Genomic DNA, 93,629 nt, shown 5'->3' on the forward strand with positions numbered 1-93,629 from the left:
CGGCGGCCTTGACCGCCGCCTTGGGCGACTCGCCGATGGTGAACACGCCGTGGTTCTGCATCAGCACGGCGCGCGAGCGGTGCCCGGCCAGCGTCTTGACGATGCCCCGGCCGATGTCGTCGCCGCCGATCAGCGCGAACGGGCCGACCGGGATCGGGCCGCCGAACTCGTCGGCCATCGCGGTCAGCACGCACGGGATCGGCTCGCCGCGGGCGGCCCAGGCGGTGGCGTAGGTGGAGTGGGTGTGCACCACCCCGCCGACCTCGGGCATGTGCCGGTAGACGTAGGCGTGCGCCTCGGTGTCGCTGGAGGGGGCGTGGTCACCCTCCACGAGCTTGCCGTCCAGGTCGCACACCACCATGGACTCGGGGGTCAGCTCGTCGTAGGACACGCCGCTGGGTTTGATCACGAACAGGTCCTCGCCCGGCACCCGGCCGGACACGTTGCCCGCCGTCCAGGCCACCAGGTCGTAGCGGACCAGTTCGGCGTGCAGGCGGCAGACCTCCCTGCGGGTCTCCGTTATCACTTGCTCTCCTTGTTTCAGATGGCGGTGTCGTCTGAGACGGCGGTGTCGTCTGAGATGGCGGTGTCCGCGGTGGCGGCGTTGCGGATGGCGCGAAGGCGGTGCAGCATCGCGCCGTCGGCGAAGTGGTCGTGCAGCCGGCGGTACTCGGCGTACAGCCGGTCGTAGACGTCGGCGCGGGCGGCGTCGGGCAGGTACGCGGCCGGGGTGCGCTTGCCCATCGCGGCCGAGGCGGCGGTGATGTCCGGGTACGCCCCGGCGGCGACGGCGGCGTGGATCGCCGAGCCGAGCGCCGGGCCCTGGTCGGAGGCGATCACCGACAGCGGGCGGCGCAGCACGTCGGCGTACACCTGCATCAGGAAGCGGTTCTTCAGCAGGCCGCCCGCGGCGATGAACTCCTCCACCGGCACCCCGGAGTCCTCGAAGGTCTCCACGATGACGCGGGTGCCGAAGGCGGTGGCCTCGATCAGGGCGCGGTAGACGTCCTCGGGGCGGGTGGCGAGGGTCTGGCCGACGATGACGCCGGAGAGGTTGTGGTCCACCAGCACCGAACGGTTGCCGTTGTGCCAGTCCAGCGCGACCAGGCCGTGGGCGCCCACGGGCTGGCGCTCGGCCAGGGAGGTGAGGTGCTCGTGGATCGTCTCCCCGCGCGCGGCGGCCCGCTCGGCGTAGGAGGCGGGCACGCCGGTGCGGGCGAACCAGGCGAAGATGTCGCCCACGCCCGACTGGCCCGCCTCGTACCCCCACAGGCCCGGCACGATGCCGTCGCGCACCACGCCGCACATGCCCGGCACCTCGGCGAGCCGGTCGGCGGGCATGACGTGGCAGGTGGAGGTGCCCATGATGGCGACCATCTGGCCGGGGCGCACCGCGTCGGCGGCGGCGGAGGTGACGTGGGCGTCCACGTTGCCCACCGCGACCGCGATGCCCTCGGGCAGGCGGGTCCACTCCGCCGCCTGCGCGGTCAGCCGCCCGGCCAGGCCGCCGAGCGGGGCGACCTCGCGGGCGAGCTTGGCGGTGAAGCCGGCGAAGGCGGGGTTCAGCGCGGCCAGGAAGTCCGCGGAGGGGTAGGCGCCGTCCTGGTAGATGCCCTTGTACCCGGCGGTGCAGATGTTGCGGGTCTCCACGCCGGTGAGCTGCCAGATGATCCAGTCGGCCGCCTCGATCCACCGCTCGGCTCGGGCGTAGAGCTCCGGGTCCTCCTCCAGCACCTGAAGGCCCTTGGCGAACTCCCACTCCGAGGAGATCTTGCCGCCGTAGCGGCGCAGCCAGGGCTCCCCGCGGCTCTCGGCCAGCTCGTTGATCCGGTCGGCGTGCGGCTGGGCGGCATGGTGCTTCCACAGCTTGGGCCAGGCGTGCGGCCGGTCGGGAAACAGCTCGCAGAGCGGGGTGCCGCCGGCGGTGGCCGGCAGCACCGTGCAGGCGGTGAAGTCGGTGCCCACGCCGATCACCTTCGAGGCCGGCACCCCGGCCACGGCCAGCGCCTTGGGCACGGCGGTGCGCAGCACGTCGCGCCAGTCCTCGGGCGACTGCAACGCCCAGTCGGGGCCGAGGCGGACCCCGGAGCCCGGCAGCTCCTCCTCGATCACCCCGTGGGCGTACTCGTGGACGGCGCTGCCCAGCTCCGCCCCGTCCGAGACGCGCACCACGACGGCGCGCCCGGACAAGGTGCCGAAATCGATCCCGACGACGTACGAGTCAGCGTTAGCGCTCACAAAACGCTCCCCCCAAAACAGGTCATTTGCTCCGCCCGGAAATCAGGCGCTGGAGCAGGATGAAGGCGAACAACAGCAGTCCGATGAAGATCTTGGTCCACCACGAGCTCAGCGTGCCCTCGAAGCTGATGATCGTCTGGATCAGCCCGAGCACCAGCACGCCGAGCACGGTCCCGAGCAGGTATCCCGAGCCCCCGGTCAGCAGGGTGCCGCCGATGACGACGGCGGCGATCGCGTCCAGCTCCATGCCGACCGCGTGCAGCCCGTAGCCCGAGAGCATGTAGAACGACAGCAGCAGGCCGCCGAGCGCGGAGCAGAACCCGCTGATCCCGTACACGGCGATCTTGGTGCGGGCCACGGGCAGGCCCATGAGCAGGGCCGACTGCTCGCCGCCGCCCACGGCGTACACGTTGCGGCCCAGGCGCGTGTAGTGCAGCACGTACGCCGCCGCCAGCACCACCACCAGCCCGATCAGCACGCTGGGCGAGATCCACATCTCGGCGAACAGGTCGATCCTGGTCTGCGCGAGCGCGGTGAAAGTGGGGTCGGTGATGGAGATCGACTCGGTGCCGATCGTGTAGCACAGGCCGCGGGCCAGGAACATGCCGGCCAGCGTGACGATGAACGGCTGGATCTCGAAGTAGTGGATGATCGCGCCCATGGCCAGGCCGAGCACCGTGCCGATCGCCAGGACCAGGACCATGACGGCGGGCGCGGGCCAGGAGCCCCCGGCGAGCAGGCTCGCGGAGATCATCGTGGACAGCGCGACCACCGAGCCGACCGACAGGTCGATGCCGCCGGTGAGGATCACGAAGGTCATGCCGACGGCGACGACGAGCAGGAAGGCGTTGTCGATGAAGACGTTCAGCACGACCTGGCCGGTGACGAAGCCCTCGTAGCGCACCCCGCCGGCGGCGAACATCGCGGCGAACAGGCACGCGGTGACCAGCACGGGGACGTACTTGCGCGGGACCGCCGCGCGGCGGGCCAGGACCGCCGGGGAGAACGCGGCCATCATGCCCTCACCTCCACCTTCTCGTCCGCCGGGGCGGGGGTCGCGGCCGGGCGTCTGCGCCGGTGGAACGCCCTGGCGCGGAAGGCCGGCGACTGCAGCAGGCAGACCACGGTCACCACCAGCGCCTTGAACAGCAGCGTGGTCTCCGGCGGGACGCCGATGGTGTAGATCGTGGTGGTCAGCGTCTGGATGATCAGCGCGCCGAGGATCGTGCCGCCGAGGGAGAACCTGCCGCCGGTCAGCGCGGTGCCGCCGATGACGACGGCGAGGATCGCGTCCAGCTCGATCCACAGCCCGGCGTTGTTGCCGTCGGCGCTGGAGACGTTGGAGCTGATCATCAGCCCGGCGATGCCGGCGCACAGCGCGCAGAAGGCGTAGACCGTGATCAGCAGGCCGCGGGCGTTCACCCCCGACAGCCGGCCGGCCTCGGCGTTGCCGCCGACCGCCTCGATCAGCAGGCCCAGCGCCAGCCGCCGGGTGAGGAAGGCGGTCAGCGCGAGCAGCAGCGCCGCGATCAGGACGCCGAACGGCAGCGTCAGCCAGTAGCCGCCGCCGATCAGCTTGTACGGCGCGCTGTTGATCGTGATGATCTGCCCGTCGGTGATGAGCTGGGCCAGGCCGCGCCCGGCGACCATGAGGATCAGCGTGGCCACGATCGGCTGGATGCCGGCCACCGCGACCAGCATCCCGTTCCAGGCGCCCAGGACCAGCGCCAGGCCCAGGGCCAGGCCGACGGCGGTGAGCACCCCGGTGACGGAGTTCTGGTCCTCCAGGCCGCTGATGCTCAGGCAGGCCAGCGCGCCGGAGATGGCCACCACCGAGCCGACCGACAGGTCGATGCCGCCGGTGGCGATGACCAGGGTCATGCCCAGCGCGACCAGGATCAGCGGCGCGCCGAAGCGGGCGATGTCCACCAGGCTGCCGTACAGGTGGCCGTCCTTGATCTCCACCGAGAAGAAGCCGTCGGTCAGGGCCAGGTTGAGCAGCAGCAGCCCGGCCAGCACCACGGCCGGCCAGAACAGCCGGTGGCCGGTGATCCGGCGGGCCAGGGGGACGGTCCCGGTCATGCCCGGCCCCCGCTCGCGATCGTCTCCATCAGCGCCTCGGTGGTGAGTTCGTCGTCGTTGTCCAGCGCGGCGACGAGCCTGCGGTCGCGCAGCACGCCGACGCGGTGGCTGAGCCGCAGCACCTCCTCCAGCTCGGCGGAGATGAACAGCACCGCCATGCCGTCGTCGGACAGCTCGGCGACCAGGCGCTGGATCTCCGCCTTGGCGCCCACGTCGATGCCGCGGGTGGGCTCGTCCAGGATGAGCAGCCGGGGCTGGAGGATCAGCCAGCGGGCCAGCATCACCTTCTGCTGGTTGCCGCCGCTGAGGTTCTCGATGAGCTGGTCGGGGTCGGCCGGGCGGATGTTGAGCGCCGCGACGTACCTGCCGACCAGTTCCTCCTGCCTGCGCCGCGACAGCGGCCTGGTCCAGCCGCGGGCGGCCTGCAGCGCCAGGATCAGGTTCTCGCGCACGGTCAGGCCGGGGATCAGGCCCTCGGCGCGCCGGTTCTCCGAGCAAAAGGCGATCTTGTGCCGTACGGCGGCGCGCGGGGTGCGCAGCGCGACCTGCCGGCCGTCCACGGTGAGCGTGCCGGTGCCGGCGCGGTCGGCGCCGAACAGCAGCCGGGCGGCCTCGGTGCGGCCCGAGCCGAGCAGGCCGGCCAGCCCGACGACCTCGCCCCGGCGGATGGTGAGCGTGAACGGCTCGATCGCGCCGGCCCGGCCCAGCTCCCTGGCCTCCAGCAGGGGCGCGCCCTCGCGGGCGGGCGGGCGCTCCTCAAGGCGCTCCAGGTCGGCCAGCTCGCGGCCGATCATCTTGGCGACCAGCTCGACCTGGGGCAGCTCGGCGGTGCGGTACTCCCCCACCAGCCTGCCGTTGCGCAGCACGGTCATGCGGTCGGCGATCTCGTAGACCTGGTCCAGGAAGTGCGAGACGAACAGGATCGCGATGCCCTCGCCCTTCAGCCGCCGCATGATCCGGAACAACTGGGCCACCTCGCCGGCGTCCAGGCTGGAGGTCGGCTCGTCCAGGATGAGCACCTTGGCGTCCACGTCCACCGCCCGCGCGATGGCCACCATCTGCTGCACCGCCAGCGAGTACGACGACAGCGGCGCGGTGACGTCCACGTCGATCTCCAGGCGGGCCATCAGCGCCGCGGCGCGGCGGCGCATCTCCCGCCAGCGGATGCGGCCCAGGCGGCGCGGCTCGCGGCCGATGAACACGTTCTCGGCCACCGAGAGGTTCGTGCAGAGGTTGACCTCCTGGTAGACGGTGCTGATCCCGGCCCGCTGGGCCTCCAGCGGCCCGGAGAAGGCGACCGGCCGGCCCTCCAGCTCGATCGACCCGGCGTCGATGCCGTACACGCCGGTGAGCACCTTGATCAGGGTGGACTTGCCGGCGCCGTTCTCCCCCATCAGCGCGTGGACCTCGCCGGGCAGCAGCCGGAAGTCCACGCCGTCCAGGGCGACGACGCCAGGGAACTGCTTGCCGATCCCGCGCATCCGCACGATCGGCGCTGGTTGGGCCATGGGGCGCCCGCTCCTTCTCCGCTGGCGGGCCGCCGCGCGCGGGCGGCCCGGTCGGGGGGTCTGCGGGCCCGCTGCCCCGCGCGTGCGCCCGGGGCGGCGGGCCGGATCGTCAGTACTGGCGGGTGGACAGGACCTGCTTGGCCTGCTCCTGGGTGAAGGTGGTCTCCTCGGTCACCACCCGGTCCGGGACCTGCTGCCCCGCCACGACCTTCTTGGCCAGGTCCATCAACTGGGGGCCGAGCAGCGGGCTGCACTCCACGATGAAGTTGATCTTGCCGTCGGCCAGGGCCTGCATGCCGTCCTTGACCGCGTCGATCGTGATGATCGTGATGTCCTTGCCCGGCACCTTGCCCGCGCCCTCGATGGCCTCGATCGCGCCCAGGCCCATGTCGTCGTTGTGCGCGAACAGCACGTCGATGTCGGGGTGGGCCTTCAGGAACGCCTCCATGACCTCCTTGCCCTTGGCCCGGGTGAAGTCGCCGGTCTGCGAGGCGATGATCTTGAACTTGGGATCGGCGCCGATCACCTCGGCGAAGCCCGCCTTGCGGTCGTTGGCCGGGGCCGAGCCGGTGGTGCCCTGGAGTTCGACGATGTTGATGGTGCCGGTCTCGTCCTTCTTGTTCTCCACCAGCCATCGGCCGGCCTTGCGGCCCTCCTCCACGAAGTCGGAGCCGAGGAAGGTCTTGTAGAGGGTCTTGTCGGCCGAGTCCACAGCCCGGTCGGTCAGGATGACCGGGATGCCGGCGTTCTTGGCCTCCTTCAGCACGGTGTCCCAGCCCGACTCCACCACCGGCGAGAAGGCGATGACGTCCACCTTCTGCTGGATGAAGGAGCGGATGGCCTTGATCTGGTTCTCCTGCTTCTGCTGGGCGTCGGAGAACTTCAGCGTGATGCCGGCGTTCTTGGCCGCGTCCTGGACGGACTTGGTGTTAGCGGTTCGCCAGCCGCTTTCCGCGCCCACCTGGGAGAAGCCCATCGTGATCGAGCCGTCGTTCCCGGAGCCGCCGGAGCCGCCCGATCCTCCGCCGCTTCCGCATCCGGCCAGCGCGACCGCGGCCGCGGCGGCCAGCAGCAGTGAGGAGATTTTCTTGAACATCGTGGCTGTCCTTCCTCGTGTGAGCGCTAACCAAGCGCGCACGCGAATATTGGGGGGTGGATGCTACGGCGGGGGCGCGGTGCTCGCCCGTACGACGAAGCTCGGCGGCACGACCAGGCGCTCGCCGGCGGTCTGCCCGGGCGCCTCGATCATCCGCAGCAGGAGCCGGATCCCGTTCCTGCCCACGGCCGCGAAGTCCTGCCTCACCGTGGTGAGCGGCGGGGAGAAGTAGGCCGCCTCCGGGATGTCGTCGAAGCCGACCAGGCTGATGCGGCCCGGCACCCGCACGCCCTCCTCGGTGAAGGCGCGCAGCACGCCCAGCGCCATCTGGTCGTTGGCGACGAAGACCGCGCTGACCCCGGGCGTGCGGGCCAGGGAGCGGCCCGCCTCGTAGCCCGAGCGCGGGCTCCAGTCGCCGACCAGCGGCTCGGGCGCCGGGCGGCCGGCCTCGGCGAGCGCGGCGCGCCAGCCCTCGACCCGGCCCTCGGCCTCCAGCCAGTCGGCCGGCCCGCTGACGTGCCAGACGGTCTCATGGCCCAGGGCCAGCAGGTGCGCGGTGGCCTGGCGGGCGCCCGCCACCTGGTCCACGCTGACCACCGGCACGTCCCCCTCGTGGCCGCCCTCCACGGCCACGGCGGGGATGCCGGCGGGCAGGTCGGCCAGCGCGCTGGCCGCCGAGCGCTGCGGGGCGACCACGACCACCCCGTCCACGCTCTGACCGGCCAGATAGTCGATCGCGTCGCGCACGCCCTCTCTGTCGATGGTGCGCAGGCTGACGATGCTGACGAAGTAGCCGGCCTCGCGGGCGGCCTGCTCGATGCCGTAGACCGTGCCGGCCGGGCCGTACAGGGCGGTGTCGAAGCTGACCACGCCGAGGGTGCGCGAGTGGCGGGTGGCCAGCGCGCGGGCGAGGAGGTTGCGGCGGTAGCCGAGCCGCTCGATCGCGGCCAGCACCCGGGTGCGGGTCTCGGGCCGGACGTTGGGATGGTCGTTGAGCACCCGCGAGACCGTCTGGTGCGACACTCCCGCCGCCCTGGCCACGTCGGCCATGACCGGAGGGTGACGTGCCGGGGTCGCTCCCACGCGCTGCTCCTCTCCGTCGACTTGAGCAAGACTGTGAACGCTAACAACGCTTAGCGTCAAGGGGCCCGCGGATTACGGTCGCATCACACCGAAACATCTCCTTAACCGGCTATTGACGGATTCCCCTTTCCCCCCTTAACTGGTGCGCGATCCCGGCACCACATGTCCGCGTCAACCTCGCACGGGCTTGTTAACGTTAACAGGATGGGTGGAGGGATGCGATCGTGGCCACGAGGGCCTGGTCCGCGGCACTGGGCGCGGTCATGCTGGCCGGCAGCCTGCTCGGCGTGATCCCGGCGCAAGCGGCCGCGGGCGGCGGCCCGCCCGTGAAGGCCGCCGCCGACGCGCCGATCCCCGAGGGGGCGGTCGTGCACGGCTTCGACGCCGCCGGTCTCGGCCCCGACTGGGAGGTGCTGGCCCCCGACCCCTCGCGCTGGTCGCTCACCGAGCAGCCGGGCACGCTGCGGGTGCGCTCGCTCACCGGCGACACCCACCAGGGCACCAACACCGCGCGGAACCTGTTCCTGCTGGACGTCCCCGACGGCGACTTCGAGGTGGTCGCCAAGGTCGCCGGGACCGTCTCGCTGGACTACCAGAACATGGGCGTGCTGGCCTGGCAGGACTGGGACAACTACATCCGCGCCGGGCTGGCCCACGTCGGTTTCGCCGGCGGGCCGGTCATCGAGACCGCCGCCGAGGTGGGCGCCGCCTACACCTCCGGCTTCGCCGCCCGGCCCGGCTCGACCGGCGAGACGATCCGGCTGGTGCGCTCCGGCGACCGGTTCACCTCCTCCTACTGGGACGGCGCCGCCTGGGTCACCGCCTCCACCTTCACCGCCCGGATCAAGGTCGGCCAGGTGGGGCTGTTCGCGCTGTCGGCGCAGAACGGCACCCCCGTCACCGCCGACTTCGACTACTTCGCGGTCAAGGCCGCCGAGGGCGCGCCGGTGGTGCCGCGGCGCGCCTTCACGCTGCGGGCGTCCGGCGGCACGCCGTACCTGTCGGCGGGCGACGGAGGCGTACGGGCGCACGCCGCCCCGCCGCGCACCGGCCTGGCCGTCACCGCCGAGAAGGCCGACGAGGCGAGCGGCGAGGACGGCGAGAACGGCGAGAACGGCGAGAACGGCGAGAACACGGTCGTGCTGAAGGACGTGGCCGGCGGCGGCCATCTTCGCGTGGACTCCCGCGGCCGGGTCACGCTCGGCTCCGGCGAGCCGGCCGCGTTCCTGATCCGCGACGCCGGCGGCGGCAAGGTCACGGTGCGCACCGGCGAGCGCTACCTGGCGGTCTCCGGCGGCCGGCTGGTCACCGCCGCCGAACCGGCCAAGTTCCGCATCGAGGAGTACGCCACCGGCGGCGGCCCGCTCACCGTGGACACCGCCGCCGAGGGCACCAAGGTCTCCGACCGCCTGTACGGGGTCTTCTACGAGGACATCAACCACGCCGCCGACGGCGGCCTGTACGCCGAACTGGTGCAGAACCGCTCCTTCGAGTACAACGCCACCGACGAGCCCTCCTACACCGGGCTGACCGCCTGGAGCGAGGTCGAGCGCGGCGGCGGCTCGGTCGCCCTCAGCGTGGCCTCCGAGCGTCCGCTGAACGACAACAACCGCAACTACCTGCGCCTGGACATCGCCGCACCGGGCGAGGGCGTCGGGGTGCGCAACGCCGGCTACAACCGCGGCATCCCGCTGCGGAAGGGCCACGAGTACGACCTGTCGCTGTACGCCCGGCGCCCCGCCCCCGGCCCGATCACCGTCACGCTGGAGAGCGCCGACGGCGCCACCGTCTACGGCCGCGCCCGCCTCCAGGCCCGCTCGGCGGAGTGGAAGAAGTACCGCGCGACCCTGACCGCGCGCGGCACGACCGACGCCGCCCGGCTCGTCGTCCTGGCCGAGGGCGCCGGGCCGGTGGACCTGGACATGATCTCGCTGTTCCCGCGCGAGACGTACAAGGGCCGCGAGAACGGCATGCGCGAGGACATCGCCGAGATGATCGCGGCGCTCAAGCCCCGCTTCCTGCGCTTCCCCGGCGGATGCGTGACCAACGTCGGCACCTACGACCCCTATTCGGTGCGCCAGGACCGGCGGCGCATCTACCAGTGGAAGGAGACGATCGGCCCGGTCGAGGAGCGGCCGACGAACTTCAACTTCTGGGGCTACAACCAGTCCTACGGCATCGGCTACTACGAGTACTTCCAGTTCGCCGAGGACATCGGCGCCGAACCGCTGCCGGTGCTGTCGGTGGGCGTCAACGGGTGCGGCGAGAACCGGCCGCTGACCGATGAGACGGCGCTGGCCCGCTACGTGCAGGACACCCTGGACCTGATCGAGTTCGCCAACGGCCCGGTCACCTCCCCGTGGGGCAAGAAGCGCGCCGAACTCGGGCATCCCAAGCCGTTCGGGCTGGAGTACATCGGCCTGGGCAACGAGGAGATCTATCCGGAGTTCTTCGCCAACTATCCCAAGTTCGCCCAGGCCATCCGGGCCAAGCATCCGGACATCAAAATCATCTCCAACTCGGGGCAGACCTCGCAGGGCGCCTGGTTCGACCGGATGTGGAGCTTCGCCCGCGAGCAGGGCGCCGACCTGGTGGACGAGCACTACTACAACAGCCCGAGCTGGTTCCTGGCCAACAACCGCCGCTACGACTCCTACGACCGCACCGGGCCCAAGGTGTTCGTCGGCGAGTACGCCTCGCAGGGCAACACCTTCGGCAACGCGCTGGCCGAGGCGTCGTACCTGACCGGGATCGAGCGCAACTCCGACGTGGTCGAACTGGCCGCCTACGCGCCGCTGCTGGCCAACGTCGACTACGTGGACTGGACGCCGGACCTGATCTGGTTCGACAACGACCAGGTGTACGGCTCGCCCAGCTACCACGTGCAGCGCCTGTTCTCCCGCAACGTGGGCGAGAGGATCCTGCCCAGCGCCTACACCGGCGAGCCGCTGCCGCAGACGCCCATCCGGGGCGCGATCGGCCTGGGCGCCTGGAACACCCAGGTGCGCTACGACGACGTCAAGGTGACCGGCGCCGGCGGCGAGGTGCTGCTGGCCGAGGACTTCTCCGCCGGGGCGGGCGCCTGGACGCCCGGGGCCGGCGCCTGGGCGGTACGCGACGGCGGCTACGAGCAGACGGCCACCGTGGAGGACGCCAGGTCCACCGCCGGATCAGCGGACTGGTCGGACTACACGCTGGAGGTGACCGCGCGCAAGACCGGCGGCGCGGAGGGCTTCCTGATCATGTTCGGGGTCCGCGACACCGGAAACTTCTACTGGTGGAACCTCGGCGGCTGGAACAACACCCAGTCGGCCATCGAGAAGGGCGTCAACGGCGCCAAGTCCTCGATCGCCACCTCCGCCACCACGATCGAGACCGGCCGCGACTACCGGATCAAGATCCAGGTGTCCGGGCGGAAGATCACCACCTGGCTCGACGGGCAGAAGATCAACGAATTCACCGACAGCGGCGTCGTCGAACCGCTCTACCAGGTCGTCTCGCGCGACGCGCGCGGCGACATCGTGGTCAAGGTCGTCAACGCGCAGGACGCCGCCGTACGCACGCGGGTGGACCTGGGCCGGGCCGAGATCGGCGGCAGGGCACGGGTCACCACGCTGATCGGCCGCCCCGCCGACGTCAACTCCCTCGCCGAGCCCGACCGGATCGCGCCGCTGGAACGCCCCCAAACCGGCTTCGGCGCCTCCTTCGGCTACGACTTCCCGGCCCACTCGGTGACGTTCATCCGCCTGTCCACACGCTGAGGACGCGACCGGCGGTCCTCACGCCGAGGACGGGACCGGCGGGCGAACCGAGTCGCGGGTGACCAGGCGCGTGGGCAGCGTCACCCGCGGCTCGCCGTCGGCGCGGGCCAGCGCCAGCCGTACGGCGGCCCGGCCCAGCTCGTGGTACGGCAGCCGGACCGTGGTCAGGCCCAGCTCGGCGGCGGGCGGCACGTCGTCGTACCCGGCCACCGAGACGTCCTCGGGGACGCGCAGCCCGTGCTCGCGCAGCGCCTGGAGCGCCCCGGCCGCCGCCAGGTCCGTGCCCGCGACGACCGCGGTGAACGCCGGCCCGCCCGCCTCGAGGCGCCGCCTCAGCGCCCGGTAGCCCTCGCTCCGGCCGGGACCGGCCGGGATCTCCAGCTCCGGATCGGGCGCCAGGCCGTGCTCGGCCAGCGCCCGCCGGTACCCCGCCACCCGCCCCTCGGCGGTGGAGTGTCCCGGCGCCGCGCCGAGGAAGGCGATGCGCCGGTGGCCCGCGCCGAGCAGATGCTCGGTCACCGCCCGCGCCCCGCCCGCGTTGTCGTAGTCGACCACCGGCGCCGGCACGCCCTCGCCGAGCCCCGGCCGCCCGCACAGCACCAGCCGCGACCCGGCCTCGGCCAGCGCGTACGCCTGACGGCGGGTGCGCGCCAGATACTCCTCATCGGCCACGACGCCGCCGACCAGGATCACCGCCTCGGCCCCCTGCTCCCGCGTCATCTGCAGGATCGACACCTCCCGCGCCGCGTCCCCGCCCGTCGTGCAGATCAGTGACAGCCGCCCTCGCCTGGCCGCCTCCTCCTGCGCGGCCTGCGCGACGTACGCGTGATGCGGCACCGCAACCGTGCGCACCACCACCGCGATCGACCCGCCCCCGGCGTCACCCCCGCACTCCGCCAGGCTGCGCGCGTGCGCGTTCGGCACGTACCCCAGCTCCCTCGCCGCCCGCTCCACCCGCCGCCGGGTCTCGGCCAGCACCGGATACCCCCCGGCGAGCACGCGGGACACCGTGGCCACCGACACCCCCGCCCGCGCCGCGACGTCGCGCACCGTCGCCCTCTTCCGCCGACCGTCCACCAGGCTCCCCGCCACGGCCGCCCCGGGCCGCTTCATGTCCGCCGCGTTGCCGAAAGTTACCGCAAAATGTCCACCCGATGTCGCGCACGCGACACTAACAAACAACCGCGCGCACTTCACCTCGTCACCGCCCCACCCCGCGCAGGGCGGTGGCAGCGGCGGCGATCGGGGCCGGGATGGGGGTCACGGCGCGCCCGCGTGCGGGCACCGCCGGGCCCACCTGGGGCGGTGGGCCGGGCAGAGCCGGGGGAGCAGGACGGGTCACGGTGCACCGGCGTGCGGGCGCGGTCGGGCGGGGGCACGGGTCCTGCCGGCGGGGGGCAGGGCATGTACTTCAGTCACGCTCCTCTTGTGTGTGCGCTTCTCACCGGCTACGACGAGGCCGGGAGCACCGTCTTCGACAGCTTCGCGAACAGTTCCGGGAGATCAGGGAGGTCCTTTCTCGCGAGGACGCGTTCGGCGAGCATGGCGGCTCCCACCGAGAGCCCGGCGATGCCCCATGCCACGGGGTCCAGCGGGACGCAGCCGAAGAAGTGGCTCAGGCCGGGGATCTGCACGACCGCGGCCAGTGCGAGGGCCGAGCCCAGCGCGCTGAGCAGCACCGAGCGGTCCAGGCCGCCGGTGGCCAGGGTCTGGGCGAGCTGGGTGCCGACCAGGGAGACCAGGCCGACGGTGGCGGCGCGGCGGCGTGGGCCGGTCATGCGGGCCAGCGCCCAGCCCAGGCCCGCGCCGGCGGCGGTCACCGTGGCGCGCTGGACCAGGTCGCGAGTGAGCGCGGTGCCCAGGGACCGCTCCGGGCCCTCGTCCAGCAGGGACGCCTTGTCCTCCTTGGACGGCGCGCGCACCGCTATCGCCAGCGCGGGCGCCAGGTCGGTGAGCATGTTGACCAGCAGGAACTGGCGTCCGGTCATCGGGGCCCTGCCGCCGAACAGCGACCCGAGCAGGGTGTAGCCGATCTCGCCGAGGTTGCCGCCGACCAGGATGGCCAGCGCCTGGCGTACCGAGGCCCACATGGCGCGGCCCTCGACCAGGGCGGAGATGATCGTCTCCAGCCGGTCGTCGGCCACCACCAGGTCGGCGGCGGCCCGCGCGGCGGGGGTGCCGGCCGCGCCGAGGGCGATCCCGACGTCGGCCAGGCGGATGGCCGCCGCGTCGTTGGCGCCGTCGCCGGTCATCGCCACGACCCGGCCCAGACGCTGGAAGGAGCCCAGCACCCGCACCTTGTGCGAGGGGGTGCACCGGGCCACCACGTCCACCCCGGGCAGCACCTTGTCCAGCACGTCGTCGGCCATCTCGTCGATCTCGTTGCCGGTCAGGATGGTCAGCTCGCGGTCGTCGCCGATCACGTGCGAGGCGATGGCCCCCGCCGTGCTCGGGTGGTCGCCGGTGAGCATCACGATCTGCACGCCCGCCGCGCGCAGCCCCGCCACGGCCGACGCCGCGGTGTCGCGTACGACGTCGGCCAGGCCGAGCAGGCCGAGGAAGGACAGCTCGCACACGTCCTCGTCGCCGAGCCCGGCGTGGCCGTTGCCGTTGCGGGGGGCCGGGAACCTGCGCTCGGCCACCGCCAGGACCCGGTGGCCGGAGGAGGCCAGGTGCTCCACGCGCGCCTCGATCTCGCGCAGCGCCTGCGGGTCAAGGCCCACGCAGCGGGGCAGCACGGTCTCCGGGGCGCCCTTGACGCTGACGACCCGTTCCCCGCCCGCGTACCCGAGCGTGGCGTGGTAGCCGCGCGAGGGCTCGAACAGCATCGCGTGCGCCTCCCGCCAGCCCGCCGCGCCCATCTCGCGGGTGACCCCGATCTCGGCCGCGCCGCCGGCCACGGCCGCGTCGGTGAGGTGGTCGTGCTCGCCGTCCTCGGCCAGCGGGGTGGCGCGCAGGGCCGCGGCCAGCACCTCGCGCAGCTCGGGACCGGCGGCGCCGGCCGGGAGGTCGCGGTCGCGGTCGGCGATCCTGGCCAGCCGGATCTGCCCCTCGGTGAGGGTGCCGGTCTTGTCGAAGCACAGCACCCCGACCCGGCCCAGCGCCTCGATCGTACGCGGGTCGCTCGCGTACGCCCCGCGCGCCGCCAGCCGCCGGGTCGCGGCGAGCTGGGCCGCGCTGACCAGCAGCGGCAGGCCCTCGGGCACCGCGGCGACCGCCATGTTGACCCCGTCGCTCAGGCTCTCGCGCAACGGGACCCCGCGCAGCAGGGCGGACAGCGTGACCGCCGCCGCGGCGCCGCCCGCGATCGGCGTGGTGACGCGGGTGATGGAGGCGAGCCGCCGCTCCACGCCGGTCGGCGGGGCCGCGGTCCCCGCCACGGCCATCGCCCGGCCGGTCTCGGTCGCCTCGCCCACCGCCACCACGACCGCGCGGGCCCGGCCGGCCGCGATCGTGGTGCTCTCGTACAGCATGGACCGCCGCTCGGCGACGTGCCCGGCCAGCACCGGCCGCGCGTCCTTGGCCACGGGCAGCGACTCTCCGGTCAGGGAGGACTCGTCGGCCTCCAGCCCCTCGGCCTCCAGGATGCGGCAGTCGGCCGGCACCACGTCACCCGACCCGAGCAGGATCACATCGCCGGGCACCAGCTCCGCGGCGTCCACCTCGCGCTCGGTCCCGTCGCGCAGCACCCCGGCCCGTACGACGGTGCGCCGCGACAGCGAGGCCACCGTGCGGGCGGTCGCGGTGCGCTGCACCCCGCCCGTCAGCGCCGACATGCCGACCACGCTCAGCACCAGCCCCGCGTCCACCAGCGAGCCGACGATCGCCGACCCGGCCGCGCCGGTCGCGAGCACGGCGGTGAACGGGTTGGCCAGCTCCTCGCCCACCGCTCGCAGCAGCCCCGGGGGACGCTCCCTGCGGGCCCCCGCGGGCCTGCGCCGGGCCGCCTCCTCGGAGGTGAGCCCGCCGGCGCGGCTGTCCAGCTCGGCCAGCACCTGGGCCGACGGCATGGCGTGCCAGGGCGTGATCACCTGCGGCGGGGCGATCGGCGCCCGCATCGTGCGATGGGCCTGCCACGCCCCCTGCACCATCGACAGCGCCCCGGCCCCGTTCACCGCCGTCAGCACCCGCCCGGCCGCCACCGCGCGCCGCCCGGTCAGGCCGAGCAGCGCGGCCACCCCGCCGCCGGCCTTGGCCAGGGTCACCCCGCGCTCGCCCACCCGCCGGGCGTCGGCCACGGCGGTCACGATCAGGGCGGCCGCCCTCAGGTCGCCGCCGACCAGGATGTGCGCCCCCCACGGCGGCGGCCCGCCCTGAGGGGTGACGCCCACGCCGCAGTCGGCCGCCGCCAGCGCCTCGCCGTCGCCGGACACCAGCAGCACGCCCGCCCCGTCACGTTGCAGGTCGCGCACGCTCTCGGCCAGGTCCGCCCCGCCCGGCACGTACGCGTCGGCCTTCACCTCCGCCGAGCCCCGGGCCCCGCCCCCGTCGGGGCCCGGCCCGGCGACGACCAGGCGCAGCTTCGCCCGGCGCACGGCGGTGAGCAGGGCGTGCGCGTCGGGCAGCGGACGCCGGTCCACCGCCACCACCGCCCGCAGCCGGTCGCGCCGGGTGAGCGCCAGCACGTGCGCGGCCGTCTCGCCGAGCCGCTCGCGCTCGCGCCGTCCCGCCCAGCCGCCGGCGCGCGGCACCCGGTCGTAGGGGCCCAGCACCCACTCGCCGTCCCGCCGCACGGCCTCGGGGTCGGCCGGGTCGAACAGGGCGTACAGGCGGGCGGCGATCTGCTCGTGGTCGGCGCCCCGAACCGGGACGACCTCCCCGATCGAGGGCCGCCCCGCCAGCAGCACCTCGTCCTCCACGACCACCGTCGTGGCCCGGTCCAGGCGGCGCAGCGCCCCGTTGTCGATCACCACGATCCCGCGCCGGGCCAGCAGCCGGCCCAGCTCGGCCGCGTACGCGTCGCGCCCGGCGAGCGGGGCCGCGGGCAGGGCGGCCAGCGCCACCTGCGCGCCGCGCCGCAGTCTGCCGGTCATGAGCCCGCCCGCCAGCCCGGCCGCGGCCGCCCCCAGCGGCATCCGGTCGGCGTAGGTCTCCACCGGGCCCTTCGGCAGGTGGCACGGCCGCGCCAGGTGCCGCTCGCCGCTGGACAGAGCACCGGCCCTGGGCCAGGCCGCGTGCTCGCGCTCCGGCGCCCCCGCCCGCTCCGGCGTGCCGGTCAGCTCCTCCTCCAGCCGTTCGAAGGCCGCCTGGCCCGCGTGCTCCTCGCGCAACTGCATCAGCCGCTTGATCGCGTCCAGCACGATCCCGGTGGCGCCGGGCGCCAGCCCGCGCACGGTCGCGTTCACCAGGGGCAGCCACGGGCCGTGGCCGGGCAGCGCGTGCTCCACCGCCCTGCGCACCCGCGGCACGTCGCTGATGAACCCGGCCAGGCCGGCGACCTCGGCCGGCAGCGGCGCCGACTGCACCGCCCATTCCACCAGCGTCGCGGCGAACCCGGCCGCGTCGATGGCGAGCGCGACCCCGACCGGCAGGTCCGCGGGAGGCTCCTCGCCCTCTTCCTCCTCCTCCGCTTCCCCGGCCTCCTCGGGGGGTTCTTCCTCGGCCGCCCGGGCGGCGTCCCGCTCCGCTCTCTCCCGGTCCACGCGCTCGGCGGCCTCCAGCGCGCGGACCAGTTCGTCCGGCGGCGGGCCGCCCTCCTCCACGGCGACGATCATTCGTCCCAGCGGCGCGTTCACCCGGGCCCAGGCGACCCCGGGCCGCCGGGCCAGCGCCGCCTCCACCCGCGCGGGGTCGTGCAGCGGGCGGCGCAGCTCGATGTGCACCCGGCCGGGGAAGATCCAGGTGGACGGGCGCCCGCGTAGCATGTCGCGCACGAGCCCCGGCCCGGGTACCCGGGCGGCCGTGCCGACGGCACGGCGGACGGGCGTCGCGAGGAACTGCGGGACAGACGGGACCGGCACACGGAGCAGACCGAAACGCATCCCCAGGCAATACCCCCACCACGCCGGGTACGCCCCGGGCGAGGTGAACTTGCGGTAAACAGCTTTCCGGAGGCTCCGGCGGTGTCGATTCCGGCGCCGGCCGTTCGTGTAGGAGGCGGAAGGACCCGACAGGAGGAACCATGACCCAGTACCTGCTCAGCATCTACCAGCCCGACGGTCCCCCTCCCCCGCCCGAGATCCTCGACCCGATCATGAAGGACCTCGCCGTCCTGGAGCGCGAGATGCGGGAGGCCGGCGCGTGGGTGTTCTCCGGCGGGCTGCATCCGCCGGAGACCGCCACCGTGCTGCGGGTGCGCGACGGCGACACCCTCGTCACCGACGGGCCGTACCTGGAGGGCAAGGAGCACATCGGCGGGTTCACCGTCGTCGAGGCGCCGGATCTGGACGCCGCCATGGAGTGGGGGCGCAGGCTCGCCGCCGCGACCACCCTGCCGGTGGAGGTGCGCCCGTTCCACGGCCCGGACGCGGGCTGATGCCGGACGTGCCGGTCCCGGCCGCGGACGTCGAGCGGGTGTTCCGCGAGGAGTACGCCCGCTCGGTGGCGGTCCTGGTGCGCGCCTTCGGCGACATCGACATCGCCGAGGAGGCGGTCCAGGAGGCGTTCGCCGTGGCGGTGCGCAAGTGGCCGGCCGAGGGGCCGCCGCCGAGCCCGGCCGGGTGGATCATCACCACCGCCCGCAACCGGGCCATCGACCGCCTGCGCCGCGAGTCCTCGCGCCAGGACCGGCACGCCCAGGCCTCGCTGCTGCGGTCGGCCGCCGAACCGATCGAGGAGGGTGCCGTGCCCGACGACCGGCTACGCCTGATCTTCACCTGCTGCCATCCCGCGCTGGGCGCCCCCGCCCGGGTCGCCCTCACGCTGCGCCTGCTGGGCGGGCTCACCACCGCCGAGATCGCCCGCGCCTTCCTGGTGCCCGAGCCGACCATGGCCCAGCGCCTCGTCCGCGCCAAGAACAAGATCCGGGCCGCGCGCATCCCCTACCGGGTGCCGGACGAGGCCGACCTGCCCGCCCGGCTGCACGCCGTGCTGGCCGTGATCTATCTGATCTTCAACGAGGGGTACGCGGCCAGCGAGGGCGAGCGGCTGGTCCGCGAGGACCTGTGCGCCGAGGCCGTACGGCTGGGCCGGCTGCTGGCCGGCCTGATGCCCGACGAGCCGGAGGTGCTGGGCCTGCTGGCGCTCATGCTGCTCACCCAGGCCCGCCGGCCCGCCCGCACCACGCCCGGCGGCGACCTGGTGGTGCTGGCCGAGCAGGACCGGGGCCTGTGGGACCGGGCGCTGATCGCCGAGGGCCACGACCTGGTCCGCGCCTGCCTGCGGCGCGGACGGCCGGGGCCGTACCAGATCCAGGCGGCCATCAACGCGGTGCACACCGACGCGGCGAGCGCGGCCGAGACCGACTGGCGGCAGATCCTGACGCTGTACGACCAGCTCCTGGCCGTCGCGCCGGGGCCGGTGGCCGAGCTGAACCGGGCGGTGGCGGTCGCCGAGGTCCACGGCCCGCAGGCCGGGCTGGACCTGGTGGAGCGGCTGGACCTGGGCGGGTACCACGTGTTCCACGCCATACGCGCCGACCTGCTGCGCCGGCTGGGGCGGCGCGCGGAGGCCGCGGCGGCGTACGAGGAGGCGATGGCGCGCACGCGCAACGAGGCCGAGCGGGCCTTCCTGCGCCGCAGACGGGAGGAGCTGGACCGCAGGCGGGAGGAGCTGGACCGCGACCGCTGAGCCCCGGCCCGCCCCGGCCGGTGTTCGGCCGGTGTGCTCGGCCGGTGTGCTCAGCCGGTGGAGTCGCGGCCGGCGTCGAAGTGCTTCTCGTAGTGCTCCCTGGCCTCCTCCACCACGGCCTTGTCGATCCAGGCCACCGGCCGCACGTCCACCAGCAGCGGCTCGTGGTCGGGCCCCCGGGCCACGACCCGGCCCGTCAGCAGCCACGGGCGCCGCTCGTCGTCCTTCTCGGCCAGGTCGGCGTACTTGCACATCTGCCGGGCCAGCCAGTCCTTCAGCGGCCGGGTCCACCAGCACTCGGCGTCCATCACCGTGGCCGACAGGCCGGGCAGCGACAGCCCGCTCTCGTAGTCCACACTCGAACGCTCCGCGTCGCGCTCGGGCCCCAGCGAATAGCGCAGGTACAGCCCCGGATGAGCGGCCACCACGGATTCCAGCCGGTCCAGGCTCTCGATGACCGGTAGCTCCATCACCGCCCGCTACCCGCCGGCAGGGTGCCTAACCCGGACGTCGCCACCCGGACGCCGCCGCCGCGAGCCGAGCCGGACGGTGACCGTGTGCGACGCCCCTGCGGTGCCGGCCAGCGGCCCGAACCGCAACGTCAACCGGGCCCCCGTACCCGCCCCTGCCAGCACCCCGGGCGCGTCCAGCACCGCCGCCACCGGCCGCCGCCACACCACCCGCAACTCATCCAGATCCCGCCGCGGATCGGCCACCGTCACCGTCGCCGTGCCGTCGCCCCGCTCCCGCACCAGCACCGCGCACGGCCCCGACGCCGCCAGCGGCCCCGCCCGGCCCGCCCGCCAGAAGTTCACCGCCGTGATCCCCAGCGACGGCACCGCCACCCCCTGCCGCCGCGTGTCGTTGGCCAGCACCCGCACCCACCCCGCATCCCCCGCCCGCTCCCGCGTGGCCGCCAGGCTCGCCCCCGGCAGCAGCAGATACACATAACCCGCCGCCACCGGATCGACCCCGTGATCCAGCCACAACGTCACATACCCCCGCCGCCCCCGCCCCGCGCCCCGCTCCTCCCGCACCGTCCGCAACGGCGGGCAGGCCGGCAGCACGTACCCGCCGTGCCCCTCCAGATGCGCCCACCCGCCACGCCCGTCCACCGTCAGCCGCGCCCGGGTGCGCCGGTTGTCCACCACCGTCTCCACCCGCACCCCGTCGGACGCGCTGATCCCCGCCCCCAGGCACACCACCGCGTCATCGGCGAACAGCCACGACTTGAACGCCTCCAGGCTGCTGCCCAGCCCGTACAGGTGCTGCCCCACCATGCCGTGGCGGCCGTCGCCCGCCCCGCCGACCCACCGCGCCGGCGGGCAGGTCTCCCCCCACTCCCCGCCCGCCCCATCGGGCAGCGGCAGCGCCGCGACGGTGGTGCCCGGCAGCCGGTAGGGGTCCACCGTGGACCAGAAGGAGTCGGAGTAGTGGTCGTTGTGCGCCGGATCGGCCCACCAGTACAGCATCCCCGACCCGGTGTGCCAGCCGCGCAGGTTCTCCCCGTTGCCGTGCTCGTAGTGCCCCACCCACGCCGAGGCCATGCTCAGCGCCGCGCACCACCCCGGCCGCCGATGCACCGCCCGCGCGCTCTCCGGCAGGAGCCGGTGCCCCACCGGCTCCGCCGCCGCCGGCACGGACGCGTCGTCCAGCACCGCGGCCAGACGGGCGTGGAAGGCCAGGTCGGTGCTCTCGGCCTCGCGCAGCATCGGCCGCACCCGCTGCCGCGCCGCCCACCCCTTGACCATGGCCCGCCAGCGGGCCCGCTCGGCGGGCGCGGCCGACTCGGCCAGCAGCAGCACCGCCGCCGCGATCGCCCGGCCGCGCCGGTGGTCGCCGAACGGCCCGCGATCGATCGCGCGCCCGCTGACCAGGTCCATGCAGAACCCGTCGCGCACGAACGGCGCGACGGAACGCTCCACCATGTCGAAGACGACCTGCCGGTCGGGGTCGGTGACCTCCCACGGCGAGCCGCGCAGCACCGCCAGCAGCGTGGCGACCCCCGACAGCAGCACCGCGCCGTAGGTGCCCTGGTACGGGATGGTGGTGTGCTGGAGGAAGGAGCCGTCACGGTGGAACCCGTCGCCCTCGGTGACGTACGGGAAGACCGGCGACAGCCCTCTGACGGCCAGCGCGGCCTTGGCCGGGTCGCGCCCCACCAGGGCGCGCAGCAGCGTCACCGTGCATAAGTCCACCCGGTTCGCCCCGGTGCTGGTGCCCTCGTAGGCCGTCAGCCGGCTCTCCGGCACGAAGTGGTCCACCGCCTCGCACAGCGCCGCCGCGCGCCCGGGGTCCAGGTGCGGGCCGATCAGCACCGCGGCGTCCAGCAGCGGCTTGGGGGTGCCGATCTCCCAGTTCCACCAGTTCCCCTCGGGCTCGGCGCCGGCGGCGTAGACCCGCTGCCGGTAGTGGTCGATCCCCGTGGCGACCGCCGCCGCCAGGGCCGGATCGCCGGTCAGGCCCGTGCCCGGCAGGGCGTACGCGCGCGCCATCGTGTGCAGGCGCCCCGGGGTGCCGTCGAAGGACGGGAACGGCAGGTCCGGCCAGAGCGAGGCGTCGGCGAGCGCCATCGTGGCGCGGAGGCGGGCCGCCGTCGCGCCGAGACGCGCCAGCCGCGAGCGGTACGGCTCGGCCCGCGCGTCCAGGCCCGCACCGGCCGTCACCTCCGCCCACCGCCGCCGTACCGTCGCCAAGGCGTCGTCGCCGCCGAGGTGGGGCGGGCCGATCAGCGCGCCCGTCGCGGCGACCCCGCCGAGCCGCAGGAAAGACCGCCTGGAGTATCCGTCCACGGATGGATTATCACGTGGGAGATCATGGCGAGCGGCGACCCGGCGCCTTTACAAAGTAGATCACCGATCTCGCCCGGTGGATCACTCGTCTTCGATGACCCGGTCGTAGCACTCCACCTCGCGATCCGGGACCGTCGTGGGCAGCTCCAGGTGGTAGGCGCGGCTGGGCAGCAGCCCCGCGCCGCCGTAGCGCTCCATCACCCGCACCTGGGCCACCACGTCCTCCCCGGCGTGGACGGGCGGCACCCGGGTCCAGAAGTCGAACCCGCCGCAGTCGAGCAGCCGCTTGCGGTGGAACAACACGCAGCCGCCGATCCAGGCCACCTTGTACGCCCGCCACGCCCGCCCGTCCCGGGCGTGCCGCTGGGCCAGGTGCAGCGGGTTGGCCGCGTTGTGCAGGATGTGCCGGCGCCACTCCCCCGTGCCGCGGCGCACCCGCTCGGGCTCCACCGGCCCCGCCCACTCCTCGTACGGCTCCAGCTCGTGCGGGCGCACGTCGTCGCGGTAGGACAGCCCCTGCACCGCGAAGCCGACGAACCCGCAGTCCAGCCGCTCGGCGGCGTCGAGCAGGACCCGCACCGCGTCCGGCTCCAGCCACACGTCGTCGTCCAGGCACAGCGCGTACCGCCCCTCGGCGCGGCCGAGCAGGAAGGCCCGCTGCTCGGCCATGCCGCGCGGCGGGACGTGCCTGAGCACCTCCACCGGGTGGCCCCGGTGCCGCAGGACGCGCACGGCCGAGGCCACCAGCGGGTCCTCCTCAGCCGGTGCGGCCGACTGGTCGGAGACGACGACGCGGAAGCCCTCCTCGCTCTGCGCGGCGAGGCCGGTGAGGGTCACCGCGAGCGCACCGGGCCGGTCCTTGGTCGGTATCAGCACGTCCAGCACGGGCCCTCGATACCCCGGGCTCCCTCTGGATAACGCCCGCCGCCGGGCAAGAGGTCGCCCGGACCTCCGCGCCGCCCCGCGCACCCGGCCGGGCCCGGTTTGCTAGCGTCGCCAGTGTGATCGCCCCGCTTCGTTCCCGGCTGCACGCCCGGCGCCACGAGCGGCGCTACGCGGTCCTGGACGCGCCGTCGAACCTCGGCCTGCGCCCGCCCGCGCCCGGCGCGGTCCCCGGCTGCCACAAGGCGCCGTGGGCGCTGCGCGATGCCGGCCTGGTGGCGCGGCTCGGGGCGACCGACGCGGGCGCGGTGGTGCCGCCGCGCTACGTGGCCGACTGGGAGCCCGGCGACGGCGTGCGCAACGGCCCGGCCGTCGCCGAGTACGCCGGGAGGCTGTCCCGCCGTGTGGCGGCGCTGCTCGACTCGGGCCGGTTCCCGGTCCTGCTGGGCGGCGACTGCTCGATCCTGCTCGGCCCGGCGCTCGCGCTGCGCCGCTCGGGCCGGTTCGGCCTGGCCTACCTGGACGCCCACGCCGACTTCCGGCACCCGGGCAACTCCCCGTACGTCTCCTCGGCGGCCGGCGAGGACGTCGCGCTGGTGACCGGCCGGGGCGAGGCGTACCTGACCGACATCGACGGGCTGCGGCCGTACATGCGCGATGAGGACGTGATCCTGCTCGGCGTGCGCGACGAGGAGGACCTCGGCCACATCGCCGGCAGCGGCATCGCGGCCGTGACCAGCGCCGAGATCATCTCCGGCGGCGTCGCCCCCGCGCTCGACGCGGCCAGGAAGGTGCTCACCCGGGGCGAGCTGGACGGCTTCTGGATCCACGCCGACGCCGACGTGCTCGACCCGTCGCTACTGCCGGCCGTCGACTCGCCGGTGCCCGGCGGGCTGGACGCCGGGCAGTTCACCGAGCTGCTGCGCTCGCTGGCCGCGCTGCCGGGCGCGGCCGGGGTGGAGATCACGATCCTCGACCCCGACCTCGACCCGGACGGCGCGCAGGCCGCCCTCCTGGTGGATCTGATCACCACCGCCCTGGCCCCCGGTCGGGCTTAACCGGCGGGCGTGGCAGACTCGGCCCGGACCAGCCCGCGACCGTTTGGAGGACACGTTGCGCCGCGCCGAACCTTCCGTACGCCTGATCGCCCGCCCGCGCCTGGACTACGACGAGGTGGCGGCCTACCTCGCCGAGGTCGGCGGCGAGAGCTGGCTGGAGCGCGTGGACCGCGGCGAGCTGGACGACGCGCAGAACCTGGCCGAGTTCGCGGGCCGCATCTGCTACCGCTCCTGGGAGCCCGGCCTGAACCCGAACGTCACCCGCATCCGCACCGACCAGGAGGAGTACCTGCGCAACATCCTGGCCAGCGCGCACGGCTCGGTGCTCGAACACGTGAGCTTCAGCTTCGTGCTGCACGACGTGAGCCGGGTGACCACGCACGAGCTGGTGCGGCACCGGGCCGGCACGGCGGTGTCGCAGGAGTCGCTGCGGTTCGTGCGCCTGGACGACCTGCCGTTCTGGTTCCCGGGGTGGGCGCTGGAGGACCCGGAGCTCATGGAGCGCGCCACCGCCCTGCTGGAGCGGATGGAGGAGTTCCAGACGTGGATGGCCGGCCACTTCGGGCTGGACGAGCCCGGGGTGCCCTTCGCGGAGAAGAAGGCGAAGACGTCCTTCATGCGGCGCTTCGCCCCGGAAGGGCTGGCCACCGGGCTGGTGTGGACCGCGAACGTGCGCACCCTGCGGCACGTGATCGAGAGCCGTACGGCGCCGGGGGCCGAGGAGGAGATCCGGCTCGTCTTCGGCAAGGTCGGCGAGCTGATGGCCAAGGAGGCCCCGGCCCTGTTCGGCGACTACACCGTGGAGGACGGCGCCTGGATCCCGGGCTGGCGCAAGGTCTGAGCCGGCCCGCGGTAGCCGAGCGTGCGCGAGAGCGCCAGCGCGGCGGTGTGCACGGCCGGGGCCACCCGGGCCAGGCGCACGCGGTTGACCCAGCCCGAGACCGACAGCGCGCCCAGCACCTCGCCGTCGCGGCCGTGCACCGGGCTGGCCGCGCACACGATGCCGCGCCCCGACTCCTCGTTGTCGTAGGCCACGCCGTCGCGGCGGATGCGGGCCAGTTCCCTGGCCAGCAGGCCGGGGGCGACGAGGCTGCGCTCGCTGACCCGGGCCAGCTCGCCGTCCAGCACCGCCCGGGTCACCTCGGGCGGGGAGAAGGCCAGGATCGCCTTGCCCACGCCGGTGGCGTGGGCGGGCAGCCTGCCGCCGACGCGCGAGGGCAGCGCGGGACCGCCCGGCGTGCCGAGGATCTCGACGTAGACGACCTCGCGGCCCTCCAGCACGGCGAGGTGGACGGTCTGCCGGGTCGCCTCGCGCAGGTCGGCCATGTACGGCAGCGCCGCGTCGCGCAGCACCCGCTGCCGGGGCACCCGCTGCCCGATCTCGAACAGGCGCAGGCCCAGACGGACCTCCGTCCCGCACCGCTCCAGCAGGCCCTCCTCGATCAGGCCGAGCGTGATCCGGTGCACGGTCGAGCGGGGCAGCCCGGTCCGCCGCGCCAGCTCGGCGGCTCCCACGGCGTCGTCCTCAGCCCGGAACGCGCCCAGGACGCGGGACACCCGGTGCAGGTACGACTCGTCGGACTTGGGCGGCATACCCGTCACTGTACGGCCCTCGTCCCGTCACGCGGGACACGCCCGTTGGCCGGGGCGTGCCGGGCGGACCAGTATTCACCTGGGAGGACGAGCCTCGCCCTGGGAGCACGACGAGAGGAACGACTATGGACCCGGGTTCCGCGGACAAGGCCGCCGCAGAGCTGCTGGCGGCGTACGCCAGTGGCAATCCGATCCAGCCACTTACCACCACATATCCAGATCTGTCGGTCGAGGACGCCTACGCCATCCAGCGCGCCCAGATCGAGGTCTTCCTGGAGCGCGGCGCCCGGATCAAGGGGCACAAGGTCGGGCTGACCTCGGCCGCGATGCAGCGCCAGCTCGGCGTGGACCAGCCCGACTACGGCCACCTGCTGGACACCATGTTCCACCTGGACGGCGCGCCCATCGACACCGGCCGCTTCATCCAGCCCAGGATCGAGCCGGAGATCGCCTTCGTGCTGCGCCGCCCCCTGGCCGGCCCCGGCGTGACCGCGGCCGACGCGGTCGCCGCGGTCGACTTCGTGCTGCCCGCGCTGGAGATCATCGACTCCCGGATCGCCGACTGGCGGATCACCCTGGCCGACACGATCGCCGACAACGCCTCCAGCGGCGGCGTGGTGCTCGGCAACCGCCCGGTCCGCCTGGACGCCGTGGACCTGGTCCTGGCCGGGTGCCTGCTGCACCGCAACGGCGCCCTGATCGACACCGGGGCGGGCGGCGCGGTGCTCGGCTCCCCGCTCAACGCCCTGGTCTGGCTGGCCAACGTGCTCGGCGAGCAGGGCGTGACCCTGGAGGCCGGGCACGTCGTCCTGCCCGGCTCGATCACCGCCGCGATCCCGGTGGCGCCGGGCGACGTCGTCACCGCCACCCTGGCCGGAATCGGCACCGTCACCGCCCGCTTCGCGGCAGAGGAGGCCAGGTGAGCACGCTGACCGCGGCCATCGTCGGCCCGGGGAACATCGGCACCGACCTGCTGGTCAAGCTGCTGCGCGGCGGGGCCGTGCAGGTCCACTCCATGGTGGGCGTCGATCCGGCCTCCGACGGCCTGGCCCGCGCCCGCGCGCTGGGCGTGGAGGCGTCGGCCGGCGGCGTGGACTGGCTGCTGGCCCAGGACACGCTGCCGGACCTGGTCTTCGAGGCGACCTCCGCCAAGGCGCACCTGGCCAACGCGCCCCGCTACGCCGAGGCGGGCATCAAGGCGATCGACCTCACCCCCGCCGCCGCCGGCCCGTTCGTGTGCCCGCCGGTGAACCTGGACGGCCTGGCCGACGCGCCGAACCTGAACATGATCACCTGCGGCGGGCAGGCCACCATCCCGATCGTGCACGCGGTCTCCTCGGTCGTTCCCGTCGCGTACGCCGAGATCGTCGCCTCGATCGCCTCGCGCTCGGCCGGGCCGGGCACCCGGGCCAACATCGACGAGTTCACCCAGACCACCGCGCGCGCGATCGAGAGCGTCGGCGGCGCGGGCAGGGGCAAGGCGATCATCATCCTGAACCCGGTGGACCCGCCGATGATCATGCGGGACACCGTGTTCTGCGCGATCCCCGCCGACGCCGACACCGACGCCGTCGCCGAGTCGATCCACGCGATGGTGGCCGAGGTCGCGGCGTACGTGCCCGGCTACACGCTGCGCGCCGACCCGCAGTTCGACGCCCCGCGCGAGGAGTGGTACGGCCACGCCCGCGTGGCCGTGTTCCTGGAGGTGCGCGGCAACGGCGACTACCTGCCGCCGTGGGCCGGGAACCTGGACATCATGACCGCCGCCGCCGCCCGCGTGGGCGAGCGCCTCGCCCTCGGGAAGGTGACCACGTGAGCGAGAACACCACCGCGGCCCCCGCGAAGATCAGGATCACCGACTCGACGCTGCGCGACGGCAGCCACGCCATGGCCCACCGCTTCACCGAGGAGCAGGTGCGCGGCGTGGTGCACGCCCTGGACCGCGCCGGGGTGGAGGTCATCGAGGTGACCCACGGCGACGGGCTCGGCGGCTCGTCGTTCAACTACGGGTTCTCGCTGGAAGACGACATCAAGCTGGTGGCCGCCGCGGTGGACGAGGCGACCTCCGCCAGGATCGCCGTGCTGCTGCTGCCCGGCCTGGGCACGGTGGAGGACCTGAAGCGGGCGCACGGCGCGGGCGCGTCGGTGGCCAGGATCGCCACCCACTGCACCGAGGCCGACGTGTCGCTGCAGCACTTCGCCGCGGCCCGCGAGCTGGGCATGGAGACCGTGGGCTTCCTGATGCTCTCGCACCGCATCGGCCCGGCCGAGCTGGCCCGCCAGGCGCGGATCATGGTGGACGGCGGCGCCCAGTGCGTCTACGTGGTCGACTCCGCCGGCGCGCTGGTGCTGGGCGAGGCGCAGGCGCGGATCAGCGCCCTGGTCGCCGAGATCGGGCACGAGGCGCAGGTCGGCTTCCACGGCCACCAGAACCTCTCGCTGGGCGTGGCCAACTCGGTGCTGGCCGCGCAGAACGGCGCCCGGCAGATCGACGGGGCCCTGTGCGCGCTCGGCGCGGGCGCGGGCAACGCCCCCACCGAGGTGCTGGCCGCCACCTTCGACCGGCTGGGCATCCCCACCGGCGTGGACGTCCAGGGCGCCCTGGCCGCCGCCGAGGATGTGGTCAAGCCGTTCCTGCACCGCCTGCCCTTCGCCGACCGCTCCGCCATCACCCAGGGCCACGCCGGGGTCTACTCCAGCTTCCTGCTGCACGCCGAGCGGGCGGCCGAACGCTACGGGGTGCCGGCCCACGAGATCCTGCAGCGCGTGGGCCAGGCCGGCTACGTCGGCGGCCAGGAGGACATGATCATCGACGTCGCGTTGCAGCTCGTGGCCGAGCGCGAGCGCGCCGCCTGAGCGCGCCGTTCGCACGCGCCGCCTGAACGCGCCGCCTGAGCCGGGCGCCTGAGTGTGAACAGTGGGCGCCCGGCCGGGCGCAGGCCCGCTCCGGCGAACGCGATCAGGTGGCGAAGGAGGGACCGGGCGCGCCGCCCACGACGCACGCGATGTCGTCCACGCCGCAGCTCAGCAGAGTGCCGTCCATGCCGAGCACCGTCACGATCTCGGCCCGGCGCGACCGCGCGGCCAGGACCACCCGGCCGGCCACGCCGTTGCACATGATCACTATTCTGCCGATCCAGGCGGGCATCGCCGACGCCTCGACGCTCATCCGATCACGACTCCTTCCGGGTCCAGGACAGGTCTCCCACCTGGCCCGTCCACACCAGGATGGCCGCCATGCAACGCCTCCGCATCGGTCATTCGGCTGTACTCCTCCGATCCTTCCGCATGCGGCGCGCCCATGTGATCGACTACAGTGAAAACGACCGGATCGTCCGTCGATGGCCCCGGGCGCGCCGCCGAAGCGCCCGTTCCCATGCTCCTTCCCCTCCTCGCGGGAGACATCCGCGCGCCGCGGTGACCCGCCCGTCCATCCGGGTGCGCACCCCGTCCGAGCTGCGCGCCCAGCGCCGCCGCCGGCCGCCCCGCTGCCTGGGCCACCTGTGCGCAGCGCCGCTGTGGCCGTTGCACAACGCCAATCTGGGCACCCTGCTGCGCACCTGTGACGCCGCCGGGGCCTGCCTGGCCGTGCCCCGCCTGCCGTGGGTGCCCGAGGCGCTGGCCCGGGGCAACACGCTGCGCCGTCCCGCCTGCGTGCACTGGGTCGGCGACCCGCCGGCCTGGCTGGCGCGGCGGCGGGCGGAGGGCGCGCACGTGCTCGGCGTGGAACTGGCCGAGGACGCCGTCCGCCTCGCCGATCTGCCCATGGCCCGCCGCCCCACCGTCGCGGTGCTCGGCCACGAGCGCGACGGCATCCCGCCCGAGGCACTGGACCTGCTGGACGCCGTGGTCGAGATCCCCATGGTGGGCACGGGCGCCAGCCTGAACGTCGCCGTGGCCGGGTCACTGGTGCTGTACAAGCTCGCCGGGTTCGCCTGACGTACGTACGCCGGCGTACGGCCGTGGCCGCTCCACGGCGGATTCGCCGCACGGCGCCGCCGGAGACGATGGCGCCGAGCCGAGGGGCGAGCCGAGAGTAAGGAGTGGTGACCATGGTGCTCACACAGGAGCGCGTGGCGACGGCGCGGGCCGCGCGCACGTGGCGGCTGGGCGCGCGGACCCGCAAGACCGTCCTGCTGATCCACATCGTGGCCGCGGGGGCGTGGATCGGCATCGACGTGGTGATGGCCGTCGTGGTGTTCACGGCGCTCCTCACCGGCGACGACGCGACCAGGGCGCTGTGCTACCAGATCCTGGAGCTGATCACGTTCTGGCCGCTGCTGGCCGCGGGGCTGGTGTGCCTGGCCAGCGGGGTGGTGCTGGGCCTGGGCACCAAGTACGGCCTGGTGCGCTACTGGTGGGTGGCCGTGAAGCTGGTGGCCAACCTGGTGCTGACCGTGCTGGTGGTGGTCGCGCTCGGCCCCGGGGTGCGCGAGCTGGGGCGGGCGGGCCGGGACCTGGCCGCCGGGCAGGCGGTCGCGGTCCCGGTCGGCGACATGATCTTCCCGCCGATCGTCTCGCCCACGGTGCTGCTGATCGCGTTCGCGCTGTCGGTCTTCAAGCCGTGGGGCCGGATCAGGAGGCGGGCGCGGTGAGGTCGAGCAGATCGGCCACCCGCACCGGCGCGCCGGTGTCCAGCGACTGGTTGCCGGCCAGGCCGGTGAGCAGCGACAGGGCGCCGTCGCGCTCGGTGGCGCTGCGGCCGAGCGGGTCGGGCTCGCCGTCGCCGCCGAACAGGACCGCCGCCATGCGGGCGTCGGCGCCGCCGTGCCCCTCGCGGACGTACCCCGGGACCTCCACGTCGTAGGCCGGGCGCCAGAACGGGCACACGCGCACTCGCGCCGAGCCCTGCTCGGCGGCGGCCTCGGCGCCGTGCAGGGAGGCGCCGCGCAGCTCCCCGCCCTGCCGGGGGGCCACGTGGTCGCTCTCCACGACCTCCAGCTCCAGGCGGCCCCTGCTGCCGTTGAACATCACGCGGTAGCCCTCCCACGGCGCGTACGCCGTGAGGTGGTAGCTCATGGTGGCCCCGGTCGAGTAGCGCACCACCAGGGCCAGGTCGTCCTCGATGGTGACGCCCTCGCCGAAGACGTTCTGGTCGCGGTGGTAGCCGTCGTGCTCCTCGGCCTCCAGGTAGAGCCGGCGCAGGCCCTCGCCGTCGGCCAGGCGCAGCGCGAACGGGTCGCCCTCGGCCTGCGGCGAGCCGTGGGCGCGCTCGTAGTCGCGGGCGTAGCCGTGCCGCAGGCCGGCCTCGCGGCCGTAGAAGAACAGCCGGCCCTGGGCGTACACCTGTTCGGGGGCGGCGCCGAGCCACCAGTTGACCAGGTCGAAGTGGTGGGTGGCCTTGTGCACGAGCAGGCCGCCGGAGTTGGCCTTGTCGCGGTGCCAGCGGCGGAAGTAGTCGGCGCCGTGGCGCACGTCGAGCAGCCACTCGAAGTGCACCGAGCCGACCTCGCCGATCTCGCCGCCGGCGAGCAGGCGGCGCACGGTCTCGTGCAGGGGGTTGTAGCGGTAGTTGAAGGTCACGGTCACCTTGCGGCCGGTGCGCGCCACGGCGTCGAGGACGGCGCGGCACTTGCCGGCGTCGATGGTCATCGGCTTCTCGGTGACCACGTCGCGGCCGGCGTCGAGCGCGGCCACGATGTACTCGTGGTGGTAGCGGTCCACCGTGGCCACCAGCGCGACGTCCACGCGCTCCTTGTCCAGCATGTGCCGGAAGTCGGCGGCGTCGTACTCCGCGGCCTGCGGCGCGCCGAGCGCCGCCAGGGCCTCGTTGTGGTAGCGGACGCGCGCCGGGTTGGTGTCGGCCAGCGCGACCAGCTCGCAGCGGTCGGCGTGGTCCACCGCGATGGCGCGGGCGAACATCTCGGCGCGGGCGCCGGTGCCGATGATCGCGTAGCGCAGCCGCCCACCGGACGGTTCGGGGGCCATGGTGCCTCCATCGGGGGAAGTGATCATGTGGTTCAGGCCGCCAGGTGCTCGCGCAGGACCTCGGCCAGGCCCTCGCGGGGCTCGCAGGCGGCGAAGTCGAAGCAGGCCGCCAGCCGCTCGGCCTCGTCGGGGTCCACCCCGGTGAAGCACCGGCCGAAGTCCTCGACCAGCGGCTCGGCGAGCAGGATGTTGCGCACGAGCAGGTTGATCCAGCCCCTGCGGCCCCAGGGGTAGGGCTGGAAGCCGGGGAACTCCTTGTCGAACAGCTCCTCGATGGGGTCGAGGATGTGCCGCACGTGGGTGTCCACGCCGCCCCAGGAGTCGGCGCCGAGGCGGTCCTTCTTCTCCCGGGCGGGGGCGATGCGGCGCAGGTAGGCGCTGTCCTCGCGCACGCGCACGAGCCCCTGCAGCCCGATGTCCTTGTAGGTCCACAGCGCCCAGCTCGCGCCGTGCTCGCGGTAGATGCCGAGCTGGTCGCGCAGCAGCCGGTAGCGGGCGGAGTCGCGCTCCGGGTCGCCGGTGTAGACGGGCCCGAACTCGCCGATCCAGATCGGGGTGCCGGTGCGGCGCATGTACTCGGTGCGGCGCAGGAAGGTCTGCTCCACCACCGACCGGTCGAAGTACTCCCCGCGGGTGACGCCCGGGTACTCGCCGCCGGCCGCGATCCCGGGCAGCGCGTAGTCGTGCGCGGCGTACACGGTGTTGGGCAGCGGCTCGCCGAAGGCGGAGAAGTCGGAGGCGTAGCGGTTGCCGTCGAGGAAGAGCACGTGCCGGGGGTCCACGGCGCGGATGGCGCGTTCGAGCCGCTCGTAGAACGGGCCGATCGCCTCGCCGGTGGGGTCGCCGGGCTCGTTGACCGGGTTGTAGCCGGCGACCGCGGGGTTGTCGCGGTAGCGGTCGGCGATGGCCTCCCACAGGTGCACGACCCGGTCCTGGAAGTGGCGGTGGATCCAGAACTGCGCCCAGTGGGTGGGGTTGTCGCTGTGCCAGTGCTGGTTCTGCGCGCCGGGCAGGGCGTGCAGGTCGAGGATCGTGTACAGCCCGGCCTCGGCGCAGGCGGCGACGACCCGGTCGAGCCGGTCGAAGCCCTCCTGCTTCAGCTCGAAGGGCCGCTCGTCGTCCTCGAAGTGGCGGTAGTTGAACGGGACGCGGACGGAGTTCATGCCCAGCGACGCCAGGTAGCGGGCGTCGTCGGGGCCGAAGAACCCGGTCAGGAACCGCTCGAAGAACCGGGTGTAGCCCTCCTCGCCCAGGGCGGCGCGCATCGCCCCGCGCGCCAGGGTCTCGGTGGCGGGGTGGCCGGTGATGAAGTTCTCCATGTTCATCCAGCCGCCCAGGCCGATCCCGGCCAGCGTGACCTCGTTGCCGGAGCCGTCCACGAGGCGGTCCCCCCGGACGGCGATCCACGACTGCTCGTTCATGCACTTCCTTTGCGGCGCCTGCCGGAGGCGGGCCTGTCGGGGACGGGGCCGGTGCTGTCGCGTACGAGCAGCCTCGGCTGGAAGCGGACGTTGTGCGCGACGGGCCCGCCGTTCATCAGCGCCCACAGCCGGCCCCACGCCTGCCTGCCCAGCTCGTTCCTGGGGATGGAGGCCGTGGTCAGCGGCGGGGAGGTGTAGCGGGCGAAGGGGATGTCGTCGAAGCCGGTGATGGAGATGTCGCCGGGGATGTCCAGGCCCAGCTCGCGCAGCCCGCTCATCGCGCCGAAGGCGACCATGTCGTTGTAGGCGACGACGGCGGTGGCGCCGGTGGCCACCGCGGCGCGGGCCGCCTGGTGGCCGTCTTCGAAGGTGGCCCCGCAGGCCAGCTCGGTGAGGGTGAAGCCGGGGCCGAGCACGGCCGCGGCGTGCAGGGCGGCGATCCGGTCGCGGTTGGAGGTGCTGGCCTCCGGCCCGGACAGGTAGACCAGGTGGCGGTGGCCGAAGGCGACCAGGTGGGCCACGATCTCCTTGATGCCGGCGGCGTAGTCGACCGACAGCGACGGCACGCTGGAGCCGGGGAGCTCCCGGTTGAGCAGCACGAGGGGGGCCAGCCGCTCGCTGAGCGAGCGCAGCTCCTCCTCGGGCACCCTCGGCGAGGCGAGGACCAGGCCGTCGGAGCGGCGGCGGGCCTCGACCGCCAGGATGGCCTCCTCCCCGGCGTTCTCGTTGGACTCGGCGACCAGCAGCCGGTGCCCCTCCTCGGCCGCGGCGTTGCTCAGGCCGCGCAGCACGTCCTGGAACATCGGGTTGGCCAGGTCGGGGACGATGAGCGAGACGGTGCTGGTGCGCCCCAGCGCGAGGCTGCGCGCCACGGGACTGGGCTCGTAGTTCAGCGCCTCGGCGGCGGCGCGCACCCGGGCGACCAGCTCGGGCGCGACGGTTGAGGTGCCGTTCATCACGCGGGACACGGTCGCCCGCGACACTCCGGCCGCGTCCGCGACGCGGCTGATCGTCGCCTTCGCGCGCTCAGGATGACCACCGCGTCTTCGGGGCGGCCTGGGGGGCGCGTCCTCCTCGCCCCGCCCGCGGTCCCCGGTCCTGGAACTCATCTCGACTCTCCCTGTACGCCCGAGCTTTCACCTGCGGTGCAATGGTCGTCCAGCGGCCCGCCCCCGGGAAGGCCAGGGGCCTCCCGCACGGGCGGCGTGACTCCGCCGTGGTGAAGATACCGGTTTCCCAAATCCTTCAGCAACCGGTTCCCCAGATTTCGGCATCGACCTGGACTAATTCGTTTCCCCAGGTCAACGGAGGACTAACCGACCGTTGACAGTCCATGTTGGCTCTGTTAGAAACTGGTTACTCGCCAGCCGGGGCCCCGCGGCGCTGCATACCCCCCCAACCCTCTCAACCCTGCGTATCGGCAAGGGGTGATTCGATGAGCGATCGCGTGGGCGCGCCGCCGCCCTCGCCTCCGGCCGAAGGCGCCACCGCAGTGGCGCCTCCCCCGGACGAGCCGCCCGCTCCCCCGCGGACCCGTCACCGGCGCGCCGCGTCCGGCGCGCTCCGCCAGGACCGGGCCGGATACCTGTTCCTGGCTCCGTGGTTCGCGGGCATGGCCCTGTTCACCATCGGGCCGATCCTGGCCTCGCTGTACCTGTCCTTCACCGAGTACTCGCTGGTCAAGCCGCCCGAGTGGCTCGGCCTGGACAACTACCGGCGGATGCTGGAGGACCCCCGGCTGGCCAAGTCGCTGCTCGTCACCGTGCAGTACGTGTTCGTCTCGGTGCCGGTGCAGCTCGGCCTGGCCCTGGCGCTCGCGCTGCTGCTCAACCGGGGCGTGCGCGGCCTGAGCTTCTACCGGTCGGTGTACTACCTGCCCTCGCTGCTGGCCGGGAGCGTGTCCATCGCGATCCTGTGGCGGCAGATCTTCGGCAGCGACGGCCTGGTCAACCAGGTCCTGGCCCTGTTCGGCGTCGAGGGCGTGAGCTGGGTGGCGCACCCGGACTTCGCCCTGGGCACGCTGATCGTGCTCAACGCCTGGACGTTCGGCGCGCCGATGGTCATCTTCCTCGCCGGCCTGCGCCAGATACCGGTTTCCTACTACGAGGCGGCCGAGGTGGACGGCGCCAGCACGGTGCGGAAGTTCTTCCACATCACGCTCCCGCTGCTGACGCCGATCATCTTCTTCAACCTGGTGCTGCAGATGATCGGGGCGTTCCAGAGCTTCACCCAGGCGTTCGTGGTCAGCGGCGGCCAGGGCGGCCCGGCCGACTCCACGCTGCTGTACACCCTCTACCTGTACCAGCGCGGCTTCGGCTCCTTCGACATGGGCTACGCCTCGGCGATGGCCTGGACCCTGCTGGTCATCATCGCGGCCCTGACCGGGCTGAACTTCCTCCTGGCCAAGCGGTGGGTGTTCTACAGTGGCTGACACGACGATGACGCGCCCGGCCATGGGGCGCGACGAGCTGCCGAGCCGGCCGCGGCGGGCGCTGAAGCACACCCTGCTGATCGCCTTCGGCGTGGTGATGCTCTACCCGCTGCTGTGGATGGTCTCCAGCTCGGTCAAACCCGACGACCTGATCTTCCGCGACCCGTCCATCTGGCCCACCGAGCTGGACCTGAGCAACTACACCAACGGCTGGACCGCGCTGGAGCACCCCTTCCAGCACTACCTGTGGAACTCCGCGGTGATCGCCATCGCCTCGGTGGTGGGCAACCTGCTGTCGTGCTCGCTGGCGGCCTACGCCTTCGCCCGGCTGAGGTTCCGGGGCAGGAACGTGTTCTTCGCGCTCATGCTCTCGACGCTGATGCTGCCCATCCACGTGCTGATCGTGCCGCAGTACGTGCTGTTCTCCTGGCTGGACTGGATCAACACCGACCTGCCGCTGATCGTGCCGAAGTTCCTGGCCCACGACGCGTTCTTCATCTTCCTGATGGTGCAGTTCATCCGCTCGCTGCCCAGGGAGCTGGACGAGGCGGCCCGCATCGACGGCTGCGGCCACTTCCGGATCTACTGGCGGATCATCATGCCGCTGTCGGCGCCGGCACTGGCGACCTCGGCCCTGTTCACGTTCATCTGGACCTGGAACGACTTCTTCAGCCAGCTCATCTTCCTGACCAACCCCGACCTGTACACCGTGCCGGTCGCCCTGCGCTCGTTCCTGGACGGCCAGGGTGAGACCGCCTGGGGCCAGCTGTTCGCCATGTCGATCGTCGGCCTCGTCCCCATCTTCGGCTTCTTCCTGGCCGGGCAGCGCTACCTCACCCAGGGAATCGCCACCACCGGCATCAAGTGAGTCATCCCCTTCGTTAAATCGTTCCACTCCATCGGCATCCATGGAGGTTCTCCCATGTCCATCCGCTCCTTAAGGCGTCTCGGGGCGCTCGGCCTGGCCGGCGCGCTGCTCGCGGCCACCGCGGCCTGCGGCGGCTCCTCCGGCGGCGACGACGGCACCGTCGAGCTCCGCTTCAGTTGGTGGGGCAACAACGACCGGGCCGCCGCGACGCAGAAGGTCATCGACGCCTTCCAGAAGCAGAACCCGGGCATCAAGGTCACCGGCTCGTTCGCCGACTTCAACGCCTATTTCGACCGCCTGGCCACCGAGGTCGCCTCCGGCGACGCCCCCGACGTCATCACCCTGGGCGGCGCGTACCCGCGCGAGTACGGCGACCGCGGCGCCCTGCTCGACCTGGCCACCGTCAAGGACGTGCTGAAGACCGACAAGATCGACAAGGCGGCGCTCGGCAACGGCAACTTCGGCGACACCCAGTACGGCGTCCCGAGCGGCGTGAACGCGATCGGGGTCGTGGTCGACCCGGTCGTCTTCGAGAAGGCGGGCGTGGAGCTGCCCGACGACGAGACGTGGACCTGGGACGACTTCAAGAGGATCGCCAAGGAGATCGCCGCCAAGTCGCCCAAGGGCACCTTCGGCCTGGCCGACCCCACCAAGACCGACATGCTGGACATCTTCTCCCGGCAGCGCGGCGAGGCCCTCTACACCGCCGACGGCAAGGTCGGCATCAGCGAGCAGACGCTGATCGACTGGTGGAACATGACGCTGGAGCTGCGCGACTCCGGCGCCACCCCGTCCGCGTCGCAGACCGCCGAGCTGATCACCCAGCCCGCGCCGGAGCAGTCGCTGATCGGCCGCGGCCTGGCGGGGATGCAGTTCGACTGGAGCAACCAGATCGGCGCGCTGCGCAAGGCGTCGGGGCACCCGCTGAGGCTGATGCGCGTGCCCGGCGAGACGGGCGCCAAGCAGCCGGGCTCCTGGCTCCAGGCGTCGCAGCTCTACACGATCAACGCCAAGACCGAGCACCCCAAGGAGGCCGCCAAGTTCGTCGACTTCCTGGTCAACAGCCCCGAGGCCGGGAAGATCATCCTCACCGACCGCGGCATCCCGTCCAACTCCGACGTCCGCACCGCCATCGAGCCCGGACTGGACGAGGACCAGAAGGTCCAGGTCGACTACATCTCCGGCCTGACCCCGAAGGCCGGGCCGCCGCTGGTGATTGGGCCGACGGGCTCCACCGACACGCCGCACATCCTGGACCGGGTCAACGCCGAGGTCCTGTTCAACCGGCTCAAGCCGGCCGACGCGGCCAAGGAGTTCATCAGCCAGGTCACGGCGGCGATCCAGCAGTGAGCGGGACGGGCCCGGGGATCGACCGCCGCGCCCTGGTCGCGCGGCACGCGGTCGAGGTGAGCGGTGTCGTGGCGGAGTCACCGCTGTCGGTGGGCAACGGCGAGTTCTGCTACACCGCGGACGTCACCGGTCTGCAGACCTTCCCGGGCCTGTACCCGGTCCAGGACCCGGGCGGCGGCGGGCGCGGCACCCTGCTGGGCACCATGTCCTCCTGGGGCTGGCACAGCGTGCCCGCCGCCGAGCCGTACGACCTGGCGGCCACGATGCGGACGTACCGGACGCCGCGGGGCCCGGTGGCGTACGTGGACATGCGGGGCGGGCTGAGCGCGCACGGCGAGTCGCCCTCCTCGGCCGCCGAGTCGTGGCTGCGCGCCAACCCGCACCGCCTCGACCTGGGCCGGGTCGGCCTGGTCCTGCACGGCGCGCCGCCCGCGCCCGCGGACCTGGCCGGCGCGCGCCAGCGCCTCGACCTGTGGACCGGCGCCATCGGCAGCCGGTTCCGGCTCGGGGGCGTGCCGGTCCGGGTCACCACGGTCTGCCACCCGCGGCGGGACGTGCTGGCCCTGCGCGTCGAGTCGGACCTGCTCGCCTCGGGGCTGGCGGTCCGGTTCGCGTTCCCGTACGGGTCGCAGGCGTGGAGCGACGCGGCCGACTGGTCCCGCCCCGAGGCCCACTCCTCCGAGCTGAGCCGGGTGGACGGCGGGTGGCGGGTGACGCGGACCCTGGACGAGACCATGTACGCGGTGACGCTCGCGCTCTCCCCCGGCGCGGAGCCGGCCCGCACCGGCCCGCACGAGTTCACCGTCACGACGGCGGCGGCCGTCCTGGAGGTGGTGGCCGAGTTCACGCCGCGGGCGACCGACGGCGCGCTCCCCTCCTTCGAGGAGACCCTGGCCGCCTCGCGCGACCACTGGGCCGCGTTCTGGAGCGGCGGCGGCGCGGTGGACCTGTCCGGCAGCGCAGACCCGCGCGCCCCCGAGCTGGAGCGCCGGATCGTGCTGTCGCAGTACCTGACCGCGATCCACTGCGCGGGGTCGTACCCGCCGCAGGAGACCGGCCTGATGGTCAACAGCTGGCGGGGCCGCTTCCATCTGGAGATGCACTGGTGGCACGGCGCGCACTTCCCGCTGTGGGGACGCCCGGAGCTGCTGGAGCGCAGCCTGGGCTGGTACTCCTCCATCCTGCCCCGGGCCCGCGAGACGGCCCGCCGGCAGGGGTGCGCGGGGGCGCGCTGGCCCAAGCAGGTCGGCCCGGACGGCCGGGAGAGCCCGAGCCCGATCGGCCCGTTCCTGGTCTGGCAGCAGCCGCACCCGATCTACCTGGCCGAGCTGGTGCGCCGCTGCTCCCCCCGGCCCGAGGAGGTCCTGCACCGGTACGCCGACATCGTGCTGGAGAGCGCGGCGTTCATGGCCGGCTTCGCGGTCAAGGGCGCGGCCGGCTACGGGCTGGGGCCGCCGCTGGTGCCCGCGCAGGAGTCGTACGAGGCGGTGCGCGCCACCGCCGCCGACCCGGCCTTCGAGCTGGCGTACTGGTCCTGGGCGCTCGGCGTCGCGATACGGTGGCGCGACATGCTGGGGCTCCCACCGGAGCCCTCCTGGGAGCGGGTCTCCGCCGGGATGGCCCCGCCGCTGGTGCGCGGCGGCGTGTACGCGGCCATGCGCGCCGAGCCGTACACGCTGCTGGACGACCACCCGTCCATGCTGTACGCGCTCGGCTTCGTCCCGCACACCGGCCTGATCGACCCGGAGATCATGCGCGCGACCCTGCGTCACGTCCTGGAGGTGTGGCCCTGGGAGACCACCTGGGGCTGGGACTACCCCGCCATCGCCATGACGGCGGCGCGGCTGGGCGAGACCACGACCGCGCTCGACGCCCTGCTGCTGCCGGTCACCAAGAACACGTACCTGCCCAACGGGCACAACCGGCAGACCGCGTCGTTGCCGATCTACCTGCCCGGCAACGGCGGGCTGCTGGCCGCGACCGCGCTGATGGCCCGCGGCTGGGACGGCGCCCCCGCCCACGACGCCCCCGGCTTCCCGCCCGGCGGCGCCTGGATCGTCCGGCACGAGGGCCTGCACCCCATGCCCTGAGCACGCCGCCCCGGCCGCCCCGTGCTAGCCGGGGTTCGGGCCCGAGGTCAGGTCGCGTGCGGCGGCCCAGGCGTCCAGGCGCCGGACGGCGGCGTGGTCGGGGCCGCCGGGGGCCGCGCTGGCCACCGCCACGACCTGCTCGCTGTCGATCGTGGCCAGGATCTGCCAGTCCAGGGTGAAGGTCCCGGCCGCGGGGTGGCTCAGCCGGCTGCGGCCGAAGGTGCGCACGGTGACGACGTGCTCGGCCCACCAGGTGCGGAAGTCGTCATCGCGCACCGACAGCTCGCCCACCAGCTCGTGCAGCCGCGGCTGGTCGTGCCAGGCGCAGGTGGCCATGCGCAGCGTGGAGACCGCCACCTGCGCCTGCTCGCGCCAGTCCACCATCAGGGCGCGGGTGTGCGGGTGCAGGAAGATCATCCGGACGTAGTTGCGCTGCCGGGGCTCGATCGCCTCCAGGTCGCCCATCAGGGCCGAGCCCAGCCGGTTCCAGGCCAGGATGTCCAGGTAGCGGCCCATGACCAGCGCCGGGGTGTCCACGAGGTTGTCCAGCAGCCGCAAGATCAGCGGGCAGACGGTCTGGTCGTCCTCGTCGCAGTGGTCGGGGCCGTCGGGGTGGGCGAGCTGGAGCAGGTGGCGCTGCTCGTCCTCGTTCAACCGCAGGGCGCGGCCGATGGAGTTGAGCACGGCGCGCGAGGCGGTGCGCACCCGGCCTTGCTCCAGCCGGGTGTAGTAGTCCACGCTGATCCCGGCGAGCTGGGCCACCTCCTCGCGCCGCAGCCCCGGCACCCGGCGGGGATAGCCGATGGCGGGCAGGCCGGCCTCGGTGGTGCTGATCGTGGCGCGGCGGGCGGCGAGGAAGGCCGCCAGCGGTCCGCGCGCTTCGGCGTCCGCGTGGTCCATACCCGCCGATTGTGACATCAGAGTGGGCCAATTAGCTGGGAAAACCGTTCCCTGGAAGACGACGGTCCTTCCTGGATCGGCGCGGGGCCGCCACCCTGGGACCAGGGGAGGGAAGCCGGCCCTGGGCGGGAGCACCGGAGGGGCGCTCGCGGCCGGCTTCCCGGCCTCCTCCGCGCGCCTGGAGCCGGCGGAGGCGCTCCCGAGGCTCGGTTTCCTGGATTGGTGGTTCCGCGTGACCCTGACGTGCCCGTCCCCGGCGTCGTTTCCGCCGCCGTTCCCTTCGCCGTTCCCGTCGTCGCCATCCACGTTCCCTTCGCGACCGGCGCCCCGGGGCGCCGGCGTGATCTGGCTCGGCGGGAGCGGGCCGGGCCAGGACCAGGACAAGGACCAGGACAAGGACCAGGACAGGACCGCCGCGCCGGCCGCGACGGCGTCCGGCGCGGGCCCGGAGCGGCCCGCCGGGGAGGGCCGGGCCACCCGCCGGGGAAGGCGTGCCCGCCGGGCGGGGTGATCCGCGCGCCCCGGTGCGCCGCCTGATCGATCGCGTGCCGCGACGATCCCGGTTCGGGTCGCCTCCCACCGCCCCGGCGTGACGCTCCGCCAGGCACCCGGCCTGATAGCGTGGCCGGTGCGGGGCCATGGGAGGGCGCCCTTCTCCACGCGTTCTTGACATCCGGCCTTCCCGCCTTCCGCGCCCACCGGTCGTGAGGCTCCGAGCGGGCTCCCTGCTCTACAGGACGCGGGCCCGCTCCCGGCATTGCTCATGCACCCTTCGTCCCTTGATCAGCTCCCGTACGCCCGCGTGTCGCCTGCGCGCCCCACCTTGTGACGTGCTTCGCACGAAAACGTACGGACGGATGTCATATGAACAAGTGGCGCGCACTCGCCGCGACGGCGGTTCTCGGCACGGCGCTGGCCTCCCTGCCGGCGACGGCGGCGCAGGCCGACCGCATCCACGACCGCTCCACCCGCACCTTCGACCTCCAGGCCCACCGGGGCGGGCTCGGGCTGGTGGTGGAGAGCTCGCTGGCCGGGTTCGCCAACGCGCTGGAGCTCGGGGTCAGCACGCTGGAGCTCGACGTGCAGATCACCGAGGACGGGCAGGCGGTCGTCACCCACGACCGCAGGATCAGCGACCGCAAGTGCCGTGACACGGCGCCGGTCGTGCCCGGCGACCCCGAGTTCCCCTACGTCGGCAAGTACATCAACACCCTGACGCTGGCCCAGGTGCGCACGATGGACTGCGGCTCGCTCACGCTGGCGGAGTTCCCCGGCCAGCGGGCGGTCCCCGGCGCGCCGATGGCCACGCTGCGCGAGGTGTTCGACCTGGTCAACCGCTACCGGGCCCGCCAGGTCACGCTGAACGTGGAGACCAAGGTGGAGGCGGGCGCGCCGCACGAGACCGCGCCGCGCGAGCAGTTCGTCCAGGTGACGGCGGCCGAGATCCGCCGGGCGGGCCTGCTGCGCCAGGTGACCGTCCAGAGCTTCGACTGGGGCGCGCTGATGCGCATGCGCGAGGTCGAGCCGCGGCTGCCGCTGGTGGCGCTCACCAACCGCGACTTCCTGCAGACGGGCCTGCCGGGCGCCTCGCCGTGGCTGGGCGGCATCGACATCGACGACTTCGGCGGCGACCCGCTCAAGGCGGTCGAGTCCTTCGGCGCGGACGCGTTCTCGCCGGTGCACGGCTTCCCGCAGAACGGCAAGGTGACCGACCCGGGCTACCAGCCGTACGTCACCAAGGCGATGGTGGACCAGGCGCACGCCATGGGCATCAAGGTGATCCCGTGGACGATCGACGACGAGGCCACCATGAACAAGCTCATCGACGACGGCGTGGACGGCATCATCACCGACTACCCCGACCGGCTGCGCCAGGTCATGGAGCAGCGTGGTCTCAAGCTGCCCAAGCAGTACCGTCTGAAGCGTTGATCAGGCTCCCCCAGATCCCCTCGTAACCCGATGCTAGGAGCAGACATGATCCTCCGGCGTGTTCTGGCCGTCGCCGCGGCGGCGGCCCTGGTCCCCGTGTGGGCGGGCACGGCCACCGCGGACGACGGCCACCGCGGCAAGGCGAAGGTGCGGTTCGCCACCTTCAACGCCTCACTCAACCGCAACGCGGAAGGCGACCTCGTCCGCGACCTGTCCACGCCGGGGAACACCCAGGCGAAGGTGATCGCCGAGATCATCCAGCGGGCGCGTCCCGACGTGCTGGTCATCAACGAGTTCGACTACGACGAGAACGGCACGGCCGCGCGGCTGTTCCAGCAGAACTACCTGTCGGTGGGCCAGGGAGGCGCGGAGCCGATCTCCTACCGGTACCGGTTCACCGCGCCGAGCAACACCGGCATCGCCTCCGGCTTCGACCTGAACAACAACGGCGCCACGGTCACCGAGCCCGGCGCCGCCGGTTACGGCGACGACGCCCTCGGCTTCGGCAACTTCCCCGGCCAGTACGGCATGGTCGTCTACTCGAAGTACCCGATCGACGTCCGCGACGTGCGGACCTTCCAGAAGTTCCTGTGGAAGGACATGCCCGGCGCGCTGCTGCCGGACGACCCCGCCACCGCCGCCCCGGCCGACTGGTACTCGCCGGAGGAGCTGGCGGTGTTCCGCCTGTCCTCCAAGAGCCACTGGGACGTGCCCGTCCGCATCGGCAAGGAGAAGGTGCACTTCCTGGTCAGCCACCCGACGCCGCCCACCTTCGACGGCGCCGAGGACCGCAACGGCCGCCGCAACCACGACGAGATCCGGTTCTGGGCCGACTACGTGCGTCCCGGGCACGGGCGTTACATCTACGACGACCGCGGCCGGCGCGGCGGCCTCAAGCCGGGCGAGCCGTTCGTGATCGCCGGTGACGAGAACGCCGACCCCAACGACGGCGACAGCTACGACAAGGCGATCCACCAGCTCCTCGACCACCCGATGATCAACGGCCGTTTCGCGCCGTCCAGCGAGGGGGCCGCGGAGGCGTCGTCGCTGCAGGGCGGGGCCAACACCGCCCACACCGGCGACCCGAAGTACGACACGGCGGACTTCGCGGACACGGCCCCGGGCAACCTGCGGGCCGACTACGTGCTGCCCGCCAAGTGGCTGAAGACGGCCGGCGGCGGCGTCTTCTGGCCGGTGTCGAGCGACCCGCTGTCGCGGCTCACCGGGGTGTTCCCCTTCCCCAGCTCCGACCACCGCCTGGTCTGGCTGGACCTGAAGCTGTAGCGGCCCCCCGCCGCGCGGTGGCGTCCCGCACCGGGCGCCGCCGCGCGGTCACCAGGTCCACATCCCGACGCGCACCGGCACCCCGGGCGAGGCGTGCACGACGGGATCGTGGGCGGGTGGCGGCACCCCGGCCGCGGCCAGCAGTCCCTGCTCCAGGCCGGCCAGCGCCGCCCGGTGCAGCGGCCAGGGCGGATGCTCCACCTCGGCCGAGGCGAGCCGGTTGGCGACCCGGGTGAACAGCCGGTACCTGGCGGTCAGGAACTCCGCGAGCCCGTCGTCCCCGCCCAGGGGCGGGCCGATCTCGACCTCGGCGTCGCAGCGGGCTCCGGCGGGCCCGGGCCACAGGCGGCGGCAGCGGTACCGCCACCGGGAGCCCTCGGCGCGTACCGACATGTCGGACCAGAAGTACGGCAGCCAGTAGCCGGCGCGCCCGCCGAGGGCGGCCGGGAGGCGGCCCGCGTCCAGCGACAGGAACCAGATGCCGCCGCGCCCCCGCCCGTCGCGTACGTAGGTGCGCAGGTTGGTCTCCGGGAAGCGCGACACCCACGGCAGGGCCGGAACCCCCGGGGGCCGCACCCCCTCCATGAGGAACGGGGTCAGCCCGATCCACGCCGATCCGTCGAAGGTCTCCACCGTCAGGTCGCCGGGCACCAGCGGCCGGACGGCTTCGACGGGGTAGCGCCAGTGCACGAAGGTCATGGTGGACCAGTGGTGGTGCATCACCGGCCGGGCGACCCGGGGCGGGGCCTCCATCAGCTCCTCCGGCCCGGCGCGGGGCCCGGGGAGCTGGGGGCGATCTCCAGGCTCTCGCCCCGCCTCAGGTACGCGACCCGGCCGCCGTACGCGGTCTGCTCCATGTGCTCGCGGAAGTCGCCCAGCGAGGAGTGGAACACCGTGTAGTCGTCGTAGTGGACGGGCAGCACCTTGCGCGGCCGGATCAGATCCACCCAGTTCGCGCCCTGCTCGCCGTCCATTGTCACGGTGACCAGGCCGAGCAGCCGGGTGCCGCCCAGGTGCACGATGCCCAGGTCGATGTCGGGGAACCGGCGCGGGATCTCGTCCAGTTCGCCGGTCATCAGCGTGTCGCCGCTGACGTGCACACGCAGCGAGACCCGGCCCCCTTCCTCGGCGAACTCCAGCACGCTGCCCATGACGGGCGGCAGCAGCCTGCCCACCGGGCCGGTCGCGTGCCTGGCGGGCACGGCGGTGACGTTCAGCGACCCGCGCGGGCCGGTCAGCTCGTGCTCGTGCCAGGTGCCGAGCCCCACCGCCGCCTCGAACCCCTGCCGCCGCAGCGCCCGCGCGGCCTCCGGCGTGGTGATGATCGGGACGTCCTTGTCCAGCCCCGCGCGGGCCACCCGGTCCCAGTGGTCGCCGTGCATGTGGGAGAGCACGACGGCGTCCAGCGGCGGCAGTTCGCCGACGGTCAGCGCCGGGTCGGTCAGCCGCTTGGAGCTCAGCCCGTACCCCAGGTACGCGCGCTGCCCCCGGTGCAGGAAGTTGGGGTCGGTGAGCAGGGTGAAGCCGTGGTAGCGGATCAGCGTGGTGGCGTTGCCGACGAACAGCACGCTGCCCGTCTCGTGGCCGGGCATCATCGGGCCCGCCCCCCGTCTATCGGCTCCGGGACCGGCCGGGGTCCCGGGAGTGCTCGTCACGTGCGGTCATACCGTCCCGCTGCCCCCGGACGGGGACACCACACCGGATGGCGGGCCCCGGCCGCGCCGGGCTCAGCCGCTGAGGTCCACCTTGCCAAAGAGCATGGCGTAGCTGGACGGGAGCTACGTGAACAGGTGGTTCAGCTCGCCGCCGGAGACGGCCTCGGCCAGGGTGCTCAGCACGGCGCTGGCGTCCCACTGCGCCGTGCCGGGCCGTGCGCCCACCTGGTCGGCGACGCGCCGGCAGAACTCCTCCACGCCGAACGTCGCGGTGGCGCGATCGGGATCGCTGTCGATGCACTCGTGCAACTGCTTGGGGAGCTGGGCCGCCAGGCTCGCGGCCTCCCCTGGCGTGATCCGCGACGACAGCACCCCCAGCACGGCCGCCGTCACCTGGGCGGCCTCCTGCTGCGAGCCGTACTCGCCACGCTCACGCACTTTGGCCAGGAACTCGTCATACCTCACCGTTCGTCCTCCCCTGGGCTCGGTTAGGAGATGTACGGCGGGTCGCCGGCGGCTCCGGGGTCCCCGTCCCCGCCACCGGCCCGATGCGGCGCTATCGCGTATGCCCTTACCAGCGCACGTACGCCCCAAACCGGCGGCGTCCGCCACGGCCGCGGGGCGCGGCGGGCTCGCGTACCCTGGCGGGGTGCGATTCGGGGTGCTGGGGCCGCTGGGCGTGTGGACCGACGACGGGGAGCCGGTCGCGATCCCCGGGCGCAAGGTGCGCGCCCTGCTGGCCGACCTGCTGGTCCACGAGGGGCGTCCGGTCCCGGTGGACCGGCTGATCGAGGACCTGTGGGGTGAGTCTCCGCCCGCCGATCCCGCCGCCGCGCTGCACGTGCGGGTCTCGCAACTGCGCCGCGCCCTGGCCGGGGCGGAGCCGGGAGGCCGCGAGCTGGTCGTCTCCCAGGCCCCGGGGTACGCGCTGCGGGCGGCGCCCGGCGCGGTGGACGCGGCGCGGTTCGCCGGCCTGACCGGGCAGGCGTCGGCGGCCGGTGAGCCGCGGACCCGGGCCCGGCTGCTGGCCGAGGCGCTGAACCTGTGGCGCGGGCCCGCCCTGGCCGACTTCGCCGACGAGGCGTTCGCCGGGGCGGCGGTGGCCCGGTGGGAGGAGCAGCGGCTGGCGGCGGCCGAGTCCTGCGCCGAGGCCCGGCTGGAGCTGGGCGAGCACCGCGAGCTGGCCGGTGAGCTGGGCGAGCTGGTGAGCAGGCACCCGTACCGGGAGCGGCTGCGGGCGGCCCACATGCGGGCCCTGTACCGGGCGGGCCGTACGGGCGAGGCCCTGGAGAGCTTCCGGGATCTGCGGCACCGGCTGGCCGACGAGCTGGGCCTGGACCCGGGGCCGGGACTGGTCGCGCTGCACCGGGCCATCCTGGCCGGCGACCCCGCCGAGGACGCGCCGGCGCCGGCGCCGCGGCCGGTCAAGCCCACCACGAACCTGCCGGCGCCGGTGACCGAGCTGATCGGACGGGATCACGCCGTCCGGCGGGTGCGGGAGCTGCTGGAGTCGGGCCGGCTGGTCACGCTCACCGGGCCGGGTGGCGTGGGCAAGACCAGCGTCGCCATCGCCGCCGCCCGGGGCCTGGCCGAGGCGTACCCGCATGGCGCCTGGCTGGTCGATCTGACCACCTGGGACGGGCTCGGCGACCCGGCCGAGCCGGTGCTGTCCGCCCTGTCCATCCCCGACCCGCCGGGTGCCTGCGAACCGGCGGGCGAGCGGCTGGCGGCGGCCCTGCGGGAGCGGCGCACGCTGCTGGTGCTGGACAACTGCGAGCATGTGATCGAGCCGGTGGCCGGGCTGGTCGCGGCGCTGCTGGCGGCGGCGCCCGGCCTGCGGGTGCTGGCCACCGGCCGCGAGCCGCTGCGGCTGCGCGGCGAGGCGCGCTGGGATCTGCCGCCCCTGGACGTCCCCGACACCGACGACCCGGTCCGGCTGGCCCGGAGCCCGGCCGTCCGGCTGTTCCTCACCCGGGCCGGGCTGGACCCCGCGCCCGAGACCGCCGCCGGCGCGGCCGAGGTGTGCCGGCGGCTGGACGGCATTCCGCTGGCGCTGGAGCTGGCGGCCGCCCGGGTGCCGGCGCTGGGGGTCTCCGAGCTGGCGGCCCGGCTGCGCGTGCCCCGGGACCGGTTCGGGGTGCTGGGCAGCGGCCCGCGCGACGCGCCGGACCGCCAGCGCACCCTGGCCGCGGTGATCGACTGGAGCTGGCGGCTGCTGACCGAGGCCGAGCGGGTGGTGCTGCGCCGGCTGGCCGTGCACTCCGGCGGGTGCACGCTGGACGCGGCCGAGGCGGTGTGCGCGGGCGACGGGGTGGCCGCGGGCGAGGTGCTGGACCTGCTGGCCGGGCTGGTGGACCGCTCGCTGGTGGTGCGCGGTGACGGGCCCCGGTTCCGGCTGCTGGAATCGGTGGCGGCGTACTGCCTGGACCGGCTGCGCGAGAGCGGTGAGGAGGCGGCGCTGCGGCGCAGGCACGCCGAGCACTACCTGGCCCTGGCCGAACGGGCCGAGCCGCGGTTGCGCGGGCCCGGCCAGCGCGAGTGGCTGGGCCGGTTGGACGCCGAGGCCGCCAACCTGCGGGCGGCCCTGGACACGTTCCGGCGCGAGGGCGCGGCCGAGGCGGCGCTGCGGCTGAGCGGGGGCCTGGTGTGGTACTGGTGCCTGCGCGGCCGGTTCGCCGAGGCGCGCCGGGCCCTGGCGGCGGCGCTGGCCGTGCCGGGCGAGGCGCCCGCCGCGATCCGGGGCAGGGCGGAGGTCTGGGACGCCGGCCTGGCGATCCGGCAGGGGCAGGCCCGGCCGGAGCGGGCGGCGGAGGTGCTGCGGGCGTACGAGAAGGCGGTGGAGCCGGTCGAGCTCGCCCGCGCCGAGTGGTTCCTGGCCACGGCGATGCTGGACCTCGGCGACGAGAAGGCGGGGGAGCTTCTGGAGCGGGCGCTGGACACCTTCCGGCCGGCCGGCGACCGATGGGGCGAGGCGGCGGCGCTGAGCAGCCGGGCCATACTGGCGCACATGCGCAACGACCTGGCCGCGCTGGAGCACGACGCCCGGCGCGGCGCCGAGCTGTTCGGCGAGCTGGGCGACGACTGGGGGGTGCTGCAGGCCACGGAGTGGCTGATCGGCCTGGCCGACATGACCGGCGACCACGCCGAGGCGGCCCGGCTGAGCCGGGCCGACCTGAAGGTCGCCGAGGATCTGGGGCTGTGGTCCGACGTGGCGGGCCGGCTGGGCTGGCTGGCGTGGGTCTCGATGCAGTCCGGCGACTACCCGAGCGCCCTGGAGTACGGCGAGCAGGCCAGGCGGCTGGCCGCCGAGCAGGGGCAGCGGGCCGGGGAGGCGTTCGCCGCCATCGGCCTGGCGTTCGCCGCCGGCCGGGGCGGCCACCTCGACACGGCCGAGGAGCACCTGCGGCGGCTGCTGGCCTCCGCGCGGCGGCAGCAGCGGGAGGGCGCGCGGCCGCCGTACCTGTCGATGGTCCTGGTCGAGCTGGGGATGCTGGCCGGGCGGCGGGGCGACCCGGCCGCGGCGCTGGAGCTGCACCGCGAGGGCTTCGACGTCTTCCGCGACCAGGGCTCGGCGTACGGGATGGCGTGGGCGCTGGCGGGCATGGCCGACGCGGCGCTGCGGGACGGCCGGCCCGATCTGGCCGCGCGGCTGCTGGGCGCGGCCGAGTCGGCCCGGCGCGAGTCCGGGCAGCCGCAGTCGGCCTCGGATCGCGACGAACTGGCCCGGATCACGGCCGCGGTACGCGGCGCCGAGCCCGATTTCGCCGGCCTGTTCGCGCGCGGCGCCGAACTCACCCCGGAGCGGGCCCGGACCCTGCTGGACGGGACCGGACCCGGCTCGCGGCCCGGCTCATCGGCCTACTTGGGGACGTAGACGTGGACGACGATCCCGGAGCCGAACCGGTTGACGTCGGCCAGCTTCAGGTGGGTGGTGTCGAACCCGGCGCCCTCGAACAGGTGCTTGCCGGCGCCGACGATGACCGGGAAGTACCAGAAGTGGAACTCGTCGATCAGGCCGTGCTCCACCAGGGTGCGGTCCAGCTCACCGGTGCCCCACTTCACGATGTTCCGGCCCGGCTGTTCCTTCAGCTTCGCGACCTCCTCGGCCACGTCGCCCTTGAGCAGGGTGGCGTTCCAGGTGGTCTCGGTCAGGGTCCGCGACGCCACGTACTTGGGCATGGCGTTCATGTGCTCGGCTTCGGGGCCTTCGCGCCCCGACCACGCCTCCGCGAACCCCTCGTACGTCACCCGCCCGAGCAGCAGCGCGTCGGCCGAGGCCGACAGCTTCTCGGCGTAGCCGGCGTGGTCCTCGTCCCAGTAGGGCTGACCCCAGTGGTGGGGCTCCGCGCGGGACGCGGTGGACGGTCGGGTGTCGTCGATGACGCCGTCCAGTGACACGAAGGTGGACTCGATGAGCTTGCGCATGGTCTGCTCCCGGTTGCCGGTGAGTGCGGTGCGGTCTCGCCCCGCCTGATGACCACAAGCCTGCCGGGAGCGCCTTACGGTTTCCTTCAGGTCGCCCTTCAGGTCGTCCTGAAGGGCGACCTTCGGCTCGCCCCGGGGCCGCCGGTCAGCAGGTCGCCTTGCCCGTGACGCAGTTCATGCTCACCACGTTGCCGACCCCCGGCATGCCCTGCAGCGTGCTCAGCAGCTTCTTCGAATCCAGTGACGGCGAGGCCGTCACCACGTACGACTCGGGCAGGTCCTCGGGGCGCATGGACTTCACCAGCAGGCTGTCCTCCTCGGCGTACTGCTCGCGCAGCTTGCGGTAGGCGGCCTCCTGGTCCTGGAAGTCGACCCTCTCGACGCCGGGGAAGCCGGTCAGCGCGTCCCGCACGGACTTCTTCTGCCCGGCGGTGGCGCCCTTGCCGTGGCAGGTGGGGAACTCGTCGTTCTTGACGCACAGGAAGACGGTGATCTGGTCTCCGGCCGCGCGGGCCGGGCCGGTCGCGGCGGGCGCCTGGCTGGCGGCGCGCCGCTCCCGCTCCTGCGGCTCGGCCGCCGGTTCCGCCCCGCCGCACGCCACCGCGCCGCCGCCCGCGATGACCGCGGCGAGGACGGCGGCCGCCAACGGCCGCCACCCGCCTGCGCGCCGCCGGTGGTGGGCCTGTGCGGGCTCGTTCATGCCGTGCTCCCTGTCTGCTCCCTGTGCTGCCTGCCGGGGGAGCTCCCCCGCGGCCGATCTTGCCCCTTCCGGCCGTTCCTGTCATCCGGGACGCCACGCCCGGATTGCCAATGTGGCAAAAGACTTTGTCATCTCCTGCACCTACGACCGATGCTGTCAGCCCGGAAGGAAGGTGCGAGATGGAACAGACAAGGCGGAGCGGCTACGACGTGGTCGTGATCGGGGGCGGCGCCGCGGGGCTGGGCGGGGCACTGGCCCTGAGCCGCGCCCGGCGGTCGGTGCTGGTGGTGGACGCGGGGCAGCCGCGCAACGCCCCGGCGGAGGGCGTGCACAACTACCTGGGCGCCGAGGGCACTCCCCCCGGCGAGCTGCTGGCGCGGGGCCGCCGGGAGGTGGCCGCGTACGGCGGCGAGATCACCGAGGGCACGGTGACCCGGGCGCGGCCCCTCGACGGCGGCGGCTTCCAGGTGGATCTCGCCGACGGCCGCTCGGTGCGCGCCAGGAGGCTGCTGGTGACCACCGGGCTGGTGGACGAGCTGCCGGACGTGCCGGGCCTTGCCGAGCGGTGGGGGCGCGAGGTGCTGCACTGCCCCTACTGCCACGGCTGGGAGGTGCGCGACCAGCCGATCGGGGTGCTGGGCGGGCCCAGGGGGGTGGAGCAGGCGCTGCTGTGGCGGCAGTGGAGCGAGCGGATCACGCTGTTCCGGCACACCGGCCCCGAGCCCACCGAGGACGAGCGCGAGCGGCTCGCCGCCCGCGGTGTGACCGTGGTCGAGGGCGAGGTCGCCGGCCTGCGGGTGGAGGACGACCGGCTGACCGGCGTGGTCCTGACCGGGGGCCGGTTCGTCCCGGTTCGGGCGCTGGCGGTGGCCCCGCTGTTCACCGCCCGCGCCGACGTCCTGGCCGGCCTGGACCTGAAGGTGAGCGAGGTGGAGATGCACGGGCACGTCATGGGCACCCAGGTCACCGTGGACGGCTCGGGGGCGACGGACGTGCCGGGCGTGTGGGCCGCGGGCAACGTCGCCGGCGTCGCCGAGGTCGTCATCGGCTCGGTGGCGGCGGCCACGCGGGCGGCCGGGGCGATCAACGCCGACCTGATCGCCGAGGACACCCGCGAGGCCGTGGCCGCGTACCGCGCGCCGTTCTCGCCGGCGGCGGAGCGCGAGGTCACCGAGCGCGTGCTCGGCGACCGCAGGCACGGCCTGACGCCCTGATCAGGCGTCGACCCAGCCGTGGGTGCGCGCGAGGGTCAGCAGGTGGTGGCGGACCTGGCCGATCTGGGTGCCGGTGAGGCTGGGAACGTGCTCGATGAGCATCTCGGTGACCTCGGCGGTGAAGTCGCGCGCCGACAGCACGTCGCACATCCCGTCGTCGTCGCCGTACTGGTCGGCGGCGGCGGGGCGGCGCGCGGGCGAGGGCTGCTGGTCCAGGATGCTGACGGTGGCGACCTTCAGGCCGCGCTCGCCCTCGGCGACCTCGTAGCGCACCCGCAGCCCCGACTGGATCGCGTGCCGGTGCTCACCGAAGTCGTTGGCGTGGAAGAACACGTCCTCGCCGCCCCCCGCGGGGGCGATGAACCCGTAACCCCGCACGTCGTCGAATCGGAGAATGGTACCGACGGCCACAACAACCCCCACCACAACAGTGAACCGCATAGAAAACAAACCGGCGGACGTCGAAGACATCCGCTGACGCTGCCGCAAGACTACCGCCGTCGCGGGGCCGGCATCCCGCTTCGCCGCCCTGTGCCGGGTCCCCCGAATCCGCGATACCGTGGCCATTCGGATGATGAGACCATCTGACCTCAGCGCCAGCACGACGTACGCTGAAGCTCAGAAGAACCCGGCCCCTAGCGAGGAGACGTCCGAGTGGCACGCATCGGAGACCGCGGAGACCTGCTGAAGTGCACGTTCTGCGGCAAGTCCCAGAGGGAGGTCAGGAAGCTCATCGCCGGGCCGGGCCGGATCTGCATCTGCGACGAGTGCGTCGAGCTGTGCAACGAGCTCATCGACGAGGAGCTCGCCCAGGAGGCCGCGGAGTCGCACGCGGGCGGGCCCGCGGAGCTGCCCAAGCCGCGCGAGATCCGGGCGTTCCTGGACCAGTACGTCATCGGGCAGGACCGGGCGAAGATGGCGCTGTCGGTGGCCGTCTACAACCACTACAAGCGGGTGCGCGCGACGGCCCCCGGCAGGGGCAGGCGGCAGGCAGGGCACGAGGAGCCGGTGGAGCTGGGCAAGTCCAACATCCTGCTCATCGGGCCCACCGGCAGCGGCAAGACCTATCTCGCCCAGACGCTGGCCCGGATGCTGGACGTGCCGTTCGCCATCGCCGACGCCACCGCGCTCACCGAGGCCGGCTACGTCGGCGAGGACGTGGAGAACATCCTGCTCAAGCTGCTCCAGGCCGCCGACTTCGATGTGAAGCGGGCCGAGACCGGCATCGTCTACATCGACGAGATCGACAAGGTGGCCCGCAAGAGCGAGAACCCCTCGATCACCCGCGACGTCTCCGGCGAGGGCGTGCAGCAGGCGCTGCTGAAGATCCTGGAGGGCACGGTGGCGAGCGTGCCGCCGCAGGGCGGGCGCAAGCATCCGCAGCAGGACCTCATCCAGATCGACACCACCAACGTGCTGTTCATCGTCGGCGGCGCGTTCGCCGGGCTGGAGCGGATCATCGAGGCGCGCACCAGCGACAAGAGCGCGGGCTTCGCCGCCACCATCCTGTCGCGCGAGGAGCGCGATGAGGACACCCTGGCCAAGGTGATGCCCGCCGACCTGCTGAAGTACGGCCTGATCCCGGAGTTCGTGGGCCGGCTGCCGGTGACGGCCACCTTCCGCCCGCTCGACCGCGACACGCTGGTGCGCATCCTGACCGAGCCGCGCAACGCCCTGATCAAGCAGTACCGCAAGCTGTTCGAGTACGACGGCGTGGAGCTGGAGTTCGCCCCCGACGCCGTGGAGGCCATCGCGGAGCAGGCGCTGCTGCGCCGCACCGGCGCCAGGGCGACCCGGGCCATCCTGGAGGAGGTCCTGCTCAACGTGATGTACGAGGTGCCGAGCCGCGACGACGTCGCCCGCGTAGTGGTCACCCGCGACACGGTGCTCGACAACGTCAACCCGACCCTGGTCCCGCGCGAGCGCCCCGGCCTCGGCCCCGACCGCCGCGAGCGCTCCGCCTGATCCCGCAGCCGTCCCCGCCGCGCTCAGCCCGCGGCCGCGTCGTGGCGGGCGCGGGCGGCCCGGATGTCGTCACGGTGGGCGACGGCCCAGGCGTCCAGCGCCCGCAGCGGCACGAGCAGGGTACGCCCGAGGTCGGTGAGCGAGTAGTCCACCCGGGGCGGGACCGTGGGGTGCGCGGTCCGGCACACCAGCCCGTCACGGACGAGCCTGCTCAGGGTCAGGGTCAGCATGCGCTGACTGATCCCGTCGATGGCGCGGTGCAGCTCGCCGAAGCGATGGGTACGCTGCCCCAGCAGGACCACGATCAGCACACTCCACTTGTCACCGACCCTGTCGAGCACCTCCCGCACCGGGCAGTCGTCATCGACAGAGATCGCAGGCCCGCGCGCCCCTACCTCACGCACAAGAAGTAACCCTACCTCCCCCACCACCACCGGGCCATGTGAACCGGACCAGGCCATACCGCACCACCGCCGGGCCCCACCACGCCGGGGCCACCCCCACCACCGCCGGGCCGCACCGCACCGCCCCGGGCCGAGTCGCCCCCGCGCCACCTCCGAGCCGGCTCCGCGCCGCCGCCGGGTCGCACCGGCCCACACCGCCCCAGGCCGGTGGGACTGGGGGCGGTGCCGCACCACCGCCGGGCCGGGCCAGACCGCGCCGACGGGAGCGCGCCCAGCCCCCTTGGACGAGAAGGGCCCGAGGCCATCGGCCTGCCAGGGGTGGCTGGGTGTGGCCCCCGGTGTGCGCCGGATGCGCCACGGCATGCGGGCGGGTTTGCACCAGTGTGCTCCACACGCCCGGCCATGCGCCGGATGCGCCGCGGTGTGGGCCGGCCCCACCCCGGTGTGGGCGAGGTGCGCCCGGCTATGCGCCCGCTATATCCCGGTGCCCGCCGGTTGCGTCGCAGGTGCCCCGGGCATGGGAGCGGTGCCGGGTGCGCCGAGATCTGCGCCCGGTGAGCACCCGTTGCGTCCCGGGGCGCAGGCAGGTATGAGCCAGTGTGCTCCGGCAGACCCGGGTATGCGCAGGATGCGCCGCGGTGTGGGCCGGGCGCACCCCGGTGTAGGCCGCGGCGAGTCGGGGCGAGCCGGGCTGCGCCGAGCAGGCTATGCCGAACTGCGGCGAGGCTTGTCAGCCGCGCCGCGCCCGTGGGCCAGGCCACGCTACCGCAAGCGGGGGCGCGCGCCGTGCGTCGCGCCGAGCCGCCCAATGCCGCGCCATGCAGGGGGCCGGGCCGCGCCAGGTCAGGCCGTGCCAGGCCGTGCCAAGCCAGGCCGTGCAAGCCAGGCCAGGCCGAGCCGAGCCAGGCCACGCCGAGCGGGCTGCGCCGAGACGGGCCATGGCGGCCGCGCCGCACCGCGCCGGGCCACGGCACGGCGAGCCGGGTCGCCCGCATGCCGCGCTGGACCGCGCCGAGCGTAGTGAACCCGGCCGCTCACCGCCTGCGCACCATCCGGGCGCACCCGTCCCACGCCGGGCCGCACCCGGCCCACAGCGTGGCACACCCGGCGCATACCCGGGCGTACCGGGGCGCGTCGGGAGCGCACCCGGCGCCAACGGGGGACATCCGGCGCTACCCCGGCGCCCCGGCCACGTCTGCGCATACCCGGGGCATCCGGCCGCAGATCGTCGCGGGGATCGTCGGCGGGGGAACGATGCCGTGCGGGGGTGCTGCGGTGACCGGGGGTGTGCGCGGGCGGGCGCGCCATTCGGCGTGGGCACGTCCGGGGAGCGCCTCGCCGGTCATGGTGCGGCGCTCCCCGGGCACGGGGGCGGTCAGGGCTGGGGGGCAGGTTCGGTCAGGGTGGCCAGGGTTGCGGTGGCGCGGGCGCGGAACTCTGCGACCCGGGCGAGCTTGATGTCCTCGTAGCCGCGGATGATCTCGGGCAGGGCCGCGATCTCGGCGACGGTCTCGGCGGTGGCCGGGGTGAGCCGGTCCAGGGCGGCGCGCACCAGTTCGCGGTACTCCGGTACCAGTGCCCGCTCCACGCGGCGCACTTCGGCGCGGCCGAACACGTCCAGGGCCGTGCCGCGCAGGACGCGGGCGGCGCGCAGGCCGCGGAAGAGGACTCCGGCCGAGCGGCGTAGCCTGATCTTGCGCTTCATGCCCATGGCCCGCAGCATCGGCGGGTGCAGCAGCACCGACACGGCCGCGCCGGGGCCGAACTCCCGCTCCCGCCTGGCCCGCTCCTGCGGGTCCAGGTGCAGCCGGGCGACCTCGTACTCGTCTTTGTAGGCCATCAGCTTGTGCAGGCCGCGGGCGTAGGCGAGCGCTATCGCGGTCCCGGCCTCCTCCCCCGCGCGCTCGGTGGCCAGGGCCGCCACGCGGCGCACGTCCTCGGCGTACGTACGGGCGTAGGCGGCGTTCTGGTAGCCGGTCAGGTCGGCCACGCGCCGGGCCAGCACCTCCTCCAGCCCGTCCGGCTCCGGGGCAGGATCGGGCCCGTCCAGCACCGCCCGTACGGCCTCGGGGGCGGCGACGGCGGCGCGGCCCCAGCGGAAGGCGGCGAGGTTGCTCTCCACGGCGGCGCCGTTGAGCCGGATCGCCGCCTCGATCGACTCCGCCGACACCGGCAGGCACCCGTGCTGGTACGCCGCGCCGACCAGCACCATGTTCGCCGGCATGTGGTCCCGGAACAGCGCCTCCGACAGCCCGTGGGCGTCGAGGTAGAGGTTGTCGGGCCCCCGGGTGGCCGACTCCACCCGTACGATCGCGTCGGCGGGCGAGCCGGGCACCGCCGCGCGGCCGGTCACCATGGCGGCGGTCGGCACGAGGCCGGTGTTGACCACCGCGATCGTGCGCTCCGGCGCCGCCACGGCCAGGTTGGCCTCGGCCGCCGCGCCGAGCAGGTCGAAGCCGAGCAGCACGTCGGCGGTGCCGGGCGAGGCGGCGGTGCTGCCGATGATCGGCTCGGGCGACAGGCGGACGTCGCTGACGACCGGCCCGCCCTTCTGCGCCAGCCCGGTCTGCTCCAGCCCGGCGGCGTGCAGGCCGTCGAGGTGCGCGGCCATCTGCAGGATCTGCGAGACGGTGACCACGCCGGTGCCGCCGATGCCGGGCATGCGCAGCAGCACGCCGGCGCCGACGCGGCGCACCGGCTCCGGCAGGCCGTCCGGGGGCGGGGGCACCGGCCGGTCGGGGCGGGCGCGGCCCGGCTCGACCAGCAGGAACGACGGGCAGTCGCCGTGCAGGCAGCTCAGGTCGGTGTTGCAGGACGCCTGGTGGATGCGGGTCTTGCGGCCGAACTCGGTCTCCACCGGCTGCACCGACAGGCAGGTGGACTTCTGCCCGCAGTCGCCGCAGCCCTCGCACACCCGCTCGTTGATCACGACCTTGGCCGCCGGGACCGGCAGCTTGCCGCGCTTGCGCAGCCTGCGTTCCTCGGCCGCGCAGCGGTCGTCGTGGATCAGCACGGTCACGCCGTCGATCGCGGCCAGCTCCTTCTCGGCCTCGGCCAGCTCGTCGCGGTGCCGTACGGCGGCGATCCGCGCGAGCCGCACGCCCCGGTAGGTCTCCGGCTCCGGCGTGGTGACGATGACGCGGCGCACGCCCTCGATCTCCAGCCACCGGGTCAGCTCGGGCACCCCGAGCCGCCCCTCGGCGCGCTGGCCGCCGGTCATGGCGACGGCGTCGTTGTAGAGCAGCTTGTAGGTGATCGGCACGCCGGCGGCGACGGCGGCGCGGATGGCCAGCGAGCCGGAGTGGTGGAAGGTGCCGTCGCCGAGGTTCTGCACGAAGTGGCGGTCGTCGGTGAACGGCGACAGGCCGATCCACTGCGCGCCCTCGCCGCCCATCTGGGTGATGCCGATCTTGGTGCCGCGGCCGGGACCGTCAAGCGCGACCATGGCGTGGCAGCCGATGCCCACGCCGACCAGCGTGTCGTCGGAGGTGCGGGTGGAGGAGTTGTGCGGGCACCCGGAGCAGAAGAACGGCGTGCGGGCGGGCACCAGCGGCAGCGCGCGGCGGACGGCCCGCGGCGGCTCGGGCGCGAGCGAGCGCAGCCGGACCGCCGCCGCCCGGGGCAGCCGGTCGGTCCCGACGCAGGCGGCGACCGCGGCGGCCACGTCGCCGGCCTTGAGGGTGCCGCGCGGGGTGAGCAGGTCGCGGCCCGACACCGCGGGCGGGCGCTCGGTGCCGTACAGGGCCTGCTTGATCTGCCCTTCCAGGAAGGGGACCTTGTCCTCCACGACCAGCACCCGCTCCAGGCCGGCGGTCATGGCGGCGAGGTGGCCGTGGTCGAGGGGGAACGGCATGGCCAGGCGGATCAGCCGCACCCCCAGGTCGTCCAGCGCGGCCTCGTCCAGGCCGAGGTCCGCCAGCGCGCGCCGTACGACGGCGTACCCGGTGCCGGAGGCGACCACGCCGAGCCTGGCGCGGGCCGGGTCGCCCGGCTCCAGCATGATCCGGTTGAGCCCGTGTTCCCGGGCGTAGGCGCGGGCGAGGTCCAGCCTGCGGGTGAGCATGTCGTACTCGGCCTCCACCGCGGCCGGGCCGACCAGGGTCGGGGGCGCGCTCCGCTCCTGGCGCGGCGGTTCGGGGATGCCGGCGCGCAGGGGGGCGAGATCGACGGTGGCGGAGGCGTCGGCGATGTCGGCGACGATCTTCAGCCCGGTCCACAGCCCGCTCTCGCGCGACAGCGCGACCGCGTGCAGCCCGAACTGGACGATCTCGGCGACGGTGCCCGGGGCGAGCAGCGGCAGCGACAGGCTCTGGCACATCGGCTCGCAGGAGCTGGGCACGGTGGAGGACTTGCTGGCCGGGTCGTCGCCGATCCAGGCGACGGCGCCGCCCAGGCGGGCCGTGCCGGCGATGGTGCCGTGCCTGATGGCGTCGGCGGCGCGGTCCAGGCCGGGGTTCTTGCCGTACCAGAAACCGGTCACCCCGTCGTGCCGCCGTCCCGGCACCTGGCCGAGGAGCTGGGTGCCGGCGACCGCCGTGGCGGCCAGTTCCTCGTTCAGGCCGGGCCGGAACGTCACGCCGGCCGGTTCCAGGAACCGCGCGGCCCGTCCCAGCTCCAGGTCCACGCCGCCCAGGGGCGAGCCGGGGTAGCCGGAGACGAAGACCCGGGTGTCCAGGCCGCGCGCCCGGTCCAGTCGGCGCTGCTCCAGGGTGAGGCGGACGAGTGCCTGGATGCCCGAGATCAGCACGCGGCCGGCGTCGGCGGCGTACTTGTCGTCGAGCGAGACGGGGGCGGATGCGACGCTCACGCGGACCTCCTCGGCGTCGTGGGGGTGTGAGCCAAGCACAGCAACGGCATGCCTGGGCGCACAAGTATCCGCCGACAAATCCGCTCAAAGACGCAAAGAGTTTGCGGAAGAGCGCGATCTCGCTAACGTTCCTTGCATGCGACCGGGGAGAACCACATGGCCGAGATAGACGACATCGACCACAAGGTGCTGCGGCTGCTGCGCGAGGACGGGCGCAGGACCTTCTCGGAGATGGCCGGCGAGGTCGGCTTGTCGGTGGCCGCGGTCAAGCGGCGGGTGGACCGGCTCCGCGAGCTCGGCGTGATCACCGGCTTCACCGCGCAGATCGACCACGCCAAGCTCGGCTGGGGCATCGAGGCGTTCGTCGAGCTGCGCTACGCCGGCACGACCCCGGTCGGCGAGATCGTGCGCACGGCCACCGACATCCCCGAGGTGCAGGCGGTGTTCACCATCGCGGGCGACCCCGACGCGCTGATGCACGTGCGGGTGCGCGACCTGGGCCACCTGCAGCAGGTGATCGACACCCTGCGCCGCGCGGGCACCATCACCGGCACCAAGACGCTGATGGTGCTCGGCTCCTGGACCCGCGAGACGCTGCGCCGCTGACCCCGGCGGCGCGGGTGGTTCACTCGCCGACGGTGAGCACGATCCTGCCGGTGGCCAGGCCGTCGGCCTGGCGGCGCCAGGCGGCCTCGGCGTCCTTCAGCGGCACCGCCTCGTACGCGACCGCCAGCCGGCCCAGGGCCGACTGCTCGGCGATCAGCGTCATCGCCGCGGCGCGCTGCTCGGGGGCCAGCTCGTTGTTGGTGTACCCCAGCAGCCGCAGCGACCTGCTGCGGATCGTCGCGGAGTCGATCGGGCAGGTCTCGGCGGCCGAGGAGCCCAGGTTGACCAGCCTGCCGCCCGCGCGCAGCGTGCGCGCCGCCGCCGCGGCGGGGGCGCCGAAGAGCGGGTCGAGCACCAGGTCCACCGGGCCGGCGGCGACGGCGCGGAAGCGCTCGGCCAGCTCGGCGACGTCCTCGGTGTCCAGCGTGACCACGGCGTCGGCGCCGGCCCGCTCGGCGCGCTCGCGGCCCGCCGGGGAGCGCGCCCCCGCGATCACGCGGCGGGCGCCGGCGATGCGGGCGAGCTGGACGGCCGCCTGGCCGACCACCCCGCCCGCGCCGAGCACGAGCACCTGCTCCCCGGCCGCCAGCTCGCCGCGCCAGGTCAGCGCCATGTGCGCGGCGATGGCGGACAGCCCCCAGCGCGGCCACCGCGACCGGGTCGGCGCCCTCGGGCAGCGGGACCAGATCGGCGGCGGGCACGACCGCGTACTCGGCCATGCTGCCGTCGCCCGGCGCCATGCCGGCCGAGGTGGGGAACCACACCGGCCGGCTGCCGGACACGCCCACCCCCTGCACGCCCGGCACGTACGGGGTGCGCGGCACGCCGAAGTAGGACCTGCCGCCGGCGCACAGCACGTCCAGCGGCGTGATCGGGGCGGCGCCGACCTCGACCAGCGCCTCCCCCGGGCCCGGCTCGGGCACGGGGCGTTCGGCCACGCGCGGCGGCCGGCCCGGGGTGTGGATCTCCGCGGCTCGCATGGTCACGTCGTGATGTCCGGGTAGGGCAGGGTGACGTGCGCGAGCTCGCGGGCGTAGTCGAGCTGCATGCCCAGCGGCTCGGTGGCGTCGCGCTCGAACATCGCGATCCACAGCGTCAGGGTGAGGAACGGGTGGGCGCCCATCTCGAACAGCGCGACGTGGTCGTGCTGGGACAGGGCGCGCCGCTCCTCGTCGGTGAAGCGCAGCCAGGTGGACGCCTCGCCGGAGTGGCAGTTGAGGATCTGGCCGGCCCGCTCCGCCTCCCACCAGGTGACGGTGCCGGCCGGGTCCTCGCGGTACCGCTCGACCAGCTCGGGGTCGCGGTCCACGGTGAACAGGAACTTGTTCAGCAGATACTTGCTCACAGCCCCTCCTTCGCCGGCGCCTGCCCGTCGGTTCGCTCGCTCACTGCCGGCCTCCGTCCGGGTACCAGGTGAAGTACGCCTCCATGGTGTGGAACAGATCGTAGGTGTCCACGTAGTCGGCCTTGCGGCCCTCGCCCGCGACGCCCATCATCAGCATGAAGTCCATGAACCCGTGCGTGGCGTTGCCCGGCAGGTGCAGGCTCTCCAGGCTCACCTCGGCCAGGCAGCCCTCGATGTCGCCGGAGGAGATCCACTCCACGGCCTTGCGGTCGAACTCCGGGTCGGGGCCGTGCGGCCCGAACTGGCGCGGCCCGCCGAGCTCCAGCGACAGGTGGCCGGTGCCGATGACCGCCACCCGCTTGTCCGACGGCCACGACTCCACCAGCTCGCGGATCGTCCGCCCGAGCTGCACGAACCGTTTCGGCTGCGGCAGAGGCGGGGCGAAGATGTTGGTGTAGATAGGCACGATCGGCAGGTCGTTCTGCGGGCGCAGCGTGATGATCGGGCACGTGATGGAGTGGTCGATGCGCAGCTCGTTGGAGAAGGCCAGGTCGAACCCGGCGTCCAGGCCCTCGCGCAGGATGTACGCCGACAGGTCCTCCTGCCCGGTGAAGAACATCCGGGGCAGCCCGAACTCGCGCTCCTCGTTGTACCAGTTCGCGTCGTAGAAGGGCGCCTTGCCGACGAGGAACTGCGGCATGTTGTCCAGCCAGAGCTGGTGGAAGTGGTCCGAACCCACCATGACCAGCACGTCGGGGCGCGCCCTGGTCAGGGTCTCCCGGAACGCCTCCACCTTGCGCACCCACTCGTCCGCGAACGGCGGCCGGTCCTCGCCGGTGGCGGTGCTGGCCCGGTAGTAGAAGGGGTGATGGGTGGACGCGATCACCGCGACGAGCTCAGCCATGCGAACCTCCAGTGGCGTCGATGTCGGGGGTGTACGGCTCGGGGGCGACGGACCGGTTGTTCAGGTCAACCGACAGGAAGATGTCGTTGGCGACGGGGTTGCGCAGTTCCTCGGCGAGCTGCCCGATCAGCCCGGCGGTGCGGGCGAGCAGGGCGAAGCCGCGCAGCAGTTCCATGGGCAGGCCGAGGTCGGCCAGGGCCGCGCCGCACACGCCGGCGCCGTTGAGCGGCAGCGTACGGCCCAGGACCTGGGGGTGGACCCGGCCGATGGCGGCGAACAGCGACAGGTGCGGCCCGAACAGGCCCTCCTCGGCCGCGATGGTGAACAGGCGCGGGGTGCGCGGGTCGCCGTCCTTGTGCACGTGGTGGCCCAGGCCCGGGATGAACAGCCGGGCCTCGCGCCGCGCCCGCACGGTCTCCAGTGCCAGGGCGTCCCAGCCTGCGTCGTCGGCGGGCAGGGCGCCGTCGCGGGAGCGCAGCACCTCGTGCAGGAACCGGCCGCAGTCCTCGGTCACGCCGAGGAAGCGGGAGCCGCCGCCGAGCAGCCCGGCCGCCAGCGCGCCCTGGACGGAGTCGGGCGCCGACAGGTACGTCAGCCGGGTGACGATCGCGGTGGGCGTGAACCCGTGGTCGGCCAGCGCGGCCAGCACGGCCTCGAACACCCGGGTCTCGCCCGCCGTGGGGCGGCGCTGGGTGGCCAGCCAGAAGGCCAGCTCGCCGAACCCGACCTCGCCCATCACGTCCTCGGCGAGGTCGTGGCCGAGCAGCGTGATCGAGGTCCGCGACGAGGCGCCCAGCGCGGTGGGGTACTCCGGCCGGTCAGCCACGCTCGTCCTCCGCCTGGGTGAGCCACTTGCGCAGTTCCTCGCCGTGCTCGTCCAGCTCCGGCGGCGGCAGCCGGTACGCGGCCGGCGTCTCGGAGAAGCGGATCGGGTGCCGCGTCGTCGGCACGGCCCGCTCGCCCTCGCCGACCTCCACGATCGGCTCCAGCCCGAACCGCTCGGCCATGGCGAACCCGCCGTCGATGGTGTTGATCGGGCCGCACGGCACGCCGGCCGCGACCAGCAGGTCGAACCACTCCACCGCGCCGCGGGTGGCCAGGCGCTCCTCCAGGATCGGCCGCAGCTCCTCCCGGTTGGCGGTGCGGTCGGCGTTGCGCGCGAAGCGCGGGTCGGACGGGACGTCCGGGATGCCCAGCACCTCGCACAGCCCGCGGAACTGGCCGTCATTGGCGGCGGCGATGATGATGTCGTTGTCGGCGGTGGGCAGCGGCTCGTAGGGGAAGACGCTGGGGTGGGCGTTGCCCATGCGGAACGGCACCACGCCGCCCGCGACGTACGCGCTGCTCTGGTTGACCAGGCCGGTCAGCGCCGAGGACAGCAGGTTGACCTCCACGTGCTGCCCGCGGCCGGTGCGGTCGCGGTGGCGCAGCGCGGCGAGGATGCCGATGACGGCGTGGTTGCCGGCCATCACGTCGAAGACCGAGATCCCGGCCCGGTAGGGCGGCCCGTCGGGCTCGCCGGTCAGGCTCATCAGCCCGGAGATGGCCTGCACCATCAGGTCGTAGCCCGGCACGTGCCGGCCGGCGCCGGAGCCGAAGCCGCTGATCGAGGCGTACACGACGCCGGGGTTGGCGGCGCGCACGTCGTCGTAGCCCAGGCCGTACTTGTCCAGCCCGCCCGGCTTGAAGTTCTCGATCATCACGTCGGCGCGGCGGGCCAGCTCGCGGGCCACGGCGGCGTCGGCCTCGTCGCGCAGGTCCAGCGCGATCGAGCGCTTGCCGCGGTTGACGCCGAGGTAGTAGGTCGAGGTCTCGCCGCGGGTCGGCGGCATCCAGCCGCGGGTGTCGTCGCCCTTCGGGCCCTCGACCTTGACGACGTCGGCGCCCATGTCGGCCAGCAGCATCGTGGCGTACGGGCCGGCCAGGACGCGGGAGAAGTCGGCCACCAGCACGCCCGACAGCGGCCCACCCCCGGACGGCCTCTCCGTGACGGCTTCTTGTCTCATCCGGCTTCGCCCTCCAAGTCCGTTCATCGGACATCTGTCCGCAAGCGCGATTCTGGCATATCCGAAGGCGGCGTCAAGTGCCCGTCCGCACGGCCGCTCCGGTACCGGCCGTACCGTGTCCCGGCCGGAGAGCGACCGCTTGACAGGGGCGCCCGCGCTCATCAGAGTAACGGCGAACAGAGGTGACCGTGCAGCGGACAGTCGTTCGGAGAACCGGCGGCACCGCGCACCGGTCGGTGAGGAGCCAGCGATGAACGAGCGGACCCAGTTCGAGCCCGGACGCCCCGTGGTGCTGCGGGGCGGCACGGTCCTGCCGATGGACGAGCGGCGCACGGTGCTCGCCGGCGCCGACGTCCTGGTGACCGGCGACCGGATCGCGGCCGTGGGCCCCGGCCTGGAGGCGCCCGAGGGCACCGTGGAAATCGACGCGAGCGGCGGCATCGTCATGCCGGGCATGATCGACACCCACCGGCACATGTGGCAGACCGTCATGCGCGGCTACGGGGCGGACTGGACGCTGACCCAGTACTTCGTGTGGTACTACCTCGAACACGGCAAGCTGTTCCGGCCCGAGGACGTCCACGCCGGCAACGTCCTGGCCGCGATCGAGGCGATCGACGCCGGCGTCACCACCGTCGTGGACTGGTCGCACGGCCTGCAGACCGTAGAGCACGCCGACGCCGCCGTGGACGCGCTGCGCTCGGTGCCCGGCCGGTTCGTGCTCGCCTACGGCAACATCCAGCGCCCGCCCGCGGAGTGGACGGCCGCGCCGGAGTTCCGCGACTTCGTCGCGCGCAGGATCACCGGCGACGACATGCTCGGCTTCCAGCTCGCCTTCGACGTCACCGGCGACCCCGCCTTCCCGGAGAAGCCCGCCTTCGAGGTGGCCCGCGAGCTGGGCGTCGCGGTCACCACGCACGCCGGGGTGTGGGGCGCCACCGGCGACGACGGCATCAAGCTGATGTACGACCACGGCTTCATGACCCCCGAGACCGTGTACGTGCACGCCGCCTCGCTGTCGGCCGACTCCTACCACCGCATCGCGGCCACCGGCGGCTCCATCTCGGTCTCCACCGAGAGCGAGCAGAGCGCCGGCCAGGGCTACCCGCCCACCTGGGCGATCCGCGCGCACGGCATCCCGGTGTCGCTGTCGATGGACACCAGCGTGTGGTGGAGCGGCGACCTGTTCTCGGCCATGCGCACCACCCTGGGCGCCGACCGCTCGCGCGAGCACATGGAGGCGCACGCCAGGAACGAGACCGTTACCCACTGCAGCCTGCGCGCCGACCAGGTGGTGGAGTGGGCCACCCGCGGCGGGGCCCACGCCATCGGCCGGGACGCCGACCTGGGCCGGATCGAGCCGGGCATGAAGGCCGACCTCGTCCTGATCCAGAACGAGAACTCGCCGGTGTCGTTCCCGCTGCTCAACCCCTACGGCCACGTGGCGTTCCAGGCGCAGCGCGGGGACGTGCGCACGGTGATCGTGAACGGCCGCGTGGTCAAGCACGACCACCGGCTGATCGGCGTGGACCTCGCCGCCGCCCGCCACGACGCCGAGCGGACCGTCGAGTACCTGCGCTCCAGCATGGGCGAGGAAGCCTGGGAGAAGGGCATGAACCCCGACATCCCGCCCACCAAGATCCTCGACAACCCGTACACCTACACCGACTACCGCAGCTCGTCCACCCACACCCGATGACAAACGGACAGCCGTCCGGAACGTGGTCAGCGGAAGCATGGACGTAACGCCATCGGAGCACCGGCATGATGTGATGGAAGGCGAAGCGGCGGGCGGCGCGGCCGGGCGGTCCCGGCCATCCGGCCGCCGCTGTGCGGACAACGGTGCGCCCACCCCGTCCAGAATTGGATGAGCGCACCCGGGCGAGACCAGGAAGAGGGCGTACATGGCGCGTGCCGACACCGGACCGGACTTCATCGAGGCGCTGGCCCGCGGCCTCGATGTGATCAAGGCGTTCCAGCCCGGCCGCCCCGTCATGTCCCTCACCGAGGTGGCCACCGCGACCGGCCTGGCCCGGCCGACGGCCCGCCGCATCCTGCTCACGCTGCAGGACCTGGGCTACGCGCGGGCCGAGCGCGGCGGCTTCGCGCTCACCCCGCGGGTGCTCGAACTCGGCGTCACCTACGTGCGCTCGATGGGGCTGTGGGAGGTCGCCCGGCCACACCTGGAGCACCTTGTGGCCCAGACCAACGAGTCGTCCTCGATCGCCCAGCTCGACGGCTCCGACATCGTGTACGTCGCCCGGGTGGCGGTCCCCAAGATCGTCACCCTGTCGGTGCAGATCGGCACCCGTTTCCCCGCGCTGCAGACCTCCCTGGGCAAGGTCCTGCTGGCCGCCCTCCCGCCCGAGGAGGTCGAGCGCGTGCTGGCCGAGCCCAGCCGCTCGGGCATCGAGCCCCGCTGGCGTCCGGGCGCCGAGGAGCGCGAGGCGGCCCTGCGCGCGGTGCGCGCCCGCGGCTGGGCCCTGACCGACGAGGAGCTCGCCCTGGGCATCCGCTCCGTCGCGGCCCCCCTGCGCGACGGGCTCGGCAACGTCATCGCCGCGGTGAACGTCAACGCCCACGCCGCCGAGACCTCGGTGGCGAAGCTGACCGAGGAATACCTCCCCCTCCTGCTCAAGACCGCCGGCGCCATCAGCGCCGACTGGGCGCTGTACGAAACCGTCCCCCAGGTCACCGCCTCCTGACCCGCCGGCTTCCCCGCAGAGGAATCCGCGCGGTACGCCACACGGCAGGAGCCGTCGCCCTCCGGCCGGCGGCGGAGATCGCACGGGAGAGCGACGGCACCGGCGGCGTGACGTTCGCTAGCGCGTCAGGTGCCGGCCTCCGGCCACCGACACGACCTCGCCGTTGACATGGCCGTTCGCGGCCGAGCCGAGATAGGCGACCGCGGAGGCGACGTCCTCGGGGGTGCAGATGCGGCGCGTGGGGGTCTTCGCCGCCTCGGCGTCGATGGCCCGCTGTCCGAACCCGGGAGAGGTCAGCGCCCGCTCGGTGAGGGTGAAGCCGGGCCGTACGACGTTGGTGAGGACGCCATGCTCGGCTTCGCGCACGGCGAGCACCTTCGCGGCCGTCTCCAGTGCGCCCTTGGCGGCCGGGTACACCACGCCCGCGGGTATGGGCTGATCCACCACGTCGGACGAGATGATCACCACACGTCCCCACCCGGCGTCCCGCATGCCGGGCAGCACGGCGTCGATGAGCGCCAGCGTGCCGACCGCGTTCGCGGTGAAGCCGTCGGCCAGCGAGTCCCACGTCTCCGGCGCCCGGTCCGGCCAGGAGACCGCGTTGGCGACCAGGACCGCGACACCGCCGAGCTCGCCTTCGACCCGGCGCACCGCCTGCCGCGCCGAGTCGCGGTCGCGCTGGTCGATCCGCAGCGTCATGCCCGTGCCGCCCGCCCGCTCGATCGACTCGACGAGGGCCCGCGCCCGCTCCTCGTTACGGTGCCAGGACGCCGCGACGTACGCGCCCTCCTCCGCGTACGCCCGCGCGACCGCCCGGCCGATGTCGCCCGAGGCCCCGGTGACCAGCACGACCCGGCCCTGAAGTCCGAGATCCATCCAATGCCTCCAATAATTAGTCGGCTATCTATTAGCCGACTATACATCTGTAGGATGGGCGCCGTGGATGCCAGTGAAGTGATGCGCGTCAACCGGGCGCTGAACAAGATGAGCAAGCTCTACCGCACCGCGAAGGCGCGCAAGCTGGAGGCGCTCGGGCTGCATCCCGGACAGGACGTGCTGTTGTGGCTGCTCGCCCAGGAGCCCGGCGGCATGACGGTCTCGGAGCTGGCGGGGCGGCTGGGCATCGAGCCGCCCACCGCGACCCGCAGCCTGAGCCGGCTGGAGGGCGGCGGCTGGTTCCGGCGCGAGCGGGTCCCCGGCGACCGCCGCCAGGTGCGCATCGTGGTCACCGACGCCGGCCACGAGCTGGTGCCCCGCATCGAACAGGTGTGGACGGAACTCGCCGAGGAGACGATGGGCGGCGCGAGCGACGAGCAGCGCGAGATCGCGGTCTCGACCCTGGAGCAGGCCAACGACCGGCTGCGCCGCCTGGTCGGCGAAGCCGTCCTGGCCGAGGAGTGACACGGGCGGCCAGGAGCCGGGTCGCCCGCCATGCCGCCGGGGAGATGCGAGGACGCGCACGAGAGCCGTGTGCGACCATGTCATCACTCTCGGCGACGGAGGCGTGCTCATGGGGTGGTGGCCGGCGCTGGCAGCCGTCCTGGCAGGGCTGGCGCAGTTCCTCCAGCCGTTCATGCTCAGCGCGCAGGCGCTGCGCGGGCTGCTGCACATCGCCCCCGGCATGGTGCGCTCCCTCCGGTCGCCCATGCCGGACCCGGACGGCGAAAGGGTGGCGCTGTTCTTCTCGATGCTCCTCGAATCCCGGGACATGCGGCGTGGTGTCGCCTACCCGTCGCTGCCCGTGTTCCCGGGTGTCTACCTCATGCTGGCGTGCAGCCCGGTGGTCGGGAACGTCGCCGCCTTCGCCCTGGGCGGCGCGGGGGACCACGTCCCCTCGTGGGCCGAGGTGTATCCCGAGCCCGAGGCCGTCCTGCTCGGCGCGGTGCCGCTCGCCTGGGCCGTCTCGGTGCTGTCCCTGCACATCGCCGTGCATCTGCACCTGTGGGAGTGCGGCATCCTCCGGCCGCGGGGGTTCGGCCTCCTCCTGCTGTGGGGCGGCTTCCTGCCGGCCACGACGCTGGCCTGCGCCTGGGGCTACCACCTCATTACGGACGTCAGCATGTGGCTCGCCGTGACGACGTTGCTGGTCACCGCGACCGGCATCGGATGGAGCACCAACCGCCGGATGTGGGAGACGCTGGAGTCCTTCCAGGTGCTGCGCAGGCCCTGGAACGTGCGCAGCGAGTCGATCGCGCTGAGGCTGCCCCGGGCGGGGTCGGCCCTCGGCGGCCGGGTGTGGTTCGCGGCTCTGCTGCTGCTGACCTCGATACCGGCGACGCTGGCCGCCTACGCCGATCTGTACGGCGCAGGGGTCGCCGCGGTCGAGTGGGCCGTGGCGCTGCCCATGACGGCCGCCGTGCTCCAGGTCGTCAAAGACCTCGTGCTGGACCTCAAATCCGCCCTGGCCAGGGCGCACCGGCTGCCCGACCTGGAGTAGGGGCTCACGGCGGGGAGGCCGCCCGCTGCCGGGAGCGGGGCTTGGCGCGGACGTGCATGCGCTCTGCCCTGGCGGCCGGACAGGTTGAGCACCTCCGCCGGGGAGTCGCCGGCGGGGCCGAACCAGTGCGGAGGCGGGTGTCGCACTCGGCGGCCTCGCCCGGTCCCGTGATCAGGCCCGGCCGGGTGGTGCGACCGCCGCCTCGCCTTGATCGGCCGTGGGCTCAACGCGGGCGTTCGACCCGGCCCTCGTGCCAGACCGGCTCGTCGCTCTCGTAGACGCTCCCGTCGGCTCCGAAGATCAGGAAACGGTCGAAGTCGGCGGCGAACCAGCGGTCGTGGGTGACGGCCAGCACCGTGCCGGAGAAGGAGGCCAGGCCCTGCTGCAGGGCCTCGGCACTGGCCAGGTCCAGGTTGTCGGTGGGCTCGTCCAGCAGCAGCAACGTGGCGCCGGACAGCTCCAGCAGCAGGATCTGCAGCCGGGCCTGCTGGCCGCCCGACAGGCTCTCGAAGCGCCGGCCGGCGGCGGGGGCGAGCTCGTAGCGGGCCAGGGCGGCCATCGCCTCGTTCAAGGTGAGCGCGTGACCGGTCATGACCAGCTCGGCCGGGGTGCGGCCGTGCAGATCGGGCCGGGTGTGGGTCTGCACGAACCGGCCGGGAACGACGCGTGCTCCCAGCCGCACCGAACCGCGGTGCGGCACCGCGGGCACCGCGCCGTCGGCGGCCTGTTCCAGCAGACGCAGGAACTGGGACTTGCCCGAGCCGTTGGAGCCGAGCACCCCGACGCGCTCGCCGTACCAGATCTCGGTGCCGAACGGCCGCATCAGCCCGACGAGCTCCAGGTTCTCGCAGATGACGGCCCGTTTGCCGGTACGGCCGCCACGCAGCCGCATCCGCACGTTCTGCGGCCTGGGCGGGCGCTGCGGCGGGCCGGCCTCCTCGAAGCGGCTCAGCCGGGTGCGCGCGGCCCGGTAGGCCGAGGACACCGCGTCGTTGTTGGCCGCGGTCTGCCGCAAGGTGTGCACCAACTGCCTGAGCTTGGCGTGCTCCTCGTTCCAGCGCCGGCGCCGCTCCTCCAGCCGGGCGATGCGCTCCTCGCGGGCCCTGGCATAGGAGGCGAAGCCGCCGCCGTGCACCCAGACGCCCCGATCCTCCACGGTCACGATCCGGTCGGCGACGTTCGCGAGAAGCCACCGGTCGTGGGAGACCAGCAGGACCGTTTTGCCGGTGGCCCGCAACCGGGCCTCCAGCCACTGCTTGCCGGGCACGTCCAGGTAGTTGTCCGGCTCGTCCAGCAGCAGGACCTCGTCGGGGCCGCGCAGCAGGGCCTCCAGGACCAGGCGTTTCTGCTCCCCTCCCGACAGGGTGTTCACCGGACGGTCTCGGACCTCCTCGTAGGGCAGGCCCAGGGCCGCCGTGGCGCAGGTGTCCCAGACGACCTCCATGTCGTAGCCGCCGGCGTCGGTGTAGTCGGCGATGGCCTGCGCGTACGCGAGCTGCGTCGTCTCGTCGTCGCGGGCGGCGAGCGCGGCCTCCGCTCCCGCCAGGGCGGACGCGGCGGCGCGGACCCGGCCGGGCGCCACCGACAGCAGCAGGTCGTGCAGGGTCCGGTCATCGCGGATGCCGCCGATGAACTGCCGCATCACCCCCAGCCCGCCCGAGGAGACCACTCGGCCGTCCTCCGGCCGCAGATCCCCGGCGATCAGGCGGAGCAGGGTGGTCTTGCCCGCGCCGTTCGGCCCCACCAGCCCGGCCTTGACCCCGTCGCCGACGCGGAACGACACCTCGTGCAGGAGCAGCGGCCCGTCCGGCAGCACGTAGGTCAGCCGGTCCACCTCGACATGTCCCGCCACGGCGCCACCCCCACCTCTCGATCGGTGTTCTGGAGACCGGATCAATGATCCGGTGCCCGATCGCCATACTAGACTCACCGCCGTGGACACGAGCAAGGCGAAATCGGCGACGCGCCGCCCAGCGGCAGGAGACGTGTGGCTGCGGCCATCCGGGCGGGCGGGGCGCGACGCCCCGCCGCTCAGCCGCGACCGGATCGTCGAGGAGGCCGTGGCCCTCCTGGACGCCGAGGGGGCCGACCGGCTGACCATGCGCCGCCTGGCCGAACGGCTCGGCACCGGCTCCACCACGCTGTACTGGCACGTGAAGACCAAGGACGACGTGCTCGACCTCGCCCTCGACACGATCTTCGCCGAGGTCGCCGTCCCGCGGCGGGGCGAGGGAGGATGGCGCGCCGACGTCACCGCGCTGATCAACGGATGGCGGGCGACCCTGCTGCGGCATCCCTGGTCGGCGGCGCTGCTGGGCCGTCCCATGCTGGGCCCCAACGTCCTGGCCCGCAGCGAGTTCCTGTACGCCACCCTCCTGGAGGCCGGCGTCATCGAACCCCACCTCACCGCCGCGGCGTACGGGCTGTCCAACTACGTCATCGGCTCCGCGCTGATGGAGTCCACCTGGCTCACCACCACCGAGCGGGAGGTCGAGCATGCCGCCCGGGAGCATGTGCACGCCAACCGGGACCGCTACCCGGCCCTCGCCGCCCACGGCCCGTTCGTCGCGGGCGACGACTGGGACACCACCTTCGCGCTCGGCCTGACCTGGCTGCTCGACGGCATCCAGGCCACGATCGCCGGCGCCGACGGCGCCGCGCCCGCGTGAGGCGGCCCGCGTCAGCGGGACACGATCCGCTCCACGTCGAACGACGACGGGCCCCACAGAGCATGGCGGCCCGCTGGCTCGGCGGGCGGCCGGACGTACGCGTACGCGGGCTCCCCCGGGCCGACGCCGTCGGCGAGCAGCAGCGCCCGCATCAGCCGGGGGGCGTTGGCACGGCCGGCCGAGACCTTCCCGGGCCGCCGGTGATCGCGTCCGCGCACCCGCCGCCCGGACGGGACATGGGTGATCCAGACCGCCGAATCCGGCTCGCCCCCGCATGACGGTCCCCGCCGGCAGTAGACCTCTTCCCGCCAGTCCTCCGGCGCGCCGGGCAGTTCCGCGGGACCGCCATCGTCGGGCCAGACCCGCACCTCGACCCGCTCATCGGCCCGCTCATCGGCCCGGCCGGGCTCCTCCGGCGCGGCGTACGGGTCGAAGAACGCGTGGACCCCGCCCAGCCGTTTGAACACCGACCAGGCCCCGGCACCGCTCTCGCCCGCGTGCACCGCCACGGCCGACTCGCCGTCGAGGGGCACGGTCCGCCAGCCGAGCCGGGCGGCGTGCTCGCGGCAGGACCGCATGACGATGCCCGGCGCGACCGGCCAGGCCGGCGCCGGTTCGCCCGGCTCCCGGAGCGGCTCGACCACGATCACCGCGTCGTACGGGTCATAGGGGTCCCAGCGCTGCGCGGAGCCGTCGAACACGAGCGCCTCCATGGCCTCCATCTGCCGGCGCAGCCTGCGGCCCAGCCGGTGGTCTCGCAGGACGGCCGGCGTGTACAGCAGCCGTTCGATCTCGGCGTACTCGGCCATGAGGGCTTCGTATCCGGATGCGTCCATGCTCTCGATGGTGCAGCGAGCGGGCGCCTTTACAATGTAGATTTCCAGCTTTCCCCGGCACGCGCGAGGGGCCGGGGCCGGCGGAAAACCGCTGGCCGAGGCGCGGACCCCGCTGTTACGCTCGGCGGCGTCGTGTCGGATTCCAACGTCGGGCCGTCGTGCCCTGGAAGGCTGTGAGTTGATGCCCGGGTCAGCGTCGAGTGTGCCTCGCCCCTTGGGCCTGAACCACCGCTGACGCACTCATGCGCATCGGCCTGCGGGCCGGTGCTCCGGCATGCCGCCGCACCCGTACGCCGTCGTGCCCTTCCGGCATGCCGTCGTGCCGTGACGCGGCCGGTGCCGGTCGCGGCCGTGCCCCGAGGCCCGCTCGACGCTTCCTTGCTGTCTTTCCACGACGATCCGGCAAGGAGCCACTCAGGTGTCCGACAACCGTTCCATCACCAGAACCGAGACCTTCGACTGCGTACGATGCGGCCTGACCGTGACCGCGTTCGCGCCCGACGGCGGCAGGCGCAACCACTGCCCGAGCTGCCTGCACTCCCGGCACGTCCTGGACCGGGTGGAGGGCGGGCCGTCGCAGTGCGGCTCGCGGATGGCGCCGATCTCCATCGCGGTGCTCCGCAGCGGCGAATGGATGATCATCCATCGGTGCGCGCGCTGCGGCGAGCTGACGTCCAATCCCATCAGCGGCGATGACAACCAGCTCATCCTGATGCGGATGGCCGTGCGCCCCCTCGCCCAGCCGCCGTTCCCGCTCGAATCCTTCGGCGACCTGTGAGCCGCCGGCACGAGAGGGGGGACACGACGATGCCACGCAGAAAGCCGCACCCGCGCCGGCCGCAGCGGCCCAAGGACCGGACTCCGGACGGCCGGGGCCGGGAGACGTTCCGCTGCGTCGGCTGCCGGCTGGACGTGCCGCTGGCCGCGCCGGGCACGGCCCACCGCAACCACTGCCCGCACTGCCTGACCAGCCTGCACCTGGACCGCAGGATCCCCGGCGACCGGCGCGCGAGCTGCCACGGCCGCATGGCCGCGGTCGGCGTGACGGTCCGGGGCGACGGTGAATGGCTGATCATCCACCAGTGCCAGGCGTGCGGCGAGCTGAGCGCCAACCGCATCGCGGGAGACGACAACGCCCTGGTCCTGCTGCGCATGGCGGTCAGGCCGCTGTCCGGCGACCGCCTGCGCCTCGGCGCGCTGCTGGCGCTGTAGCCGGGGGCGCCGGGCGGCGACCATGACAGCGCTCGTACGGGCGCTGTCATGGTCGCGCGGCGGGCACGTGACTCGACAGGCGGCGCGCATGGCTTGCCCGCACGGCGGCACGTCGCAGGCGTCGTGCCACATGCGTGCCCGCGCGGCGGTGGCATGTCGCGGGCACGCCGCGCCTGAGCCGTCAGTCGATGACCGCGGTGGCCTCGACCTCGACCAGAAGGTCGGGCTCCCCCAGCGCGGCGACGCCCAGCAGCGTGATCGGCTTGACCGGGTCGATCCCCAGCCTCGCGGCCGCCCGCGAGATGCCCTCGCCCAGCAGGGGCATCTTCTCCGGCTTCCAGTCCACGACGTAGACGGTCAGTTTCGCCACGTCGTCGAAGGAGCCGCCGATCCCGGCCAGGGCGGTGCCGATGTTGAGGTAGGCCTGCTCGACCTGGGCGGCCAGGTCGCCTTCGCCGACCTTGCGGCCCTCGGCGTCGCGGGCGACCTGCCCGGCGAGGAACACCAGCTTCGATCCGGTGGCGATCGACAGTTGCCGGTAGACCTCGGGTTTCGGCAACCCGTCGGGGTTCACCAATGTGACTGCCATGACTACTCCTTGTCGCGGGAAGCTGCGGACTCGAAACGCCGGGGAAAACATAGCATTGCTATGTATTATTGGGCCGTGGTGAGGACGAAAGACCCCTCGATCCGCGCGCTGCTGATCGACCGCGCCGCGCAGATGCTCCGGACCCGCCGGCCCGTCACCCTCCGCTCGCTGGTGGCCGGGACGGGCGCGTCCACGATGGCCGTCTACACCTACTTCGGCGGCATGGAGGGGCTGTGGAAGGCGCTGCGGCAAGAAGGCTTCACCCGCCTGGCGGCCGAACTCGCGAAGGTGCCGGCCACTGCCGACCCGGTACGCGACCTGGCCGCCCTGAGCGCCGCCTATCTGTCCAACGCCATGGACAACCCCGACCTCTACCGGGTCATGTTCGACGCGACGTTCGAACTGGAGGACTCCAAGGCCGCGGACGAGACCCTGCACTGCCTGGTCCGCGGCGTCGAACGGGCCAAGAGCGCCGGCCGCTTCCGCGACGACATCGATCCGCTGGAACTGGCCGTCCAGGGCTGGGCCATCGGCCACGGCCTGGCCTCCCTCGTCACCACCGGCCCGCTGCCACGCCAGGCGCTCGCCCACGGCGTCCCCCTGCTGACGGCGCTGTTCGTCAGCGCGGGAGACGACCCCGGCAGATGCCGCCGATCGATCGAGCAGGGCTGGGAGCAGGTCCGCCTCTGAGGGCGAGAGGCCGCCTGGACGCGCTGTGCGCACCGAGCACCGCCGCCACCGGCGGCAGAGCCCGCGCGCCTGTCGTCATCCGGTCGGCGCGGAACGCCAGACGATGTAGTGCACGGCAATGCGGTCTTCGCGTTCGGGCAGGTCGGTGACCTTCAGGGCGCCGACGTTCCGCTCCGCGGTCTCCAGGCAGTACCACGCGTTCTTCTCCGCCCGTACGCTCCCGTAGTGGCGGCGCCGCAGTTCCCTGGCGCACTCGGCCGCCGTGGGCGTGCCGGAGAAGGGAGTGATCCAGAACCCGCCGCCTCCCTTGGTCCAGATCTCGTGGTACGGGGCGTGATAGACGATGTCCGCCTCGGCGCTCACCTCGCTGATGACGCCGCCTTCGAGGTCGAGATAGTCCTGGTCGGCGAGCACGGCGTCGCCGGTGTTGACGACGTCCCCCTGGGGGGCGCCGGGTTCCGGGGAAGCGGAGGACGCCGAGGATGCGGAGCCGGACGCGCCGGTGGGCCGCTGGGACGACGGGCCGTCCGCGGCGGGCTGTGCGGGCGCCGGGGCGCTCCACGCGCGGTCCAGCGCCGCGCCCGCCGTTCCGGAGCCGACAACGATCAGGGCCGCCATGGCCAGGCCGCCGGCCCGCAGCGGCCTGCCGTACTGCCGGACCAGCCCGCCGAGTCCGAGCAGCGCCGCGAGGATGCCGGTGACCAGGACGCCCAGCAGCGGGCCGCTGGTGAACAACTGCCCGAGGGCCGCCACGTCGGCGACGAACCCCAGAGCGGTCAGCGCCGTGGTCTGCCAGTCCCCCGGCCCTCGCGCGGACTCACCACCCTGCGCGGACTCTTCCTGCGTGCCCTGCGTGGGCTCTCCACCGGTGGAGCCGGTCAACGGTGCTCCTTCCCCGGAACGGGTCACGGACAGCTCCAGCCTTCCAAACGGCCGCTCCCCCGGAACCCGGCGGGGGCTTCGGGGGTGGGCAAGGGTGATGCTCCGCCCCGGTCGTCTGGTCCGGGGCGGAGCATCGCGGTGGGTGGCTCAGATGGTCAGCAGTCGGGGTCGATGTTCCCCGGGCAGTTGCGCCACAGGCGGATGGCCACGTTGAACCCGTCGTTGTTGTCGCCGAGATTGGCGTCATTGACCTTGAACTCGAACTGCGGGATGTACCTGGCGTGCCGTATGACCCGGGTGATCCGCAGACAGTCGCTGTCCGCGCCCGAGGTGTACCAGGTTCCGGCCGGGAGCCGGTGCCCGGCGTCGACGCCGCTGACGACCTGTGCGTTGGCGTAGTGAGGACGCACCAGCAGCGCGTACTTGGGTTCTCCCGACGCGGGCCAGCGGCCGTCGGCGGGGGCCAGATCGTCCCAGCCGTTGCCCCACGGGCCCTTGTGGTCCCCCCAGGTGGCGATCTGGGTCGTGCCCGAGGCCCGGAAGCGCAGCACGTCTCCGGCGCGCAGCGTCAGCCTGGGCGCCCAGTGGGTCTTGCGGTCTCCGGGGACGAACAACGTGGCCTTCAGCCGCCAGTTGCCGCTGCCCGCCCAGCTTCGCGTGTTCGCGCAGTCGTCGATGGGGCCCGCCGCGGCGGCGGGCTGCGCGCCGGCCAGGCCGATCGTGCCGAGCGTCAGGGCGGTGCCGAGGGACACCAGGAAACGGGTCGTCGCCCGCATAGGCGTTTTCTCCTTCTCACGGGTTCGCGGGGTCTCGGGATCTCGGGGCCGGATGCGCCGGTGAGGCGCGGGCCGGGCCGCCTCACGGCGACCATGGCGGCGGTGGGCCGGAGCCGGGAAGGGCGCCGCGATTACCCGTACAAGCCCGTACAGGATGTAACCCTTCGTGTCTCCGGGGCGACTTCTCAGTGACCGGCTCAGTGACCGGCTCAGTGACCGGTGAGGACAGCCTGGAGGGAGCGCCGTGCCCGAGCCCGCGATCGAGCGCCCGTCGGACATCCGCAGCCGCGAGGACTTCGCCCGGCTGTTGTCGGCGCTGCGTGATCGGGCGGGCCTGACGGTGCGGCAGGTGGCGGCGCGGGCGGGCAGCGCCGGCGCGCACAGCACGATCGGCGACTGGTTCGCCGGCCGGGGCCTGCCCTCGCTCGCCCTGCGCGAGCTGTTCGTCCGGGTGCTGAAGGTGTGCGGCGTCGATGACGCCGAGCTGGTGGAGGAGTGGCTGTCGGCCTGGCAGCGGGTACGCCGGGCGCCCGGCCGGCGTGCGGGAGGGCCCGAGCCGTACCGAGGGCTGGCCGGGTTCCGGGAGGAGCACGCCGGGTGGTTCTTCGGACGCGAGACTCTGACCGCCAGGCTCCTCGCCCGCGTGGCCGAGCTGGACGGCGGCGGCGTGCAGCTCGTGGTGGGCGCGTCCGGCTCGGGGAAGTCCTCGCTGCTGCGCGCCGGGCTGATCCCCGCGCTCAAGGCGAAGGGGCGCTCGGTGACCCTGCTCACCCCCTCCGTCGCGCCCGCCCCCGAGCCGCGGGGAGGTCAGGGGCTCGTGCTGGTCGTGGACCAGTTCGAGGAGGTGTTCACCGTGTTCGCCGACGAGGAGCGCCGTGCCGCGTTCATCGCGGCGTTGCTGGGGGCGGCGTCGGACGGGGCGGTCGTGGTGGCCGGGCTGCGGGCGGACTTCTACGCCCACGTCCTGCGCCGCCCGGACCTGGTGCGGGCGGTCCAGGAGGGGCCGCTCGCGGTGGGACCGCTGAGCGGCGAGGAGCTGCGCCAGGTCATCGTGGAGCCGGCGCGCAAGGCCCGGATCGACGTCGAGGACGGGCTGGTCGAGCTACTGGTGCGCGAGGCGGCCCGGGCGCATGACGCGGGCGTGTTGCCGTTGCTGTCCCACGCCCTGTACGCCACCTGGCTGCACGGGCAGGGGCGCAGGCTGACCGTGGCCGGCTACCGGGAGGTGGGCGGCATCGAGGGGGCGATCGCGGCCAGCGCGGGCGACGTCTACGACGAACTGGACGACCGGCAGCGGGAACTGGCCCGCAGGCTCTTCCTCCACCTGGTCCACGTGGCCCCCGACACCGCCGACACCCGCCGCCGGGTGACCAGGGCCGAGCTGCTCGCCGCGGAGTCCGGAGACGGCGAGCGGGAGATGGAGGATGTGCTCGGCCGTTTCGTGGCCCAGCGGCTCATCACCGTGGACGGGGACACGGTCGAGATCACCCACGAGGCGCTGCTGTGGGCCTGGCCGCTGCTCAGGGGCTGGATCGACGCCGGCCGGGTCGGCCTGCTCGTCGGCCGCAGGGTGCTCGCCGACGCCGAGGCGTGGCGGGCCGACCACCGCGACCCCGACGCGCTCTACCGCGGCGCCCGGCTGCTGGCCGCCCAGGAGTGGGCGCAGGCGCACGGGGCCGGCGTGCCGCCCACGGTGCGGGAGTTCCTGCAGGCCGGCGCCGCCCAGGCCCGCCGCCGGGTACGTCGCCTCTACCAGGCGGTCACCGCGCTCGCGGTGGTGTCGGCCCTCGCCCTCATCGCCTCCGGCGTGGCGGTCCAGGCGCAGCGCACCGCCGTCCGGCAGCGTGACGAGGCGCTGTCGCGGAAGGTCGCGGCCGAGACCGCCGCGCTGCGGCGGGCCGACCCGGCGCTGGCCGTCCAGCTCAGCGTGGCCGCCCATCGGCTCGCGCCCACCGTGGAGGCGCGCGGCGCCGTCCTCAGCCTGTCCGCCGAGCCGTACGCCACCAGGGTGACCGGCCACACCGGCGCCGTGTACGCCACCGCGTTCGCCCCCGGGGGCGGGCTCATGGCCACCGCGGGCGATGAGGGAGTCGTCCGGTTGTGGGACACGGCCGACCCGCACCGGCCGCGCCCACTCGCCGCGGTGCCCGCGCACGAGGGCGGGGCGTTGACGGCCGCCTTCGATCCCGGCGGGCGCACCCTGGCCACCGCCGGCGTGGACCAGGTGATCCGGCTGTGGGACGTGACCGATCCGCGGCGCCCGGCCCCGCTGGGCGTCCTCCGCGGGCACGCCGGCACCGTACGCCATGTGGCGTTCCGTGCCGACGGCCGGGTCCTGGCCAGCGCGAGCTACGACAGGACCGCGCGGCTGTGGGACGTGGCCGACCCGCGCGCTCCCCGGCCGCTCGCGGTGGGGCGAGGCAGCGGCGACGGGCTGTCCGCCGTGGCGTTCAGCCCCGACGGGCGCACCCTCGTCACGACGGCGGCCGACCGGGTCACGCGGGTGTGGGATGTCGCCGACCCCCGCAGGCCGCGCGCCGCCGCCACGCTCGGCGGGCACACCGCCCCGGTCCTGTCGGCCGCGTTCAGCCCCGACGGCCGGGTGTTCGCGACCGGCGCGTTCGACAACACGATCAGGCTGTGGGACGCCGGCACGCGCAAGACGCTCGCCGTACTGGAGGGCCACGCCAACGGCGTCGTCGCGCTCGCCTTCAGCCCCGACGGCCGGACTCTCGCCAGCGGCGGCTACGACCTCACGACCCGGCTGTGGGACCTCTCGGTCCCGGCGGCCGGCCGGGTCCCGCTCACGCTGGACGGGCACGGCGACATCGTGTACGCGGTCGCCTTCAGCCCTGACGGGCGCACGCTCGCCTCGGGGAGCAAGGACACCACGGCCAGGCTGTGGGACCTGTCCGCGCCGGTGCCGGCCGGGCACACCGGGCGGGTCTACGGGGCGGCCTTCGCTCCGGGCGGCGACCTGCTGGTCACGGGCACCGCCGACGGCGCCCGCCTGTGGCGCGCGAACGCCCGCCGGGAGCCACCGGTGCCGCTCGCCGGTCACACCGACTACGTCGTCGCCACGGCGTTCCACCCCCGCGGACGCCTCCTGGCCACCGGCAGCCTCGACTACACGACCCGGTTGTGGGACCTGTCCTCCCCGGCGGAGCCCGTCGCCGTCCTGCGCGGCCACGGTGACAACGTGCTGGCCGTCGCCTTCGACCCGGCCAGTACGCTGCTCGCCACCGGCGGGGCCGACCGCCTGATCAAACTGTGGGACGTACGCGATCCGCGGCGCCCGGTGGCCGTGGCCACGCTGACCGGCCACACGGCCTCGGTGTCCTCGCTCGTGTTCGGCCCCGACGGCCGTACGCTCGCCTCGGCGAGCCTGGACGGGACGGCGCGGCTGTGGAACGTGCCCGACGCCCGCCGCGTCTCGGTCGCGGCCACCGTGCGCGGCCACTCGGGCGGCCTGTACGCCGTCGCCCGCCACGGCCGGGTGCTGGCCACCGCCGGCGCGGACGGCGCCGTACGGCTGTGGGACACCAGCGTCCCGGCTCGGCCCGCGCCGCTGGCCACCCTCACCGGGCACACCACCACGGTCTCCGGCCTGGCCTTCAGCCCCGACGGGCGTACGCTCGCCTCCGGCGGGTTCGACAAGACGGTCAGGCTCTGGGACGTCTCCGCCCCCGGCCGCCCGGCCCCGCTGGGCACCCTGACCGGGCACTCCGAACGCGTCGAATCGGTCGCCTTCAGCCCCGACGGCGCGGTTCTGGTCAGCGGCGGAGCCGACGGCACGGCCCGCCTGTGGCCCCTGGACGTGGACACCGTGTCCCGGGCGCTGTGCGCGATGGCCCATCCGCCCATCACCGCCGAGCAGTGGCGTACCTACCTGCCCGGCATCCCGTTCACCCCTCCGTGCGGGTGACCGCCGCGACGGCCGCAGCCCGCACTCATGTTCGAACTCCGTCGGCGTGTCCACCTCGATGTCCTCCATGTTCTCGAACTCATCTGCGAATATGTGTCCTGCGTGCAGCGTCCAGAGAGAACGTCCAGAGAGAAGAGGACACCGTGAGCGACAACAGCTACGATCCGGCCCTGATGGACTGGCTTCTGGCCGGGAGGCGCCAAGTCCGGCGTACCGACCCCAGGTACGCCCCGCGCCGCCTGCCACCGCGATCTCAGACCACGACGAGCGGCCGCGACGCCGATCCACGGCCGTACGGCGCGGATCGTCCCCGGCGGGAGCGGACACGCCACGACGACACCGGCCGGCACCGCCCGGCGCCGGATCGCCTCGGACCGGTCCGGCGACCGAAGCCCCCCATCGACCGCCAGACGGTGGACGGGCACCGGGAGCAGGCCGGCCCGCTCCACGCCGACCACGTCAAGGCGTTCCTCGCACAGGGCCTGCACCCGAGCGAGCTGAACGCGCGCGTCTACGGCAAGACCATCGCGGAGCACCTGAGAGACGGCCAGCCGATGGACTGGTGCATCGAAGCGATCCGCTGGCACAAACGCCGAGCCGGATAGAACCCGCCACCAGGCGAGCACACCGCTCCGGGAGGCCATGTCTCTGTGGCGGCCCCTCGGGATGACCATGTGGCACCTGTGGCGCTCCTCGCCGATCGTGGGCTCGACCGCCTGATCGGCCCGGGGCGCGGGCGGGAGCTTCTGGCCGTTCCCCGGGGCTGATGTCGTGGGCCGGCCTGGGGGCCGGCCCGTGTGGCGTGGTGGAGGGAGGAGAACCGGCTAGCTGATGGTGATGGTGTGCAGGAGGTTGTTCAGCCCGGTGCCGGGCTCCCAGGTGCCGGTGTTGGCCAGGCGGATGGAGTACTCGGGACGGGAGCCGAGCTGCGGGTCGGGGAGGGCCAGGAGGAGGGCGTAGGAGCCGGCGGGCATCGAGGCCGGGAGCGTCACCGGCTGGGAGAGGGTCGTGGTGGTGCCCGCGAGCCACTTGCGCGGGTCGCCGGACAGGGGCAGGCGGTAGGTGGCGGTGCCGCTCCGGAGCACCAGTTCCAGGTTGCGCGGGTTGACGGGCGCGGCCCATCCCTCGTTCTTGATGGTGATGCTGACCGGCAGCGTGCCGCCGCGGGTGGCCGTGGCCGGGTAGGTTCCGCTCTGCAGGGTGAGGCGGTAGCCGAGCCGCCGGCCGACCTCGGCCAGGCAGCCGCCGCTGTTCCAACCGCTCAGCACACCGGTGTGGTAGTCGGTGTTGAGGTAGGTCCAGTGGAAGCGGGACAGCTCGTCGAGCGCGGTCGGGCAGTCGGAGCGGGGCGGGTTGGGGTTGCAGGTCTCCCCGCCCATGGCCAGGTAGGTGGTCTCGGCCTCCAGGTAGGGGTACTCCACGGCCGGGTCGGTGTAGGTGCCGTAGTCGTCGGGGCCGGCCAGGAAGCAGTCGTTGTGGTGGCCGAGCCTCGCCTGAGGGCTGCCGCCGTGGGCCTGGGCCGGGGAGAGGGCGGCCGTGCCGTACATCGTGCGCTTGATCGCCGGAGTGCGGAGCTGGACCATCCGCGACGAGGGCAGCACGCTGAGGATCTTGTCGGTGACGGCCTTCCGGTTCGCCCAGTCCGTGGCGCTGACCACGCCCGCGTTGCCGAAGTTCTGCGTGTAGTACCACTCGCCCCAGGCCCCGACGAACCCGGCCTGCATCACGTGGATCACGTCGGCGTTGGCGCTCAGGTAGGGGGCGAGCTGGTCGAGGTGGGCCAGGACGCGGTCCTTCGGCGCGTCGGCGCCGTCGGTCGAGGCGGTGTAGGCGAAGCGGAGGATCATCTTCAGGCCCGCGGCGCGCACGGTGGCGAACTGCTGCTGAAGCTGGTCCAGCGCGGCCTGGCCGATCGGCGCGTCGCGGTACTCCGACAGGTAGAACACGCACATCACCAGGGAGATGTGCTGGCCGGCGCGGTAGTCCTGGAGGGTGGCGAGGGAGAAGTCGTTCTTGTCGCAGTCGCCGGTGTGGTGGTACAGGCCGCGGTCGGGGTTGGCGAAGGCGGCCGTGGACGGGGTGTAGGTGACGGTCGTACCGCTGCCGCCGCCGCTGTAGACGTGGGTGAGCTTGGCCGAGGTCTCCAGCGGGGCCTCGACCTGGAACACGAGGTCGGCGTCGTTGGGCGTGGCGCTCTCGCCGATGCCGGCCCGGTCGATCGTCCAGCGCGCCGTGCCGCCGGAGCCGGAGTAGGTGACCGGCGAGACGGGGGTCCAGCTCCAGCCGCCGCCGTTGTGCCGGTAGAGGCCGGCGTTCTCCAGCAGGTAGTCCGCCCCCACGCCGCCCTGGGCGAAGCCGGTGCCGGGGTCGCGGTCGGTGTCGATGTAGACGCGGGCGTAGGCGGGGCTGCCGGTGTAGGCGAACTGGTACGTCACGGTGGTGGCGGTGTTGGTGGCCGACTGGCCGGTGATGGCCGCCTGGGCGGGGGCGGCGATCAGCATCGAGGCGCACAGGAACGCCAGGATGGCGAGAATGCGCATCGCGGTGGCTCGGAGGAATCTCATGCGCTACTCCACGGTGATGATCGGGCTGTACGCCTCGGGCGAGCTGCCGGCGCCGTGGAAGACCACGCGGTGCGGGCCGATCTCGCCGCGGGGGACCCGCCAGACGAACAGGTCGCCGGCGGAGGAGACCAGCGGGCTGGGCCCTTCGACCGGCGCCCAGCTCCAGCCGGTGCCGGTGTGCCGGTAGAACCAGCCGTTCTCGATCAGGTAGTCCGCGCCGATGCCCGCGGTCGCGAAGCCGGTGGCGGCGTCGCCGTCCACGTCCATGAAGACGTGGTGGAAGTCGAAGGGCAGGTTGTACTGGGCGCGGTAGGTGACGGTGTCGCCGTCGATCGTGCCCTGCCCGTCGGTGATCGGCTCGCCGCTGGGCGTCGGGGTGGTGACGGTGAGCGGCCCGGCGGGCGCGGAGACGTTGCCGCTCGCGTCGCGCGCGGTGACGGTGAAGCCATAGGTGCGGCCGGGCGTCAGCCCGCTGACCGGCACCGCCGCAGTGTCCGCGGGCAGCCGCAGCAGGGGCCGGCCGTCCACGGCCACGTCGTAGCCGGCCGCGTCGGGGACGGCCGTCCAGGCCAGCCGGACGCTCGCGACCTTGACCTGCGTGGCCCGCAGGTCCCCGGGCGAGGCGGGCGGCGAGCCGTCGGCGGGCCTCGTGGCGACCTGTACCGCGCGCCCGGCCGCCGAGGCGTTGCCGGCCAGGTCGCGGGCCCGTACGGCGAGGCTGTACCGGGTGCCCGGGGCCAGGTCCCGCAGGGTGATGGCCGGGGTGCGGCCGGCCGTGCCGGCGACGCGGACCCCGTCGAGGTAGACGTCGTAGCCGGCCGCGTCGCGCGTGGGCGGCCAGGCCAGCGTGAGCGAGGTGGACTCCCGCTCGACCGGGCGCACCGGCCCGGGGCGGTGGGGCGGGCGGGTGTCGGCCGTGCGGGCCGCGGCCAGTTCCGCGTCCCAGTAGTCCGGCAGGGTGTCCCACGGGTTGGCCGGCGCGTCGGGGGTGACGTAGATGTAGCCCGCGCCGCGCTCCTTGCCCAGCCGCATGGCCTCGGCCATCTGCTCGGGGGTGGCGGTGGCGTGGACGAGGTGCCAGAAGCGGCGCGGGTCCTTGCCGCGCTGCCACGCCGGCGGCTGCCAGCTCAGGTAGGACTCGTAGGTGGCCTCGAAGGTCAGGCTCACATCGCCGATGTCGGAGTAGCACTCCTCGGTGCCGATACCGGGGTTGATCACGGTGAACGCGCCGCGGTGCAGGCTCTTGATGGAGGAGTCGAGCCAGCGGTAGGCGCCGGCGTACTGGCAGACGTTCTGCACCTCGTCCAGGAAGATGCCGCCGAGCCCGTGCTCGCCGTACAGGCGGTACCAGGTGGCCACGTCCTGCTGCGCCTGGGCGAGCCACGCCTGCGGATCGCTCTCACCCAGCCAGGTGGCGCGGCCGGTGCTGCCCAGGTAGCCGGTGGCGACGTAGCCGAGCACGGTCACACCGGCCGCGCGGGCCTTGGCGATGGCGGCGGCGTAGGCGGGGTCGAAGTCCTTGCCGGGGCCGGAGAAGGGGTTGGCCACGACGATGCCGACCCCGGGGTCGTCGAGCCGTTCCCACAGGGGGCCCGGCTGGAAGTAGGCGGGCACGGCCAGCGCCTGCCCGACCTCGGGCGCGCTCGGAGGAGTGAGGAGGAAGGAGATTGCGACCAACAGACGTACGACCATGTGTCAGCCCTTGATACCGGTGCGGGCGGGGGATCCCCCGCCTCCTGAGGGGTTCCCCAAGACTTGGGATTAATAATGGAGTCCAGGGAAACTAAGTCAAGACCCAATTCGGTCGCACGCCCGCCCGGCCCAGGGACCTTCCGGTCGATCCAGCAGTAGCCTCGGGGGGCGGATGCGCCCGCTCCCCTTGAGAAGAGCGCGGTGATCGTCTAATAATGACGGAGTCTCAGATAATCAGTCCTGGCAGGGCCCATGACCGGACGGGGGTCGCGCAGGCGCCGGCGCCTGCGCGACCCCCGCGGGTGGGCCCGGCCGCGGGGTTCGGTTATCGCACCGTTCCGTCCCACTGCCAGGCGGTGCGCCGGGGCAGCCCGGGAAGCTCGCCGCGGCCGGTGCACCACAGCAGCGTGCCGGACGGGTCGTGCCCCGCCGGGGCGTCGGGGAAGATCCGGCCGAGGACGGCGCGGCTGAGGCCGCCGGCCGGGATCCAGGGGCGGCCGAGTGCACGGGTGATGTCGTAGGTGTGCACGGCCAGTTCGGTGATGCCCATCGCGGCGAACCCGCTCGCGTCGGAATGGCCCCAGGGGTGCCAGGCGCGCGCCTCGGCGGGCGTGTCCCGGACGGTGGACGTGAGGAGGGACGCGGCGATGCGGACGCCCTCCAGGCACGCGGGGACCGGGGCCTGCGGGTCGAGCGAGGCGAACAGGGTGATGTAACGGTCCTGCGGCCGGGCGATGAGCAGTCCGGCGTAGCCGACCAGGCCCAGGGCGATGTGGTCGAGGGTCTGGCGGCAGGTCCAGTCGAGGGCGTGGGCGGGTCGCGACCAGTCCTCGCCGGCCGCGTCGAGCAGGACGGCCAGGCACTCATCGGTGGCGGCCCGCAGCAGGTCCGGCCACGGGGCGGCGGTGGCATGCGCCGTGGGAGCGGGGGCGCCGGATGTGGTGGTCACCTCTCCCCCGCCGGGTTCCTCAGCACCTCGATGACGCTCGCGTAGCTGTCGCCGCCGTGGCCCGTGGCCCTGGCCCGTTCCATGGTGGCCTTCAGCAGCTCGGGCAGGGCGTTGTCGAGGCCCCGGGCCTCCGCCGCGTGGATGAGGTGGTCGATGGCCGCGATCTGCACGTCCACGGTCGCGTCGTCGCCCGGGTAGCGGCCGGCGTCCACCTGGGGCGCGTACGCGGTCAGGAACCGGTTCACGGTGCCCAGCCAGCGGATCGCGATGGGGGTGAACTCCGTGGCCGGCGTCTTCTCCGCGCCGACCAGGGCGGTGCCGTGCAGCCAGCCGGTCAGCGTGGACCACATCAGGCCGAGCAGGGCGGCGTCGTAGAGGGAGGCCAGCCCGGGATCGGCGCCCAGGTGCAACGGGTCGCCCAGGGCCGCCAGGGTCTCGCGGTGGGCCTCGAAGACGGCGTGCGGGCCGCTGTAGAGGAACATCACCTCGGGGCTGCCGACGCCGGGGGGCGTGGTCATGATCGCGCCATCGAGGTAGCCGGCGCCGCGGGATCGCGCCCAGGCGACGGCCTCGTGGGCCTGCTCCGGTGAGCCGGAGCTCAGGTTGACCAGCGTCCTGCCCGCGAGGGCCGCGGCGGCGGGGTCGAGCACGCCGTACAACGCGTCGTAGTCGAGCACGCAGGCGACGGTGAGCGGGCTCGCCGCGACCGCCTCCTCGGGCGTCGCGGCCAGGCGGGCGCCGCGCTCGGCCAGCGGCCGCGCCCTGGCCGCCGAGCGGTTCCACACGGTGGTCGGGTGGCCCCGGTCCAGGAACGCGGCGGCCAGCGCCGAGCCCATCGAGCCCAACCCGATGACGGTTACGGCCTGGCGATCAGAACTCACGTACAACTCCTTGACACATGACGGTGACACATGACGGTCGGAAACGCGGGACCAGGCTCCCAGCGCGCGGCGGACCGGAACAGTGACACCGGTGACGACTGCCACCAAATTCCTGCCATACCCTTCAGGGCATGGGTGCTGGTTCCGTCGCCGTCGTCGTGACCGAGGAGATCGGAGTCCCCTCCTGGGACCTGTACGAGTTGAGCATCCCGTGCACCGTCTTCGGCAAACCGCAGCCCGACCTGGCCGATCCCTGGTACGACCTGCGGCTGTGCGGGACCGGCGCGACGGCGCAGGACGGCCCGGCGGCCGGCACCGGGCTCGCCCTGCGCACCCGCTACGGGCTCGAGGACCTCGCCGGCGCCGACACGGTCATCGTGCCCTCGGTGCCCGACGCCTGTGTCGAGGACGGCGAACCGCTGCCGCCGGCGCTGATCACGGCGCTGCGCCGCGCGTACGACGCCGGCGCCCGCATGGTCTCTCTGTGCACCGGCGCCTTCGCGCTCGCCGAGGCCGGCCTGCTCGACGGGCGCCGCGCCACGGCCCACTGGATGCACACCGCCCAACTGGCCCGGCGCTACCCGAAGGTGCACGTGGACGACTCGGTGCTGTACGTGGACGACGGCGACGTGCTCACCAGCGCCGGGCTGACCGCCGGCCTCGACCTGTGCCTGCACCTGGTGCGGCGTGACCTGGGCGCGCGGGTGGCCAACCAGCTCGCCCGGCGCATGGTGGTGCCCGCCCACCGCGCGGGCGGCCAGGCGCAGTTCATCGACCTGTCGGTGCCCGGCACCGACGACGAGGGCCTGGGCCCGGTGCTCGACTGGGCCCGCGCCCACTTGGACCGGCCGCTGACCGTCGAGGACCTGGCACGGCGGGCGGCGATGAGCCCCCGGACGTTCTACCGCCGGCTCCGGGCGGCCACCGGGACGACCCCGCTTCAGTGGCTGCTCAACCAGCGCCTGGCACGCGCGCAGAACCTGCTGGAATCGACCGACCTCCCGATCGAGAAGGTCGGGGAGCTGACCGGCCTCGGCACCGCCAACAACCTCCGCCACCACTTCGTCAAGCACATCGGCGTGTCCCCGGCCGACTACCGCCGCGCCTTCCCCCGCACGACGCCCGAGCCACCCTCGCAGTCCGGGGAATGACCCGGCACACCGTCCCGGCCGAACGGACAGGCCGCCACGGGCCCGGTAGCCTCGGCCGGGTGAGCGGAGAACCGGAGATCCAGCGTGTCCCGATGACCGAGGAGGAGATCGAGGCGGCCCACATCGGGGGCGCTCCCCGGCTCGACGGCCGGGTCGAGCTGGCCGAGTACGACCCGGCCTGGCCGGCCCGGTACTCGCGGGAGGCGGCGACGATCCGCGGCGCGCTGGGCTCGGCGGTGCTGGCGCTTGAGCACGTGGGCTCCACCTCGGTTCCCGGCATGCCGGCCAAGCCGATCCTGGACATCCTGCTCGTCGTGGCCGACTCGGCCGACGAGGCCGCGTACGTGCCGGCGCTGGAGGCGGCGGGGTACGCGCTGGCGATCCGGGAGCCCGGCTGGTACGAGCACCGCGTCCTGCGGCGGCCGGGTGGCGAGATCGGGGTGAACCTGCACGTGCTGCCGAGGGGATGCCCCGAGATCGAGCGGATGCTGCTGTTCCGCGACCGGCTGCGCGGCGACGAAGCCGACCACGAGCTGTACGCGCGCACCAAGCGCGACCTGGCCGGCCGCGAGTGGCGGCACATACAGAACTACGCCGACGCCAAGACCGAGGTGGTCGAGGCGATCATCGCACGCGCCCGCCGGGCCGCGACGGCCTGAGCCTCGCACCGAGGCCCCGGCCCGCCTGGTGACGTGGTCGCCGGCGGCCAGGGCGTCCACCTTCTCCTGGCTGCCCGCGCGGCCCGGCGGCACGACGGCGAGGACGCCGGTCCTGGCCCTGACGGCGCCACACCGCGCGTATGGCGGCCCGCGCGTGCCCCCTGTCGGAGGGCGGTCTACCATGACTATCCACGCGTATAGTTTTCAGCACACGCGAGTAGTACGCTACACATACGAATAGGAGTGGGGCGACGTGACGACGGCAGCGGCTCCGGAGGACCTGACGGCGCGGGCGCGCATCAGAGACGCGGCCCTGCAGCACTTCGGCCGGTTCGGCTACGAGCGGGCGACGCTGCGGGGCATCGCCGAGACCGCGGGCGTCTCCCCCGGCCTGGTGCGGCACCACTTCGGGTCCAAGCAGGGCCTGCGCGAGGCCTGCGACGAGTACCTGATCAAGGTGATGCACCAGGCCAACGAGCAGATCAGGACCGGCCTCGACGTCGGCGCCCTGCGGCCCGTGCTGGCCACGCGCGCGGCGGTGGCCCCCTACCAGGCCTACATCGCGCGGGCCCTGGCCGAGGGCTCGGCGACGGCCCTGTTCGACGAGCTCGTGCGCGCCACCGTGCCCTGGGTGCTCGAAGCCGACAAGGGCCGGTCCGATCCCCCCGAGGCCGACGCCAAGGTCCGCGCGGCCATCGTCACGGCGATGGCCCTGGGCGTCGGCATCCTGCGGGAGCACGTCTCACGCGCGATAGGCGTCGACGTGTCCAGCCCCGAAGGCGACCGCCTGCTCTCCCGGGGCCTCATCGACCTCTATTCGCACCCCCTGCTCGGCGTCGAGGACGCGCAGCGGATCCTGAGCGCCCTCGGCGAGGCCGAGTCCGCATCCCCTCAAGGAGAATCACGATGACTGACGCCATCGCGGTGTCCGGTCTGGTCAAGTCGTTCGGCACGAGCCGGGCGTTGAACGGCCTGAATCTCACGGTCGGCACCGGTGAGGTGCACGGGTTCCTGGGTCCCAACGGCGCGGGCAAGACGACGACGATCCGCGTCCTGCTCGGGCTGCTGCGCGCCGACGCCGGGCAGGTGCGCCTGCTGGGCGGCGACCCCTGGCGCGACGCGGTGCGCCTGCACAAGAGGCTGGCGTACGTGCCCGGGGATGTGAGCCTGTGGCCGAACCTCACCGGGGGCGAGGCCATCGACCTGTTCGGCGACCTGCGCGGCGGGCTCGACAGGACCCGCCGGGCCGAGCTGGTCGAGCGCTTCCAGCTCGACCCGTCCAAGCGCTGCCGTACCTACTCCAAGGGCAACAGGCAGAAGGTCGCCCTCGTCGCCGCCTTCGCCTCGGACGTCGAGCTGTTCATCCTGGACGAGCCCACCTCCGGCCTGGACCCGCTGATGGAGGCCGCCTTCCAGCAGACCGTGCGCGAGGTCAGCGCCCGGGGCGCGACGGTGCTGCTGTCCAGCCACATCTTCTCCGAGGTGGAGGCCCTGTGCTCGGCGGTGAGCATCATCCGTGACGGCGTCACCGTCGAGTCCGGCACCCTCGCCCGGCTCCGCCACCTGACCAGGACCTCGGTCACCGTGGAGGCCGCCGAGCCGATCACCGGGCTGGACGCCCTGCCCGGCGTGCACGATCTGGTCGCCGACGGCACGCGTGCCCGGTTCGACGTGGACTCGGCGCGGCTGCCCGGCGTGCTGCGCCACCTGGCCGGCTTCGAGGTCCAGGCGCTGACCAGCCACCCGCCGACGCTGGAGGAGCTGTTCATGCGCCACTACGGCGAGGCGGCCACGGCCGGGGCGGGCCGATGAGCGCGTACGCGGGCACCGGCCGGCTGATCCGGCTGGCGCTGCGGCGCGACCGCGTCCAGATCGCGGTCTGGATCGTCGCCTCGGTGGCGCTCCTCGCGGCCGGGGCCGCGGCGGTGGCCGACGAGTTCCCCGACGAGGCCGAGCGCGTCACCGCGCTGAAGGGCGCCGGCACCAGCCCGGCCGTCCTGCTCATGCGCGGCGCACCCGTCGGCACCGACCTGGGCGCGCTGGTCAACTTCCGCAACTACGCGTTCATGCTGGTGCTGGCGGCGCTCATGAGCACCTTCGCGATCGTCCGGCACACCCGGCAGAACGAGGAGAACGGCAGGGCCGAGCTGCTCGGGGCGGGCCGCCTGGGCAGGCGCGCCGGCCTCACCTCCGCCCTGGTCGTGGTCGCCGGAGCCGATCTGCTGCTCGGGGCCGCGCTGACCGGGACCCTGCTGGGCGCCGGCCTGCCCGCCGACGGCGCGCTCGCGTTCGGGGCCGCGACGGCGGCCACCGGGCTGGCCTTCGCGGGCCTGGCCGCGGTCGCCGCGCAGTTGTTCCAGAGCGCCCGCGCGGCCAACGCGTTCGCCGCGACGGCGGTCGGCGTGGCCTTCCTGGTGCGCGGCATCGGCGACGCGCTCGGCGAGCGGGCGGCGGACGGCATCCAGGTGACCGGCGCCTGGCCGTCGTGGCTGTCCCCCATCGGGTGGGGCATGCGGGTACGCCCCTTCGGCGAGGAGGCGTGGTGGGTGCTCGCCCTGCCGTTCGCGCTGGTGGCGGCCTGTGTGGCCGTGGCGTTCGCCCTCGCCGGCCGCCGCGACTTCGGCGCCGGGCTGATTCCCGACCGGCCGGGACCGAAGGCGGCCTCTCGCTCGCTGCTGAGCCCGCTCGGGCTGGCGTGGCGGCTGAACCGCGGCACGACGCTCGGCTGGGTGATCGGCGGCGCGCTGCTCGGCCTGGGCATCGGCACCCTGGGCAGGACCGTCAACGAGGCGATGTCCGGCAACACGGGGGCCACCGAGCTCCTGGACCAGATCGCGGGCGCCGGGGCCGCCCCGCTGGTGGACACCTTCTACGCCGCGATGATGAACGTGTTCGGCGTGCTGGCCGCGGGGTACGTCGTCCAGGCGCTGCTGCGGCTGCGTACGGAGGAGGCCGGCGGGCCCGCCGAAGCGGTGCTGGCCACCGCGGTGGGCCGGGTCCGGTGGGTGGCCGCGCACCTGGCGTGCGCGGTGATCGGCGCGACCGCGCTGCTGGTGCTGGCCGGCGCCGGCATGGGCGTGGCCGACGCCGCCGTCGGCGGCGTCACCGGCGTGGACCCCCTGGTCGGCGCCGGGCTGGCGCAGCTTCCCGCCGCGCTGACGCTGGCCGGGTTCGTCGTGCTCGTCTTCGGCCTGCTGCCCCGGCTGACGATCCCGCTCGCCTGGGCGGGGCTCGTGGCGAGCATCGTCTGCGGGCTGCTCGGGGAGGTGTTCGCGCTGCCCGAGGCGGTGCGCGACCTGTCGCCGTTCAGCCACGTGCCGCCCATCCCGGCGGCCGAGGCGGCGGCCGGGCCCCTGGTGGCGCTGGCGGTCACGGCCGCCGCGCTGGCGGCGGCCGGGCTGGCGCTGTTCCGGCGCCGGAACCTGGCGCTGTAGGGCGACGGCGGTGCGCACGGGGCGGGCGGGCCGGGCCTCACGGGGATGGCATGTTTTCGGGATATCTCCGAAAGTTTCATCGACGATGCCACCCCGGACCACCTAGGCAAGGCGTTCGACCAGCCGAAATATCTCCGTGAGATCGTCGCAACATTTCGGAGATCGTTGACACCTCGCCGGAGCCGGACGAACACTGTCGCCATCGCACGACCTCAACCGGTGTCGATCCGGGTCACCCGCCAAGGACTGCTCCTCCGGTCGTCGGCCGCGCACGACGACCGGTGACCCGGGCGCGTGGTACGCCACCCGGCGGCCCCCCGCCGAGGGCCGTACCACGCCGCCCGCCCCGTCAGCCTTCACGAGGAGGAAGCACCCACATGAAGGACGCCCACCCCAACAGCCGCAGACGCGGCCCGGCCCGGCTGCTGATCAGCCGGGCCTGCGCCATGGCCGTAGCGCTGGTCGCGGCCCTGGCGATGCTGCCCGGCACCGCCAACGCGGCCCCCATCACCTCCAACCAGACGGGCACGAACAACGGCTACTTCTACTCGTTCTGGACCGACAGCCCCGGAACGGTCTCCATGGAACTGGGATCCGGCGGCAACTACAGCACCTCTTGGCGCAACACCGGGAACTTCGTGGCCGGCAAGGGCTGGAGCACCGGCGGCCGCAGGACGGTGACGTACTCGGGCAGCTTCAATCCGTCCGGCAACGCGTACCTGACCCTCTACGGGTGGACGAGGAACCCGCTCATCGAGTACTACATCGTCGACAACTGGGGCACCTACCGGCCCACGGGCACCTACAAGGGCACCGTGACCAGCGACGGCGGCACGTACGACATCTACGAGACGACCCGGAACAACGCGCCCTCCATCGAGGGCACCAGGACCTTCAAGCAGTTCTGGAGCGTCCGGCAGTCGAAGCGAACGGGCGGAACCATCACCGCCGGCAACCACTTCGACGCCTGGGCCCGGCACGGCATGAACCTGGGCAGCCACGACTACATGATCATGGCTACCGAGGGATACCAGAGCAGCGGGAGCTCCAACATCACGGTGGGCGGCTCCGGCGGCAACCCCGGTAACCCCGGCAACCCGGGCAACCCGGGCGGTGGCTGCACCGCGACGCTGTCGGCGGGCCAGCAGTGGAGCGACCGGTACAACCTCAACGTCTCGGTCAGCGGTTCGAGCAACTGGACCGTGACGATGAACGTGCCGTCCCCGGCGAGGATCATCGCCACCTGGAACATCAGCGCGAGCTATCCCAGCTCCCAGGTGCTGACCGCCAGACCCAACGGCAACGGCAGCAACTGGGGTGTGACGATCCAGCACAACGGCAACTACACCTGGCCGACGGTGTCCTGTAGCGCGGGCTGACCCCCGGACACCCGAAGCACCGCACCTGTGGCGGGGGGGGCCCCCGCCCCCCCCCCCCCCCCCCCCCCCCGCCCCCGCGCCCCCCCCCCCCGGGGGGGGGGGGGGGGGGGGGGCCGGGGGGGGGGGGGGGGGGGGGGGGGGGCCCC

The 93,629-nt window shown here is 73.6% G+C and carries 78 protein-coding genes (1 of these 78 running past the window's edge); 37 read left to right on the plus strand and 41 right to left on the minus strand.

Annotated elements, in window-relative coordinates; all coding sequences use genetic code 11:
- From HNP84_RS33475 to HNP84_RS33505, 7 genes are all read right to left on the minus strand, one after another.
- Nucleotides 1-526, minus strand: the 5' portion of a protein-coding gene (locus HNP84_RS33475; RefSeq protein WP_185053947.1) for an L-ribulose-5-phosphate 4-epimerase. 134 nt of this gene lie to the left of the window's left edge; only the first 526 of its 660 coding nucleotides appear in the window; it begins with the start codon at nt 524-526; the stop codon falls past the left edge of the window.
- 14 nt (nt 527-540) lie between these two features.
- A complete protein-coding gene (gene araB / locus HNP84_RS33480) occupies nt 541-2,238 on the minus strand; it encodes a ribulokinase (protein WP_185053949.1) in 1,698 nt (565 codons plus the stop codon).
- 22 nt (nt 2,239-2,260) lie between these two features.
- The gene (yjfF, locus tag HNP84_RS33485) at nt 2,261-3,256 is read right to left on the minus strand and encodes a galactofuranose ABC transporter, permease protein YjfF (protein WP_246519031.1); all 996 of its coding nucleotides are present in this window, start codon (nt 3,254-3,256) and stop codon (nt 2,261-2,263) included.
- Nucleotides 3,253-4,320 (minus strand): ABC transporter permease, encoded by a 1,068-nt coding sequence (locus tag HNP84_RS33490; protein WP_185053950.1) that lies wholly within the window; start codon nt 4,318-4,320, stop codon nt 3,253-3,255. Before HNP84_RS33490 ends, yjfF begins: the two co-directional genes overlap by 4 nt.
- A complete protein-coding gene (locus tag HNP84_RS33495; protein WP_185053952.1) occupies nt 4,317-5,828 on the minus strand; it encodes a sugar ABC transporter ATP-binding protein in 1,512 nt (503 codons plus the stop codon). The genes HNP84_RS33490 and HNP84_RS33495 overlap by 4 nt, the downstream gene beginning before the upstream one ends.
- A 109-nt stretch (nt 5,829-5,937) precedes the next feature.
- The gene (locus tag HNP84_RS33500; RefSeq protein ID WP_185053954.1) at nt 5,938-6,924 is read right to left on the minus strand and encodes an ABC transporter substrate-binding protein; all 987 of its coding nucleotides are present in this window, start codon (nt 6,922-6,924) and stop codon (nt 5,938-5,940) included.
- A gap of 63 nt (nt 6,925-6,987) precedes the next feature.
- A complete protein-coding gene (locus HNP84_RS33505; RefSeq protein ID WP_185054130.1) occupies nt 6,988-7,974 on the minus strand; it encodes a LacI family DNA-binding transcriptional regulator in 987 nt (328 codons plus the stop codon).
- A 257-nt stretch (nt 7,975-8,231) separates the two neighbouring features.
- On the opposite strand from HNP84_RS33505, the gene HNP84_RS33510 reads away from it, so the two are divergent.
- Nucleotides 8,232-11,768, plus strand: coding sequence for an alpha-L-arabinofuranosidase family protein (locus HNP84_RS33510; protein WP_185053956.1), 3,537 nt, complete (start codon nt 8,232-8,234; stop codon nt 11,766-11,768).
- A gap of 18 nt (nt 11,769-11,786) precedes the next feature.
- On the opposite strand, the gene HNP84_RS33515 is transcribed toward HNP84_RS33510, so the two are convergent.
- Together HNP84_RS33515 and HNP84_RS33520 are read right to left on the minus strand one after the other, a co-directional pair.
- A complete protein-coding gene (locus tag HNP84_RS33515; protein WP_185053958.1) occupies nt 11,787-12,881 on the minus strand; it encodes a LacI family DNA-binding transcriptional regulator in 1,095 nt (364 codons plus the stop codon).
- Nucleotides 12,882-13,216: 335 nt separating this feature from the next.
- Nucleotides 13,217-17,632: an HAD-IC family P-type ATPase gene (locus HNP84_RS33520; RefSeq protein ID WP_185053960.1), complete on the minus strand. Its 4,416-nt coding sequence runs from the start codon at nt 17,630-17,632 to the stop codon at nt 13,217-13,219.
- A 257-nt stretch (nt 17,633-17,889) separates the two neighbouring features.
- Here HNP84_RS33520 and HNP84_RS33525 point away from each other — a divergent pair, with 257 nt between their 5' ends.
- Together HNP84_RS33525 and HNP84_RS33530 are read left to right on the plus strand one after the other, a co-directional pair.
- The gene (locus tag HNP84_RS33525; protein ID WP_185053961.1) at nt 17,890-18,243 is read left to right on the plus strand and encodes a YciI family protein; all 354 of its coding nucleotides are present in this window, start codon (nt 17,890-17,892) and stop codon (nt 18,241-18,243) included.
- Nucleotides 18,243-19,496, plus strand: a complete 1,254-nt coding sequence (locus HNP84_RS33530; RefSeq protein WP_185053963.1) for an RNA polymerase sigma factor — start codon at nt 18,243-18,245, stop codon at nt 19,494-19,496. The genes HNP84_RS33525 and HNP84_RS33530 overlap by 1 nt, the downstream gene beginning before the upstream one ends.
- 50 nt (nt 19,497-19,546) lie before the next feature.
- Here HNP84_RS33530 and HNP84_RS33535 read toward each other — a convergent pair whose 3' ends face one another.
- The 3 genes from HNP84_RS33535 to HNP84_RS33545 form a co-directional block, all read right to left on the minus strand.
- Nucleotides 19,547-19,966 (minus strand): DUF6098 family protein, encoded by a 420-nt coding sequence (locus tag HNP84_RS33535; protein ID WP_185053964.1) that lies wholly within the window; start codon nt 19,964-19,966, stop codon nt 19,547-19,549.
- A 9-nt stretch (nt 19,967-19,975) separates the two neighbouring features.
- The gene (locus HNP84_RS33540; RefSeq protein WP_185053966.1) at nt 19,976-22,288 is read right to left on the minus strand and encodes a polysaccharide lyase 8 family protein; all 2,313 of its coding nucleotides are present in this window, start codon (nt 22,286-22,288) and stop codon (nt 19,976-19,978) included.
- An 81-nt stretch (nt 22,289-22,369) separates the two neighbouring features.
- Complete coding sequence (locus HNP84_RS33545) at nt 22,370-23,173, minus strand: glycosyltransferase family 2 protein (protein WP_185053968.1); 804 nt, start codon at nt 23,171-23,173, stop codon at nt 22,370-22,372.
- A 116-nt stretch (nt 23,174-23,289) separates the two neighbouring features.
- Here HNP84_RS33545 and HNP84_RS33550 point away from each other — a divergent pair, with 116 nt between their 5' ends.
- Entirely contained in the window at nt 23,290-24,228 is a 939-nt protein-coding gene (locus tag HNP84_RS33550; protein WP_312926364.1) for an arginase family protein, read from the plus strand.
- A 55-nt stretch (nt 24,229-24,283) separates the two neighbouring features.
- Nucleotides 24,284-25,069, plus strand: a complete 786-nt coding sequence (thyX, locus tag HNP84_RS33555; RefSeq protein ID WP_185053970.1) for an FAD-dependent thymidylate synthase — start codon at nt 24,284-24,286, stop codon at nt 25,067-25,069.
- Here the strand turns inward: thyX and HNP84_RS33560 are convergent.
- On the minus strand, nt 25,021-25,821 hold the full coding sequence (locus HNP84_RS33560) for an IclR family transcriptional regulator (RefSeq protein WP_185053972.1): 801 nt from the start codon (nt 25,819-25,821) through the stop codon (nt 25,021-25,023). The genes thyX and HNP84_RS33560 overlap by 49 nt on opposite strands.
- A gap of 125 nt (nt 25,822-25,946) precedes the next feature.
- On the opposite strand from HNP84_RS33560, the gene HNP84_RS33565 reads away from it, so the two are divergent.
- From HNP84_RS33565 to dmpG, 3 genes are read left to right on the plus strand one after another with little or no spacing between them, the layout of a single operon-like run.
- Nucleotides 25,947-26,744, plus strand: coding sequence for a 2-keto-4-pentenoate hydratase (locus HNP84_RS33565; RefSeq protein ID WP_185053974.1), 798 nt, complete (start codon nt 25,947-25,949; stop codon nt 26,742-26,744).
- Entirely contained in the window at nt 26,741-27,637 is an 897-nt protein-coding gene (locus HNP84_RS33570; RefSeq protein WP_185053976.1) for an acetaldehyde dehydrogenase (acetylating), read from the plus strand. Before HNP84_RS33565 ends, HNP84_RS33570 begins: the two co-directional genes overlap by 4 nt.
- A complete protein-coding gene (gene dmpG / locus HNP84_RS33575; RefSeq protein ID WP_185053978.1) occupies nt 27,634-28,677 on the plus strand; it encodes a 4-hydroxy-2-oxovalerate aldolase in 1,044 nt (347 codons plus the stop codon). Before HNP84_RS33570 ends, dmpG begins: the two co-directional genes overlap by 4 nt.
- 103 nt (nt 28,678-28,780) lie before the next feature.
- On the opposite strand, the gene HNP84_RS33580 is transcribed toward dmpG, so the two are convergent.
- Nucleotides 28,781-28,990 (minus strand): hypothetical protein, encoded by a 210-nt coding sequence (locus HNP84_RS33580; RefSeq protein WP_185053980.1) that lies wholly within the window; start codon nt 28,988-28,990, stop codon nt 28,781-28,783.
- A 248-nt stretch (nt 28,991-29,238) separates the two neighbouring features.
- On the opposite strand from HNP84_RS33580, the gene HNP84_RS33585 reads away from it, so the two are divergent.
- Both HNP84_RS33585 and HNP84_RS33590 read left to right on the plus strand, forming a co-directional pair.
- Nucleotides 29,239-29,760, plus strand: a complete 522-nt coding sequence (locus HNP84_RS33585) for a TrmH family RNA methyltransferase (RefSeq protein ID WP_312926368.1) — start codon at nt 29,239-29,241, stop codon at nt 29,758-29,760.
- A 113-nt stretch (nt 29,761-29,873) separates the two neighbouring features.
- Nucleotides 29,874-30,416, plus strand: a complete 543-nt coding sequence (locus tag HNP84_RS33590) for a hypothetical protein (RefSeq protein ID WP_185053984.1) — start codon at nt 29,874-29,876, stop codon at nt 30,414-30,416.
- Here HNP84_RS33590 and HNP84_RS33595 read toward each other — a convergent pair.
- Genes HNP84_RS33595 through HNP84_RS33605 form a run of 3 tightly spaced genes read right to left on the minus strand, consistent with a single transcriptional unit; the run spans nt 30,397 to nt 34,279 of the window.
- On the minus strand, nt 30,397-31,749 hold the full coding sequence (locus HNP84_RS33595) for a Gfo/Idh/MocA family oxidoreductase (RefSeq protein ID WP_185053986.1): 1,353 nt from the start codon (nt 31,747-31,749) through the stop codon (nt 30,397-30,399). The genes HNP84_RS33590 and HNP84_RS33595 overlap by 20 nt on opposite strands.
- 32 nt (nt 31,750-31,781) lie before the next feature.
- Complete coding sequence (locus HNP84_RS33600) at nt 31,782-33,170, minus strand: glycoside hydrolase family 5 protein (protein WP_185053988.1); 1,389 nt, start codon at nt 33,168-33,170, stop codon at nt 31,782-31,784.
- Entirely contained in the window at nt 33,167-34,279 is a 1,113-nt protein-coding gene (locus HNP84_RS33605) for a LacI family DNA-binding transcriptional regulator (protein WP_185053990.1), read from the minus strand. The genes HNP84_RS33600 and HNP84_RS33605 overlap by 4 nt, the downstream gene beginning before the upstream one ends.
- A 326-nt stretch (nt 34,280-34,605) precedes the next feature.
- Between HNP84_RS33605 and HNP84_RS33610 the strand changes: the two genes are divergently transcribed.
- Genes HNP84_RS33610 through HNP84_RS33625 form a run of 4 tightly spaced genes read left to right on the plus strand, consistent with a single transcriptional unit; the run spans nt 34,606 to nt 39,909 of the window.
- The gene (locus HNP84_RS33610) at nt 34,606-35,601 is read left to right on the plus strand and encodes a carbohydrate ABC transporter permease (protein ID WP_185053992.1); all 996 of its coding nucleotides are present in this window, start codon (nt 34,606-34,608) and stop codon (nt 35,599-35,601) included.
- 7 nt (nt 35,602-35,608) lie between these two features.
- Nucleotides 35,609-36,469 (plus strand): carbohydrate ABC transporter permease, encoded by an 861-nt coding sequence (locus tag HNP84_RS33615; protein WP_185053994.1) that lies wholly within the window; start codon nt 35,609-35,611, stop codon nt 36,467-36,469.
- A 54-nt stretch (nt 36,470-36,523) separates the two neighbouring features.
- Nucleotides 36,524-37,819, plus strand: a complete 1,296-nt coding sequence (locus HNP84_RS33620; protein ID WP_185053996.1) for an ABC transporter substrate-binding protein — start codon at nt 36,524-36,526, stop codon at nt 37,817-37,819.
- Nucleotides 37,816-39,909, plus strand: coding sequence for a hypothetical protein (locus HNP84_RS33625; protein WP_221337071.1), 2,094 nt, complete (start codon nt 37,816-37,818; stop codon nt 39,907-39,909). Before HNP84_RS33620 ends, HNP84_RS33625 begins: the two co-directional genes overlap by 4 nt.
- Nucleotides 39,910-39,933: 24 nt before the next feature.
- Here the strand turns inward: HNP84_RS33625 and HNP84_RS33630 are convergent, their stop codons facing one another.
- The gene (locus HNP84_RS33630; RefSeq protein ID WP_185053998.1) at nt 39,934-40,809 is read right to left on the minus strand and encodes a helix-turn-helix transcriptional regulator; all 876 of its coding nucleotides are present in this window, start codon (nt 40,807-40,809) and stop codon (nt 39,934-39,936) included.
- A gap of 340 nt (nt 40,810-41,149) precedes the next feature.
- On the opposite strand from HNP84_RS33630, the gene HNP84_RS33635 reads away from it, so the two are divergent.
- From HNP84_RS33635 to HNP84_RS33645, 3 genes are all read left to right on the plus strand, one after another.
- A complete protein-coding gene (locus tag HNP84_RS33635) occupies nt 41,150-41,320 on the plus strand; it encodes a hypothetical protein (RefSeq protein WP_185054000.1) in 171 nt (56 codons plus the stop codon).
- Between the two features lie 353 nt (nt 41,321-41,673).
- Nucleotides 41,674-42,738: a glycerophosphodiester phosphodiesterase family protein gene (locus HNP84_RS33640; protein ID WP_185054001.1), complete on the plus strand. Its 1,065-nt coding sequence runs from the start codon at nt 41,674-41,676 to the stop codon at nt 42,736-42,738.
- Between the two features lie 45 nt (nt 42,739-42,783).
- Nucleotides 42,784-44,022 (plus strand): endonuclease/exonuclease/phosphatase family protein, encoded by a 1,239-nt coding sequence (locus HNP84_RS33645; RefSeq protein WP_185054002.1) that lies wholly within the window; start codon nt 42,784-42,786, stop codon nt 44,020-44,022.
- 48 nt (nt 44,023-44,070) lie between these two features.
- On the opposite strand, the gene HNP84_RS33650 is transcribed toward HNP84_RS33645, so the two are convergent.
- From HNP84_RS33650 to HNP84_RS33660, 3 genes are all read right to left on the minus strand, one after another.
- A complete protein-coding gene (locus HNP84_RS33650) occupies nt 44,071-44,775 on the minus strand; it encodes a YqjF family protein (protein WP_185054004.1) in 705 nt (234 codons plus the stop codon).
- Nucleotides 44,775-45,617 carry an MBL fold metallo-hydrolase gene (locus HNP84_RS33655; RefSeq protein ID WP_246519033.1) on the minus strand — a complete coding sequence of 281 codons (843 nt, stop codon included), beginning with the start codon at nt 45,615-45,617 and terminating at the stop codon, nt 44,775-44,777. Before HNP84_RS33655 ends, HNP84_RS33650 begins: the two co-directional genes overlap by 1 nt.
- Nucleotides 45,618-45,800: 183 nt before the next feature.
- The gene (locus HNP84_RS33660) at nt 45,801-46,142 is read right to left on the minus strand and encodes a DUF2267 domain-containing protein (RefSeq protein WP_185054006.1); all 342 of its coding nucleotides are present in this window, start codon (nt 46,140-46,142) and stop codon (nt 45,801-45,803) included.
- Nucleotides 46,143-46,326: 184 nt separating this feature from the next.
- On the opposite strand from HNP84_RS33660, the gene HNP84_RS33665 reads away from it, so the two are divergent.
- Nucleotides 46,327-49,551, plus strand: a complete 3,225-nt coding sequence (locus HNP84_RS33665; protein ID WP_185054008.1) for an AfsR/SARP family transcriptional regulator — start codon at nt 46,327-46,329, stop codon at nt 49,549-49,551.
- On the opposite strand, the gene HNP84_RS33670 is transcribed toward HNP84_RS33665, so the two are convergent.
- Together HNP84_RS33670 and HNP84_RS33675 are read right to left on the minus strand one after the other, a co-directional pair.
- Nucleotides 49,536-50,102 (minus strand): dihydrofolate reductase family protein, encoded by a 567-nt coding sequence (locus HNP84_RS33670; protein WP_185054010.1) that lies wholly within the window; start codon nt 50,100-50,102, stop codon nt 49,536-49,538. The genes HNP84_RS33665 and HNP84_RS33670 overlap by 16 nt on opposite strands.
- 145 nt (nt 50,103-50,247) lie before the next feature.
- Entirely contained in the window at nt 50,248-50,802 is a 555-nt protein-coding gene (locus tag HNP84_RS33675; protein ID WP_185054012.1) for a permease-like cell division protein FtsX, read from the minus strand.
- A gap of 179 nt (nt 50,803-50,981) precedes the next feature.
- Here HNP84_RS33675 and HNP84_RS33680 point away from each other — a divergent pair, with 179 nt between their 5' ends.
- Nucleotides 50,982-52,016, plus strand: coding sequence for an NAD(P)/FAD-dependent oxidoreductase (locus tag HNP84_RS33680; protein ID WP_185054014.1), 1,035 nt, complete (start codon nt 50,982-50,984; stop codon nt 52,014-52,016).
- Here HNP84_RS33680 and HNP84_RS33685 read toward each other — a convergent pair whose 3' ends face one another.
- A complete protein-coding gene (locus tag HNP84_RS33685) occupies nt 52,017-52,427 on the minus strand; it encodes a cold-shock protein (protein WP_185054016.1) in 411 nt (136 codons plus the stop codon).
- Nucleotides 52,428-52,670: 243 nt separating this feature from the next.
- Between HNP84_RS33685 and clpX the strand changes: the two genes are divergently transcribed.
- Nucleotides 52,671-53,981 carry an ATP-dependent Clp protease ATP-binding subunit ClpX gene (clpX, locus tag HNP84_RS33690; protein ID WP_185054018.1) on the plus strand — a complete coding sequence of 437 codons (1,311 nt, stop codon included), beginning with the start codon at nt 52,671-52,673 and terminating at the stop codon, nt 53,979-53,981.
- Nucleotides 53,982-54,004: 23 nt separating this feature from the next.
- Here the strand turns inward: clpX and HNP84_RS33695 are convergent, their stop codons facing one another.
- A complete protein-coding gene (locus tag HNP84_RS33695) occupies nt 54,005-54,385 on the minus strand; it encodes a winged helix-turn-helix transcriptional regulator (protein WP_312926377.1) in 381 nt (126 codons plus the stop codon).
- A gap of 1,375 nt (nt 54,386-55,760) precedes the next feature.
- On the minus strand, nt 55,761-59,192 hold the full coding sequence (locus HNP84_RS33700) for an indolepyruvate ferredoxin oxidoreductase family protein (protein ID WP_185054021.1): 3,432 nt from the start codon (nt 59,190-59,192) through the stop codon (nt 55,761-55,763).
- A gap of 156 nt (nt 59,193-59,348) precedes the next feature.
- Here HNP84_RS33700 and HNP84_RS33705 point away from each other — a divergent pair, with 156 nt between their 5' ends.
- A complete protein-coding gene (locus tag HNP84_RS33705) occupies nt 59,349-59,798 on the plus strand; it encodes an Lrp/AsnC family transcriptional regulator (protein ID WP_185054023.1) in 450 nt (149 codons plus the stop codon).
- A 19-nt stretch (nt 59,799-59,817) separates the two neighbouring features.
- On the opposite strand, the gene HNP84_RS51470 is transcribed toward HNP84_RS33705, so the two are convergent.
- From HNP84_RS51470 to HNP84_RS33730, 5 genes are all read right to left on the minus strand, one after another.
- The gene (locus HNP84_RS51470) at nt 59,818-60,411 is read right to left on the minus strand and encodes a zinc-binding dehydrogenase (protein ID WP_221337076.1); all 594 of its coding nucleotides are present in this window, start codon (nt 60,409-60,411) and stop codon (nt 59,818-59,820) included.
- A 369-nt stretch (nt 60,412-60,780) separates the two neighbouring features.
- Complete coding sequence (locus HNP84_RS33715) at nt 60,781-61,143, minus strand: hypothetical protein (protein WP_185054025.1); 363 nt, start codon at nt 61,141-61,143, stop codon at nt 60,781-60,783.
- A gap of 40 nt (nt 61,144-61,183) precedes the next feature.
- A complete protein-coding gene (locus HNP84_RS33720; protein WP_185054026.1) occupies nt 61,184-62,047 on the minus strand; it encodes a DODA-type extradiol aromatic ring-opening family dioxygenase in 864 nt (287 codons plus the stop codon).
- Nucleotides 62,040-62,873 carry a citryl-CoA lyase gene (locus HNP84_RS33725; protein WP_185054028.1) on the minus strand — a complete coding sequence of 278 codons (834 nt, stop codon included), beginning with the start codon at nt 62,871-62,873 and terminating at the stop codon, nt 62,040-62,042. Before HNP84_RS33725 ends, HNP84_RS33720 begins: the two co-directional genes overlap by 8 nt.
- Nucleotides 62,866-64,053, minus strand: a complete 1,188-nt coding sequence (locus HNP84_RS33730) for a CaiB/BaiF CoA transferase family protein (protein WP_185054031.1) — start codon at nt 64,051-64,053, stop codon at nt 62,866-62,868. The genes HNP84_RS33725 and HNP84_RS33730 overlap by 8 nt, the downstream gene beginning before the upstream one ends.
- A gap of 250 nt (nt 64,054-64,303) precedes the next feature.
- Here HNP84_RS33730 and HNP84_RS33735 point away from each other — a divergent pair, with 250 nt between their 5' ends.
- Together HNP84_RS33735 and HNP84_RS33740 are read left to right on the plus strand one after the other, a co-directional pair.
- Nucleotides 64,304-65,752 carry an amidohydrolase family protein gene (locus HNP84_RS33735; RefSeq protein WP_185054033.1) on the plus strand — a complete coding sequence of 483 codons (1,449 nt, stop codon included), beginning with the start codon at nt 64,304-64,306 and terminating at the stop codon, nt 65,750-65,752.
- Between the two features lie 205 nt (nt 65,753-65,957).
- Nucleotides 65,958-66,758 (plus strand): IclR family transcriptional regulator domain-containing protein, encoded by an 801-nt coding sequence (locus tag HNP84_RS33740; RefSeq protein WP_185054034.1) that lies wholly within the window; start codon nt 65,958-65,960, stop codon nt 66,756-66,758.
- Nucleotides 66,759-66,875: 117 nt separating this feature from the next.
- On the opposite strand, the gene HNP84_RS33745 is transcribed toward HNP84_RS33740, so the two are convergent.
- Nucleotides 66,876-67,634: an SDR family NAD(P)-dependent oxidoreductase gene (locus HNP84_RS33745; RefSeq protein WP_185054036.1), complete on the minus strand. Its 759-nt coding sequence runs from the start codon at nt 67,632-67,634 to the stop codon at nt 66,876-66,878.
- 63 nt (nt 67,635-67,697) lie between these two features.
- Between HNP84_RS33745 and HNP84_RS33750 the strand changes: the two genes are divergently transcribed.
- Nucleotides 67,698-68,159: a MarR family winged helix-turn-helix transcriptional regulator gene (locus HNP84_RS33750; RefSeq protein WP_185054038.1), complete on the plus strand. Its 462-nt coding sequence runs from the start codon at nt 67,698-67,700 to the stop codon at nt 68,157-68,159.
- A 109-nt stretch (nt 68,160-68,268) separates the two neighbouring features.
- Nucleotides 68,269-69,195 carry a hypothetical protein gene (locus HNP84_RS33755; RefSeq protein WP_185054040.1) on the plus strand — a complete coding sequence of 309 codons (927 nt, stop codon included), beginning with the start codon at nt 68,269-68,271 and terminating at the stop codon, nt 69,193-69,195.
- A 223-nt stretch (nt 69,196-69,418) separates the two neighbouring features.
- Here HNP84_RS33755 and HNP84_RS33760 read toward each other — a convergent pair whose 3' ends face one another.
- Nucleotides 69,419-71,047, minus strand: coding sequence for an ATP-binding cassette domain-containing protein (locus tag HNP84_RS33760; protein WP_185054042.1), 1,629 nt, complete (start codon nt 71,045-71,047; stop codon nt 69,419-69,421).
- 82 nt (nt 71,048-71,129) lie between these two features.
- Here HNP84_RS33760 and HNP84_RS33765 point away from each other — a divergent pair, with 82 nt between their 5' ends.
- Nucleotides 71,130-71,864, plus strand: a complete 735-nt coding sequence (locus HNP84_RS33765; RefSeq protein WP_185054044.1) for a TetR/AcrR family transcriptional regulator — start codon at nt 71,130-71,132, stop codon at nt 71,862-71,864.
- A gap of 11 nt (nt 71,865-71,875) precedes the next feature.
- Here HNP84_RS33765 and HNP84_RS33770 read toward each other — a convergent pair whose 3' ends face one another.
- Nucleotides 71,876-72,700: a hypothetical protein gene (locus HNP84_RS33770; protein WP_185054046.1), complete on the minus strand. Its 825-nt coding sequence runs from the start codon at nt 72,698-72,700 to the stop codon at nt 71,876-71,878.
- A gap of 418 nt (nt 72,701-73,118) precedes the next feature.
- Here HNP84_RS33770 and HNP84_RS33775 point away from each other — a divergent pair, with 418 nt between their 5' ends.
- The gene (locus HNP84_RS33775) at nt 73,119-73,478 is read left to right on the plus strand and encodes an RNHCP domain-containing protein (RefSeq protein ID WP_312926382.1); all 360 of its coding nucleotides are present in this window, start codon (nt 73,119-73,121) and stop codon (nt 73,476-73,478) included.
- Nucleotides 73,479-73,507: 29 nt separating this feature from the next.
- Nucleotides 73,508-73,912 carry an RNHCP domain-containing protein gene (locus tag HNP84_RS33780; RefSeq protein WP_185054048.1) on the plus strand — a complete coding sequence of 135 codons (405 nt, stop codon included), beginning with the start codon at nt 73,508-73,510 and terminating at the stop codon, nt 73,910-73,912.
- 181 nt (nt 73,913-74,093) lie between these two features.
- Here HNP84_RS33780 and HNP84_RS33785 read toward each other — a convergent pair whose 3' ends face one another.
- Nucleotides 74,094-74,501 (minus strand): RidA family protein, encoded by a 408-nt coding sequence (locus HNP84_RS33785; RefSeq protein ID WP_185054050.1) that lies wholly within the window; start codon nt 74,499-74,501, stop codon nt 74,094-74,096.
- A 75-nt stretch (nt 74,502-74,576) separates the two neighbouring features.
- On the opposite strand from HNP84_RS33785, the gene HNP84_RS33790 reads away from it, so the two are divergent.
- Nucleotides 74,577-75,191, plus strand: coding sequence for a TetR/AcrR family transcriptional regulator (locus HNP84_RS33790; RefSeq protein ID WP_185054051.1), 615 nt, complete (start codon nt 74,577-74,579; stop codon nt 75,189-75,191).
- 75 nt (nt 75,192-75,266) lie between these two features.
- Here HNP84_RS33790 and HNP84_RS33795 read toward each other — a convergent pair whose 3' ends face one another.
- A complete protein-coding gene (locus tag HNP84_RS33795; RefSeq protein WP_185054053.1) occupies nt 75,267-76,073 on the minus strand; it encodes a hypothetical protein in 807 nt (268 codons plus the stop codon).
- Nucleotides 76,074-76,228: 155 nt separating this feature from the next.
- Nucleotides 76,229-76,849 (minus strand): hypothetical protein, encoded by a 621-nt coding sequence (locus HNP84_RS33800; RefSeq protein WP_185054055.1) that lies wholly within the window; start codon nt 76,847-76,849, stop codon nt 76,229-76,231.
- A 244-nt stretch (nt 76,850-77,093) separates the two neighbouring features.
- Here HNP84_RS33800 and HNP84_RS33805 point away from each other — a divergent pair, with 244 nt between their 5' ends.
- Entirely contained in the window at nt 77,094-80,774 is a 3,681-nt protein-coding gene (locus HNP84_RS33805; RefSeq protein WP_185054056.1) for an nSTAND1 domain-containing NTPase, read from the plus strand.
- 143 nt (nt 80,775-80,917) lie between these two features.
- A complete protein-coding gene (locus HNP84_RS33810) occupies nt 80,918-81,379 on the plus strand; it encodes a hypothetical protein (RefSeq protein ID WP_185054058.1) in 462 nt (153 codons plus the stop codon).
- 219 nt (nt 81,380-81,598) lie between these two features.
- On the opposite strand, the gene HNP84_RS33815 is transcribed toward HNP84_RS33810, so the two are convergent.
- The 4 genes from HNP84_RS33815 to HNP84_RS33830 form a co-directional block, all read right to left on the minus strand.
- On the minus strand, nt 81,599-83,338 hold the full coding sequence (locus HNP84_RS33815; protein WP_221337078.1) for a DUF4832 domain-containing protein: 1,740 nt from the start codon (nt 83,336-83,338) through the stop codon (nt 81,599-81,601).
- A 3-nt stretch (nt 83,339-83,341) separates the two neighbouring features.
- Nucleotides 83,342-85,030, minus strand: coding sequence for a spherulation-specific family 4 protein (locus tag HNP84_RS33820; protein ID WP_185054060.1), 1,689 nt, complete (start codon nt 85,028-85,030; stop codon nt 83,342-83,344).
- A 325-nt stretch (nt 85,031-85,355) separates the two neighbouring features.
- Nucleotides 85,356-85,979, minus strand: a complete 624-nt coding sequence (locus HNP84_RS33825; protein WP_185054061.1) for a maleylpyruvate isomerase N-terminal domain-containing protein — start codon at nt 85,977-85,979, stop codon at nt 85,356-85,358.
- Nucleotides 85,976-86,860, minus strand: coding sequence for an NAD(P)-dependent oxidoreductase (locus HNP84_RS33830; protein ID WP_185054063.1), 885 nt, complete (start codon nt 86,858-86,860; stop codon nt 85,976-85,978). The genes HNP84_RS33825 and HNP84_RS33830 overlap by 4 nt, the downstream gene beginning before the upstream one ends.
- Before the next feature lie 131 nt (nt 86,861-86,991).
- Here HNP84_RS33830 and HNP84_RS33835 point away from each other — a divergent pair, with 131 nt between their 5' ends.
- The 6 genes from HNP84_RS33835 to xynA all read left to right on the plus strand — a co-directional run bounded on the left by HNP84_RS33835 (nt 86,992) and on the right by xynA (nt 93,483).
- Nucleotides 86,992-88,011 (plus strand): GlxA family transcriptional regulator, encoded by a 1,020-nt coding sequence (locus HNP84_RS33835; protein WP_185054065.1) that lies wholly within the window; start codon nt 86,992-86,994, stop codon nt 88,009-88,011.
- A gap of 59 nt (nt 88,012-88,070) precedes the next feature.
- Nucleotides 88,071-88,670, plus strand: coding sequence for a GrpB family protein (locus HNP84_RS33840; protein ID WP_312926383.1), 600 nt, complete (start codon nt 88,071-88,073; stop codon nt 88,668-88,670).
- Nucleotides 88,671-88,923: 253 nt separating this feature from the next.
- Nucleotides 88,924-89,580, plus strand: a complete 657-nt coding sequence (locus HNP84_RS33845; RefSeq protein ID WP_185054067.1) for a TetR/AcrR family transcriptional regulator — start codon at nt 88,924-88,926, stop codon at nt 89,578-89,580.
- Nucleotides 89,577-90,482, plus strand: a complete 906-nt coding sequence (locus HNP84_RS33850) for an ABC transporter ATP-binding protein (protein WP_185054069.1) — start codon at nt 89,577-89,579, stop codon at nt 90,480-90,482. Before HNP84_RS33845 ends, HNP84_RS33850 begins: the two co-directional genes overlap by 4 nt.
- A complete protein-coding gene (locus HNP84_RS33855) occupies nt 90,479-92,104 on the plus strand; it encodes an ABC transporter permease (protein ID WP_185054070.1) in 1,626 nt (541 codons plus the stop codon). Before HNP84_RS33850 ends, HNP84_RS33855 begins: the two co-directional genes overlap by 4 nt.
- A gap of 377 nt (nt 92,105-92,481) precedes the next feature.
- Entirely contained in the window at nt 92,482-93,483 is a 1,002-nt protein-coding gene (xynA, locus tag HNP84_RS33860; RefSeq protein ID WP_185054071.1) for an endo-1,4-beta-xylanase XynA, read from the plus strand.
- The last annotated feature ends 146 nt before the right edge of the window (nt 93,484-93,629 follow it).

The organism is Thermocatellispora tengchongensis, assembly GCF_014202315.1.
Lineage (GTDB): Bacteria > Actinomycetota > Actinomycetes > Streptosporangiales > Streptosporangiaceae > Thermocatellispora > Thermocatellispora tengchongensis.

What these genes read in the sequence shown, in the direction of transcription:
- HNP84_RS33720 (WP_185054026.1), bottom strand. Translation starts at nt 62,047, where the DNA reads ATGGCTGAGCTCGTCGCGGTGATCGCGTCCACCCATCACCCCTTCTAC.
- HNP84_RS33835 (WP_185054065.1), top strand. Translation starts at nt 86,992, where the DNA reads ATGGGTGCTGGTTCCGTCGCCGTCGTCGTGACCGAGGAGATCGGAGTC.
- HNP84_RS33515 (WP_185053958.1), bottom strand. Translation starts at nt 12,881, where the DNA reads ATGAAGCGGCCCGGGGCGGCCGTGGCGGGGAGCCTGGTGGACGGTCGG.
- HNP84_RS33855 (WP_185054070.1), top strand. Translation starts at nt 90,479, where the DNA reads ATGAGCGCGTACGCGGGCACCGGCCGGCTGATCCGGCTGGCGCTGCGG.
- HNP84_RS33495 (WP_185053952.1), bottom strand. Translation starts at nt 5,828, where the DNA reads ATGGCCCAACCAGCGCCGATCGTGCGGATGCGCGGGATCGGCAAGCAG.
- HNP84_RS33800 (WP_185054055.1), bottom strand. Translation starts at nt 76,849, where the DNA reads ATGCGGGCGACGACCCGTTTCCTGGTGTCCCTCGGCACCGCCCTGACG.
- HNP84_RS33655 (WP_246519033.1), bottom strand. Translation starts at nt 45,617, where the DNA reads ATGATGCCCGGCCACGAGACGGGCAGCGTGCTGTTCGTCGGCAACGCC.
- HNP84_RS33680 (WP_185054014.1), top strand. Translation starts at nt 50,982, where the DNA reads ATGGAACAGACAAGGCGGAGCGGCTACGACGTGGTCGTGATCGGGGGC.
- HNP84_RS33530 (WP_185053963.1), top strand. Translation starts at nt 18,243, where the DNA reads ATGCCGGACGTGCCGGTCCCGGCCGCGGACGTCGAGCGGGTGTTCCGC.
- HNP84_RS33640 (WP_185054001.1), top strand. Translation starts at nt 41,674, where the DNA reads ATGAACAAGTGGCGCGCACTCGCCGCGACGGCGGTTCTCGGCACGGCG.
- HNP84_RS33815 (WP_221337078.1), bottom strand. Translation starts at nt 83,338, where the DNA reads ATGAGATTCCTCCGAGCCACCGCGATGCGCATTCTCGCCATCCTGGCG.
- HNP84_RS33560 (WP_185053972.1), bottom strand. Translation starts at nt 25,821, where the DNA reads ATGCCGCCCAAGTCCGACGAGTCGTACCTGCACCGGGTGTCCCGCGTC.
- HNP84_RS33610 (WP_185053992.1), top strand. Translation starts at nt 34,606, where the DNA reads ATGAGCGATCGCGTGGGCGCGCCGCCGCCCTCGCCTCCGGCCGAAGGC.
- HNP84_RS33525 (WP_185053961.1), top strand. Translation starts at nt 17,890, where the DNA reads ATGACCCAGTACCTGCTCAGCATCTACCAGCCCGACGGTCCCCCTCCC.
- yjfF (WP_246519031.1), bottom strand. Translation starts at nt 3,256, where the DNA reads ATGATGGCCGCGTTCTCCCCGGCGGTCCTGGCCCGCCGCGCGGCGGTC.
- HNP84_RS33500 (WP_185053954.1), bottom strand. Translation starts at nt 6,924, where the DNA reads ATGTTCAAGAAAATCTCCTCACTGCTGCTGGCCGCCGCGGCCGCGGTC.
- HNP84_RS33745 (WP_185054036.1), bottom strand. Translation starts at nt 67,634, where the DNA reads ATGGATCTCGGACTTCAGGGCCGGGTCGTGCTGGTCACCGGGGCCTCG.
- HNP84_RS33670 (WP_185054010.1), bottom strand. Translation starts at nt 50,102, where the DNA reads ATGCGCAAGCTCATCGAGTCCACCTTCGTGTCACTGGACGGCGTCATC.
- HNP84_RS33735 (WP_185054033.1), top strand. Translation starts at nt 64,304, where the DNA reads ATGAACGAGCGGACCCAGTTCGAGCCCGGACGCCCCGTGGTGCTGCGG.
- HNP84_RS33770 (WP_185054046.1), bottom strand. Translation starts at nt 72,700, where the DNA reads ATGGACGCATCCGGATACGAAGCCCTCATGGCCGAGTACGCCGAGATC.
- HNP84_RS33820 (WP_185054060.1), bottom strand. Translation starts at nt 85,030, where the DNA reads ATGGTCGTACGTCTGTTGGTCGCAATCTCCTTCCTCCTCACTCCTCCG.
- HNP84_RS33645 (WP_185054002.1), top strand. Translation starts at nt 42,784, where the DNA reads ATGATCCTCCGGCGTGTTCTGGCCGTCGCCGCGGCGGCGGCCCTGGTC.
- HNP84_RS33755 (WP_185054040.1), top strand. Translation starts at nt 68,269, where the DNA reads ATGGGGTGGTGGCCGGCGCTGGCAGCCGTCCTGGCAGGGCTGGCGCAG.
- HNP84_RS33600 (WP_185053988.1), bottom strand. Translation starts at nt 33,170, where the DNA reads ATGAACGAGCAGTCGTGGATCGCCGTCCGGGGGGACCGCCTCGTGGAC.
- HNP84_RS33785 (WP_185054050.1), bottom strand. Translation starts at nt 74,501, where the DNA reads ATGGCAGTCACATTGGTGAACCCCGACGGGTTGCCGAAACCCGAGGTC.
- HNP84_RS33595 (WP_185053986.1), bottom strand. Translation starts at nt 31,749, where the DNA reads ATGGCCCCCGAACCGTCCGGTGGGCGGCTGCGCTACGCGATCATCGGC.
- HNP84_RS33590 (WP_185053984.1), top strand. Translation starts at nt 29,874, where the DNA reads ATGGTGCTCACACAGGAGCGCGTGGCGACGGCGCGGGCCGCGCGCACG.
- HNP84_RS33705 (WP_185054023.1), top strand. Translation starts at nt 59,349, where the DNA reads ATGGCCGAGATAGACGACATCGACCACAAGGTGCTGCGGCTGCTGCGC.
- HNP84_RS33605 (WP_185053990.1), bottom strand. Translation starts at nt 34,279, where the DNA reads ATGAGTTCCAGGACCGGGGACCGCGGGCGGGGCGAGGAGGACGCGCCC.
- HNP84_RS33615 (WP_185053994.1), top strand. Translation starts at nt 35,609, where the DNA reads ATGACGCGCCCGGCCATGGGGCGCGACGAGCTGCCGAGCCGGCCGCGG.
- HNP84_RS33520 (WP_185053960.1), bottom strand. Translation starts at nt 17,632, where the DNA reads ATGCTACGCGGGCGCCCGTCCACCTGGATCTTCCCCGGCCGGGTGCAC.
- HNP84_RS33630 (WP_185053998.1), bottom strand. Translation starts at nt 40,809, where the DNA reads ATGGACCACGCGGACGCCGAAGCGCGCGGACCGCTGGCGGCCTTCCTC.
- HNP84_RS33850 (WP_185054069.1), top strand. Translation starts at nt 89,577, where the DNA reads ATGACTGACGCCATCGCGGTGTCCGGTCTGGTCAAGTCGTTCGGCACG.
- HNP84_RS33535 (WP_185053964.1), bottom strand. Translation starts at nt 19,966, where the DNA reads ATGGAGCTACCGGTCATCGAGAGCCTGGACCGGCTGGAATCCGTGGTG.
- HNP84_RS33490 (WP_185053950.1), bottom strand. Translation starts at nt 4,320, where the DNA reads ATGACCGGGACCGTCCCCCTGGCCCGCCGGATCACCGGCCACCGGCTG.
- HNP84_RS33730 (WP_185054031.1), bottom strand. Translation starts at nt 64,053, where the DNA reads ATGAGACAAGAAGCCGTCACGGAGAGGCCGTCCGGGGGTGGGCCGCTG.
- HNP84_RS33650 (WP_185054004.1), bottom strand. Translation starts at nt 44,775, where the DNA reads ATGGAGGCCCCGCCCCGGGTCGCCCGGCCGGTGATGCACCACCACTGG.
- xynA (WP_185054071.1), top strand. Translation starts at nt 92,482, where the DNA reads ATGAAGGACGCCCACCCCAACAGCCGCAGACGCGGCCCGGCCCGGCTG.
- HNP84_RS33740 (WP_185054034.1), top strand. Translation starts at nt 65,958, where the DNA reads ATGGCGCGTGCCGACACCGGACCGGACTTCATCGAGGCGCTGGCCCGC.
- HNP84_RS33505 (WP_185054130.1), bottom strand. Translation starts at nt 7,974, where the DNA reads ATGGCCGACGTGGCCAGGGCGGCGGGAGTGTCGCACCAGACGGTCTCG.
- HNP84_RS33620 (WP_185053996.1), top strand. Translation starts at nt 36,524, where the DNA reads ATGTCCATCCGCTCCTTAAGGCGTCTCGGGGCGCTCGGCCTGGCCGGC.
- HNP84_RS33675 (WP_185054012.1), bottom strand. Translation starts at nt 50,802, where the DNA reads ATGAACGAGCCCGCACAGGCCCACCACCGGCGGCGCGCAGGCGGGTGG.
- HNP84_RS33780 (WP_185054048.1), top strand. Translation starts at nt 73,508, where the DNA reads ATGCCACGCAGAAAGCCGCACCCGCGCCGGCCGCAGCGGCCCAAGGAC.
- HNP84_RS33565 (WP_185053974.1), top strand. Translation starts at nt 25,947, where the DNA reads ATGGACCCGGGTTCCGCGGACAAGGCCGCCGCAGAGCTGCTGGCGGCG.
- HNP84_RS51470 (WP_221337076.1), bottom strand. Translation starts at nt 60,411, where the DNA reads ATGGCGCTGACCTGGCGCGGCGAGCTGGCGGCCGGGGAGCAGGTGCTC.
- HNP84_RS33580 (WP_185053980.1), bottom strand. Translation starts at nt 28,990, where the DNA reads ATGAGCGTCGAGGCGTCGGCGATGCCCGCCTGGATCGGCAGAATAGTG.